Source organism: Polaribacter butkevichii, from assembly GCF_038024105.1.
GTDB classification, from domain to species: domain Bacteria; phylum Bacteroidota; class Bacteroidia; order Flavobacteriales; family Flavobacteriaceae; genus Polaribacter; species Polaribacter butkevichii.
In genome coordinates this window covers 3586545-3701887 of sequence record NZ_CP150661.1, presented here as the reverse complement: position 1 = coordinate 3701887, position 115343 = coordinate 3586545, and the positions used below count along the sequence as shown (strand labels likewise).

Below are 115343 nucleotides of genomic sequence, written 5' to 3'. Positions count from 1 at the left end.
AAGCATTTGGCGTTTTTTATTTCATATATAAAATTCTATCCACATTTAGAAGAACCACAATCTTTACACGTTAAGCAACCTTCTTGATAAATTAAATTGGTCGAATCACAATTATCACACGTATGTCCTTTTACCGCTGTACCATCTTCTACATAACGTTTTAAAGCACGTTGCACGCCGTTTTTCCAAGAACTAATAGACTCAGAATCGAACTGTAAACTCTGTATCAATTCTACAATTTTATCAATTGGCATTCCATGACGGATGGTTCCTGAAATTAACTTTGCATAGTTCCAAAATTCTGGATTAAACTTATGAGACAAGCCTTCGATAGTTGTTTTGTAACCTCTTTTATTTTGATATTGAAAATCGTAACGAGAAGATCCGTCTTCGTTTCTATTTTTAATAATCAATCCTTTATCTACCCAACGCGGAATTAAAATTCCGTCTTCATCATCTGTTAATCCTGTAAAAATTTCATAAGGTCTGTTATCTACCAAACCAACAAAAGCAATCCATTTTTCTTTTTGATTTTGAAAACGAACCACATCTGCTTCTAAAGTTTGAGGTCGTTTTTTAGAAAAACTAGCTGCTGCTATTTTGCTATCTTTTTTATCATCCGCAGAAATTAACACTCCAGAACGAGATCCGTCTCTATAAACCGTTACCCCTTTACAACCTACTTCCCAAGCTTTTAAATACAATTCTCCAACTAATTCTTCGGTAGCATCATTTGGTAAATTAACAGTAACACTAATAGAATGATCTACCCATTTTTGAATTGCACCTTGCATTTCTACCTTGCTATTCCAATCAATATCATTAGAAGTAGCTTTATAATATGGCGATTGTTTTACCAACTCGTCTATTTCTTCTTGCGTAAAATTCTTAGAAGAGTCAATATTGTTTACATCCATCCATTGTTTAAAACGATGATGAAAAACCACATATTCTTCCCAAGAATCGCCAACCTCATCTACAAAATCTATACGTGCCTCTTTATCATTTGGGTTCACCTTTTTTCTACGCTTATACACAGGCATAAACACCGGCTCTATACCAGATGATGTTTGGGTCATTAAACTTGTAGTACCTGTTGGCGCAATGGTTAACAAGGCAATATTTCTACGCCCATGCTCTAACATTTCATAATACAGTTTACTATCTGCTTCTTTTATTCTTAAAATAAACGGATTGTTTTTTTCTCTATCGGCATCAAAAATAGAAAACGCCCCTCTTTCTTTTGCTAAATTTACAGAAGCTCTGTAGGTTTCTACACCTAAAACTTTATGTACTTCGGTAGAAAAAGTGTTTCCTTCATCACTTCCGTAACGAATACCTAAAGCCGCCAACATATCTCCTTCTGCAGTAATACCAATACCGGTTCTTCTACCTTCAAAAGCTTTTTGTTTAATGTTTAACCACAAGTTTCTTTCTGTTGCTTTTACAACATCTTCTTCTGGGTCGGCATCTATTTTTGCTAAAATTCCGTCTATTTTTTCTAACTCTAAATCAATAATGTCATCCATCATTCTTTGAGCTATTACAATATGTTTTTTAAACAATTCAAAATTGAATTCAGCCTTTTTTGTAAACGGATTTTCTACATAAGAAAACAAGTTTATCGCCAATAAACGACAAGAATCATACGGACATAAAGGAATCTCGCCACAAGGGTTTGTAGAAACCGTTTTATACCCTAAATCTGCATAGCAATCGGGTACAGACTCGTTAATAATGGTATCCCAAAATAAAATTCCTGGTTCTGCAGATTTCCATGCATTGTGTACAATTTTCTTCCAAATTTTAGTAGCTTCTATTTCTTTGGTATACACAGGGTTTTCACTAAACGTAGGGTATTTTTGCAAGTACGTTCCATCGCCTTTTACAGCGTTCATAAACGCATCATCAATTCTTACAGAAACATTGGCACCGGTAACTTTACCTTGCTCTAATTTTGCATCTATAAAATCTTCTGCATCTGGGTGATTGATAGAAACAGACAACATTAACGCGCCTCTTCTACCATCTTGCGCTACTTCTCTTGTTGAGTTAGAGTAACGCTCCATAAACGGAACAATACCTGTTGATGTTAAAGCTGAATTTTTTACAGGAGATCCTTTAGGACGAATGTGAGACAAATCGTGCCCAACACCACCTCTACGTTTCATTAATTGTACTTGTTCTTGGTCTATTTTCATGATGCCACCATAAGAATCTGACTCACCATTATTACCAATTACAAAACAATTAGACAAAGATGCTATTTGAAAAGGATTCCCAATTCCTGCCATTGGGCTTCCTTGAGGAACAATATATTTAAAATCTTTTATAGCCTCAAAAACTTCTGATTCGGTTAATGGGTTTGCATACTTCTTTTCTACTCTTGCAATTTCTGATGCAATTCTATGATGCATTTCATCTGGAGTGCTTTCGTAAATATTATCGGCAGAATCTTTTAAAGCATATTTATTTAGCCACACACTTGCCGCTAATTCATCGCCTTTAAAATAGTTGAGAGCAGCTTTTAAAGCCTCATCTCTTGAATATGTTTTTTGGGGAGTAAGTATTGTAGCGGATTTCATTGTTGTATAAAGCGATTAGATTATTATTTTTATCGAATAAATATCCCGCAAATATACAACCTAAAAGATGACAAAAGTCATAAAGTTTCATAAAAAAAACGTTAACTTACTGTAAAATAGACGTATAAAAACTTATGAACACCCAAAAGTTAACAAATAATTTAATTTTTACGAAATTATTGTTGCGTAAAATAACATAACTAAATATCAGCATTTTAAAGTTGATTTTAGATTATTTATGTAAAAGGTTAACGCTGCTGAAATAAAGGAAACACCTTTAAATTAGACCGTTTTTTGACTCTTATTCAAAACAAATTTCTCTAACTACGGAAACCCGTAAACCTAATCTTTTGTTTTGTTTTACTTTTATATCGAATTAGGATTAGGGTAGGAAAAGTTTTTATTCTGGTGCAAAGCGTTAGCTGTAATTTCGGGTTAACAGAATTTAAATGAACATTAGTGCTTTAAAAGAACAACAGAATTAATGACAATACTTTACATCATTGGAGGTTTAATAGTCACTAGACTTTTATTCAATTCTATAAAGAGGAAAAAGGAAAGCAATACCCCATACTTAAAAATCAAGAAAAAACTTGATGAAGACTTATTACAAGCTAACTTTTCGGGCGATTGGAAAAGAAAACAAGAAATAAATCTTCATTTACTTTGGCTAAAAACATTAGATGAAGTCGAAAATAGAGATATGTTTGGTAGGCAAAAGGATAAAAATAAAGCAACTTTACTTGCCAAGTTAACTTTCGATGATATTAAATTCCCTTTAAAATGGAAATTGGATGACTTATATTGTTTTCCCTTTTCTCAAGAAATAATTTCTGCTTACGGAAAAGTTTTAGCGGAGAATGATTATAAAGGGATGTTCAAGCCAGATAGTATTCTTCCTGTTTCAAAAAATTACATTAAAAAGGCAATATTGTTCAACTTCGATTATTTCAATTTGAAGGAAACAATTTATGAAGTTCCAGACAAAGAAAAAAGAATTGAAAATTTGAGCAGTATTAACATTTATCTTACCATGTCTTTCATTGATACAGACAATGACGACTTACCTAAGTCGGGACATGAAAATTACAAAGTGGGCAATGCAATTAAGAAAAAACTACCAACGCATAATGATTTGGAAGACTTTAATCTTATTGATTGGCGAACAGAAAAAGATTGGATAGCTCTTGGAATTCACTATGCTGACAAAGAACAGTATGATTCTGCTCTTGCCTGTTATGAACAAGTAAAAAAAATCAACCCTGACAGCAAGGATTTAAAATCAGTTCTTTCTTTGACATATCTACAAAAAGGTGAACAACATTATGAGAATGATGAAAGTGAACTGGCATTTGAGAATATAAAAAGGGCTGCTCAATTAAAAAACGAAGAAGCAATAAATTGGTTAGAAGTACATTCAAAAAATTAGTCGAATTAATTATGACAAATAAATAAAATTACAGGTAATATCGTGTATAAAAAATTGCTACTTTTAGCTTAATCAAAGTTATTTGCATTTTTGTAAACTCCCATTTCCCTTAACACAAAACCGTTCGGCAGCATTAAAAATTACTATGGAATTAACAGAATTATATAAATTAAGAAGAGGTTTTACTATAATTGGTATAACTGGAAGGACAGGATCAGGGTGTAGCAAAGTTTCAGATATACTTGCAAATGATTTTAAAGAACTAGAAAAAGGAATTAGAAATGTTGAGGAAATTGACAACGATATTTTTCAAAAAAAAATAACTATTTGTAAAAACTATCTCAATCATAATGATAATTGGCAAAATTTCGAATTAATTAAATATAAAGATTTATTACTTTTTTATCTTCTTAGTTATTATGGAACAGAACCTAAAAAAATAGCTTCTCTACTTTCAAATCATTTTAGAGAAAGCAAAGGTGAAAATAACAGGTCGACAATATTAGAACTCTCAAAAGAGTTATTTCAATTTACAGAAAATGAAGAATCAGTAAAAAAGATTGCTAAACATAAAAAAGCATTTAATAAAATCAAAACCAAAGAACAACTTGCAGAACTTCATGAATTATTTTTCGGAAATGATTTTCGGAAAATATCTGACAAGATATTTAGCATTTTAGAAAAACATGGATACTACAGAAGAACTGTATTATTGCATCATATAAGTTGTAATATCCGAAGAAGTGGAGATCCCTTAAACTCAAATAAAAACACAAGTATTGAATACATATATTCTTTAGCTGAATTAACCAATCGATTAATAAAAGCTAAAAAACAGTATAATGATTTATCTCAAAAACCAACCAAAATTGTAATCGATTCACTTAGAAACTCACTTGAAATCATGTTCTTTAAGGAAAGGTATGCTGGGTTCCATATGATTGCAACTAAAGATTCAAACAACAGAGCATTAAGTAGAGTTAAACATAGATTATCAAAAAAAATCAAAGACGTCACTGAGGTAGAAAGGATTTCAAAAAAAATTCTTGAACTTGACCATACAGAATATAAAACAAGTGATTATAGCAAGGGAGTTTTTTCAAGTCCAGATGTTTATAATTGTATTCAAAAAAGTGATATACATATAATTAACAATAGAAAAGATGATTTAGAAGATGGCAAATATCAAAATCAATTTTTCACGATAGAGGAACAAATTTTAAAGTTTATATCATTAATCCAACAACCTGGAATAATTACTCCTTCTTCAAGTGAAAGGTGCATGCAATTTGCATTTATGGCCAAATTAAACTCTGGTTGTATATCTAGACAAGTTGGTGCGGTCGTTACAGACGAAAATTATTCAGTAAAAGCTATCGGATGGAATGATGTCCCTAGTGGACAAACTCCCTGTAATTTAAGATCAGCTGACGATTATAATTCTGAAAAATTCAAATCAAACAATTATAGTGATTTCGAACAAGGAAAAGAAACATCTAATATCGAAGTAGATTATAAATATAAAGATAAAGAACCTTACGATTTCCCAAATGCAATTAAAGCTTATTATAATGGAAAAGACACTTCTATAAATAACAAAGACTTAAATGGTAAGAATTGCTCTTTCTGTTTCAAAACCATACATAACCATTTTGAAGGTGAAAAAAATCAAGTTCATACAAAATCATTGCACGCAGAGGAAAATGCAATGCTTCAAATTAGTAAATATGGTGGACAAGGATTAAAAGGTGGAATATTATTCACAACTGCTAGTCCTTGTGAACTATGCTCAAAGAAAGCATCTCAATTAGGCATTAAAAAAGTTTATTATATTGATCCATATCCTGGTATTTCAAGACCTCAAATATTAACAAATAACAGATATCAAATGGAGTTAATCTCTTTCAATGGAGTAATCGGTAAATCATATACAAAATTATATGAACCATTTATGGCATATAAAGATGAACTTCAAATTATGCTTGAAAATGAACCAAAGGATTTTTCTAAAACAGATTGGTCAAAAGTAATAAAGAATGTTAAAAGTGAAGAACTCAAAAAAGAATTAAATAAATATATCAATGACAAAAATTTAGACGAAGATAAATTGATTAGTTTTCTAAAACAATAAACGCAGCCCAACACCGCGTAAAATTAATTGCTGGTTTTCAGCTTATTTACGAAAGTCCTCGCAGACTTTCTATCTGTGATTTATTTGCTAAATTTAGTACTTAAAACACGCAACTAATCTTATAAAAACACTTTAGCAAATATTAAAAGAAATTTAAATAAAATGGGAAAATTACTTAATAAACTGACATTAAACAAAAGTTGTTTGATTAAAATATTAATTATGGGATTAATCACTTTAACAAGTCAATTACAAGCTCAAGATATAATTAAGTTTAAAACGACAGAAATTGCTTATAAATATACAGATTCAAATGACAGGTGGGAAGAATGGTCTGAATGGAAAGACGCTAAAGTTTTGATTATTTTAGATACAAATAAGGAACGAATAAAAATATACTCAAAAGAAACCCAAATTTATGACATTGCAGAAGATGAAGGCAAGAAAACAAATGAAAATGGAGAGGATATTTATTCTCTATTTTGTGTAAATGAGGATGGAAGTCAATGTCGTCTTAAACTTTGGAAAAGATATTACAAAAGCGGAAACATCTATTATCAATTATATATAAATTTTAGTGATGCTAAATATGTTTATAATATGGATATACTAAAATAACGATTTGAAAACAAAGAACTGACCTAAAAAACAACTCTTTTCTTCAATAAATTTACGCACTATTATTACAGACTCATAATACTATCAATTCCTATTTGGAGCTTTTATTTTTTATTTTAATAAAACAGAAACGTTAGTTTTATCAGTTTATTTGAAACCGCTGTTAAAGTTAGTTTCTTGCTCTTATTGTTGAAATCATTCCTACATATAATCATTAAGCTGTTTCAAACTTGCTAAATTGCCCCTTTTGGTGTAAATTATCTCCAAACAAAACATTATGGCTATACAAAGTATTTCATTTACTCAACCTAATGATGAGTGGTTAAAAAGTCAAGTTGACACAAAAGAGTATTCTTCCAAAAGCGAACTTGTAAACGATTTAATTAGACAAGCAAGAAAACAGCAAAGACAAATTGACTGGATAAGTGCTAAATTAGAAAAAGCTGAAAATAACGGATTTACGAATTTAAGTAAAGAACAAATATTAGCAGAATCTAAGTCGTTAATTTAATGGCTGGTTATAAACTAAGCAATTTAGCCAAACAAGATTTGAAAAATATTTTCTGATTTAAAAAATAACTATGGCTAACAAAAATATTTTTTTGTGCTTTTAACAGTATCACTTTCAAGCTAAAAAGACATACTTAAATGCTTAGAAAACAAAAAAACTCCAAACACTTTTAAAAGTATTTGGAGTTTTTTATATCCTTATGGTTTGATCATTTTTAATATTCAAAGACACCAAACTCACTTGTAATCGTCAGTTTTTTAGTTGCTGAAGCTTCTACCCTACCTACAATTTTAGCATCTACGTTAAACGATTTTGAGATGGCAATAATATCTGCTGCAATTTCTGGAGAAACATAAATTTCCATTCTATGGCCACAGTTAAATACTTGGTACATTTCTTTCCAATCTGTTTTAGACTGTTCTTGTATCAACTTAAATAAAGGCGGAATCGGAAACATATTGTCTTTTACAATGTGTAACTCATCTACAAAGTGTAATATTTTTGTTTGTGCACCACCAGAACAATGAATCATTCCGTGTACAGTATCAGAATTAAATTCTGATAAGATTTTTTTAATTATTGGCGCGTACGTTCTTGTTGGCGATAATACCAATTTACCTGCATCTATAGGAGAATTTTCTACCTTGTCTGTTAATTTTGTATTACCAGAGTACACTAAATCTTCCGGTACAGCAGCATCAAAACTTTCTGGGTATTTTTCTGCTAAATATTTATGAAAAACATCGTGTCTTGCAGATGTTAATCCGTTAGACCCCATACCTCCATTATATTCAGTTTCGTAACTTGCTTGTCCAAAAGACTCTAAGCCAACAATTACATCACCTGCTTTTATGTTTGCATTATCTACAACATCTGTACGTTTCATTCTTGCTGTTACGGTAGAATCTACAATAATAGTTCGTACTAGATCGCCAACATCTGCAGTTTCTCCTCCGGTTGAATGAATCGTTACTCCAAAACCTTTTAAGTCTTCGATTAACTCTTCTGTTCCGTTTATAATTGCTGATAAAACTTCTCCTGGAATTTTACTTTTATTTCTACCAATAGTAGAAGACAACATAATGTTATCTGTTGCTCCAACACATAAAAGATCATCAATATTCATAATTAAAGCATCTTGCGCAATGCCCTTCCAAACAGAAATATCGCCAGTTTCTTTCCAATACATATACGCTAAAGAAGATTTTGTACCCGCTCCATCTGCATGCATTATTAGACAATAATCATCATCATTGGTTAAATAATCTGGTACAATTTTGCAAAATGCTTTCGGAAACAAACCTTTGTCTATATTCTTAATAGCATTGTGTACATCTTCTTTTGATGCAGATACCCCTCTTTGCGCGTATCTTTTAGAAACTTCTTGACTCATTTTGTTGTGTTGTAGTTGCTGCAAATTTAGTTTTTCTAAACTTTATATCCATAAAAAAAGCGAACGTTTTTTACCGTTCGCTTTTAAATTTAAAACTAAGTATTATTCCCAATCTGGCATTGTTGCGTTTGCAAACAAAACCACTCTTTCAATATTTCCTGACAAGTTAGTTTTAGAAATATTTTTTTGAGAAATACCGTCATTAGATGTATTTACAAAAATAACATCTGCTTCGCTTGGTGAAAAACGAGCATCTAAATCATTAGTTCCATTATTTTTTTCACCTTCAGAAACATCTTTAAAAGACATATCTGTAAAGTTATATAAAAATATTCTAGTATCTAATTGCCTATAACTTGTTGCTTGATGGTTAGAAATATCTCTTGTAAATAATAACAAATTACCAGATGCAGAAAAATTTAAACCACCTAATGCGCCTTTAACATTAGAAATTACAGTATTTAAAACGACTCCATTTACATCTAAAATTAAAATAGCACCATTATAACCGTTTGCATTATTGGTTTTTATGGCAATTTTAGTTCCATCGCTACTCCAATCACATTCGGTTATTAAGCTGCCATCTGTGGTTTCATATATTTTTTGCAAACCAGTACCATCTTTATTTATAGCATACAAACTACCAAAAGAGGGATATAATAATTTATTACCATCTGCTGACCAAGCAAAATCCATTTCATTTAAATTAAAACCTGCAACAGGAATTGTAGATGTTACTTTTTTAACCGCATCTCCATTGGTTTTCATTGTATAAATATGCGCTTTATTATTATCTATTCTTAAAAACGCTATTAAATTAGATACATTATTTTTTCTAGGTCTCCAAGAGTTTAAACCAGCATTGGTTAATTGCACCGTATTAAAAACCTCTAAATTAGCGGGGTTAAAAGAAGAAGAATAGATTACATTATTCCCCCCTTCATTTTTAACATAAAAATACCGGTTTGCAGGATCTTCTTGTATTGTAAAAGATCTAATACTACTTATAACTTCTGTATGTATAGCATCAGTTACAGCTACAGTCCAAAAATATTTTGCACCATATTTTAAACCAGAAACGGTGTACGATTTTTCTTTTATATCTGTAATACTGATTACATCATTATTAAAATCGTTTCTAATTTCAATAGTATATGTTAGCTCGTCTTCATCTACATCAATAGCTCCCCAAGAAAACTCAACTTCATTTAACAAACCCTCTACCCCATCTTCTGGCGCAATAAGATTTGGTTTTGATGGAGGTTTGTTTAAAGCTGTTGAAATTTCCATTTCTAACACAACATTTACCTCAACATCTTTACTTACCGTTACGCCCTCATACTGGTCTAAATAACCTTCTTTGGCCGCTTGTACAGAATATTCTTTAGCTTCTACTCCCAGAAAGATAAAGTTACCTTCTACATCTGTAAACACCGTATTATTTGTAGGCGATAATATTACTTTTACATTTTCTAAAGGCACAAAGCCATCTTTTGCCACAACTTTACCTTTTAAATCACCATACGCTACCAACCCAATAGTTCCGTCTTCTCCACAACTTATAAAAAAGAGTGTAATTAGTAGTATTTTTATTACTTTTTTCATTTGAATTCTGCTTAAAAATATACATTAATACCTGCTCCGAAACGCCAAACTAAATCGTTTTTATTACCTACTATCTGCCTATCTAAATTATCGGTTATCGGCATATTGTATTCTCCGTTTACAAAAAGCCCAATTTTATTTGAAAGTAAATACTCTAGCCCCAAACCTCCTTGAAATTTAAAGAAGCTATCTTCTAAATTCTTTCTAGAAATAGAACCAATACCAGCATACATATATGGCGTCAATTTCTCGTAGGGCAAAAAAGTGTATTCAAAATTAATTGCAGATGTTATAAAAGATTCATGAAAAGTACTTTTATTATCTAACTCATACTTACCTAAAGTTACCCAAAAATTAAACTTAGGATCGTCTAACCTATATTTAAACTTAAAATCATAACCAAACTGAAAGGTTGGATTTATATAATCGCCAACAATTTTAGACATTCCCATACTTGTACCTACCCCAAACTTACCTCTTCTTTCTTCTTGTTTTCTATTATAAAGCTTAATTTTACTAGACTCTAATTGCTCTTTGTAATATGCTTTTTTAACATAGTATTTTGCTGTATCACCTCCTTTAGGTTCCCAAATACCATCTACAATACCTTCTACAATTAAAACATCAACTGCTTTATCTATTGCTTCTTTTACTGCTAATTGAGCTGGTTCATTTTTAGTTACTCCAGTTTCTACTTCTAACAATCTTCTTAAAGATACATAACGAAATAAATTGGCAGAAATACCCTGAGATAAAATAGTTTTAGAAACATATACATTCTTTAAAATTTCTCCTGTAGAGGTAGATACTACCCGCAAGTAAACCGTAATTCTATCTTCTCTGTATTGATTAGAAACACCTGCACCAAAATACCGTAAGCCAGACCCCCCTGTTATAATGTTAGAATCGTAAGAAACAACCCCTCCCTCTATAATTGTACCTGCAAAAAGCAAAGGTGGCATTGTTATCTTTTTACCATTTGCATATTCTTGACGTGTGTTTCTAATAATTTGCCTTTCATTTAAAAGATTACCAATATTTTCTCTTTCTACTGGTCTAAACCAACCAGACTCTTCGAGTGATTTTAATAATATTGTGGTACCGCCTTGGGTAACAGCAGTGCTAAATGTAGATCCATTTAACACAGGTTTGTATTGCCCTGTTTGATCTCTAAACTTATAAACACCAACAATAATTTTCTCTGCAGGAAGAAATTTTTTCGCTAAAAATTCTGGCGATGTATTTTCTCCTATTCTTGCTTTTTTTTGAGTAAATGGTTGATTAAAATAAGCCCCACAACTGATAAATACACTAATTATTACCAAATAAATTATACCAACAGCTTTTTTTCTCATAATAATTTTAGTTGCCGTTAGGAATTGTTATTTGGGTTTGCTCGCCTGTTGTTACATTAAGTATGCTAACATTTAAACCATTGGTACCTGGTGTTATTTCTACTACCAGATCTCCAAAATTGTAAGTTCCCACGGTTAAATTGGTATCACCTAACTGTTGCTGAAATAAACTTTGAGACAACGAACTCAATAATCTATTATTTAAACTATTGGTAAAGTTTTCTAAATCTGTTGTAACACTCCTTACCTCTTCTTCTTCAGTAAAATCATTTTGAGCGGCTGCAGAGGCCATAATTTGCTGATAATTAAATGTGGTACCACCAAAAAACGGACTTATAGGCGTATATACCAAATCTTGTGAGTAAACAAAACCCGATATTAAAATAAAAATAAATAATAATCTTTGTTTCATAACCAATAGCTTTTAGGTTTTTATATTTTATTAGAAAAAGTAGTTTTTCTTTGTTGGCTATAAACTCTTAGTTTTCTCATAGCCATTAAAACATTATTTTTTAAATATTCTTCTTCTGGTCTTGCAAAAAATTCATGAATTTTTTTTCTATCAACTTCTACAGATAATATACTACTTCTGCCCATTGCTGGTTTTTCTACCACCTTTATTATAAAAGGATAATTTTTACCTGTTACTAGATATTCTTTATAAAAAAAATCATGAAAATCTCTACCAATTTTAGTCATAGCTTCATCTATCACAATTCCTTTAATTAAATACTGCTCTTCATTTACTTCTTTTGCAATTGTTTTTTTTTCATTAGAAAACAGAAATAATGTATCTCTGTCTATTAATTTATCTTTGTATTTTACAAATAGATAAACTTTTAATTCTTCCTCTTTTTTTAAGTTGATTTGAAATACAGATAATTGTTTCTCCTCATTTGGTTTTAATGAAAAATCGTTAGATTGATTATTTTTAGACAAATTGCCTAAACCTCCTTTTTTTAGCAAAACAAAATTATAGTTAAGATCATCTATAAAAAAAGATTCTTCGTTTAACACTTGAGCTCTTAACGTTAAAAATTCATCTCCTCTAGTTAAATTAATACTTCCCTTAACTTTATAATCACCAAATTCTTGAGCAGAAAGAAAAGACATAAAAAAAACATTTAAAATACAGAAATTTAAAAGTTTACTTTTCATATCAATAGCTTTAACTAATAGTTAATTACACTCATTTTAGCTCCTCCAAATTGTACTATTTTTAGATTTTGAAACACAGAATTTATTCCTTGTACTTCTAATGAATTATCATTTCCAGATTGCAAAACACCTAAATTAATTGGCTGATTGCTATTGTAATTTAAAAATTGATAATTATTTCCATTTCCTATTTGATATACCCTGTGATCTCCATTAGAAAATCGATCATCAATATTTGTAACATTTGCATTACCAATTTGTTTTAATGAAATGGTGCTAACCATTTCTTGAGAATTAATTTGAAAATTATTGATAGTACTAATTGGTAATTGTGAATTATCAAATTGCAATTGATCTGAAAAATAACTAGGTAATTTTTCATCTTGTGCACTTGCTAAAAAGGATAATAAGAAAAGACAAACAATTGATATTTTTTTTATTGATTCCATCTTTTTATTTTTTAAAATTAAAAAAAGGTGTGAGGGGTTTCCTCACACCTTTTAAAGATGTTAATTTGGCCCAAATTGAGTTACTTGAGCTGTATTCATATTACCTAATTGTAATACGTTAGCATTATTGTTACCTCCTACTGCTGCAGTTTGGTTTACTAAAGCAGAGTTTTGGTCACCAATTTGGTTTACTAAACTACAGTTAATAGCCATGTCTGCATCTTGTGTAACACATGATGTATTGCTATCTCCTACCTGATTTACAGTAGATAAATTAAAGTTTGCAGCATCATCTCCAACCATTGTTTGAGTTTCTACAGAAACATTATTATCTCCTGTTTGATAAGCAGATGCAAAGTTATTAGACCCAACTTGATTTTGTTGTGCACCATTACCGTCTCCTATTTGATTTGCAAAAGCTACACTTCCGCTAGAATGATTTGGCCCACTAGATTGGTCTTGAACTACAGAGTTTCCATTACCCCAAGATAATACTGTTGCTTCATTACTATCAAAACGTTGTTTTTGAGAAGATTTATTGCCATTACCTTGTTGGTTAGCATAAGCCATATTATCTTCTGATTGCATAGCTGTAGTGCTTCCTACATCTTGTTTAGCATAATTGTCATCTCCTATTTGGTAAACACGACCTTTGTTATTGTCTCCAAATTGTTTAATGTCCGATCCATTTGCATCACCAGATTGAAAAGAAGAAGCTAAATTACCTGCTTGTCCTGGTATAAAATTAGAATTGTTTTGTCTTATTAAAGACATATTACTGTTTCCATTTTGCGTACCATTAGCTTGATTGCTGTTACCTACTTGTTGAATATCAACTTGATTGACTCCTGTAGTTATAAAACCAGCTGGAACATTTATTTGATCTACCACACAATTAGCTGTTGCAGGTGCTCCGTTATTCACATTATTGATTGCCTCAAGAGGTGTTCCGGAGGTTTTTGCAATTACTCCTGTTTGACCACCTGGAATTGCAAATTCATTTGGATTTTGAGCAAATGTTACTCCTGTAGCTATACACATAGCCATAATTAATAATTTTTTCATGATAAATAATTTAAATACGTTAGTTAAAAATTTAGCACAACAAATTCTATTCGATATAAATTGAATAAGAAGTACTATTAAAAATTTTTAGGGGTAATTAAAATTATTAGGGATAAAATGTTTTGTTATTAGTATAACTTTACATTTTCAACCAACTCAAAAGAAAGAGTTGTAGTAAACTATATAGTTTGATCAATTTGTGTTTAAACATGTCAAATATAGTTTTTTTTCTACAAAAATCCTATATTATTATATTTTTAAAATAAATAAAAACCACACAAAACACCTAAACCACTTACAAACAACAACTTAAGTGCGTTTAAAAAGTAAAAACAGGTGTTTTACCTATAAAAAACAAGGAAAAACACCTGAGTAATTCTTAATTTAACTACCATTATTTTAGTAATTAAATAATTTATAGGCTATTTATTTAGTAAATAACAATTCTCTATACTTTGTAAGTGGCCATAAATTGTCATCTACCATGGTTTCTAATTCATCGCAATGAAACCTTATTTCTTTTAGAAATGGTTTTACTTTAAGACAATAATATTCTGCACATTTTAAGCCCGTATATTTATTAGCTTTCAATTTTTCTTCTTCCATTTTAATAACCAAAGCATTTATTTGAGTAATATGTTTAGAGATCACCATAATTAACTCTATTTGTTCTTTGGCGATGTTTTTATATTCCTCACCAAAAATTTCTTTTAGATTTTTAGTATTTTCTAATAACGTATTTTGATAAATTATAGCTGTTGGCACTACTTGATTTCTAGCAATATCTGCCAACACACGCCCCTCTATTTGTACTTTTTTAGTATAAGATTCTAAATCAATTTCATAACGAGCTTCTAGTTCTATACTACTCATTACCTCCATTTCTTCAAACAACGCAATTGCTTTTTCAGAAACCTTTACTTTTAAGGCTTCTGGTGTTGTTTTATAATTACTTAAGCCACGTTTTTTAGCTTCTTTTTCCCACGCTTTACCGTAACTATCTCCATCGAAACGGATGGCTTTTGAATCTTTTATATATTCTCTTAAAATATTAAAAACAGCTTCATCTTTTTTTAGATCTTTTTCCTCTACCAAAGCATCCACTTCTATCTTAAATTCTTTTAATTGTTTTGCTACAATGGTATTTAAAACAGTCATTGGTATGGCACAATTTGCCAAAGAACCCACCGCTCTAAACTCGAATTTATTGCCTGTAAATGCAAAAGGAGATGTTCTGTTTCTATCTGTATTGTCTAATAAAATTTCTGGAATTTTACCGATAATATTTAGCTTTAAATCTGTTTTTTCTTGCGGAGATAACTTCCCTTTTGTTACGTTTTCTAACTCATCTAAAACGGCTGATAATTGGCTACCAATAAATACAGATATAATTGCAGGTGGAGCTTCATCAGCACCTAAACGGTACTCATTACTTGCAGATGCAATAGAAGCTCTTAACAACTCTTCGTAATTATAAACCGCCTTAATAGTGTTTATAAAAAAGGTAAGAAACTGCAAGTTTTTCATTGGTGTCTTACCAGGACTTAACAAATTAGTTCCGTTACCTGTAGCTAAAGACCAATTGTTATGTTTACCAGAACCATTAATACCCGCAAATGGTTTTTCATGAAATAACACCTTAAATTTATGTCTTCTAGAAACTTTTTGCATTACATCCATCAACAAAGAATTATGGTCTACCGCTAAATTTGCCTCTTCAAAAATAGGTGCAATTTCAAACTGATTAGGTGCTACTTCATTATGCCTTGTTTTTACAGGAATTCCCAATAACATACACTCTTGCTCTAAATCTTGCATAAAACTCATAGCCCTTGCAGGAATGGTTCCAAAATAATGATCGCCTAATTGCTGCCCTTTTGCAGGAGAATGCCCTAATAAAGTTCTACCTGTTAATTGTAAATCTGGTCTTGCAAGCATTAAAGCATCATCAATTAAAAAAAATTCTTGCTCCCAACCTAAGGTTGCATTTACACTACTTGCATTTTTATCAAAATATTTACAAACAGCCGTGGCATGTGTATCTATAGCTTGTAAAGCCCTAAGTAAAGGTGTTTTATTATCTAATGCTTCTCCTGTATAAGCCACAAAAATAGTAGGAATACAAAGTGTGGTTTCGTAAATAAAAGCTGGTGAAGTAGGATCCCAAGCTGTATATCCTCTTGCTTCAAACATATTTCTAATACCTCCATTAGGAAAACTTGATGCATCTGGCTCTTGCTGAACGAGTTGCTCTCCATCAAACTTTTCCATGGCTAAACTACCGTTTATAGACTCAAAAAAAGCATCGTGCTTTTCTGCAGTTGCCCCTGTAAGTGGCTGAAACCAATGCGTATAATGGGTAGCACCTTTAGACATTGCCCAATCTTTCATACTCACCGCAACTTGGTCTGCAATCTTTCTATCTATTTTGGTTCCATGCTCAATTGCATTCATTACACTTTCATAAGCAGCACGTGTAAGATACTGTTGCATAGCATATTTGTTAAATACATTTTGTCCAAAAAGTGTTGACCTTTTTTCGTTTTGAATCACTTTTACAGGACTTCTCTGTAGTGTTTCTTGCAAAGCATTGAATCTAATCCTTGACATATTATTAAAATTTTCTACTTATTTTTAACTTTAAACAAATATACCCTTTAGAAATTAGGGATAAAATTATTTTTTATGCTTTTTAAATATTTACCCCCTCTTTTTTTTGATATGTAACTAAATTATTTGATTTTTGTAGAACGAACATCACATAAACAATTATATATTATGGCAAAAATTAAATTAGAATACATTTGGTTAGACGGGTATTTTCCAACTCAGAATATGAGAAGTAAAACCAAAGTTGAAGAGCATGAAAACTTTCAAGGAACTATAGAAGAGCTAGATAATTGGTCTTTTGATGGTTCGTCTACAAGACAAGCTTCAGGTGGAGCTTCAGACTGTTTACTTAAACCTGTTGCAATCTATCCAGACCCTGCAAGAATTAATGGTTACTTAGTAATGACAGAAGTTTTAAATGCAGATGGTACTCCTCACGTTTCTAATGGTAGAGCTACTATAGAAGATGAAGATGATGATTTTTGGTTTGGTTTTGAGCAAGAATATTTCATAATGGATACAAAAACACAATTACCTTTAGGTTTCCCTATTGGTGGTTATCCAGCTCCACAAGGAATGTATTACTGTTCTGTAGGTGGTAAAAATACACATGGTAGACTTCTAGTTGAAGAACATGCAGATTTATGTATTGATGCAGGTTTAAATTTTGAAGGAATTAACCAAGAAGTAGCATCTGGACAATGGGAATTTCAATTATTTGCCAAAGGAGCAAAAAAAGCAGGTGATGAAATTTGGATTGCTCGTTATTTATTAGATAGATTAACAGAACAACATGGTTACTATATTGAATATCATCCAAAACCATTAGGTAAAGATATGGATTGGAATGGTTCTGGTATGCATGCAAACTTCTCTAACACTGTTTTAAGAACTTGTGGTTCTAAAGAAACATATGAAAAAATATGTGAAGCATTTAGACCTGTTGTAAAAGAACATATTGCTGTTTATGGTGAGTTTAACGACCAACGTTTAACAGGTGAACATGAAACTGCTTCTATACATGATTTCTCTTACGGAGTTTCAGATAGAGGTGCATCTATTAGAATACCTATTATTACTGTAGAAAAAGGTTGGAAAGGTTGGTTAGAAGACAGAAGACCTGCTTCTAATGGTGACCCATACAAAATTGCTGGTAGAATTATTAAAACTGTAAAATCTGCTAATATTAACTAATTTTTAATATTTTAATTTCTTAAAGAATCCGTTTTCTTAACTGAAAACGGATTCTTTTTATTTACAGAATCACCAAACTAATAACAGATTAATTAAATATTTTTATTTATAATATATTTGCCTAAAGACTTACATTAATTATTCTGCTGTTAGCATGAAAGTAAAAAAATGGATTTTATTAATAATGAACACACTGGTAATTTTTGTAGTTACTGCTGTGTCTTTAAGCTTTTATTTTGAATTCTCTAAAGTTTTAGACCAACGTATATTATTGCACTTAAACTCTATTAAAACACTAAAAAAAATACAATTAGAACGTTTAATAGACAAAGAATGGAATGCCTTTAATTACACAAGTCTCCCTAAAAATACGATTATAAAATTACCTGAAAACAAGTTTTTAACTCCTGGTATTTATGATTTAACAGACTTACACCCAACAAAACAGACTTCCGTTGGGTTGATAAAAATTAAAGATAGTATTCGATATTTAAAAATTATTTCTTATCAAAAAATAAAACAAATCTTATTAGAACGAACAGGAATGGGATCTAGCGGAGAATCTTACCTTGTAGGATCTGATTACAGATTACGTTCTCAGTCTCGATTTTCCCCTACAATTACCCCTTATAAAATAGCTGCAAAAACAAAAGGAACCACCAATGCTTTTAAAAAAGGAAATGGAAATGGTGTTTTTTTAGATTATAGAAATATAAAAGTATATAGTGTATACAATCCTTTACAAATAGGCAATTTAAATTGGGTAATTCTCTCTGAAATTGATGTAGATGAAGTTACCATTCCGCTGCAAAAAATGCGTTTAAAACTGGTTATTCTAACTTTAATTATTATTACCATATCCATAATACTATCGCTGTTTTTAACAAAAATAATTACAGAACCTATCAAAAAAATACAGAATAGCATCCTTTTAATGGTTAAAGGAGATTATAAAAACAATTTATCTATAAAAAATAGTCCTACAGAAATCATAGAAATAGCCAATGCTTTAAACAATCTAAAAGCGATGTTATCTGGAGCCGTTGCTTTTTCTATGGATATCGGAGAAATGAACCTAACATCAGAATATCAACCTAAAAGTAATTCTGATTTATTAGGACACAGTTTATTAAAAATGCGAGAAAAACTGGCTTCTTATAGAAATATAGAAAAAGAAATAAACCTATCTACTAAACGCTATCTGGTAGAAGGCCTCGAAAACGAAAGAGCGAGATTAGCAAGAGAATTACATGATGGTATTGGCCCATTATTAATAACACTCAGACTTTATATTCAGAATAATATTTATGATAAAACTCATAAAGAAACCATGAAGAATATGATTGATACCACAATTACCGAAGTAAGACAGATGACAAATATTTTAATGCCCACAAGCTTAGACAATTTTGGCATTGGTGTTACACTTATTAACTACATTAATACGATTAAAAAATCTATTAAAGCTTCTATATTCTTTGAAGATCTTACAAAAAAAGGAAAATCTAAGATCAACAAAAAACAAGAAATAAATCTTTTTAGAATAACACAAGAGTTAATTAATAACTCAATTAAACACTCTAAAGCTACAGAAATAAGAATTACATTAACTGAGTTTAATGATTTTTTATCTTTATATTATTTTGATAATGGTATTGGTTTTGATATTAAAAATGTAACCATGGGCTCAGGTATTTCTAACATAAAAGAACGAGTAGAAATTTTTGACGGTACTTTTCTAATAGAATCGACTACCAATAGCACTGTTTTTGAAATTGAAATGCCTATAAAAAACAATAAAAATGATTAAAATTGTAATTACGGATGACCATAATTTATTTAGAATGGGGTTGGCAGAACTTCTTAAAAAGCAAAAAGATATTGATGTTATTGCCGAATTATCTGATGGTACAGAGTTTTTAAATTTTTTATCAGAAAAAAATGATATTGATATTGTTTTACTAGATATAAACATGCCAAATCTAGATGGTTTTGAAGTTTTAAGAAAATTAAAAAAGTTAAATAGCATTGTAAAACCAATTATCTTATCGATGCACGATGATGGAAACTACATTGCCAAATGTGCTAAAAACGGAGCTTTTGGATACCTACTAAAAAACACCGATGAAGATGAGCTTCTTAAAGCTATAAGAATTGTTGCAAGCGGAAAAAAATATTTTAGCCATCAGATTTCTGAAAAGATGATTAATTTTATGTCTGCACAACACACTAGTCAAAAAAAATTATCAAACAAAGAATCGGAAGTTTTAACCCTAATTAGTAAAGGCTTAACTACAAAAGAAATTGCTTCAAAATTATTTGTTAGTTCTAGAACCATAGAAACGCATCGTGCTAATATCTTAAAAAAACTAGAAGTTAAAAACACTGCATCTTTAATTAAAAAAGCAACAGAAAACAACCTTATCTAAATTTCTTATCCGTATAAATACGGATGCAAAATACCAATATTCTTATAATAGCAGAACACCACTTTCTAAAGTATTTTTACAAAAGCTAAATGATAGTATTTAGTATAATTTAAAAACTTTTATTATGAAAAATACAAGTTTAATTGTAGTGTTATTATTCGTTTCAGTATCGGTATTTGCTCAAAAAAGAAATGAATTTACGGGACCAGAGCATAAAAATTACAAACCTTGGATGCACAAAGCAGAAAAGACATTAGTATTTAAAAATACAAGTAAAAAAGCATTAAAAGGATCTGAAATAAAAAACCAAAAAGTGTGGGAAACCAGTAATAAAGATTTAAAATTAATCTCTTTTACCAAATCTAATAAAACCAAACTAACAGGACCTGCGTATAAAAATTATAAGCCTTGGAAAAAAGACTAAACTCACTTTAATTTCATCTTTAAAAAAACTCTTGTATTTTTTCTATACAAGAGTTTTTTTTTGCAACGTAACTTAAAAACAGTTACACTGTTACATATAAAAAGGCCAAATATGCTATTAATAAAAGCACACCATCTTTCCAATTTAAACGATATCCTTTCGGTATAAAAACCAAAGGCAATACGATAAAAGAAATTCCTAACATCCAAAAAATATCATTTGTTAACAACCCCTGTCCTTGATCTGTAACTCCTACAGGTGTTATTATCGACGTAATCCCTAAAACAGCTAAAATATTAAATACGTTAGAACCAATAAGGTTTCCTAAAGAAATTGCTTTTTCTTTCTTTAAAACGGCTATAATAGACGCTGCAAGCTCAGGAATACTGGTTCCTATAGATACTACTGTAACAGCAATTACTCTTTCACTTACCCCAAACTCTAACGCTAAAGAAGTAGCCCCTTTTATCAATAATTCTGAACCACCCCAAAGACCTAGACCACCAAGAACTAAAAAAAGTGCAATTTTATACAATGGCAAAGGCTCATCATCTTCTGGCACCTCATCTAAAACAGCAGTTTTTTGAAAACGCAATAAATATATTAGAAAGATTACTAAAAAAGAAAACATAATAATCCCTTCATTTCTAGTTATTACATTATCTCCACTTAAAAAAAAGTACAATAAAACAGAAGCAATCATCATAACCGGCCAATCTGTTTTGTAAAAACTTTTTTGAACATTCATGGTTCCAAATAATAAAGTAATTCCTAAAACCAAGCCTAAATTAGCAATATTAGAACCAATTACATTCCCCAAAGCTAAATCAGATGCTCCACTTAAAGCAGCATTAATACTTACAATAAGCTCTGGTGCCGAAGTTGCAAAAGAAACAACCGTCATACCAATTACTATTTTAGGAATATCTAATTTTAAAGATAAAGCAACCGCCGATTTTAACAACCAATTACCTCCTAAAATTAACAATACCAAACCACCTATTATTAATAAAAAATTCATGTGTTATAGTTTTGGGCGAAGATACATTTTTATCACTTTAAGAAGAAAAGAAAAAATGAAAAGCCCCAAATAAGCATTTTAAAATACCCTTTTTCCTTTGCAATAGAAAAAAAGCAAGTGCACACGCCTTTAAATACTACAACTTTTACACATAAAACCCAATTACCACTTACAATAAAACACAATATATAAGTAAACAAACTTACACATTAAAACTAAAAACACTTTAACAGTTATAAATAGAAAATCAATTTAATTAATAAGTAATTGTTCTTTTGGTAGTAAGCCTTCAATGGTTATATATTGATAAGACAATTTCGAAATTGACCAAAATTATTAACTTAAAAACCCAAATTACTATGTTTATTATCTTAATTAAATTTACTGAAACCATCTCTGATCTTATATTTGAAGTTTTATTTTAACAAAAAAAATAACGCAACAAAAGAGGAAAAGAAAAAAAAGTAACTTATCTTTAAACAACTCAAATTTTAAACCTTGAGTTGTTTATTTTAGTAAATTTAGTCGTTTATTAACGACTAACAAAAAGCAAGTTTTGAAACACTTGTAAAAATAAAAAAATGAACCTTACCTTCCTTCTTAAAACAAGGATTGGATATTCTAAAGCGACTAAAATTCAACCAATAATTGTTGGATAGATGGCTTTTATTACTAAAAACTCATTAAACTAAAAAAACAATATTATGTTAGAAAAATATACAAAAGTGTTTACTGATAATTCTATATTAGTAAATCGATTACACTCCTTATTAAAAGAAGAAGGCATTGACTCAAGAATAACCGACCGCGTAGAATCTGGAAGGTTAGCAGGTTTTGGTGTTCCTACTAATTCTGTAGAGTTATTTATACATAATACCGATGTAGAAAAAGCGCAACCAATTATAGATTCTTTTAAAAATAAAATAAATTCGTAAAAAAAAAGACAATTCTCTTTCCATTATCAAAAAATGATATTATATTTGCACCCGCTTAACGGCCATGTGGCGCAACTGAATAGCGCACTTGATTACGGCTCAAGAGGTTCTAGGTTTGAATCCTAGCATGGTCACCACTAAAACCAGTACTTTCCAACGATTTGGAAATTACTGGTTTTTTCATTTGCATACTATTTTTATACTACTCCACAACTTTTTGACTTGATCAAAAAAAACCTTAATAAAAAGACAAGTATATCGTCTTTCTAAAAAGGTTTATTAAAATATATTTTACTTTTTAAGACCTACTTAAATAGTCAAAGTATTAAACCAATTTTGCACCAAATCACCTTCCATAGGTTTAATGGTATTATGTATGTAATCGTTTTTAATTATATCATAATGATAATATTTAGACCATTCTTTAATATGAGTAGATAGTTCTAATAAAGATTCGCAAATAAAATTCACTTCTTGGTTTGTCATTGTTGGGTGTATAGACAAACGAACCCAACCCGGTTTTTCTGTATTACAACCTTCGTGAATTTGAAGTCCTATATTTCTTGAGGTTTGCTGATCTACATTTAGCAAAAAATGCCCATAAGTACCCGCACAAGAACATCCGCCGCGCGTTTGAATACCAAAATGATCATTTAGCAATTTAACCACCAAATTGAAATGGTAATTTTCAAAATAAAATGAGAAAATTCCTAATCTGTCTTTTTGATCTGGAGCTAAGATATTAACTCCGGGTAAAGCTTCTAATGTTTCAAAAATACGAGCATTGATTTCATCTTCTCTAAGCTTTATCATCTTTACACTCATCTCTTCTTTTAACTGAATGGCAAGTGCTATTTTGATGGTTTGTAAAAATGCAGGAGTACCGCCGTCTTCTCTAGTTTCTACATCGTCAAAATAATCGTGCTGCCCCCAAGGATTTGTGTAACTGACCGTTCCTCCTCCAGGATTATCTGGCACGGTGTTTTTATATAATTTTTTATTAAAAATTAAAACTCCAGAACTACCAGGACCTCCAAGAAATTTATGAGGTGAAAAGAAAATAGCATCCAGATATTCTTCTTCATTTTCTGGGTGCATATCAATATCTACATAAGGTGCAGAACAAGCAAAATCTACAAAACAAAGCCCATTGTATTTATGTGTAATTGCTGCAATTTTATGATAGGGTAATTTAATACCCGTTACGTTAGAACATGCGGTTACAGAAACCATCTTTATAGGATGCGCTTCATAAGATATTAAAAGCTTTTCTAGACTCTCTAAACAAATAAGTCCCTCATTATTACTAGGAATTACTTGAACATTTGCAATGGTTTCTAACCAAGAGGTTTGATTTGAGTGATGCTCCATATGCGATACAAAAACAACAGGTCTTAACGCTTCTGGAATTGCAGTATAATCTTTTAAGTTTTCTAAAACTTTTAATCCTAGAATTCTTTGAAACTTATTTACAACGCCAGTCATACCAGAACCTTCTGTAATTAATACATCATTTTTAGATGCATTTACATGTTGTTTTATTCTGGTTCTTGCTTCATGATAAGCTAATGTCATTGCTGCACCACAAGTTGATGTTTCTGTATGTGTATTGGCTACAAAAGGGCCAAAACTATATAACAGTCTCTCTTCAATAGGACGGTAAAGCCTACCACTAGCCGTCCAATCTGTGTAAATAAGTTTTTTTTCTCCGGATGGAAACATAAAAGTTTGATCTACACCAACTATATTTTTTCTAAATTTATTAAAATACAGCTCTAATTCTGTTTCTTTTTTATGAAGTAATATTTTCATTTTTTTTAGTTTTTAAAAGAATTCATTTAAAATAAAAAATTACTTTTTAAAGTTTGAAACACCATTTTTTAACCAGTTTTTATAGGTTTCTACATCTGGTGTATAAGCAACAGGATCTATTAAATTATTTTCATTATGATCCATCAATACATACATTGGCTGTGTATTTGTTTTGTATTTAATTGTTTGCAATTCGCTCCATTTTTGTCCGATGTATTTTAACTTCTTACCTGGTTTTAGTTTTGAGTCTACAACCTCATTATCTGGTAAAGGTCTTTTATCATCTACATACAATGAAATTAAAACTACATCATTCTTAAGCATCCTTAAAACATTTGGTTTTACCCAAACATTCTGCTCCATCTTTCTACAATTTACACACGCCTTTCCTGTAAAATCTATCAATACGGGTTTTCCTACTTTTTTTGCATAGGCTAAACCTTTGTCATAATCATTAAAAGCTAAAATATCATGTGGCGCCATTAAATGAGCTCCATCTGGAATATCAGACTGTACAGCATCTCCACTTCCCAACTTAGAAAACCCAACTCCGTAAGGCGATTCACTGTAATGTTGTGGAGGTGGAAATGCACTAATTAAATTTAAAGGTGCTCCCCACAATCCCGGAATCATATAAATAGTAAACGACATAACTATTAACCCTAAACTTAATCGACCTACAGAAATGTGTGCAAGCGGACTATCATGTGGCAATTGTATTTTTCCGAATAAGTAAAATGCAAGAGCTCCAAAAATGGCTATCCAAATGGCTAAGAACATTTCTCTTTCTAACAAATGTAAATCTAAAACCAAATCTGCATTAGACAAGAATTTAAAAGCCAAGGCTAATTCTAAAAATCCTAAAACGACCTTTACGGTATTTAACCATCCTCCAGATTTTGGCAAAGAATTTAACCATCCAGGAAAAGCTGCAAATAATGCAAATGGCAATGCAATTGCTAAAGAAAAACCTAACATCCCTACAATTGGCCCCAGCTGGCTACCACCAGATGCGGCTTCTACTAATAAAGTACCTACAATTGGACCTGTACATGAAAAAGAGACAATTGCTAATGCTAAGGCCATAAAAAAGATACCGATTAGTCCTCCTTTATCTGCTTGGGCATCTACTTTATTTGCCCAAGAATTAGGTAACATTATTTCAAAAGCACCTAAAAACGAAGCTGCAAAAACCAATAATAATAAAAAGAAAATTAAGTTAAACCAAACGTTGGTAGACAATGCATTTAAGGCATCAGCTCCAAAAACTAAACTTACAAATACCCCTAGTAATACATAGATTACAATAATAGAAATTCCGTAAATAAGTGCATTCTTAATTCCGGCTGCTTTTGTTTTACTTTGCTTTGTAAAAAAACTTACCGTCATAGGAATCATCGGAAACACACATGGGGTTAATAAAGCTGTAAAACCGGATAAAAAAGCAATAAAGAAAATAGCTATTAAATCTTTGTTTTCAGACTTTTTTTCTTCTTTTTTTATTTCCGAAACTATTTTGTAATCACTTTTTGTATTCTCTACCGTTTCGGTTGTTTTTATTTGAGCTTCTTTTACATTAAATTCTAAATCGATATATGAAGGTGGTAAACATTTTGTATCATCACAGATCATAAACTCAACCTCTCCTTTTATCAACAATAATTCTTTGTTTAATACTTTTATGCGCTGTCTAAATTCTGCTTCATTTTTAAAAAACTTAATTTTTAATCCAAAAACAGGATCATCAACCGTATAACCAATATCTTCAGATACTGTATCTACTAATTCGAAATCTGAATTGGTTTCAAACGTAAAACTAGTAGCTATCGGACCATCTTCTGGCACATTTTGAGAATAAAGGTGCCAACCTTCATCAATCGTTGCATTAACAATTAGGATAAACTCTGTTTCTGATTTTTTTTCAACTGAAGTTGTCCAACTAACAGGTTCAAAAATTTGCGCATGGGCACTTAGTACAAAAAAAAATATGAACACAAAGTTCTTCAATTTATTTTTCATTTCTGTATTTTTTAGAATTATTGATGATTATCAATCTCTTACACCACCTTATCGTCTATTTTTTTTTAAAAGATTTTTAATAAACTAAAACCTAAGATGATGTATTTTGATTTAAATATTTAAAGAATCGAAAAGTGTTTTTAACTCTTCTTCTGAAGGTCTTGGTGCATTTGTATTTACAATTTTACCTTCGGGATCTAAAAGAATGAATTTAGGAATGCCTTTAATAACATAATCTTTGATAAATTCTGAATCAAAATTTATATCTGCCAATAACTGAACACCACCAAGCTCTTTATCCTTAATCATAAGCTTCCATTTTTCATAATCTTTTGGCTTATCTACAGAAATACTTAGAAATTGAATGTTTTTACCATGGTAGGCTTTTTCCATTTCCTTTAGGGCAGGAATTTGAGCTAAACACGGGCCACACCAGGTTGCCCAAACATCAATATAAATATATTTGCCTTTAAGATCATCTAAAGAGGTTGTTCCGCCTGCAAAATTCTCGTATCCCTCAAACTTTGGAGAAGGCTCTCCAACTTGAATCAATTTCAGTTTACTATAATAATCTTCTACCTTTTTTAGTTGGTCTTGGTCTGTAGCACCTGTTTTAAAAGCATTATAGTAATCATTTAAATCTTTTGTAATAGTGATTCCAAAAATAGCACTGTTTAATAAATCTGTTTTCATGGTATTACTAGCTACAGCAGCGTAGGTTTGTACACGTGCCACGTCTTCTGGAATATTTTCGGCATCGCTTAATTGTTTTGCTTTTTCTCTGTAATACTTTGCAACCAATACTTTATACGCTTTAAAAGATGAATAATCTTCTTCGTGGTTATAATTAACATTTTTAAGAGGATCTAAAAATTCTTTAGAGACATTGAAATCTGGTTCTTTTGCATAATAGCGATGATAATTTTCATAATTGGCCAACGCTGATAAATAATTATATTCAATATCGCGTTGTTGCGCAGATTTAAAATTAGCAGAAATGGTTTTGTTATTTACAAGAAGTTTATTCTGTATTTCTTTTTCTTCATTAAGCTTTTGCGTAAAGTTTATTTCATCGAGCATATAGAAGTTTTCACTACCATTAAATGCTTTTACTTTATTTTTTCTTTCTTTTAGAAAATGATTTTCGGCAGATCCATTACCAGTAATTGTTAATGTACTGTCTAAAAACTTGGCATTGGCAGTTATATTTAGGTTGTACCCTGTTTCTAAATACATTGGTACTTTACCTCTACCATACTTTAAGTTATAATACCCCTTTTTTAATTTAATTGTATCATTAAAAGTACCATCAACATTTACAGATATGGTGTCTAAAACTTTTCTAGACAAACTGTTAGATACAATAATTTGTTTGGACCTTCCTTCTTCAATTTTTCCAGAAATAATTGCGTAATCTATAACGTGTACTTCATTTTTACAAGAGAGCACCACTATCGTTATAAGTAAAATATAAATTGCTTTTTTCATTTTATTTATTTTTAATGTTTTTATTTAGAAAGTTTTCTACCTCATGTTCTGAGATATTTTTCATTATTATTTCACCAGATTTATCTAATAAAAAGTTACTTGGAAAGGCTTGAATACCAAATTCATCGCAAACGGCATTGTCTACATCTAATAGTTGCGTCCATGTTGTATTAAATTTATCTAAAATACGTAACCATTTATTTCTATGACGTTCACCATCATGAGAAACACCTACAATTTCAAAAACTTCTTTATTGGCCTGATGCAATTCTTTAAGTTTAGGAAACTGAGCAATACATGGCGGGCAGCCACTATACCAAAAATCGACTAATACATATTTACCTTTAAAATCTTCTAAAGAAACCTTGTTTCCGTTTCTGTCTGGCAATGTAAAGTTTGGTAGATTTCTACCTACAGTTACTTTTTTAGTTAATTCTTTATAATTATATAGTTCTTTTCCTAACCACTTAGATTTCATACTGCTACCCAATAAACCATATACATATTCTAAATCTTCTACTTTAGGGTCGTAGGTGTAAAGTGATCTTGCAAATGCTAACGATAAATAAGAGTCTGGATGTTTCATGATATAATCTAGTTTCTTAATTTCATCTATTTCACCAATCTGAGCATATAAATTTTGTCTTTTTGTTTCTTGTTCTTGGGCCTTATCTTTAAGCAGAGTTAATGGTTTTGCTATTGCATATAATGAATCTGATGCCTGTTTTAAATCTGTCCTTGATTTTCTGAAACGTATATACTCGTCATGAACTGTAGAGCCTTTTACCGCTTTTAAGAATGGATAATTTGAATTTAATTTTACACTAATTTCTCCTGGTTCTAAAAAGAATGATCCATTTGCTTTAGATTTTTTACCATAGAAACGCGCCCAACTAGGATGTAGAACCTCTCCTTTAAAAACAACCTGTCCTTTATTAGCTTGTTGTTCTATCTTTTTCTTTTTGCCATCCATATCTAAATATGTTATTGATAACAACTCGTCATCAGCGCCTTCTATATGAACTAATACTTTAAAATCATGTGATTTGTTTTGTGCTTTTTCTTTGCAATTAAGCAAAATCAATGAAAATATTATAAAAATTAAGTTTATTACCTTAGGGTGTATTTGGACTTGTATTATTTTTTTTTTCATGTTTTCTATTTCTTAATTATAACTTAAGCACAAGCTTCACTATCTTGAACTTAAACTGATAAATTGACTTTCTAAATCTTTAAAGAGCGGCTTTGCTTCTTATTAAATTTGATAACTTAAGCCTACCTCTTTTTTTTGAAGTCACATGATTTTTCAGTATTTATTTAGACATACTTCTCCTTATCATTGTAAAAAAAACATCAGAATTCTTTACAAAATAGCTTATACTTATCTAGTTTTTTGTATTGTTTATACAGATTGTATCTTTTGTAGCTAATTACTACAAACTGCTGTATTTATTTTAAACATCCACCTTAAAACCTTCTCTAAATTAATCTTTAACGTTGCTATAATTTTCTTTAGTCATTGGGTCTTTAGGAAATGGCAAGCCTGATTCTTCTAAAAGTTTATCAATTTTTTCTGCCTCAAGATATGGCGCATGATAAGGACGTAACATGTTATAACGTACAACTCCCTTAGGGTCTATGATTGCAACATGTGGAATTCCGGTAACACCAAAATCAGGATTAAACTCTTCTTGCTCAGTAAATGCTACTTTCCAAGTCATGCCTAAAAACGTCATAAAAGAAGGCATTCCTTCGTATTCTATTTCAGGTTGATCTTTAGCAGGAATTCTTTTTTTATTTTCTTTATCTAAATGATACCCTTGTAAACTTGTTACCCCAATAATTTCTACAGGATAATTTTTGTAGCGTTCTTCTAATTTTCTGATATTTGGAAAACTTGCAATACAAGGACTGCACCAAGTAGCCCAAAAATCTAGAATAACAACTTTTCCTTTAAAATCTGATAATTCGGTTTCATTTCCTTTGCTAATCCAGTTTATGTTAAGTTCTGGAGCAGGATTATTTAACAATGTATGTTTTGCATAAGCTCCACTTAAGAATTTTTTTCTAGAAACAATATTCGTATTCTTTTTAATATCTTCTTCTGTAATAGCATTTGTAGTTACTTTAAGACATTTTTTTCTAATATACTGTATGTCATTTTCGGAAAGCTTTACCTCGGTTTCATTTGCTGTTTTAAATAGTATAAATGCGGTATGTGCTGCTCTTTTAGACATAGGCATATCGAGTAATTTTACAATTTCTTGTAAAAGGTTAGAATCGCCAATGGCTTTAGGGTTTAAAAATTGTAAACGCCCAAATGGAGAGGTTGACATGTTATCTTCTAGCAATAATAATTGCCCAATAGCAGGGTGGTTAACAAAGTTTTTATAGGTTTCTGCCCATTTTATATTTTGATCATAATCTTTTTGATCTCCATTTTCTGCAATAGGAAAATTAACTGTTGCTATAGATGCTGCTTTAGCTCCTTCTATATCGGGAGATTTAGCTAGTTCTGCCAATCGTGTTTGCAGTTCTTTTCTAAGCGCATTACTTTTATATAATATTCCATCATCATTAAAAGTTTTAATCTGAGACAAACTAAGTTTGTTAAATGAAAAAACTTGAGAAAAGCTATCGATTACTTTTTTTGAAGCAGCTGTTTTAGTGCTATCGGCAGTCTTGCTTTTTATAATATCTAATAAGTTATTATGTAACGCTGTTAACTGCTCTACTGTTGCTGTAGATTTATCTTTAGAAGTACAAAAACTAAACATTAATAATGTAAAGAAACATACTACTACAATATTTAAATAATTACTTGTTATTTTCATAATTAAAATTATAAATTATCTTTATTTAAGTTACGTAAGTTCAAAAAAAGCACTCGCGTAACTTAATAAAGATTTTGAAACTTTTTTTTAAAATTAAAACCTTAAGTTTTGTGTTATTTTCTATGGAATTGTTATCTCACCAAACGAATACCATCCAAACAAAAATAAGGAGGGGTTAATAACTCACCCGTTACAGAATCTACATCAGATCCTTCTAAATTAAAAACGAGTTTATCAACTTCACCTAATTCGGTTAAATCCCATCTCATCCACTCTCTAACTACAAATGTTCTAGTAGGAAAAAGTGGGTCTACTCTAGAAGAGGCCAAGTAAAATTCTAGTTCACCAGTAAAAGTATCTCCATTGTAACCTTTTACAATAGCTTTTAAATAATCACCTTCCTCATTAAGTCTTTTTGCTCCACCAGTATTTAATTCCCAAACACCTATTGCACTAGCTTTAATGTTTGGGTTTTGTTTTGGCTCCTCTTCTGTTCCGTAAGGATCTCCATACTGCATAGATAAGTAGTTATAACTTGTATTCGCAATTAAAACATGTTCAACTACAGAAGGGTTTTCAAACGATATAAAGGCATCATCATCTTTAACATGAGCTACAGCAAAGGTTTTTGTTTTATTTAAATAAGTATGTGTATAAACACTATAGATAACAGAGTCTAAAGCCGTTTGTGTTGTAGTCCAAGTATATGAAGCGTAGTTTCTATTAGAATATGCAAACCCACTATATGAACCGTCTGAATTATTAACGGTGTTAAAAGTAGCCACATCGGATGTAAAGCTACCGGTTGGAATAACATGATTAAAAATACCTACACTTTCATCTAATTCATTTAATGTAATATCATTTGGAATAGGAAGTGGATCATTGAACTTTGTTTCACATCCTAAAAGCGTAATTATTGATAAAACAAGTATATATATAAAATTATTTTTCATTTGTTATTTTTTAATTTAATAATATTCAGTTTTAAAATTTATTCCCAACCAAAATTTTGCTTACATTCTAGGTTGGCTGTAATTTCTACTTCTGGAATAGGCCAACAGCGCATAAACTCACTAATATTAGGGTTTAATTCTTCAATCCAATCACGTCCATCTTCCATTTGAAAACGCAATGTTGCAAAATATTCGCTACCGTTTTCAAACCCAAGTTCTAGAAAATATTCTTTAAATAAAATATCCATGGCTTGTTGAGATGTTAAACCATTAGTATCCACATCTGGTAAAAATCGAGTTTCAACTCCATCAACCATTATTGTACCTCTATTTTGGCGCATTAGGTTAAGCGGAGCCATACCATTAACAACATCGTTTGGATTTAATCTCATACGTAATTCTGCTTGCATTAAGTACAATTCTGGAACACGTAAGTAGTAGGTTGCCCATTTCTGATTAGGAAATTCATACCTGTCTTTTCTACATAATTTTTCTACACACCAATAAGCACCTCTTGTTCCATAATCACTCCAACCCATAAATACTTCTTTACGGTATTTATTAAAATCTTCATTCATCATATTTAAGGCTAATGTTTTAAGCCCTCCAGTTAGTGTTGTAGAAGTATACCTTGTACCATCCCCTAGCAAATAATAGGTAAAACCAGAAACAGGGCTATATCTTTTTCCATCATCTTCTAAATAACTAACAAATATATTTTCTGATGAATCCCAAGAGTTTTCATACAATGCACCCATCAGACTTTTATTGTCTTCAAAACTAGTAATGTTATATGTATCTCCTGTAGAAGACTCTAATACTTCAGGAAAAACCCCAGCACTGGTCTCCATATGTACATTTGCGGGTAAGTTTAATAAAACATCATCAACCAAAGTTAGAGCAGATTGATAATCTCCATCTCTACCACGATATAGAAAAAGTTTTGCTTTTAAAGATTTTGCTAAAATTTGAGACACATGAAATTGATCTGTAAAAGCAGGAAGATGTTCAATAGCAAAATCAATATCTTCAAAAAGTTTTGCATAGCTTTCTCCAACAGTTAACCTTGCTTGTTGTTCATTATCAATAGAAGACACTTCTCCTTTATACAATAAACCATAGATACTATCATCATCATCCCAATACCTGTTATATGACCAAAATATTTGAGTATGCATCCAAGCTCTTAACAAACGTGCTTCTGCAATTAAAGCATTTTTAGCCTCTATAGAAGGGTATTTTTCATCTTCTAATTGGTTTAACGCAAAAATGGCAATATTGGTACTATTTAAAACCTTATAAAGATTAATCCAAATATTTTTTTGACTATATCCGTCTGGAGCAAAAGTACCAGCTGCATTAGCAGCATAATATTGATGAAAACCACCATTAGAGGTTAATGAGGGATACAACTCACTAGCCACCCATCTATGTTGCATCGTTTTATAAATACCACTAACAATGGCTTGTGCATTTGTATAATTGGTAACGGCTGCATCATAAGTATAATCATATTTAGGTTCTACATCTAAATATTTTTCACAAGATTGAAAAGAGACTATACATAAAAAAGTAAGTAAATAATATAATATTTTTTTCATCTTTTTTTATTTAAAAGTTAATTTCATATTAAAATTGTATGCTCTTGCAGGCGGGTAAATACCTCTGTCTATTCCCATGCCAAAAAATGAGCCATTCCATTCAGAATCCCAATTTCCTTGAGGATCCATACCTGGGTATTTTGTTATCGTAAACACATTTGTAGCTTGTAAAGAAAATACCAATTTAGAAATCATACCTTTTTTAAGAAAATCTTTAGGTACATTATAATTTACAGATAAATTATTTAGTTTTATATAAGAAGCATCAAATATGAAATTTTCATTAAATTGATAGTTAGAGTTTACTGGATTACTTGGAAATTGAGAATACGGATCTCCTGTATAAGAATACCCATTTTCTATAATAGCAAATTTGTTATCCCAATGATTAGAGTTAATTAAACTTTGCATAGCATACCAATATTTCTTATTTCCATAAGAATAGGTAAATTGGCTATTTAAACTAAATGCCTTATATCTAAATTGCATACTAAACCCACCAAAAGCAACAGGATTAAAAGTGCTATTAAGTTTTACACGGTCTTCTATATCAATTTTACCATCTCCATTTTGATCTATCGGATACAAACCTCCAGGTACATCTCCGGTATGAAGATATTTATTATTAGAGTATCCTGTGGTTGCTCTTTCCCTTAAAGCAATTATTTCTTCTGCTGTAGCAAACCAACGACCAGCTGTTTGAAAACCATACCAATTACCTAAAGACTCTCCTGGTGTAGCTGTAATTGCCTGACTTGTGGCACCCCAACCAGTAGGAAAATTTAAAGATTCTAGTACACCATCTAGTTTATTAAGTTTACCCCAATTTCTTGCAATGTTTGCACTAACTTTTAAAGAGATATCATCTTTACGAATAATATTGTATGTTAAATCAAATTCTAACCCATTATTAGTAATGGAAGCAACATTATATGGCGTAGTAGCGTAGCCAGAAGAAGGCGCTAACCTTTTGGTAAAAATCATATTATCAATGGTTCTTTCATAATAACCTAGTGTACCGCTTAGCTTATTATTTAATAATGCAAAATCTAACCCAATATCTAATTGTTTGGTTTCTTCCCATTGCAGGTTAGAGTTACCAATATTACTACCAGGAACTAAGGCTCCTTCTTCAAAAGAGTTCGTTGCTTGTAGTAATTTTCTCCATCCGTAGGCACTTACGTTTTGCGAACCAGATTTACCTAATGAGGTTCTTAATTTTAAGTATGGAATGGTTTTTTGAAGAGATTTCATAAAAGGCTCTTCACTTATTAACCAAGCAATTCCTCCAGAAGGAAAATACCCCCAACTATTTCCGTCTCCAAATCTAGAAGAACCATCGGCACGTAAAGTAAAAGTTGCTAAATAACGTTTTTTAAAATCATACCTTATACGACCTAAAGCAGATACTATGTGTGTTTCTGAAAAAGATTCTGTAGGACGGTTAAAATTAGTACCATAATTTAAACTAATTAATTTTTCTTCATCAAAATAATCATAAGCAGAGCCAGTTAATCTATCGCTTTTTGATTGTTCCATTGAATATACACCTGTAAAATCAATTTTATGATCATTAATTTCTTCAAAATAAGTAACCATGTTTTCCCACACCATAGTATTACCATTACCTTTAGAAAGGGATCTATAAGCACCTCTATTAGATGCATATGAAGTACCTGAATGATTAAACGTATTATAAGTACTATTACTAAGACTAATATTAGCACTTGTTTTAAGTGTTAAATTTGATAGTGGTTTATAGATAAAAGAATTATTTATTCTCATATTATTTGACACGCCTTTGTTAGTATTATTTATACTAACTAATGGATTTTCTTTAAAATAACTATCTGGATTATAAAAAGTACCATCTTCATTATATGCTGGTAAATCTGGTCTAAATGATGTAATCTTTTCTAGCACCCCATTTTTTCCTTGACTTTCTCGAGATGTTGCACTCATATTTAAACGGTAAGTAAACTTATCAGAAACATCGGTATCTAAATTAAGGGTTAGTCCATAATTTTTAGAATAAGAATTAACTACAACACCATCATTTTTTCCATAAGTTAATGATGCTCGGTACCTAGTAGCCTCTGAACCTCCACTTACTGCCAAATTATATCTTTGACTTGTTGATTGTTGAACTATTTCATCCCACCAGTTTGTATCTCCATCACCAAAAGCATCTGGTAATACAGTTAACATATCTCTATTATACTGGGTTGAAGTATTTAAGGCTAAAAATGCATCATAATCAAAAATCATTTTAGCATTAGTACTCCAGCTACTAGAGTTTAAAATTTCATCAGCTGTTTTACTTATTATATGATCTTTGTACTCCTCGCTATTAAACAAGCGATATTTTCCACTATTAGGTGCTATAATAGAAGTTGTTATAGAAAGATCTATTTGAGGCTTAGAACCTTTTTTACCTCTTTTAGTTGTAACAAGCACAACCCCATTTGCTGCACGCGAACCATAAATTGCTGCAGATGCAGCATCTTTTAAAATGTTTATACTTTCTACATCATCTAAGTTTAGATTATATAGTGTATTACTAATATCACCACTTGTTCCTGCTCCATATTCTGGAACTCCATCAATTACCCATAATGGTTGGCTATCACCAGATAATGATGAAGACCCTCTAATAATTACACTTATAGGAGAATCTGGAGCAGAGGATTGTACCATTACATTTACACCAGCAGCACGACCTTGAATAACACTCTGAACAGTATTTTGTACAGGAGCAGAACTAAGTTCTTTAGCGCTTATATAGTTAATGGCTCCTGTAGCTTCCTTTATTTTTGTTGTTCCATATCCAATTACCACAACCTCATCTAAAGATGATACGTCCTCAATTAAACGAACTTTTAACTTCGTTTTATCTATGACAACTTCTTTTGTTTCATAACCAACATAAGAGAATTTTAAGACATCTCCAATATTAGCTTTTATTTCAAAATTACCATCAAAATCTGTAGCAACTCCTATGTTTGTTTTTTTAAGAAGAACCGTTACACCTGGTAGAGGTGTTTTATATGAATCGGAAACATTTCCTGTGATAATTTGTTGTGTTTTAACTGAAATCGGTTTTTCTTCAATAACAATAGTCGATTTATTAATCAGCTTAAAATTTAAACCAGCAAATAATAAGCTTTTATCTAATAAATCATTGGCTTTAATATTCCCTTTATTTAAGGTTACATCTGGAAAATCTTTAAACAGATCTACTTTATAAATAAAAGTATAATCAGTTTGCTCCATGATGATATCAAAAACTTCATCAACAGTAACAGTTTGATTCTTTTCTATTTTAATTTTGGCGTTTTGAGACAAAACGTTATTTGGCGTGAAACTGAAAACCGTAGCACAAAATAATAGAATGAAGGTTTTCATAATATTTAGCAATAGTTTTCTTCTTAATAAAAAAAGAATATTAGTTAATTTAATTTCCATAAATTTGTACGTTTTTAGTTAGTTAATCATTTTGGTTTAATTAATTAATAATTACAAAAGGGAATGAAGTTTTTTCTTTGAACGGTCTAATACTTTGTTCCCTTTACTTTTTTAAAATCGGTGTATTTTTTTTTATTTCATAGGCATTTATATATTTTGGTTTTTTTAATTAATAAAAGTATATTCTTAAGGTTTTGGCTTTTACTTATCACTCCTTAAAATTTATTTTTTTTAAGTTATCATCTTCAAAAAACAACATCACAGCATCTAGAAAAGATGTTTATTATTTCTTTTAGAGTTCTGTTTTTAAAACCAAACAAACTACGTTTCTAAACTACTTTAAATAATTATCTATTTATAAAGCAGTCAATTGGTTAAAAGAAAAAAATAGAAACCTTACTTAAAACAACTATTGTTTCTTTTTACTTATCCCATTAGTTATGTATAAAACATTAACTAAAATTACACACACCATTTGTACATGCCTTTGTTTTAGGATACAATTTTTAAGTTTTAAGTTAAACAGGTATTGTTGCTTACCTGTTTAACTTTAAAACTATTTTGAATAAAACTTTAATATCCTGGGTTCTGCTCTACAACGTTATTACTAGTAGTAACCGAATTAAAAGGAATAGGCAGTATATATTGGTTTTTACTAGTTACTAGAGGTTTTATGGTAGAAATATCAAAACCATCAAGATCTGCATACCTTACAAGATCAAACCAAGGTTCTTGCTCTTCTGCTACTAATTCTAAAAATTTCTCAACACGTATCGCTTCAATCAATTCCTCTCTTGTGCTAGCTGTAGTATTAAGCAAACCTGCTCTATTTCTTACAGTATTAACAGCAGCAGCCACATCTATTAGACTTCCGTTAGATCTTGCCAAAGCTTCTGCATAGATAAGATATACTTCTGGCAGTCTTAAATAATAATTAGTGGCACCATCAAAGAAAAAAGGCGCTTTACCATTTAAATACCCTCTAGTTGGGTGCTCGAAATTAACAATATCTAATCTGGTATCTCCTTGAGAAGTAGCAAAATTTACATAATATTCTGATAAACTTAGGTACAACCACCAACCTACGCTGGTACCATTATATTCCGTATCGCTATGAATGTTTGAAAATAAAACTTCACTAGAATTAAATTCGTTCTCAAAAACCTCTGCAAAGGTATTTTCTAAAGTAAAACCACTATTCAGTATAACATCGTTAGCTAAAGTAGCAGCCTCAGAAAATTTTCCCATATATAATAACACTCTAGATTTTAGTCCTTTTGCCGCAAATTTATTAGCATGATAACTAACGTTAGAAGCTGGTAAATTTTCTATAGCGTAATCTAAATCACTTAAAATAAAATCATAAGATGCCTGCACGCTACTTCTTGGTAAAACCTCTAATGTAGACGCTTGTTTTTCTCTTAAAACAATACCATAAGGAGACTCTAAGTCCCAAAATTGCCCAAACCTTCTTAAAAGATAAAGACTCATTACACTTCTTAAAAATTTAGCCTCTGCAACAATATGATTTTTTTTACCTGGTTCAAATAAGTTATCCTCTAGTTCTGGCACTATATTAATAACGTAATTTGCTCTGTTAATTAGATTATAGTAAGATGAATATACCAGTGCAATTGTTCCATTCTCTGAATCAACATTATTGGTTGAATACCCATTAGAAGATCCTTTAGGATCTGTATCTATATAAAAGGGATATATATTAATACCTGTTACGGCTAAATTACCATCATTTAAGGTACTGTAAGTACCTGCTAACGCTAACTCAGCTCCTATTTGGTCTGTAATTGCTGTTTCTTCTGTTAATACATCTTGCGCCTCAATATCCGTAACATTAACTAGCTCACAAGAATAAATAGAAAAAGTTAATATAAATACTATGATGATATTCTGATAATTTTTCATGTGATTTTTTTTTAAAGTTGTACGTTAATTCCAAAAACAAAATTTCTAGACAAAGGATATTCATCAGCATCAGTATAATTAAAGAAACTTTGTCTACCATCATCTCTACTTGTTTCTGGATCTAACCCTGGGTATTTAGTAAATGTTAATAAATTACTTAATGACATGTATATGTTAATGTTATTAGCGTTTATCTTTTTAATTATGCCCTTTGGCAAGGTGTAACCTAATCTAACATTTTTTAAACGGACAAAGGATGCATCATGTACAAATGCGTCTGACCTTCTATCGTTATTATTTGGATCATTTAATACTAATCTTGGTCTTGTACCATCTATATTTGTTGGTGACCAAGCATCTTGAACATTATCTTTAATAACATTTCTAATATCTTTTAAAATACCTGCAGCCTCCCAAACTTTTGAGTTTCCGTAAGAGTATTGCCATAGTGTGGATAGACTAAAACTTTTATATTGAAAAGTTGTTGTAAGCCCTCCAAAAAAATCTGGTTGAATAGATCCTAATACTTCTGTATCTGCACTAGTTATAACGCCATCTTCATTTAAATCTCTAAACTTATAGTCTCCTAAAGATGTTCCTGTAGATTGATATTTACCAGTAGGTGAAGCATTATTAAGAGCATCAATTTCATCTTGAGTTTGAAAAATACCTTCTACTCTATAACCTCTAATTGTTCCTAAGGGTTGACCTTCTTCAACTAAAGAAGTTCCTCCTGTAGAAAAAGGAAAACCACCTTCTAAATCGATAATTTTGTTCTGTATAGATGTAAAATTAAAACTGGTGTTAAAAGTAAAATCTTGTGTTCTAATAATATCTGCATCTATTTGAAACTCGATACCCTTATTATCCATAATACCTACATTGGCACTTTGGCTATTATAACCTAATTCTAATTGAACGGGTCTATTCATTAATAAATCCTCTACTCTTTTAGTAAAATACCCAACTGTTCCATTTAAGCGAGCATCAAAAAAACTAAAATCAATTGCTACATCTAATTGTTTTGTTTTTTGCCATCTAATATCAGGATTAGGCAAACCAAGAGGAGCAATACCATTTAAGCCATCATAACTATATCCTGCTCCAAAAAAAGTATCATACAAAAAATCAGAAACATTTGCTAAACCTGTTAGCCCATAACTGGTTCTTAATTTTAAATTATCAACCCAAGTTATGCTTTTCATAAAAGATTCATTACTAATATTCCACGCTAAAGCTCCTGAAGGGAATTTCCCCCATCTATTATTAGGTCCAAATTTAGAAGACTCGTCTGCCCTAAATGTAAAAGTTGCATAATAGCGACTATCAAAATTATAATTGAGTCGTGTAAAATACGACACCAAACCACTAGAGGCATTTCCTCCACCAGCACTAGTAATATCATTTGCAGAACCTATGTTATTAATTTGTTCATAATTAGCAAATCCCTCAACACCAATTCTAGAGTAGTGATCCTCTGTTTTGTAAAAAGAAGCACCTACAAGTGCATTAATAGCATGTTTATCATTAAAAAGTTTCTTATAAGTCAGTGTATTATCAAACGTAGTGTTAAATGTACGTCCATTTCGCTCAGTTCGAGTAGCATCATCATTTCCAGATGCTGTTGGTGGGTTAAAGAAATTACTTTCTGTTAAATATAAACTCGCATTAAGCTGTGTTCTAAAAGTTAGTTCTGGTATAAAGTCTACTTCGGCAAATATATTACCCAACAAGCTATTAGAATGTCTTTTGCTATCTTTACCAGAAGTAGCTACTGGATTAGGATCTCCATTATAATTATTAAAACTGCCATTGTCTTGGTAGATACTATAATCTGGTCTATACCTAATAGCATCTTGTATAGCAAACAATCCAGAACTGCCATAATTAAGTGAATTAGTAAAATTTAAATTGGTACCTACTTTAAAATTTTTAGTAAAGTTAGTTTCAATATTGGTTCGAATATTATAGCGTTTAAATCCGGTTTTATCAATAATTCCTTCCTGATCAGATAAATTAAGATTAAAAGAATAGATACTTTTTTCACTTCCTCCAGAAATACCTAAACCAAAATTTTTAGTCATCGCAGAACGAGTTATTTGCTTTTGCCAATTAGTGTTTCCGTTTTGAAAAAAATTAGGATCATTTAAAATACTTGTTTTTAAAGAGTTATTCCCAGAAAAATTTTGAGCTGCAATTGTTAAATTAGCTTTGTATTCATCTGCACTTAATACATCATACAACTCCAAAGGTTTATCTATTGTTAGTGAAGAATTTATAGAAATAGTTGGTTTTTGATTTTTACGACCTCTTTTAGTAGTTACAATAACTACTCCATTTGCAGCTCTAGAACCATAAATTGCTGCAGAAGATGCATCTTTTAAAATATCGATACTTTGGATGTCATCTGGATCAATAGATGCTAATGGATTTCCTCTACTTCCAATCCCAGCATCAAACGAGTAACCACTTACATAGTTAGGATGCGTATCAATAGGGATACCATCGATTACGTATAATGGTTGATTATACCCTAAAACAGAAGAAACACCACGTATGTTTATAACAATGCCCTCTCCTGGACGACCTGTTGTTTGCTTAACAAATACACCTGGTGCTTTGGCTGCAATAGCTTGCTCAAAAGTAGTTGGTGTTATATTTGCAATTTCTGCAGTAGAGATTGAAGATACCGAACCTGTAACATCCTTTTTACGAACCGATCCATAACCAACAACCACAACTTCTTCTAATGATTCATCATCTGGTTTTAATACAATGTTAATAGGTGCTTCTTTGGATGTTACTTCTACTTCTTTATTTTTTTTTCCTAAATATTGAAATACTAAAACATCGCCAATATTTGCTGCAATTTTATAATTTCCATCAATATCAGTAGTCGTTCCTCTTTTGTTTCTCTTTATTAAAATAGTAACTCCTGGTAAAGGACCTCCGCTTTCTTCAGTAACCTGACCTTTAATAGGTTCTTGAACTATAGATTTACTAGGTTTGTTTGTAATAACTATAGTGTTTTTATTTGTTAATTCGAAATTGAACTTATCTCTTGTTAAGGACTTTAATAACAAATCATTAGCCCTAATTTTTCCTTTATTTAAGGTTACGCTTGGAAAACCCTTAAACATATCTACTTGATATATAAAAGTATAATCAGTTTGTTTCATGATGATATCAAAAACCTCATCAACAGTAATGGTTTGATTCTTATCAATTTTAATTTTGGCGTTTTGCGACAAAACGTTATTTGGTGTAAAACCAAAAACCGTAGCACAAAATAATAAAATGAAGGTTTTCATGATGATTAGTAATAGTTTTCTTCCTTCTGAAAAAAGAATATTAGTTAATTTAATTTCCATAAATTTGTACGTTTTTAGTTATTTAATCATTTTGGTTTAATTAATTAATAATTACAAAAGGAGATAAAGTTTCTTCTTTGAACGGTCTAATACTTTGCTCCCTTTACTTTTTTAAAATTAGTGTGTTTTCTTTTATTTCATAAGTCTTTATATATTTAGTTTTTTTAATTAATAATAGTATATCTGCAAGGTTTTGGTTTTTACTTATAACCCCTTTAAATTTAACATCTTCTAAGCTTTTATCTTCAAAAACAACATCAACATCATACCATCTAGAAAGAACTTTCATTATTTCTTTTAGAGTTTTGTCTTTAAAACTAAACAAACCACGTTTCCAAACTACTTCAGAGTAAGCATCAACTTGTGTAGAAATAATTAAACTATTTTTTTTAGTATCAAGTACTGCCTGCTCGTTAGGTTTTAGAATATTTTTTTTATTAAAATTATACAACGCAATACTTCCTTTAAGAAGGGTGGTATAAATTAAATCTTCATCAGAATATGCTTTAATATTAAACTCTGTACCTAAAACTTCTATTTCTTGTAAATTAGATAATACCTTAAATTTAGATCCATTGTGGTTTATGCTTGATGATACTTCAAAATAAGCTTCTCCATATACCAATTCTACAATTCGAGTTTCCCCTTCAATAAAATTAACTGGATATTTTAATTTTGATGCTGAATTTAGCCAAACTTTTGTACCGTCGGACAAACTAACAAAAAACTGACCTCCTCTTGGTACGGTTAAATAATTATATAAGATCTCTTGTGTTTTTTGTTCTTTATACTTGTAAATAATTTTTTCTCCGTTGCTTTTTACGTTATCCTTTGTATATTTTGTTCCTTTTTCTAAGGCTACACTTGTACCGTCTTCTAAAGTTAAAACAGCTTTATCAGTTCCCTTTTTTATTTTATTGATGACCGCCTCATTTTTATTTAAGGTGTTATAAAAAACAGTGTCCTTAAAAAAATAAGTTCCTATAAAAAGTCCTATAACTAACACAGCAGCTACAATTAGTCTAACACGATAATAAGATTTTATTCTAAAAACCTTTTTATCTTTATTAATTTTTTCTAATAATTGTTTTTTTGTATTTTGTGTATTAAATTGTTTTAAACTGTAATCAATTGCAAAATTTACTTTAACATAACTTTTAAACACCTCTTCATTATTACCTTCTTTAATCCAAAGCTCTAATTTTTCCAATTCAGCTATAGATATTTGATTGGTAAAGTATTTTATAATTAAGTTTTCGCCTTCAGAAGTATTCATTTTATTTTTAATCATTTTATATATAACGCACAAAATTAACAGTACCCTAACTTTTTTTTAACTTTTTTTTATATTTTGCACAAATATTAACAATTCTCAATCTATTTAACAATAAATGCACGTTTACACAACCAATAATATATTAATAGAAGCTCTTAAAAAAGGCTCCCCCAGAGCTTATACTTTTTTGGTAGAAACTTACCATCAGAAATTGTGTATTTATGCATATGGACTAATCCACGACCATGATACGGCAGAAGACATTGTACAAAATGTCTTTTTAAAAACATGGACAAATCGTGAAAAACTAAAAACAGATCTACCCATTAATAGCTATCTCTACAAATCTGTCTACAATGAATTTATAGATCAATATCGCAAACAAAAAAAGATATTCCCTTTGGATAAAAAATATATTGACACCATTTTAACATTCATTGAAGATGACGATACTTCATTTGATAATTTAATAGACGATGTTAAACAAGAGATTCAAAACCTCCCAAAGAAATGTAAAGAAACATTTCTCTTAAGCAAAGAAGAAGGTTTAACAAATATTGAAATTGCAGAATATAAAAATGTCTCCCTCAAAACAGTAGAAGCCCACATGACAAAAGCCTTTTCTATTTTAAGATTAAAAGTAGGACTTAAAATGAATAGTATTTTATTTTTATTATACGGTGGTAATAATAGAGCCTTACTTACATCTTAGTAATTATTTACATTACTATATTTATATTACTAAATAATTAGGGTAATTACTACAAAAAACTTCTTTCTAAATTAATAATTACCAATACGGTAAACTTTTATTGTCCCTGTAACCTTTTTATTGATATTCCTTTACACAAAGTGATAACAGAAACACCAATTCTTTATCTTACTTCTTTATTTAGTTTGATATAAATTTTATAAGTTCATAAAAAACATCACAATAAAGGTAAACAGTCCATTATTTATTAAACGTAAAATTGGGGTATTTTTGTAAGAACCTTTTCCCGTTTTTATTTGCAATCAGCTATATTATGTAGTTCAAATACACTTAAAAAATGAGCGATAATTTTACCTTTTATAGCTCAAAAAAATTAAAATACCAGAACAACATTAAAGAACGCTTCTAACAACCAAAATTCAACTTAACAACTAACTTTATAAGATTCTACTTCTAATCATCCTATTAATAACATCAGAAAACGTCCTAGTATCACCAAATTTTAATCTCCACGATAATTTGCTTCTATTTAAAACTATTAAGTTTCTTTGCACCCTAACATCTTCAGCTCTAAAACTAGTGCTTTTGAGTGATTTGGAAATTACTTTTTTTTTATTTACCTACTTTTATCAATTTAAGACTATTAGGTAATCAAGCCAATAATCGTAGCACTTCTAACTTTACGCATAAAAAAGACCTTGAATAAAATTCAAGGCCTTTTCGTCTAACCAAACTTAGTATAAAAACTAACTACTACTATCTTTAAAGATCTTTACAGACCCATATATTAATCCTATTAAAAACAACACACCTGTTATACCATCTATAGGTAAACCTGGAGGCGATGGAGGTCCTATAGAAGGAGGTCCGCCTGCTTGTGCAAATCCTATTGTTGGGAGAACAAAAAATAATACTACAAATAATACTACATTTTTTTTAACCATCTTTATAACATCTCTTATCTATATGACTCACATTTGTTTCAAAAGTCACTGCAAATAAAAAATAAATTAGGCTTTTTGGTATTTAATTTCGACGAGAGGTAGATTAATGAAGATATTGCTTAATCATTAGGCGATGAGCAGGAATGCTCTTATCGTAGTTTTCTACTAATAATTCTAAGATTTCTGGTGATTTTGTACCAACATCTTTTTTCTGCTGATATCTTGAAACGTATAAATTATAAGAAACTCCATTTTTTTCAAAAATTAAAAAATGAGTTTCATTTAATTCTGTAAAACTAATTTGGTTACCAGAAAAAGTATCTGATGTATCTAAAAAGAATGGTGAAAACTCGTAATATTTAAAAACATTTTCCATAGTTATACCAATTCTGCAGATAAACCTAGTTGCAATAATTTAGAACATCTTGGTTCTAAATCTTTATATTCACCCGATTTAACGGTGCATTTCCCTTTATAATGCACCAAAGTGGCACACTGTTCTGCTTGTACTAACGTATGATCGCAGACATCTATTAAAGAATCAATTACATGATCAAACGTGTTTACATCATCATTATGCAACACTATTTCATGTTGATGCGTTCTTTGCTCTAAAACATCAACGTCTTCTTGTATTTTTTCTTTTGTACTCATCATCACAAAATTACAATTTATTGTATTTTAATGCAACCCAATTATTTCGTTCGATAAAAGTTTCTAATTTTAAATCATATTTAGAAACTTCTGCGTCTATAACAGGAATGTCTTCTTGATAAAATCCACTTAATAAAAGAACACCTTTGTCATTTAAACAGTTTGCATACGCTTTCATATCCATCAATAAAATGTTTCTATTGATGTTCGCAATAATCACATCATATTTTTTATTAATTAAAAGCGATGCATCCCCTTCAAAAACCGAAATATGGTTACAATTATTTCTTTCTACGTTTTCTATTGAATTCTCGTAACACCAATTATCAATATCTATGGCATCAATAGGATTTGCGCCTTTCATTTCAGCAAAAATTGCTAAAATTCCGGTTCCACATCCCATATCTAATACTTTTTTATTTTCTAAATCTAATTGTAATAAATGCTGTACCATCATGTGTGTAGTTTCATGATGACCTGTACCAAAACTCATTTTTGGTTCTATTACAATATCATATTTTAAATTAGGATTCTCATGAAATGGCGCACGAATACTTACCACATCTTCTACCTGAATAGGAGAAAAATTCTTTTCCCATTCTGCATTCCAGTTGGTTTGCGCTATTTCACTCTGGTTGTATTCAATAGAAAACTCATCAGAATTTAAAACAAAAATATCTTCTAAAACGGCGGTATTCCAATCATCTTTCTGAATGTAAGCTGTTACTCCGTTTTCGCTTTCAACAAAACTCTCAAAACCAACCTCTCCTAATTCTGCAATTAAAATTTCTGTTCCAGGTTCTTTTGGTGTTACTGTAAAATTGTATTCTATATAAATATTGTCCATAAACTTTCTTGTAAAAAAAATGCATCAAGATTTTTAAAATCTCGATGCAAATTTATTGTAAATATCTTTAAATACGATGCTTAAATAGCTTTAATAATTCCTGTAAAGTCATCTACGTTTAAAGCAGCTCCACCAATTAATCCTCCATCTACATCTGGTTTAGAAAAAATTTCTTCAGCATTCGCAGGTTTTACACTTCCTCCGTATAAGATAGACACTTCATCAGCAACTTCTTTATTATATTTTTTGCCTACAATACTTCTAATAAAAGCATGCATTTCTTGTGCTTGTTCTGCACTTGCAGTTTCTCCTGTACCAATTGCCCAAACTGGTTCGTATGCTAAAATAATACTTTTCCAAGCATCTGCTTCTAAGTGAAATAAAGCATTAGAAATTTGACTTTCTACAACTGCAAAATGGTTTTCAGATTTTCTGTCTTCTAACAATTCTCCAAAACAGAAAATAGTTTCTAAATCATTTGCTAAAATAGCATCTACTTTTGCTGCTAAAGATGCATCTGTTTCATTAAAATAAGTTCTTCTTTCAGAATGTCCTAAAATAACCGTTTTAATTCCGATTGCTTTTAACATATCTGCAGAAATTTCTCCTGTATACGCTCCGTTTTTAGCTTGGTGCATATTTTGTGCAACCACTTCAATTTTAGAATCTTTAGCTGCTTTTAAAGAAGCAGATAAATTTACAAAAGTAGGAGCAACAATTACACGAGTATTTTTTAACTTCTCTTTTTTAATTGCTTTTTTTAAATCTTTGATAAGTTTTTTACTTTCCGACTTATCATTGTTCATTTTCCAGTTACCTGCTACTATTTTTGTTCTCATAATTGTTATTTTATCACCTAAAAGGCGCTTGTTAATGTTTTTTTTAATTTGGATGTAAATTTAAGAAATGGAAAGACAAAAAACACTTAGAAAAGTAAATAGTTACGATAACGTTTTATATAGATTTTTTTAATGCCTCAATAACGTCTTTATCCGCAGCATCTGTGGCATTAAATAAAGAAATTCCTCCGTTTTCATCTACAACAACATATCTCGGAATCCAACTTACATTTAAAAAATCGACTAAATCTCCTTTTTTCATCCCTTTTGGTAAATTGTAATGCTCACCAATAACATTGTAACGCTCCACTCCTCTTTTCCAAGATCCTTTTTTTTCATCAACAGATAAAAAGAGATAAACTACCTCCGGAAACTCTTTTTGCAATGCTTTTACTTTTGGCATTCCTGCAATACAATCTCTACACCAAGAAGCCCAAACATCAATAAGTATCTTTTTTCCTTTGTATTGCTCCAATACTTCTTTAAAGTTTGCAACCTCATCATTTAAATTATATACTTTTTCCTTTAAAGCTTTTTCTGAAAACACCGTTGGTTTTTCTAAATTACAACTCATAAAAACAGCTAGTAAAACTAAAATAGACACTTTTTTAAACATAAATTTATTTTTAATTTTGGTCTTCTAAAATTTCTAATACTTACAATTAGACACTTTATTTAAAAACAAAAATACCTACTTTTGCGTAACTATTAAAAAACCAATGACAACACAAGAACTTATTGCCCAAATTAAAAAGAAAAATTCATTTTTATGCATCGGATTAGATGTGGATTTAAACAAAATTCCATCGCATCTTTTAAAAGAAGAAGATCCTATTTTTGCATTTAACAAAGCAATTATTGATGCTACCCATCATTTATGTGTTGCTTATAAACCAAACACAGCTTTTTATGAAGCATACGGTCTTAAAGGTTGGCAATCTCTAGAAAAAACCATTCAGTATTTAAATAGTAATTACCCAGAAATCTACACCATTGCAGATGCAAAACGCGGCGATATTGGCAACACCTCAACCATGTATGCAAAAGCTTTCTTTGAAGATTTAGCATTCGATTCGGTTACTGTTGCGCCTTATATGGGTAAAGATTCGGTAGAGCCTTTTTTAGCTTTTAAAAACAAACATACTATTATGTTGGCTTTGACATCTAATGAAGGGGCTTTCGATTTTCAAACAAAAGAAGTAAATGGTAGAGAATTATACAAAGAGGTTTTAGAGACTTCTAAAGGATGGAAAAACTCAGAAAACTTAATGTATGTTGTAGGTGCTACAAAAGCAGAATACTTTAAAGAAATTAGAAAAATTGTTCCGAATTCTTTTTTATTAGTTCCGGGTGTTGGTGCACAAGGTGGTAATTTACAAGATGTTTGTACATATGGTTTATCAGAAAATGTAGGTTTACTAATTAACTCTTCTAGAGGAATTATTTACGCTTCTAAAAACGAAGACTTTGCAACTAAAGCTGCGATAAAAGCAGCAGAATTACAACAAGAAATGGCAGAAATTTTAAATCAATAATTAGATGCAGGTTCAAGATCAAATAGGCAGAATATTGGCGTTTAAAAAAACACCAAAACGGATTATTTCTCTTGTACCGAGTTTAACTGAATTACTGGTAGATTTAGGTTTAGAAGATTCTATTGTTGGTATTACTAAGTTTTGTATACATCCTGTAAACTTAAAACAAACCAAAACAATTGTTGGGGGTACAAAAAGTATTCACCCAGAAAAAATTAAGGCTTTACAGCCTGATATTATCCTTTGTAATAAGGAAGAAAACAGCAAAGAAATTGTAGCAATCTGTGAACAAATTGCACCAACTCATGTTTCAGATATTTTTACGATTGATGATAATCTAGCACTTATAAAACAATACGGAAATCTATTTTCTGTAGAAAGTAACGCTTTAGAAATGATTACCAAAATTAGTCTTAAACTGACAGATTTTAAGCAATTCATCAAAAACAAAGCAACAAAAAAAGTAGTTTATTTTATTTGGAAAGATCCTTGGATGGCTGCTGGAAATACTACTTTTATCAATCATTTACTAGAATTAAACAAGTTTGATAATATCTATCAGCATAAAAAACGCTACCCTGAAGTGGATTTAGAAGAAATGAAATTAAACACACAACTTGATTTAGTTTTATTATCTTCAGAACCATTTCCTTTTAAGCAAGAACATCTCTTAGAAGCAGAAAAAAACACCTCTAAAGCAAAAGCGATACTTGTAGATGGAGAAATGTTTTCTTGGACCGGAAGTAGATTACTAAAAGCGTTTGATTACTTTAAATCTTTGCATTAAAGAAGCATTTGTCTAGAAAACCTTACTAAATAAAAAAATCTATTTGTTAAAAAAACACAGAGATTTTTTAACAAATATTTTTTTTGCAAAACTTAGTCTTGCAACACAAATACTTGTTTTAATAAAGCAGAAGTTCTTAAACCTGCTTTTACTTTTCACAGAATATCTTTCATAAAAAAACCACCTTAAAAAAGGTGGTTTTACTATTTAATAAAGTTAAAAATAACTTCTTAATTTTGATCTGCTTCCGTTAAATTCGGGTTTGCATCAATTTCATCTTGTGGAATTTTCCAAATCCAAGCATCATTTAAAGAAGGTTTTGCTTGCATAAAACCATCTCTATATAAGTTATCATCAGCTCCAGAGTTTGTTAAATCAATCCCTTCATCCCAACGGATATGGTCATGAAAACTAAATCCTTCTCCATAAAGTTCTACTCTTCTTTGCCACTTAATGTGCTCCATTAAAGCATCTTTAGTAGTATAAATAGACGAATCATAAGCTGTATCTCTTGAAGATCCAAAAACTTGAAGTACTGCTTGAGCACCCGTAACATCAGATTGCATTGCTTTAGCTTCTGCTTCTATTAAATACATTTCTGAAGCACGCATATAAATAACGTCATCTGGATCTATCGTTCCTGGATTTTTCTGTAAAAACTTAACAGCCATGTAAGGGTGTGTATTATGACCTGTAGTCATTCCGTATTTAGTTATAATAGCTTCCCAAGCATCCCAAAATTCATCTGAAGAATCATAGTTTGGATCTGTCTCATAACTACCTCCTTCTCCGTTAGAAGCAGAAGAGTTTGTATTTGGAGCCAATGGTAATGCCATATTAATTCTAAAGTCTGTAGATGGAATTGCATCATACACTTCTTTATTTATTAACTTAGGGTTAGATCTATTTTGACTACCATTAAAAGTAGGGCTAATAAAATAGAAAAAAGATTGATAATAGTTTGTCTCTGAATCAATAACAGTTCCTCCCCAAATTACTTCAGAAAGATCTACAGTATTAAAACCAGATAACCAATCAGACTCATCTAACAAAGGAAAACCTGCACGTGCTGCTATTGCTGCGTCTGCTGCGTCTTTCCAGTTACCTTGAGTTAAATCTATTCTTGCTTTTAAACCATGAGCTGCATTTATAGATAAATGAGATTTATTATCAGGGTCAGAAGCACCATTAAAATAAGTAATAGACTTTGCAATATCATCATTTATTTGGTCATATACTACCTGTACAGTTGCTCTACCTTCACTAGTAAAAGGAGCACCTGTAACCAACAATAAAGGAACACCAGGGTCTGTAGCAGGAGTACCAATTAAATAGCCTTTTGCAAAAGTTGATACTAATTGGTGATACGCCCAAGCTCTATAAGCATACGCTTGACCAAGAATATTTCTTACATCTGCATCTGCTTCTGGATAACCGTTTGCCGCAATTAAATTAATTAAGTTATTAGATGTTGCTATAATATGGTAACGCATGTACCAAAAGTTATTTACTGTTGTAAAGTTGGCGTTTGTATGTGTTAACCATCTTAACTCACTTGTCATCCAACCATTACCTGGTGCCGAGTGAATCATTTCCCCCCCCATAGCATCTAAAGCTGGCATATAAAAACTCTGTCCACTTCTACTTGAAGTTCCTCCTGATATCGGATTTTGAGCATACATAACTCTATGCAATCCATTTAATACCAAAAACATATTGTCTACACTAGCAAAGGCGTCTGCTTCTGCAATAGAATCTGTTGGCGTTGTTTCTAGAAAATCTTCAGAACAACCAGTAACAAATACTGCTAGTAATCCTAAAATTAATAGGTTAATTTTTCGTAACATAATTTAATATTTTATTTATAGTTTATATAATTTAATAATTTCTAGAAAGATAAATTTAAGCCTAAAGTAACTGTTCTAGAAGGACTATAGTCAGATGCAGTTTGTGTTCCTGACAAACTATATTGAGGATTTAATCCTTTTCTTTTTGTACTGATAAAAACATTTTCTGCAGAAAGAGAAACGCGTAAATTACTTAAACCTAATTTTTCTGATACATTTTTATCAAAATTATATCCGAAGTTTACGTTTTTTAAAGAAAGGTAAGAAGCATCTGTTAAAAAACGAGTAGAACCAGCAACTGTTTGGTTAGGGTCTCCGTTTTCTAAACGAGGTACATCTGTAATATCTCCTGGAGCTCTCCAAGCATTTTCTGCATCTACATGTAAAGATCTACCAAAAGTACCAGCGTGCATTAATGAAGAGTATCCACTATCTAAAATTTCTCCTCCAATACCAAAAGTAAATAAGAAATCTAACGAAAATTGTTTATATCTAAAAGAGTTAGATACAGACCCAATTAAATCAGGAATACTACTACTATCTGTAAATGCTTCTCCAGCTTCTTGATAATCGTTAGTAGTTGCTTGTGTACCATCTGCATTTAAAACAGCAGTTCTTCCTCCGTCATCAGTATCTTCAAACATATAGTATAAAGCATCACCATTATCTACATCTACACCTGCATAATGATAAATGTAATAATCATATCTAGATCTACCTACTTCCCAACGTTTTGATCCGTTATCTGCTGGACTATCAATTTTAGTGATTTCATTTTTAAAAGTAGATGCTTGTACAGATAAGTCCCAATTAAAATCTTTAGTATTTAAGATATGACCTGTTAAACTAAGTTCTAAACCTTGGTTATAAATATCTCCTAAATTTGTAGGAAACACATCTAATCCTTCAGAAAGAGGAATACCTAATTCATATAATAAATCTTGTGAAGTTTTTTTATAAAATTCTACAGAACCTTCTAATACATTATTAAACAAACCAAACTCTAATGCAACATCCCAACTAATTTGGTTCTCCCATTCTAAATCTACATTTCCTGTATTAGACCAAATAATACCAGGTGCACCTGCGTTTGGTATTATTTCATACAATGCTTGAGAAGCATAAAAAGTACCAAGTCTTTCGTTTCCAATTTCACCATAAGAGGCTCTTAATTTTAATCTATCGATGAAAGAAACGTTTTCCATAAAACTCTCTTGGTCTATTCTCCAAGAACCACCTACTGAATAAAACGTTCCCCAACGTGCATCTTTAGAAAATCTAGAAGTACCATCTCTTCTTGCAGAAGCACTTAAGTAATATTTGCTATCAAAATTATAATTTAATCTTGCAAAATACCCTTCTATTCTATGGTCTGTACTATTTCCATTTACATTATCTCCTGCTGCAAAATTATCAAACTCATAAATACCAGTAGCAGTTTGAGTATTGGCAATACCTCCTAATGTAGAAAACTCTCTATTCATACTCTCGTGTCCTAAAGTTACGTCTACATTATGAACATCTTTAATAGAAGTATTGTATGTTAAAACTTGATTAAAGTTTTCAATAACTCTTCTGTATCTATCTTCACTATATCTACCTGTTGGAGCACCATCACCTACAGTTTCGTTTTCATATCCTTTAGTAATATTGTCTTGAATATCTCTACCGTAAGATACTCTAGCTTTTAAACCATCTAAAATAGTAAGTTCAGCATAATTTCTAAATCCATAAAGATTAAGTTTATCTTGATCTTCGTTTAAAATTAACTCAGCAATACCATGTCTCCCTGGATTGTATGGTCTTGTTTGAATGTTGTTAGCTGGATATCCTTCTCCTAAATCATATAAAGGGTTTCCTGAAGCATCATTTACAATCTTACCATTATTATCTACTTGATAAACTGGATAAATAGGACCTAAACTGTTAGCCCAAGCAAAAGGGTTTGCTGTAGAACTATCACCTCCACTAGTTGGCCCATGAGAATTTGTAGTTGTAATATACGCACTACCACCAACAGTAAGATTTTTAGTTGGTGAAAAATCTGCATTTAATCTATTAGTAACTCTCTCATAATCACTTTCAATAACATACCCTTCTTCTTTTAAATAAGAAGCAGAATAAAATATAGAATGATTTTCGCCACCAGAAGAAACGTTTACAGAATGATTTTTTCTACTACCCGTTCTCTCTAAATAATCGAACCAATCTAAAGATTGATATTTAAGGTTAGCACTAGGATTTAATTTACCATCTGTACCAACAATTTGATCATTTGCAACATCAAATGGGTTATAACCTAATTGGTTATAGATTTTTGCAGAAGCTTCAACTTCTGGGTTTGCACCACCAATTGTATTCTTGTAACCTTCCCACATTAACTCATAATAAGAACCTGCTCCTACCATATCATAATTAGGTATAGATCTTGTAATTACACTATACTGAGTAGATGCACTTACAGTAGTTCTATTCTTTTTTCCTTTTTTAGTTGTAATAATAACAACACCATTTGCTGCTCTAGAACCATATAAAGATGTAGAAGCTGCATCTTTTAAAACAGTCATAGAAGCAATATCATCTTGGTTGATAGAACCTAAAGATCCATCAAACTGCATTCCATCTACAATAAATAATGGATCTGTAGAACCATTAAGAGTACCAACACCACGAATTACAATATCTGGTGAAGACCCTGGTTGCCCAGAAGCTGAAAGAAACTGAACTCCAGTTGCTTTACCTTCTATAGCTCCAATTGGAGATGTTACAGATCTAAGTGCTAAATCTGTTGCTCCAACAACATTAGCAGAACCTGTAAAGGCTTCTTTAGTTGTTGTTCCGTAAGCCACAACAATAACTTCATCTAATACACTATTATCTTCTTCTAAAGTAACATTAATAAAAGCAGAATTACCTACTTTTTTTTCTACTGATTTAAAACCTAAGTAGCTAAATATTAAAACGTCTCCTTTTTTACTAGTAATTTTATAATTTCCATCAAAATCTGTTTCAACTCCTTTAGTAGTTCCTTTTACTAAAACACTAACACCAGGTAAACTTCCTGATTGATCTGAGACAGTCCCAGAAATAGTTTTCTTTTGAGCAAAAGTAACTTGCACAATTAACCCCAAAAACAGCATTAGGGATACCTTTAAAAATTTTCTCATTGTTATATGTATTTGAATTAATTATGTGCCAAAAATCTTAATTTTTTCTTAATATAAAAAATTAAGATTAACATTTATTTAATTTATAAGACAGAAACCACTAATCCCATTGAACAATACTCATCATTTTTAACAAATCACTGAAGATAATTCAATACATTAGCTGTTTTTTATTTAACATTAAGTTAACGAATTTCACAATATTTATTCAAAAAAAGTAAATAAATAGCAATTTGAAAGTTAATTATTTAGAAAATCTATGAATTCTTAAAATATTTTATTAAAATGATTATCTTCATTTTTCTTAATTAAAGTATTTTTTATAAAAAATCCATTTTATTTTATTTCATCAATTTTATTTGCTTTTTCAAAAAAAAGATATTAAGCACCAACAAAACAAACTAAAACACTAACAAACAAACACATAGAACTAAAAACCTTTTTTTTTTAGCTATTTTTTAAAAAAAAAGATAAAGTAGGACCTCTTAATTTTTTCCTCGTGATTTTTTTAAAAAAAACACTAAAGATTCTTTTTATAACTAAAAATAGGGTGATGCCAACTGGAAATGAATTCGTGATATTATGGAACGATAATTATCTTAAAAAGCGCTATTAAAATAACAAAAAAAGACTCCCTATTAAATAGGAAGTCTTTTAAACCTTATATCTAAAAAAAGTAAATTATTTAGTCTTGCAACGCAAATACTTGTTTTAATAAAGCAGAAGTTCTTAAACCTGCTTTTTCTCTAATTCCTTTTTCCTCAACTTCAATCATTGTAAAAACACCTTTTAAAGCTTGGTTTGTTACATATTGAGTTAAATCTAGATTCACTTTATTTACAAAAGGAATAGAATTGTATTTACTAATTAAGTTACTCCAAACCTTATCTGCACCTACTTTAGAGAAAGAATTTTTAATAACTGGACTAAAACTAGCCGTTAAACTCTCTGTAGTTTTACCTTGCAAATACGTTGTTGCAGCGTTTTGATCTCCTAAAAGAATATTTTTAGCATCTGTAAAAGACATATCTTTTACTGCGTTTACAAAAATAGGAGTCGCTGTTTTTACCGCATCTTCTGCTGCTCTGTTTAAAACTTTAATTCCTTCATCTGCTAAATTACCCAAACCAATTTTACGCAAACCATTATCTACCGCTTGTAATTCTTCTGGTAACATAATTTTTACCAATTCGTTTTTATAAAACCCGTTGGTTGCTGTTAACTTAGAAACCTGGTTTTTTATTCCATTATCTAAAGCTTCACGTAAACCATTCCCAATTTGCTCTTGACTTAAACCTGTTCCTTGTGTTACCTGATTTGCAACTTTTTGCAATTCCGCACATCCCACAAGCTGAACTGCCATCACTAAAATTAAAATTCTTTTTATCATTTTATTTATATCATTTATCTACTCTTTGGAAACTATTTTCCTTTAAAAGTCACTTTGTTATTTAAAAGAATCTGTTTTTTTATCGTACCCATAAGGACAATGTTTACATCCGCTTTTACAGCAATATCCTCTTTTTAGGTGAAACTTTTCTGTAAACACTTTATAACCTTGTTCATTTACATAAAAATCACCTTCCTCTAATTCTACTCTTTTATTATACACCTTGCAAAAATATCATTTTAATCCATAAAAAAAGCGTTCCTAAGAACGCTTTTTAAACTTTTATTTTTCTTGTCCTGGAGGAAATCTAGAAACAATCTCTTTTACAAATTCATTAATTCTAGCCTCTTTTTTTTCTCTATTCTGAAGTTTTAAAGCTCCAGTACCAATTCCTTGCCAAACTAATTCTTTTTTCTTTTTATCAATAAAATCGATAAATAAGGTACCTTCTGTGTATTGAGAAACGTTAATATTATTATTCATGCCTCCCATCATCCAAGGATTCCAACCCCAACCATAACCGTATCCAAAATTATTATTTTGCTGCACGTTCACTTTTTCTCTAGACTTGGTAAAAATACTCACCAACATATCTGGATTTTCAGATTTAGAAAAACCTTGCGCTAATAATTGAGATTCTATAGCACGTAAAATTCTTTTTTTATCCAAATCAGAAATTTCTGCTTTGTCGATACCCGGTCTATAAAAAGCAAAGGTTTTATACTTATTAAAATCTACTTTATTATCATAATCTGTTGTAACTTTTATAGCATTACAAGAGGTTAGCAACGCTGCACTAAACAGGAATAAGAATATTTTTTTCATGATATCTATTTTAAATTATTGAATCAGTTAACAAATCTACAATAAAACGTAAGCTAAAACAGTATTCTATCTTTCTAAAAATGAGTAATTAATAAGGTTTTAACACTTAAAACAAAGAGCAATAATTATGCCATTTAAAAACTAAATTTGTGATACTAAACAAATCTAGTTATTTTAGGCTAAAGTTTTAGCCCACTCTTATTTATGATTTTAATTTTTAAACATATTGTTCCGAATGGTTTTGTTGGCATCACTTTATTCCCTTTTATTTTCTTGAAAAACAAAAAATTAAAAGAAGACAAAACACTTATCAATCATGAGAAAATTCATTTAAAACAGCAAGCGGAATTACTAATAATCTTCTTCTATCTTTTTTACGGACTAGAATGGATTTTTAAATTTTTTAAGCACAAAAATGGATATCTTGCCTACAAAAATTTAAGTTTCGAACGGGAGGCTTATCAACATGAAAAAGATTTTAACTACATAAAAAACAGAAAGTTTTGGGCATTTATAAACTATTTATAAAACTAAGTATCCTTCTTATTTTCTTCGGATGTATTAATGGCTGTAAAAAAGAGCGGAAAAAAGTTGCTGAAAAAACAATTGCCGTTGCCAAGAAAAAGGACTCTCTTGTGCTGCTTCCTAAATACCTCACAAAAAATTATGTGTTAGGAAAGTTTGATTACACCAAAAACCCCGATTTTGTAATTGTTCCTAAAGAAAATTCATCAAAAAAAATATATCTAAGAAAAGAAGTGTTGACTGCTTTTCTTAAAATGAAAAATGCTGCTCAAAAAGAAGGGATTACTTTAAAAGTGATTTCTGGAACTAGAAACTTTGAGCATCAAAAGAATATATGGAATTACAAATGGAATGTGAAATTCAAAAATTTAGCCCCTTTAAAAAGAGCTCAAAAAATTCTTGAATACAGTTCAATGCCTTCTACATCTAGACATCATTGGGGAACCGATTTAGACCTTAATAGTTTATCTAATACTCACTTTTTACATGGTCAAGGAAAAAAAACATACGATTGGTTATTAAAAAATGCTGCTAGATTTGGGTTTCATCAAGTGTACACATCCAAAGAAAATGGAAGAACGGGGTATCATGAAGAAAAATGGCATTGGTCTTACACGCCACTTTCTACCCTTTATTTAAAATTTTACAATGACAACGTTATCCTAAAAGATATAAACGGGTTTAAAGGACACACTTTTGCCAAAGATTTAAACGTTATTCAGGCTTATGTAAATGGTATAAACCCAATAATCTCAAACCTCAACATTTAAGATTACGTTAAAATTAACTTATATTTTTATTAAATCCGTAAATTGCACGCGTAAATACAAACATCTATTACGAATGAAACAAATAAAAACATACAAACCGACACATAAAGTACGAATTGTAACTGCTGCTGCACTTTTTGATGGTCATGATGCTTCCATTAATATTATGCGTAGAATTATTCAATCTACCGGAGTGGAAGTTATTCACTTAGGTCACGATAGATCTGTGGAAGAAGTAGTTAATTGTGCCATTCAAGAAGATGTAAATGCCATTGCAATTACCTCTTATCAAGGTGGGCACAATGAGTATTTTAAATATATGTACGATTTATTACAAGAAAAAGGTGCAGGACACATTAAGATTTTTGGTGGCGGAGGCGGTGTAATTCTTCCAAAAGAAATTAAAGAATTAATGGAGTATGGAATTACCCGAATTTATTCTCCTGATGATGGTAGAGAATTTGGTTTGCAAGGAATGATTAATGACTTGGTACAAACTGCTGATTTTGCAATTGGGGACAAATTAAATGTAAATTTAAAAGAATTAGCAAATAAAGAAATTGGTAAAATTGCAAGAGTAATCTCTTCTGCAGAAAATTTTCCTGAAATTGCAAAAGATACTTTAGATAAAATCCACACTAAAAATAAAACTTCTAAAACTCCAGTTTTAGGAATTACAGGAACCGGTGGTGCTGGTAAATCTTCTTTGGTTGATGAATTGGTTCGTCGTTTTTTAATTGATTTCCCCGAAAAAACCATTGGTTTAATTTCTGTTGATCCATCAAAAAGAAAAACAGGTGGCGCACTTTTAGGAGATCGAATTAGAATGAACGCCATTAATAATGATCGTGTTTATATGCGCTCATTAGCTACGCGTCAATCTAACTTAGCATTGTCTAAATATGTTAACGAAGCTGTTCAGGTTTTAAAAGCAGCCGAGTTTGATTTAATCATTTTAGAAACTTCTGGAATCGGACAATCAGACACCGAAATTATAGAACACTCTGATACTTCTTTATACGTGATGACACCAGAATTTGGTGCAGCAACCCAGTTAGAAAAGATTGATATGTTAGATTATGCAGATTTGGTTGCCATTAATAAGTTTGATAAACGTGGTGCTTTAGATGCCGTTAGAGATGTAAAAAAACAATATATGCGTAACAATAATTTGTGGCATATTCATCAAGATGATTTACCTGTTTATGGTACGATTGCATCTCAATTTAACGATCCAGGAATGAATACTTTGTATAAAAGTATTATGGACAAGTTGGTAGAGAAAACCGGAGTAGATTTAAAATCGAAAATGGAAATCACCAAAGAAATGTCTGAAAAAATCTTTGTAATTCCGCCTGCAAGAGTTCGTTATTTATCTGAAATTGCAGAAAGCAACAGAGCGTATGATAAAAAAGTAGACGACCAAGTTGTGGTTGCTCAAAAATTATATGGAATTTATCAAACGGTTCTTTCTATTATAGAAAACGACACGTCATTGCGAGCTACGAAGCAACCTCTAATTATAAAATCTGGATTAAATTCTGATGAAATTCTGTCTCTCGACTGCGCTCAAGATGACAAAGAGTTTTTAAAATTATTACTTGCCCAATTCGAAAAAGTAAAATTAAATCTAAACCCTTATAATTGGGAAGTGATTTTAAATTGGCAAGAAAAGGTTCAGAAATATAAAGACCCAATCTACACGTTTAAAGTGCGTGATAAAGAAATAAAGATAGCAACACACAGTGAATCTCTATCTCAATCTCAAATACCTAAAGTTGCTTTGCCAAAATATAAAGCTTGGGGAGATTTATTACGTTGGGTTTTACAAGAAAACGTTCCAGGAGAATTCCCTTATACAGCAGGATTGTATCCTTTTAAAAGAACCGGAGAAGACCCAACAAGAATGTTTGCTGGTGAAGGTGGACCAGAAAGAACCAATAGAAGGTTTCATTATGTGAGTTTAGGAATGGACGCAAAACGCCTTTCTACAGCGTTTGATTCTGTTACTTTATATGGAAATGACCCTGGAAGAAGACCTGATATTTACGGAAAAATAGGAAACGCAGGAGTTTCAATTTGTTGTTTAGATGATGCCAAGAAATTATATTCTGGTTTCGATTTAAGTCACGCAATGACTTCTGTTTCAATGACCATAAATGGCCCCGCACCAATGTTGTTAGGCTTTTTTATGAATGCAGCTATTGATCAGAATTGTGAGAAATACATCATCCAAAATAAATTAGAAAAACAAGTTGAAGCAAAGTTTAAAGAAATATATGACAACAAAGGGTTAGAAAGACCTGTTTATCAAGGAGATTTACCCGAAGGAAATAATGGTTTAGGTTTACTATTATTGGGATTAACGGGAGATTTAGTTTTACCTTCCGATGTTTATCAACAAATAAAAAAAGACACTTTAGCACAAGTTAGAGGAACCGTACAAGCGGATATTTTAAAAGAAGATCAGGCACAAAATACCTGCATATTTTCTACGGAATTTGCGTTGCGTTTAATGGGTGATGTACAAGAGTATTTCATCGAAAAACAAGTTAGAAACTTTTATTCGGTTTCTATTTCTGGCTATCATATTGCAGAAGCTGGCGCAAACCCAATTACACAATTGGCATTAACGTTGTCTAACGGATTTACGTATGTAGAATATTATTTAAGTCGTGGAATGGATATTAATAAATTTGGACCAAACTTATCTTTCTTTTTCTCTAACGGAATTGATCCAGAATATTCTGTAATTGGTAGAGTTGCTCGTAAAATTTGGGCAAAAGCCATGAAAAATAAATACGGTGCAAACCCAAGAGCACAAATGTTAAAGTATCATATTCAGACTTCTGGACGCTCTTTACACGCACAAGAAATCGATTTTAATGATATAAGAACTACACTGCAAGCTTTGTACGCAATTAACGATAACTGTAATTCTTTACACACCAATGCCTATGACGAGGCCATTACAACGCCAACGGAAGAATCTGTAAGAAGAGCGATGGCGATTCAGTTAATCATCAATAAAGAATTAGGTTTAACTAAAAATGAAAACCCAATTCAAGGTGCCTTTATTATTGAAGAATTAACCGATTTGGTAGAAGCTGCCGTTTTAGAAGAATTTGATAGAATTACAGAACGTGGAGGTGTTTTAGGTGCCATGGAAACCATGTATCAACGTTCTAAAATACAAGAAGAAAGTTTGTATTATGAAACGTTAAAACACAATGGAGAATTCCCAATTATTGGGGTAAATACTTTTTTAAGTTCTAAAGGTTCTCCAACTGTACAACCTGCAGAAATTATCCGTGCAACGGAAGAAGAAAAACAATATCAAATTCAGACTAAAGAATTGCTAAACAAAGCGAATCCGAAGAAAGTAAAAGAACAAATTGCTATTTTACAGGAAGCGGCAATTCAGAATGAAAATTTATTTGAGAAGTTAATGGAAGCAACCAAAGTTTGTTCTTTAGGACAAATTACAGAAGCGTTATTTAAAGTTGGCGGACAGTATAGAAGGAATATGTAAGCAGTGAACCACTTTTCATTTTTATAAAAAGTGTGTGAATCGCTTATTCCGCTTTTGGGCGGGATCTTATAGTTGTATAATAATTTTAAAATTAGCTTATCCCTTAAAAACAGGAATCTATATTCCTTCTAATAATATTTCATAAAAATAAAAATCCGCACTAATTGTGCGGATTTTTGATTTTATGTTTTTAAAATTTAATACTTTTTATATTCTGTTTTTCCTGTCTTTAAGTAATTAATGATATGTTGTACCGCTCTTTCTTTTGCTTTATTAAATGTTTTTGTAAAATCGAACATAAAAACAGACTCTCCTCCAATAACAACAAAGTCTAAAATTTCTTTTCCATTTTTAGCATCGTAAATTTCAACTTTTACATTGATAACACAATACTCTACAGACGTTGAAGTGTTCATCCCCATCCCATTCATACCCATTGCTCCAGTACTATTCCACTCTACTCTATTGGAAATTTCAAAATTTGAGAAATAAATTACGTAATCAGAATTTTCAGTGTTTAAATCGTCATATTTAAAACTTTTACGATCAATTGAAATATTAGAAAAAAGATTATTCTCAAATCCTTTTTCAGAGAATTCATTCATAAAATTGAATGTAAAATCGACTTTTTGGGGAAAATTTTTCTCGAATGTTTTTTTAAAGTTATTTACCCTTACATCATCTGTAGCAAAAACAATTACTTTCTTTGTTTCAGGAGTTTTTATATCTTCTTTTTTAGAAATATACTGTACATATTGTTTGTTTACTTTACAAGAAGACAAACTAAATAGTATTGTAAAAAAGACTATTATTAAAACTGATTTTCTTTTCATTTTTTTTTATTTAAGCGGCAAAACTACACAAAATAAAAGTTTATTAACTCTAATGAGGTGTTCATAATTATCAACTTTCAATAATAATTGAAAATTAAATAACTTTATACTTTAGAGATTAATTATTATCTTTCATTTAAAATAGAATTACATGAAATTATTAGGAGTTGGCTCTAGAATAGAGCCATTCAGAATTTGGTTTAGGTGTTGTTACCAATGTAACAAGTAAACATTATTGGGTAACTTTTATAAAAGATGGTTTAGAAACCATAGATATAGACAGCGATTTTGAAGTAATTGAAGCTGTTGAAGATGAAGTTGATACCGTAAGTTTTTATGAAGTAGAAAAATCTTTAAAAGCTATTTTGCAAAAATGGTCTGATGTTACAGAGATTTCACCTATTGCAGATAAATGGAAAAAAGGGACTTTAATTTTTCAACCAGAAGACACAAATTTATCAACCAAAGAAATACCTATTGATACGTTTTTTCATAAAATAGTAATGGTCAGAGACCGAATTAGAGTGATGGAGCAAAAAATAAACTCTAGTAAAACTTTAGATGACCAAGATAAAATAGATTTACAACAATACATTACTAGAATTTATGGCAGTTTAACTACATTTAATGTACTTTTTAAAGTAAAATCTGATCATTTTGTAGGAGAAAGATCTAAATAATGCATCTTTTTAAGTTAAAAATTGTCCATTATAAAAACAAAAATGGACAATCAACTTTTAAAAACAGCATTTTACCATCAATTAAAATCAGGAAGAAAAGCTTTAAAAAAGAACTCTTTCAAAATTGCTTTTTATCATTTTGAAAACGCACACATTCTTGGGCAAAATCATATAATTAGACACACTGTTTGTCATTATTGGATGTTTCTTTTTGGAATAAAAAATAGAAATCTAAAAGAAATAATTGGACAAGCTCTAAGAATAATTGCTTCTCTTCTGTTTACTTATATTTGGATTCCTAAGGGAAATACAGGAGGATCAAACATTTCTGCAATCAGAAAAATGCCTATTAGAAAAGAATTAAAGAAATACTTTTATTTTAATGCATCTTTTTAAACATTATAAAGTCTATTAAGTGAATATTAAAAAGAATATCATGAAAAATAATAATTGTAGTTGTAATTGTGAAGGCTGTAAAACCGGAGATTGTAAAAATTGTACTTGCCAAAATTGTTCTTGTAATAATTGTAATTGTTAACATATAATGTCATTTCGAATGAGGTACAATTGAAAAATATTTTTTTATGATTCTTCCAAATTCTTCGTTCGAAATGATATTTGGAAACCGAAAATTATAATGATGACCACAAATAAAGTTTGGAAAACATATTCTGAAGATTTAAAAAGATTTATCATTAGCAAGGTGAAAAACACAACAATTGCCGATGATATTTTACAAGATACTTTTATCAAAATTCACACTAAACTGCACACCTTAAAAGACATTACTAAATTAAAACCATGGTGCTTTACAATCGCTAGAAATTCTATTTTAGATTATTGGAAATCTAAAAATCAGACTTTTGAAATTGCTAGTTTTGAAACAGAAACAGAATTAATAGAACACCAGCACACAGAAAAAGATTGCCTTAAAGGTATCTTAAAAACTTTGCCTAAAAAATATAGAGACCCATTATTTTTATCAGATATTAAAGGATTAAAACAGCAAGAAGTTGCTACTCATTTACATCAATCATTATCAACAACAAAATCTCAAATACAGCGTGCAAGAAAATTAATTGCACAAGGTTTTATGGATTGTTGTGGATTTGTAATTAATAAAAAAGGGAACTTGGTTGGCGAAATTAAAGCAAAAGAAGACTGTAAAGTTTGTAATTAAAATTGACAAATACCTGCTTTTTTTATTAACTTAGCTAAAACAACAAATTCAAAAAAAAGCAACAAAATGTCTACACTTAAAAAAGAAGATATTAGTCAAGAAGTATTTGATTTATACGATGATTATGCACATAACAAAATAGATAGAAAAGAGTTTTTAAAAAAACTTTCTCTATTTGCTGTGGGTGCCATTACATTGCCTGCTTTATTGAGTTTTATTTCTCCTAATTATGTAGATTCTATTGTTGTAGACCCAGTAGACCCTAGATTAATATCTGAAACCATACACTATGCTTCACCTAAAGGTGGAATAAAAATGACAGGATTACTCTCTAAACCTAAAGATGCTGCGAGTAAGTTACCTGGCGTTATTGTAGTTCACGAAAACAGAGGGTTGAATCCTTATATAAAAGATGTTACTAGAAGAACTGCTTTAGAAGGTTTTATTGCTTTGGCACCTGACGCACTTTCTCCTATGGGAGGATATCCTGGTGATGATGATAAAGGTAGAGAAATGCAGAACAAGAGAGACCAAAAGGAAATGTTAGAAGACTTTATTGCTGGCTATAATTACCTTAAAAACCATAAAGATTGTAACGGTAAAGTAGCTGTTGTTGGTTTTTGTTTTGGCGGATGGATTTCTAATATGATGGCGGTAAGATTACCAGATTTAGCAGCTGCAGTGCCTTATTATGGTAGACAACCAGAAAAAAAGGATGCCATACAAATTAAAGCTCCTTTATTATTACAATATGCAGGTTTAGATAAAAGAGTTAATGAAGGTTGGCCAGAGTTTGACAAAGTTTTGACAGAAAATAATATTGAACACAAGGCATATTTTTATTCGGATGTAAACCACGGGTTTCACAACAATACAACACCAAGGTACGATGAAGCTGCTGCAGATTTGTCTTGGGAAAGAACCATTGCTTTTTTTAATAAACATTTAAAAGAATAGTTTACAATCCATCATTCTTATAAAACAAGGAAACTATTTCACTATATTTTAATTACTTTTATCCTTTAAATATTAAAGGTGAAAAAGAAAACTCTTATTAGTAAAGAATTAGACGACTTTTACAACAAAGCTTCAGAAGAAACCAGACTAGAAAAAGGTATGGGTATTTTTGAATTTGAACGTATTAAAGAACTGATACAACAACACATATATAAACCAAACAACACCATTATAGATGTTGGTGGTGGAACAGGAAAATATGCTGAATGGTTGGCAAAAAATAATCATACGGTACATTTAGTAGAGCCTGTTTTAAAGCACATTAAACTTGCAGAAAAGAGAGCAAAAAAACTAAAAAAACCTTTTACGGTTACTATTGGCGAAGCCCAAAAACTACCATTTAAAGATAATTCTGCAGATTTGGTAATTTTACACGGCCCTTTGTACCATTTGCAACAAAGAGAAGATAGAGTTGCTGCAATTATAGAAGCTAAAAGAGTGTTGAAAAAAGGCGGCATTATTTTAGGTTTTGCTATAAATGCTACTGCTTCTACGGTTGTTGGCTTAATGAATGGAATGATACATGCCAACTCGTTTTTTGATATGTGTAAAGCAGAATTAACCACAGGTGTACATGATGCACCCAAAGATTTTCCTTTTTTATTAGCAGATGCTTTTTACCATAAACCAGCAGGTTTAAAAGCTGAGTTTTTAGAACAAAACCTTCACTTTATAAATCTTTTTGCAGTAGAAGGAATGATTTGGCTAGACAATGAATATTTTGCAAATATGTTAGATAAGAAAAAATCGAAAACCTTAAAAGCTTTACAAACCCTTACTCAAAACGATGAGTATTTGTTACCTTTTAGTCCGCATATGATGATTGCTGTTAAAAAATAATTTGTTTTCCTTTGATAAAAAAAAAGTCCTTTTATGAATAAATTACAAATAATCGGAATCGTAATTATAATCATTGGAATTATTTCGGGATATATTTTTGTAGAAAACAACATTATTAGTACAGTATCAGGAGTTTTATCAGCTATAGGTTTAACTTTAATATTAAAATGGTTTCCTTTAAAAAAAAGATTAAACTAAATTAAGTGTCAGAGAAAGAGGTGCATTGGGGAGTTTGTATAAACTGTAAAGGAAGAGGAAAGAAAAGAAAAAGTCTTCCTAAAAAAATACGCTTCAATTATAAAATAGCCTTAGAACAATTTAACAATTCTAAAGGAAAAGAGCCTGCTCCTATTCGCCCGAAGGGACAATTACAAACCTGTTCTAATTGTAAAGGAACTGGATTATCACTTTCTAATACTCAACCTTTTGTAAACAAAAAAGACTATCCGCACGTTGCTATAATTGGTGCCGGAATCGGTGGCGTTGCACTTGCTGTTGCTTGTTTGCATCGTGGAATTCCTTTTACGCTTTACGAACGAGATAGTAGTTTTAATACACGCTCTCAAGGCTATGGACTTACTTTACAACAAGCTAGTAAAGCAATGGCATCTTTAGGTATACTATCTTTAGAGAAAGGTATAACATCAACCAAGCACATCGTACATACTGCCAAAGGTAAAATCGTAGGCGAATGGGGAATTAGAAAATGGGGACGATCAGACACAAAAGCATCGCCAAAACGAACAAACATTCACATTGCAAGACAGTCTTTGCGTTTAGCGTTACTTGAGCAACTAAATGGAAGTGAGCATGTAAAATGGGGACATCAATTATTAAATTTTAATGAAACCGAAGAAGGTATAACGCTAAACTTTCAGGTAAACAACCAAATAAAAAGCGCCAAGGCAGATCTTGTTGTTGGTGCTGACGGAATACGTAGTACCGTTAGAAAACTACTAATTGACGATGATATAACTCCCTTGCGTTACTTAGGTTGTATTGTAATTTTGGGTATTTGTCCATTAAAAAATTTGGAAGGTGTTGAAAGCTCTCTATTAGATGCTGCAACCGTTTTTCAAACCGCAAATGGTAACGAAAGAATTTACATGATGCCTTATGATTCCGAAACCATTATGTGGCAACTTAGTTTTCCCATATCAGAAAAAGAAGCTAAAAACCTAAATATAAAAGGAGCTAAAGCTCTAAAAGAAGAAGCCTGTAAAAGAACGCTGTGGCACACTCCTATTCCTCAAATTGTAGCAGCAACCAAAGAGAATTTAATTTCTGGTTATCCGGTATATGATCGAGAATTACTAAAACCTGAATTCTTAAAAAATGCAAACGCAGTTACTATAATAGGAGATGCAGCGCATCCAATGAGCCCTTTTAAAGGCCAAGGCGCTAACCAAGCTTTACTTGACGCATTGTCACTTGCTAGAGAAATTGTAAGAAATTGTAATCCATTGTCTAAATGGAAAGAAACAGGAATACGAAAAAGTGTATTAACTGCCTTTGAATCTGAAATGTTAGAACGAAGTGCTACTAAAGTAAAGAGTTCTGCCGAAGCTGCAGAATTGTTGCACTCTGAAATTGTACTTTATAAAGGTGATGGACCTAGAGGGAAACATCGAGAATAAAACAAACAAATAATCATCACCATTTTAAAATCAAAATTAAGACACCTCTCCCTTTGTTTAAAGTCTAAAAAAAGACAAATATCTATTTCAACCACTTTTCTATTCCTCTCAATCAACTAATTTTCAGCAGAGTTCTAAACATTATAAAAAAATAATACATTTATCTGTATTTTTCATGTCACTTTTTATCAAACTATGTGTCTAATAAGTTAGAACAATAAACATATAATGATGAAAAAAACACAGTTCCTATTCACTTTAATATTCATTTTTTTAGTAACTATTTCTTATGCTCAAGATGTGGAGTATAAAAACAAAACCTACACTGTTAAAAGAGAATCCATTTATTTAGCTAAGGTAGACGTAACCAAAACCTTAGCCCCAGAAATGGTCAATGAAATTTTTGCCATTCATACTACCAATGAAGAAAAAATAAAAGCAGCTAAAAAAGCTGAGAAAGAAAAAAAAGCTTCTGAAAAGAAAGTAAAAAAAGCCGAAAAAGCTTTAAAAAATAAAGTAAAAGCTCAGAAAAAATTAAGCAAAGCAAACGATAAGTTAAAAAGTGGTATTAAGAAATACAATAAACTTAAAAAGAATGGTGATTTATCTCCTAACGACAACAAAAAATGGTTAGGTAAAATAGAAAAGCTAAAAAAGAATGTAACAAAAGCAGAAAAAAGTTTTAAAAAAGCATAAACTTTTATGGTTACACAAAAATGATAAAAAAAGGTCTGGTTTAAATAAAACCAGACCTTTTTTTACATCTATCAATTTGTAAAAGTTAAAGAATTACCTTCTCCTTTTAGGTGCTCTACTTGCTTTTTTCTTTCTCTTATTAAAAGGAACAGGCACTGCATCATCAAAAGTATTCTTTACTTCTTTGGCATTTTTGTTCTTTTTCCAAGAATTATTTTCAGGTAATAATTTCTGTAATAAATCTTGTCTTCCAACTTTGTTCAACGTGTTTTTAATCCAATCTTTATTCTCTTTCTTATACCAAAAGAAAAATTTATGTTGGTCTTCACGCTCCTTTTTAGTCTTAGGTGTTTTGGTTGGTTTTAGAGTATAAGGATGATATCCAGAGTAATAAATAACCGTTGCAACCGTCATAGGTGTTGGTGTAAAACCTTGTACTTGTTCTAACTGAAAGCCCATATCTTTGGTTTCTGCAGCTAAATTTGCCATGTCTTCTACCTCACTTGCTGGGTGACTAGAAATAAAATACGGAATCAATTGTAAGTTCAATTTCTTCTTAATATTTATTTTATCGAAACGCTCTTTAAACATGTGAAAATATTTAAAAGAAGGTTTACGCATCAACTTTAAAACAGGGTCAGATGTATGCTCTGGCGCTACTTTTAATCGACCAGAAACATGCTTTGTCATTACCTCTTCTGTATACGCATCTAATTCCTTTGGGTCTGCGTTTTTATTGAATTCTGGCACCAACATATCATGTCTAATTCCACTTCCAATAAAAGATTTTTTAATCTTCGGATGCTTATCAACTGCTTGATATAATTCCGTTAAAGGTTTATGAGACGTATCTAAATTAGAACAAATCACAGGCGATATACAACTAGGTGCCACACACTTGTCGCAAATAGATTGCACTTTTCCTTTCATCTGATACATGTTGGCAGAAGGCCCACCAATATCAGATAAATACCCTTTAAAATCGGGCATATTTGCCACTTTATCTATTTCTCTTAAAACAGATTCCTGACTTCTACTTGCTATAAACTTTCCTTGATGCGCAGAAATTGTACAGAAACTACAACCACCAAAACATCCTCTGTGAATGTTAATAGAAAATTTAATCATTTCAAACGCGGGTATCGGTCCACGTTTGTTATATTTTGGATGCGGTAAACGTGTAAAAGGCAAATCGAAAGAACCATCAATTTCCTTTTCTGTCATGGTAGGAAACGGCGGATTAATTACCAATGTATTCTCTCCTACTCGTTGTAAAACTCTACGTGCTTTTAACTTATTAGACTCTTGTTCTATCACTTTAAAGTTAGAAGCAAACGTTTTTTTATCCTTTAAACAAGCCTCATGAGAGTTAATGGTAACATCTTCCCAATCATTTACAACAGGTAATTTCTCTTTCTTTTCATTAACGTAAACAGCTGTTTGTTTAATGTTTTTTAAACTAGAAAACGGAACCCCTTTTTGCAATAACTCTACTATTTCTCGCAAAGGTTGTTCCCCCATTCCATACACCAACATATCTGCTTTAGACGTCTCTAAAATACCTGGTAATAATTTATCAGACCAATAATCATAATGTGTTACACGTCTTAAAGAAGCCTCAATACCACCAATTAAGACAGGAATATCCGGAAATTTTTCCTTTAAAATCTTAGAATACACAGACGTTGCATAATCAGGTCTAAACCCCTTATCACCATTTGGTGTATAGGCATCTTTATCTCTACGCTTTTTACTTGCCGTATAATTAGAAACCATCGGATCCATACAACCACCAGTAACCCCAAAAAACAAACGAGGTTTTCCTAGTTTTTCAAAATCTTGTAAATTATCGTTTACACTTGGTTGCGGCACAATAGCCACACGCAAGCCATAACTTTCTAAAATACGACCGATTACTGCAGGTCCAAATGATGGATGATCTACATAAGCGTCTCCGCTAAATAAAATAACGTCTAATTCTTCCCAACCACGAATTTTCACTTCCTTGTTTGTAGTTGGTAACCAGTCTGTTAATTGATGTCTTTTAGGTTCTTGCATAGTTTGCAAAAATACAAGAATTTTAATAGAAAAAACACTTATTTTTAGAATGTCTTTTTTTTGCAGTATTAGAAGCTATTTCCTGCTTTCACTACTCGCTTTGCGCCCAAAAGCGCAAGAGCTCAAACACACCGTTCAATCAGGGCTAAGGTATTTGTTTACTATTTGCCTCATCAAAAGTTTAGTTTCACTAAAAATGTCATTCCAAAAATAAGGAACGATTAAAGAAACTAATGTATCTAACACCTCTTTTCTGAGTTTTATCAATCTGCTAAAAAATCATTTAAAAATCAGTATAAATTTGTAATTAATTGAATCACATAGATATATTTTATAAAAAATTTATTATTTTTGGTTTACCAGATTGGTATACCAATTTGAAAAATAAAAATAGTATGCTAAAAAATTAAATTTTAAAAAAAACTAAAATGATTAATTTTCCCTCATTACCCAAAGTAGTACTTCTTTTTTCAATTATTTTTTCATGTAATTATAATGTGTTTTCTCAAACTACATATAACATTGATGATCCAGAATCTTTAAGAGATGTTATATATCAACCCGGAGATGTCATCATTTTAAAAAATGGTGTTTATGAAACCGATGAACGCATGCGGTTTCTTGGATCTGGTACCGCAGAAAACCCCGTTACTTTTAGAGCAGAAACACCTGGTGGAGTTGTTTTTACTGGTGGACCAAGATTAACCATTGGTGGTGAAACAGATAATTCTGGAGCAGTAATTGCAACCGGAGCATATTTAATCGTAGATGGTTTTCATTGGAAAGGGGGGTATGGTGCCAGTAATTTTATTGAATTTAGAAATGGTAATAATTATGCAAACCATAGTACACTACAAAATTGTGTAATAGACGGTTTAGGCATAGATCCAGATGACTTAAAAGAAGATTTGGCAGACGGACAAATTACCAAACACAGATGGGTTGTATTATATGGTACTTATAATACCGTTATAAATTGCTCGTTTATGAATAAAGTGAGTGCCGGAGCAATTGTTTTGGGAGAATATGCATACAACGCATTTCCTGACGGGGATGATGGTGCAAATAATAGTTGTGCAGAGGTTGGGCATATTGTTATGAATAATTATTTTTACAATTTTGGTAAAATAGAAGATTTATACGGCAGAAAACCAGATGGTTCTCCCCTATCTAACGCAGGAGATAGCGAAACCATACGTATGGGTACAAGCTCCTACCAAATGGTAAATAGCAATGCTACTGTTAGTAATAATTATTTTGTGCAATCTGATGGAGAAAATGAAATTATCACAAATAAAAGTAAAGGAAATACATACACTAACAACACTTTCAGAAGATGTAGAGGATCTTTAGTACTTCGTCATGGTTCTTACGCAACTGTACAAGGAAATTATTTTTTAGGCGAAAATGTAGACGGTACAGGTGGTATTAGAATTACCGATAGTAACCATACAATTACAAACAATTACATTCAAGATTGTATTACCGTTATGGAACAAGCAAAATGGAATAACGGTATCACTTTTATAGGTGGATCTGCAAATGCTGATATTGCTTGTTCTTCTGATGATGTTTCTAACGGATACCAAAAAACAGAAAACATAACGGTATCTAATAATACTATTGTAAACACAAATGCCCCTTTGTTTTACAATGAAGATAAAGGATCAACGGATCCAACAGGAACCGTTTCTAATAACTTAATTTATTTTGCTGATAATTATCCGAATATAACAGACGTTATCTCTGGTGATAGTGAAACTGCTTATACAAATATGGGTACAGCATTAACTTACCAAGGCAATGTTTATACTGGTACTAATTTGGGCGCAACAAATGCAAATTTCTCTGAAGAAACAAATATTACTGCTACTGCAAATGGTGAAATTTTTACTTTTTCAGGAACTGGAACTACAGGCAAAGGTGCAGATATGGGGGAAAACACACCAATAACCGACGCTATGGTAGGACATGGAATTGGAGCTTGTTTTACAGATAACTTAGGAGCTAGCATAACCAACGGAGATTGTACTATTCAAGTAAGTGAATCTTTAACGGTTAGTAGTTTACCTACTCTTACTTCAGATGCAGCTAGTTATACTATTTCCGTTTCTGCAAATGTAAGTTGGACGGCTGCCTCTAATGATGCTTGGATAACTTTAGATACAAATTCTGGAACTGGAGACACAACAGTTTCAATTACAGTAACTCAAAATACAGACGCAAGTAACAGAACAGGATCGGTAACTTTTACACAAGATGCTGGTGGAGATGATATTGTAAGAACTTTAACGATTACCCAAAGTGGAGCAGATTTAACAGACCTATACGACCTTATTAATACAGGAACTGGTTTACCTACAGATAAAGTTACTGTACATTCATTTTCTAAAGAAAATTCATCTAAATCTGAATTTGCTACAAATTCTTTGGATAAAGATTCTGATACAGAATGGACAGCAGATGATGGAAGTATATTATCCGGAGATTATAAAGGAGATGGAGAATATGTTATTTACAATTTAGGTAGCACTTACAAACTTGCCTTAATTCAGTTTAGCACTACAAATAAATCAGATGCCTTTGGTTTTCAAATATTGGTTTCTACAACAGGTACAGAAGATGCCGACTTCTCTAGGATATTGCCTACTTCTGGAGATTTATTATTAACAGCTACCAATACTACAGACTTTAATCAATACCAAATTAATACAAATGCAACTTATGTAAAAGTTGTAGGTTACGGACGTTTTAATAGTGATGGAGATAAAAGAAAAAGTGCTTGGAGCGCCATTAAAGAAATTGAATTTTACAAAACTTCAACACTATCTTTAAAAGATCCTGTTTTAAACACTAAAATTACAGTATACCCAAACCCAACAAGTCGTATTTTAAATGTAAAAGCAGACAATCAAAATATAAACCTAGTAACTCTTTACAATATTAACGGAAAAAAAGTATTAGAATCTAAAAACAACCAACAAAAAACAGCTGTAAACGTTGATGTTTCTAAATTATCCAAAGGAACATATTTTGTTGTTATTTCTGATATCAATAATGCTAAAACATCCAAAACAGTTATTATTAAATAATATACTAAGGCTACAAAAAGGTTGAAAAAAAATCAGTATTATCATCATTTTAGTTATAATTCTGTAATTTAACATCAAAATAATTAAAATTAATGTTCAGTTTTGTAATTTTACTAGCTAAAATACGCAAAACCAACCATGAAAAAACATTTTTTTAAAATCCTTTTTGTAGCTTTTTCTTTTACTTTTTTTATCAGTTGTAATACAAAAACTACAGAAGAGAAAAAAGACATTAAAAGTACTTTTGTTGCAGACAACTACACAAAATCTGAAGTAGATATTGCAATGAGAGATGGCGTAAAGCTACACACAACCATCTACACCCCAAAAGACAACTCTAAAAAATACCCAATCTTAATGCAAAGAACTCCGTATAGTTCTGCGCCTTATGGAGAAGGAAAGATGAAAACCAAAATTGGACCAAATATTCATTTAATGAAAGAATTGAATATTGTGGTCTATCAAGATGTGCGTGGTCGTTGGATGAGTGAAGGTGTTTATGATAATATGCGTGCCTACATCCCTAATAAAACAGCAAAACAATCTGACGAAGTTTCTGATACTTATGACACCATAGATTGGTTGGTGAATAATGTAGAAAACAATAACGGAAATGTAGGTACTTGGGGAATTTCGTACCCAGGGCATTATGCAACCATTTCTACAATAGATGCACATCCTGCTTTAAAAGCAGCTTCTCCACAAGCCTGTATTGGCGATTTTTTCTTTGATGACTTTCATCATAACGGAGCTTTTTTGTTAAGTTATTTTAGAGCAATCTCTTTATTTGGTACTTACAAAGACACACCAACAGACTCTGCTTGGTATTCGTTTCCTAAAATGGATTCTCAAGATCAATATCAATTTTTCTTAGATAAAGGACCTTTAAAAAACTTAAACCAATATTTTCAGTACGATAAATTAGATGTTAAAACGGTTGAAAATAAAGATAGAATCGATGACTTTTTCTGGAAAGAACTCGTAGAACATCCTAATTACGATTCTGTTTGGCAAAGTAAAGGCATCATTCAGCATTTAGACAAAGTTCCGTCTACAGTTGCAACCATGATTGTTGGGGGGGAGTTTGATGCAGAAGATTTATACGGTCCTTTAGAAACCTATAAAGCCATTGAAAAATATGGAAAAGACAATTATAACACTTTAGTTTTTGGACCTTGGGATCATGGAAAATGGTCTAGAAATACAGTAGAAAACTATGTAGGTAATTATTATTTTGGAGATTCTATTTCTTTAAAATTTCAGTCTGATGTAGAAACAAAATTCTTTAATCATTTCTTAAAAGGAAATGGTGATAAAAATTCTGGTTTACCAGAAGCCTATGTTTTTGATTCTGGTAAAAAAGAATGGAAATCTTATGATGTATGGCCTCCTAAAAATGTAGTAAAAGAAGATTGGTTTTTATCTAAAAACCAAGAATTAACTTCGGATAAAAAATCAACAGAAAAAATTAATTTTATTAGTGATATAAAACATCCTGTTCCGTATTCAGAAGATATTAAAACGGTTTTTACGCCTAGAAAATACATGACAGACGACCAGCGTTTTGCGGCAAGAAGACCAGATGTTTTGGTTTTTGAAACAAATATTTTATCGGAAGATTTTACTTTGGCTGGAGATATTTTAGCAAAACTAAAAGTAGCAACCACAGGTTCTGCTGCAGATTGGGTTGTAAAAGTAATTGATGTGCACCCTGCAAATGCTGAGGAAAATAACGATAAACTTCAAGATCATTTAAAAATGAGCAACTACCACTTAATGGTTAGAAGCGAAGTTTTACGTGGTCGTTTTAGAAATAGTTTTGAACATCCAGAGCCTTTTATCCCTAATAAAAAAACAGCCGTAAATATAAAATTACAAGACGTTTTTCATACGTTTAAAAAAGGTCATAAAGTACAAATTCAGGTGCAAAGTACGTGGTTTCCTTTAATCGATTTAAATCCACAAACCTATGTAGATAATATTTATAAGGCAGACCAAAAAGATTTTAAAACACAAACACACAGCGTTTTTACAGATTCTAGTATTGAGTTTTCTGTGTTAAAATAATTCTCAAAAATGAAAAATAAAATTCAAATTTTAATAGTATTTCTTTTTGCCCTAGCAATGAAGGCACAAGAAAAAGCAACACCTATTTTTAAAAATGGGGAAGCACAAATAGTAGAAGCTTTTAACGATTCTAGTAAATGGATTCGTACAGATTTATGGGTAGAAACTACGTTTGATAGCGACGGAGACGGAAAACTAGATAGAATGCATGTTGATGTTACAAGACCTGAGCAAACAGAAACTGAAGGTTTAAAACTACCTGTTGTTTATGAATCTAGCCCATATTATTCTGGTACTGCCAAAGGAGGTACAGAATTATTTTGGAATGTAAAACATGAATTAGGTGAAAAAGTAGCAAAACCAGTTTATGTAGAAGTTGAAAGAACCGGAAAAAGACCAATTATTTCAAATTCACAAATTAAAACGTGGGTTCCAAGAGGCTATATCGTTATTCATTCTTCATCACCAGGAACTGGTTTGTCTGATGGAGCACCTACAGTTGGTGGAGACAATGAATCTTTAGCACCAAAAGCAGTTATAGATTGGTTAAACGGACGTGCAAAAGGCTTTACAGAAAGAGAAGGAAATGAAGAGGTTACTGCTTTTTGGGCTACCGGAAAAGTAGGTATGACAGGAACTTCTTATAACGGAACAATTCCGTTAGCAGCAGCTACAACCGGCGTAAATGGATTAGAGGCAATTATACCAGTTGCCCCAAATACTTCTTATTATCATTATTATAGATCTAATGGACTGGTACGGTCTCCTGGCGGATATCTTGGTGAAGACATTGATGTTTTATATGATTATATTCATAGCGGAAAAGAAGAAAATAGAGCTCGTAATAATAAAGTTATTAGAGATACAGAAATGGCGAATGGCATGGACAGAGAAAGTGGTGATTATAACGATTTTTGGGCAGGAAGAGATTATTTAAATGATATGAAACCTATGACAGCTGCTTTATTAATGTCTCATGGATTTAATGATTGGAATGTGATGCCAGAGCATAGTTATAGAATTTACAATAAAGCTAAAGAAATGGGAATTCCTTCTCAAATATTTTATCATCAAAATGGCCACGGTGGACCACCTCCAATAAAAATGATGAATCGTTGGTTTACTCGTTATTTACACGGAATTAAAAACAACGTAGAAAATGATGCAAAAGCTTGGATTGTTAGAGAAAACGACAAAAAAGATGAACCAACTCCTTATAAAAACTACCCAAACCCAGCTGCACAACCTGTAACTTTATACTTAGCCCCAGGTGCTCCCAAAGCTGGTAAATTATTAACTACCAAAACCTCTAAAGTAAAAGAAACTTTAGTCGATAATTATTCTTTTTCTGGTGAAGCTTTAGCCCAAGCAGATTATACAAATCATCGATTAATTTATGTTTCTCCTACCTTAAAAGAAGATCTTCATATATCTGGCTTAAGTTCTATAAAAATAAACGCAGCAAGCAGTAAACCTGCGGTAAACTTATCTGTTTGGTTGGTTTCATTACCTTGGAATAAAGGAAAAAGAACAAAAATTACCGACAACATTATTACACGTGGTTGGGCAGATTTACAAAATCATGCATCATTAACAAAAAGCACTCCTTTAAAAAAGGGGCAATTCTATGAAATGACTTTTAACCTACAGCCAGATGATCAAATTATAAAAAAAGGACAACAAATTGGTTTAATGATTTTTTCTAGTGATTCTAATTTTACATTATTACCAAAACCTGGTACAAAATTAACAGTCGACTTAAACAAAACCTCTATTACACTTCCTGTTGTTGGCGGTAAAGAAGCATTTGCAAAAGCTACAGAATAAATAAGTTATCATACTTAAAAAAAGCAGCGATTAAATCGTTGCTTTTTCTTTTTTTAACATTCTTAAAAGGAGCAACAATACAAAAACCCCAAATAATGCAAAAATTGTAATTGCAGTCCACGTAGTTTCAAAACCATATTTTGCCACCATTTGCATACCAATATTATGACTAAAAATATGCGCTAAAGAAAATGCAATACTATACAAAGCCATATATTCTCCCTGATTTCCTTTTTTAGCTCTTTCTACGGCAAACGCATTCGAAAACGGAAACGCAATCATCTCTCCTACTGTCATTAAAAACATGGCTATAATTAAAATCCCAATCCAACCAGTTAGGTTTAAAATGATAAAACTTAACGCAGTTAAAAACAAGCCAAGGGCAATTAACTTTACTTTAGATTTTTTAGAATCTTCTAACCATTTTATCAAAGGCATTTCAAAAAGGAATATAAAAAAGCCATTAAACCCCATTAACAACCCTATTTCAAATTCTGATAAAAAACGGTTTTTACTATAATACAATGGCATAGTAGAAAAATACTGCATAAATACAAAACCAAAAATAAACATGGCGATAAAGAATATCCAAAAAGCTTTATCTTTATAAGCAGAAATAGGGTTAGCTACTTTTACCTCATCTTGTACTTTGGCTTTCTTAGGATGCAATACTTGCAGCAATAAAAAAGCAGCTAAAACACACGTTACTCCGTCTGCCCAAAACAATCCTTTATAACCAATTCCTGTAATTATTAAACCTCCAACTGCAGGTCCTGCAGAAAAACCTAAATTAATAGCCAAACGAATTAAAGTTACAGAACGTGTTTTATTTTCTGGTTTACTATAAGCACTTAACGCCACAAACATAGCGGGTCTAAAAGCATCTGCCACTATCATTACTAAAAAAATACCCGCACAAAATTGATGAAATGTAGTTGCATATTGTAGTAAAACAAATAAAACACCTGTACCAAATAAACTTACAAGCATTACTTTGTAATATCCAATTTTATCGGTTAATTTTCCGCCAATCCACGTTCCTAATACAGAACCTAAACCAAAGAAAGACATAATCCACCCAACATCTGTTAAAGAAAAATGCAGACTTTTAGTAAGGTACAAAGACAAAAAAGGAATTACCATTGTACCAGATCTATTGATAAATGTAATTAAAGAAAGCCACCAAACCTCTGTAGAGAGTCCTCTAAAAGTATTGATATAATTGTTGTATAACTTTTTCATGGTTAAGTTGGTTGTTGCACTAAAAACAAAAAAGTCCGACTTATGAAGTCGGACTTTTATAATTACTTGATTTTATATTGATAACATCAAAACATATAAACATACCGACCTTGGCGCTTTTTACGCGATAATTTGGTTAAATATGTATTGACTTTATTCATTTTTATTTTATTAACAGATCAAAACTACATAAAATAATTGAATATTGTATTTTTGTCAAAAATTATTTTTAAAATAAAAAATACGTAGCGCAGCTTTTTTTTAAATTAGCAAATAGCGTTATTTTAAATTATAAAACGAAACCTACAACACTTATTTTTAATACTAAATTAAATGAAAAAACTATTATTTATATGTTCTGTTTTTCTAATGATGATGTCTTGTAAGTCGCAAGGTAAACGTCCTTTAATGGGTAAAACTGTTTATCAACAAGAATTAAATGCTAGTTATAAAGACGCCTCAAAATCACCTTTAAAAAAGAAAGATTTAAGGAACTTTAATGGCTTAGAATTTTTTACTGTAGATTCTACTTTTATTGTAAATGCTAAATTCACTAAAACAGAAAACGCTCCTACATTTAAAATGGCAACCACTACAGATAGAAAACCATTATATAAAGAATATGGCTTGCTAGATTTTACTTTAAATGGCAAAAACTGTAAATTAACCATTTATCAAAGTCAAGATGATTTGCGTGATGAAAAATACAAAGACTATTTATTTTTGCCTTTTACAGATGATACTTCTGGTAATGAATCTTATGGAGGTGGTCGCTATATGGATGTAATGACTACAGACATTAAACCTGATAATACTGTAGTCTTAAATTTTAACAATACCTACAACCCATATTGTGCTTATAACGACAAGTATTCTTGTCCTTTAACACCGCGAAAAAACCATTTAGATTTAGAAATAAAAGCAGGAATAAAGGCTTTTAAAAAACACTAAAACAATAGCACTACATTTTTTTATTAGTCATATAAAAACCATAAACAGCACTAAAAACAACCTTAAAACCAAAAAAGTTTTTCCATTTGCCATTTAAAAAATTGGTTTCTGCTACTTTTGTAAAATCTCCTGAAAAAATATCGCTAAAACTAGCCAGTAACAAAGAAACGATTGTAACAATAACAAAGAAAGGAATTGCAACTTTAGCAAAATTAGTCCAAAAAAGAGGTTGCTTTATTTTTTCTAATACACTCATTATTTTAATTTTTGATTGTTGTGATGACGATCGTGATCACGTTTTGTTTTAATATCTAATTTCTTTTCGAAAGCATCTTGTAAATTGATTCCTGTTTGGTTTGCCAAACATAAAACAACAAATAGTACATCTGCTAATTCTTCTCCTAAATCCTTATTTTTATCAGATTCTTTTTCACTTTGCTCTCCATAGCGTCTTGCAATTATACGGGCTACTTCACCTACTTCCTCTGTTAATTGCGCCATGTTTGTGAGTTCATTAAAATAACGAACTCCATGAGTTTTAATCCAATCGTCTACTTGTTTTTGTGCGTTTTCTATATTCATTTTTCTTTATTAAATGATTGAAAATTTTAAGATTTCAAAGATATTGTTTTTAAAATAATTTAGTTTGTTTCTAGACTTAATTTCTGATAACTTCGTAGGGAGCAATAACCTCAGTAAATCTAATAAATCTATTGTAAATTTAATTTTAATCAATTTTATTTATAACAAAATAAAATATGAAAATTATATAAAGGTATTTACAAGTTGCAATTAGATTAATTTTGACAACAAGAAAAAACACAAAACCTATATATCATGGAAAACGACCAACACACAAACTCACCTAATGATGAAAGTAAATGCCCATATCATCAAGAACAAAATAAACCTGAAGAAAATAAAGTAGAAGCAACTGCTGGAAAATGCCCAGTAATGCATGGTGCAAACACTTCTAATCAATCTAATGTTATGAATTGGTGGCCAAATGCATTGAATCTTGATATTTTACATCAGCATGATACAAAAACAAATCCTTTAGGAGAAGATTTTAATTACCATGAAGAATTAAAAAAATTAGATACTGAAGCTTTAAAAAAAGATATGCATGCCCTAATGACGGATAGTCAAGATTGGTGGCCTGCAGATTGGGGACATTACGGTGGGTTAATGATTCGTTTATCTTGGCATTCTGCCGGATCTTACCGTACGTCTGACGGTCGTGGTGGCGCAGGTTCTGGTAGTCAGCGATTTGCCCCATTAAACTCGTGGCCAGACAATGCTAGTTTAGACAAGGCAAGACGTTTATTATGGCCTATCAAGAAAAAGTATGGTAACAAAGTAAGTTGGGCCGATTTAATTGTGCTGGCAGGTACTATTGCTTATGAAAATATGGGTTTAAAAACATTTGGTTTTGCTTTTGGTCGTCCAGATATTTGGCATCCAGAAAAAGACACCTATTGGGGAGCCGAAAAAGAATGGTTGGCTCCAAGTGATGAACGTTATGCTAATGTAGACAAGCCAGACACTATGGAAAACCCATTGGCTGCAGTACAAATGGGACTTATTTATGTGAACCCAGAAGGTGTTAATGGAAAACCAGATCCTTTAAAAACAGCTGCTCAAATACGTGAAACATTTGCTCGTATGGCAATGAATGATGAAGAAACCGTTGCTTTAACCGCAGGTGGACACACCGTTGGTAAAACACATGGTAATGGTGATGCTAGTATTTTAGGCCCTGAACCAGAAGCTGCAAACATAGAAGAACAAGGTTTAGGTTGGCACAACCCTAACAAATCTGGAAAAGGACGTTACACCGTAACCAGCGGATTGGAAGGCGCATGGACAACAAACCCAACAAAATGGGATGGTGGTTTTTTCGAAATGCTATTTAACCATGAATGGGAGTTAGTTAAAAGTCCGGCAGGTGCTTTGCAATGGGAACCTATAACGATTAAAGATGAAGACAAACCGGTAGATGTAGAAGATGCTAGTATCCGTCACAACCCAATGATGACAGATGCTGATATGGCCATGAAAATAGATCCAATATATAAGGAAATCTCTTTAAAATTCATGAACGATCAAGACTATTTTTCAGATACTTTTGCACGTGCATGGTTTAAATTAACGCATAGAGATTTAGGACCAAAAGCAAATTACTTTGGTGCAGATGTACCTAAAGAAGATTTAATTTGGCAAGATCCTATTCCTGCAGGAACTACAGATTATGATGTAACGGCAGTAAAAGAAAAAATTGCAACATCAGGATTATCAAATTCAGAAATGATTGCCACTGCTTGGGATAGTGCTCGTACGTATCGTGGTTCTGACATGCGTGGTGGTGCCAATGGTGCCAGAATTCGTTTAGCTCCTCAAAAAGATTGGGAAGGAAACGAGCCAAAACGTTTAGCACATGTTTTATCAATCTTAGAACCAATTGCCGCTCAATTTAAAATTAGTATTGCAGATGTAATTGTTTTAGCAGGTAATGTTGGTTTAGAACAAGCAATAAAAGCAGCTGGTTTAGAAACAATAGTTCCTTTTACACCAGGTCGTGGAGATGCCACGGATGAAATGACAGATGCTGAATCTTTTGATCCTTTAGAGCCTTTGGCTGATGGATATAGAAATTTCAGCAAAAAAGACTATGTGGTAAGTACAGAAGAATTACTATTAGACAGAACGCAATTAATGGGATTAACGGCACCAGAAATGACCGTACTTATTGGTGGTATGAGAATGTTAGATACGAACTACAACCATACAAAACATGGTGTTTTTACAGACAGACCTGGAGTATTAACCAACGATTTCTTTGTGAATTTAACCGACATGAATAACACTTGGAAACCTACAGAAAACGGACTTTACAACATTTGCGACCGTAAAACAGGTGCTGTAAAATGGACTGCAACACGTGTAGACCTTGTGTTTGGTTCTAATTCTATTTTACGTTCGTATGCAGAAGTTTATGCACAAGATGATAACAAAGAAAAGTTTGTAAAAGATTTTGTAAAAGCGTGGACTAAAGTAATGAATGCTGATAGATTTGATGTAAAATAAGCAAACACAACTTACATTTATATAAAATAAAAACGGTTTTGATAGTAGCTATCAAAACCGTTTTTTATGATGGTAAGTCAATTAAAATAAGATTAATTAACCTCTAAAAGTTCATTACAATACCAAAACTTTGTGGTGTAAATTGTATATCCCAAGCTATCTTTTTCTTTTTACCCTTATCGTTATATTTCTGATCGTATTTTGTATCTAAATATCTATCTATTGCTTCCACAATAAAAATACTTAAAGCTGTAGAAAAAACAACATCAGAAACCCAGTGAAAACGATCTACAATTCTAGCAAAACCAGGTATAGAACCTACAGTATATAATCCTGCCTTTATCCAAGGGCTATCAAAATGTTTTGCAAGAATATATGCATTTGTAAAACCTAACATTACGTGCCCAGAAGGAAAAGAATCATAATTAAAAACCCTGTCAAAATGTAAAGGATCAAAAGTTCCTTTACCAACATCTGCTTTCGGTCTTGCACGACCAACAATTCTTTTAGAAATCTGTTGTAACAATCCAGATGCAGATGCAGATGAAATTAAAAGCACCCCTGTTCTTCTTAATTTTGGATTATCAGAAATTAAACCTGTTAAATAAACAGCTCCAGTAATCATAAAATTATTATTCGGACTTCCGTATTCATTACCGTAATCGGCTAACCAACGCGGTACATCTCCTCTCCAATTATTTGCCCAATTATCAATATGATCATCCACCAAATACAAAGCAGAAGTTCCTGCTGCAACATAGGCTAAATTATTTAATTGTTTTCCTTTCCAATGTAAAGGTCTACTGTAAGCGTAACCCATTCCGCCAGCCATATTTCCTAAATCGTAGGTAAATTTTTGCCATAAATCTCTATCTTTTTTAAGATTTAGATTGATAGATTGGTTCTGAGAATACGTAAAACTATACATAAATAGTAATAGCGAAAATACTAGTAGTTTCTTCATTTTTATTAAAATTGAAGCGCCAAAGATACTATTATCTTACATAAAATAATTTATTTCTGAACCCAAAAAACAAAAACAGCAATTTACAAACCTTAAAAATAAACAGACATTCTTGTAGGTAATACGTTCGTGTTTCAAAAAATCATCAAAAGAAACAATACAACTACTATCTTTTTTTAAATAAGAATTTCATAAATAACGAGCTTATCTGAACACAAAAAAGAGATTGATAACTTAGTCCGTTTCAATCTCTTTTCACTTTATTAATAAGTCTACTATTTTACTTTAAAAACGTAGAAACTTCATCGTAAAATTGTTTTGGATTTTCGGCATGCAACCAATGACCAGCATTTTTAATTTCTACAATTTTAGAATTCGGAAAATGCGCCTCTATAATTGGCTCTTCATCTTTTGTTATGTAATTAGATTTTTCTCCTTTTAAAAACAAGGTATCTTTTTCAAAAACAGTAAAAGAAGGCAATGCTTCTCCTATTTCTATGTTATTATCGGTTAAAGATTCTAAATTGAATCTAAATGCCAATTGCCCTTTTTCTTTCCAGTAGACATTTTTTAATAAAAACTGACGCACACCTAATTCTGGAATTAACGATGCTAGTTTTTTATCAACCTTACTTCTAGAATTTTCTACGGAAAAATCAATAGAATTTAAGCCCGCTAAAATTGCATTATGATGTGGCTGATATTGTCTTGGAGAAATATCAACAATAATTAATTTATCAACCAAATTAGGATATGTAACAGCAAACAACATTGCTGTTTTTCCGCCCATAGAATGCCCTATAATATGTACTTGTTCTAATTGGTAATGTTGTATGTAAGCATGTAAATCTTCAACTAAAACTTCATAATTAAATTCGTCTTCATGAAAACTACGTCCGTGATTTCTTTGATCAATTAAATGAACTTGATAATCCTCAGAAAACTGATTTCCTAAAGTTTTCCAGTTATCAGACATTCCAAAATAACCATGTAAAATTAACAACGGTTTTCCTTCTCCTTTTATGGTTGAATGTAATATTAGGTTATTTGACATTTTAGATTGTTGGGTTTTGTCAGGTCGAGCGCAGTCGAGACCTAAATGAACCTCTCGACTGCGCTCGAGGAGACATTTCTACTAAATACTGCCTACTATTTTAGTCGATGTAAATACATATTTACAACATTTTCTAAACCTAAGTATAAACTCTCTGCAATTAGCGCGTGTCCAATAGAAACTTCGTCTAAATTAGGAATATTCTCTTTAAAAAACTTAATATTATCTAAGCTTAAATCGTGCCCAGCATTAACACCTAATCCTAATTTATGAGCTAAAACAGCCGCTTCAGTATAAGGCTTTATAGCATCAAAATTTCCTAAATCGAATTGCGTTGCAAAATCTTCTGTATACAACTCTACTCTATCAGCACCAGTTTTTGCAGCAGCTTCAATTAGCTTAGCATCCGTATCAATAAAAATAGATGTTCTAATTCCGTTTTGTTGAAATTCTTTAATTACTTCTTGTAAAAAAGATTGATGCGTAATGGTATCCCAACCAGCATTAGACGTAATTGCATCTAGGGCATCTGGCACCAAAGTAACTTGAGTTGGTTTTACTTCTAAAACCAAATCCATAAAAGATTTTATAGGATTTCCTTCAATATTATACTCTGTAGTAACAATATTTTTTAAATCTCTAGCATCTTGGTAACGAATATGTCTTTCATCTGGTCTTGGGTGAATTGTAATTCCCTGAGCACCAAACCCTTCAATATCCGTGGCAACTGTTAATAAATTAGGTACGTTTCCGCCACGAGAATTTCTTAAAGTTGCAATTTTATTAATATTTACACTTAACTTTGTCATTGTCTAAAATTAGGCTACAAATATAATTTATTAAATCATTTTATCCTATATTCGTAAAGCATGAATATGAACGACTATATATTAAAAGAAATAACACCACTTCACTTAAAAGACGCTGTAAAAAAGGCTCAAAAAGTGTTTAAAAATTACCCTATCACCCATTTTCCTGTAGTTGAAAACAACAAACTACTAGGTTCTTTTGCAGAAGATGATGTACAAACGATTGAAAATAATGAAGAAGAATTAGTAAAATCTTCACATTTATTAAATTCTTTTTTTGCGGATGACAAAGCAACTGTTTTAGAACTATTAAAAATTTTTGCTGATAACGACACCAATATTATACCTGTTTTAGATGAACAAAAAGAATATGTTGGCTATTTTGATCTGCGTGATGTTCTAGACGTTTTTTCTACAAGTCCTTTTATGATTGAAGAAAGCGAGACTTTAATTATAGAAAAACTTAGAAATGATTATTCTATGAGTCAAGTAGTTCAAATTATAGAATCTAATGGCGGTAAATTATTAGGTTTGTATATTTCAGAAAAAAAAGCAGATACTATTCAAATTACCATTAAAGTAATTTCGGATGAAATAAATGAAATAATGCAAACCCTTAGAAGATATGATTATAAAATTATATCTATGCACGAAAATGATATTTATTTAGAGGATTTAAAGAGTAGATCTGAATATTTACAAAAATATCTAGAAATGTAATCCTTTAGAAGGAGCATTTATAAAAAAAAATAAAGAAGTGAAGAAAGCAGCAATTTACGGTCAATCTTACGCCATTTCATCAGATAAAGAAATTAAAACTTTATTACACGTTTTAGAAAAAAATAAGGTTGATTTCTATATTGAAAAAGAATTTTATACTCTTTTGGTTGAGAGCAATGTTTTAGAAAATAATTATAAAACCTTTGTTAGTTTTAATGATTTAAACAGCTCTTTCGATATTATGTTTACGCTTGGTGGCGACGGAACCTTTTTGCGTTCTGTTACCCACATTAGAGATTTAAACATCCCTATTTTAGGAATAAACACAGGTAGATTAGGTTTTTTAGCCAATGTACCAAAAGACCTTATAGAAGAAAGCATAAAATTAATAATTAAGGGAGATTATACAATACAAGAAAGAACGCTTGTATCTGTAAAAACAGAACCAAAAACAAAAGACTTTACCGAGCTAAATTTTGCCTTAAACGAAGTTACTATAGCAAAGAAAAACACCACATCTATGATTGGTGTAAAAACGTATTTAAACGGAGAATATCTTACCAATTATTGGGCAGATGGCTTAATAATAGCTACTCCTACAGGTTCTACTGGCTATTCTTTAAGTTGTAATGGCCCCGTTATTTTACCAGATTCTAAAAACTTAGTAATTACTCCAATTGCTCCTCATAATTTAAATGCAAGGCCCATGGTTATTTCTGATGAAACTAAAGTAGAATTAAAAGTAGACTCTAGAGAAAAGAGCTTTTTAATATCATTAGATTCTAGAGTTTCTAGTGTACCTAACAATACTAAAATTTTTATAGAAAAAACAGACTTTACAATAAAAAGTATTTTACCAAAAAATCAATCTTTTCTAAAGACATTAAGAAGCAAACTCTTATGGGGAGAAGACATTAGAAACAAAACAAATCTTTAACGTATTACTTACAATATTTCCTTAAAAAAAAGGTTATTCAAAAAAGACAACGTATTAACTTTATAAAGCAATTTGAAATTTCTATATTTGCGGACTATTTTTAGAATGAAAAAAAAAATATTATTTTTTGTATTTGTAAGTTTCACCTCTATATTCTTGGGGCAACTTCATGAAGTAGGCCTCTCTTTAGGAGGCACAAACTATGTTGGAGACATTGGTAAAAACTATTATTTTTCACCAAACAAACCTGCCGGAGCCTTATTTTACAAATATAATTGGAATCCTAGAGTTGCATTAAGAGCAACTTATAGTTATCTACCTATCTCTGGAGATGATGCAAATGCAGACATTAGATATAGAAAAGACAGAGACTTACATTTTTCGAATACAATAAATGAATTAGCTGTTGGTATCGAATTTAATTTTTATGAGTATGATTTATCTTCTGATGATAAAACATGGACTCCATACCTACTCTTAGAATTAGCTACTTTTAACTATAACTCGGTAGCCGGTAACCGAACTTCTACAAACGAATACAAAAACACTAACAAAACATCCTACGCAATTCCTTTTGGTATCGGATATAAATCTAAATTATTTGGTACTTTAGCATTTGCCCTAGAAGCAAAATTTAGATACACTTTTACAGATAACTTAGACGATAGGCTCTACGATTCTTCAAATGAAATCCCTACAGGTTTAAGCGAAACCACAAAAAGGAATTTAAAAGGAGATGGAAATGATTGGTACATGTTTACTGGAGTTTCTATCATTTATACCTTTGGAAGACCAGCTTGTTATACTAACGGATTATAAAAACTATGGATAAAAAATTACTTATCGACTTACAAAAAACGCCAAAACATGTTGCCATTATAATGGATGGTAATGGTCGTTGGGCCAAGGGTAAAGGGATGAATAGAATTTTTGGCCATAGAAATGCCTTAACAGCAGTTAGAGAATCTGTTAGCGCAGCTTCCAAAATAAATGTTGAAGCAATTACTTTATATGCTTTTTCTACAGAAAATTGGAATCGACCAAAATTAGAAGTAGACGCATTAATGAGTTTACTTATTAATTCATTAAAAAAAGAATTACCTGGCTTTTTAAAAAACGGAGTAAAAGTAAATGCAATAGGTTTAATTAGTAGCTTACCCAAAAAAGCTCAAAATGTTTTAGCAGACGTTATTTCTCAAACAAAAAACAATACAGATATTGTTTTAACTTTTGCATTGAGCTACGGTTCTAGAGAAGAAATTGTTAACACTATTAAAAACATATCCAAAAAAGTTGTTAATAATGAGCTAAATATTGAAGAAATTGATGAAAATACTATAAATAACCATTTATATACGTTTAATTTGCCCGACGTTGACTTAATGATAAGAACTAGTGGCGAACAACGCATTAGTAATTTCTTGTTATGGCAAATGGCATATGCCGAATTATATTTTACAGATATACTTTGGCCAGATTTTAGAGAAGAGCATTTTTACGATGCAATCATAGATTATCAGAATAGAGAACGAAGATTTGGAAAAACAAGCGAACAAATTACAGAATAAATTTTTTATGAAATTATTTTCTGCTACAATAATGCTAATGGCATTATTTTTTACTTTTAGTGCCAAAGCACAAAACGAGAAGGATAGTCTATCAATTGTAAAAAAAGATACAACTTCTACTAAAAACACTTCCTTTGAAAAAGGAAAAGAATATATTCTAGGAAGCATTAGTGTTACTGGTTTAAAAAAGTTTAGTGAAGAAACTGTTAGAGTTTTTACTGGTTTAAGAAATGGACAAGCCATAAAATTACCAGGAGATAAACTTACAAGCGCCATAAAAAAACTATACGAAAGTAAACAATTTAGCAATGTAGACGTTTACCTTGCTAGATTAGATGGCAATACCGTATACCTACAATTTGATGTTTTAGAATTACCTCAATTAAATAACATAACCATTACCGGAATTAAAAAAGGGAAGGCGAAAGAATTAAAAAAAGACGCAGAACTTAAAAGAGGAGCTATGGTTACAGATAACCTTATTGTAACTACTAAAAATTACTTTACCAAAAAATACACAGATAAAGGTTTCCTTAAAACAAAAGTAAATTTAGACGTTAAAAAAGACACCTCAGACGTTAATATTGTTAACATGGCTATCTTTATTGATAAAGGAAAAAAAATAAAAATTAAAGACATTCTTTTTACGGGTAACAAAGCGCTTTCTAACAAGAAATTAAAAAAAGCGATGAAAAACACCAAAGAAAAATTTCTTGGACGTTTTTGGAAAGCCTCTAAATATATAGAAGAAGATTACCAAGAAGATTTAGAAAGCATTTTAGACAAATACAGTAGATTAGGTTATAGAGATGCACGTATTCTTAGTGACAAAATTAGTTGGAATGATGACAATACCATTAACATTCATTTAGACATAGAAGAAGGTAGGCAATACCGTTTTGCAGAAATTTTATTTATAGGAAACAAAGAATATACAGACGAACAACTTCAAAGATATTTAAAAATTGAAAAAGGAGATGTGTACAATGGTGCCGTTTTAGAAGAACGTATTAAAGGAGATGGTAGCCCTACTTCGCAAGATATATCTACCTTATACCAAGATAATGGTTTTTTATTCTCTTCTGTTAATGCAGTAGAAACTAGAGTAAAAAACGATTCTATTACCGTAGAAATAAGAATTAGAGAAGATGAAAAAGCACGTATTAGAAAAGTAAGTGTTTCTGGTAATGATAAAACAAATGACCACGTATTATTTAGAGAATTACGTGTAAAACCAGGAGATTTATTTAGCAGAAGTGCCATTATTAGATCTATTAGAGAAATTGGTCAATTAGGTTTCTTTGACTCTAATGTTACACCAGATGTTATACCTGATTATCAAAATAAAACTGCAGATATAGATTTTACAGTTGTAGAAAAAGGAGGAAGTCAAATAGAACTACAAGGTGGTTATGGTGGTGGTTCTTTTATAGGAACTTTAGGTTTATCTTTTAATAATTTTTCTTTTAAAAACATCTTTAACAAAGACGCTTACAAACCCTTACCTATGGGAGATGGTCAAACATTAGCTTTAAGACTACAAACTAGTAGAACTTATAGCACTTATAGTTTTTCATTTACAGAACCATGGTTAGGCGGTAAAAAACCAAAATCTTTATCTTTTTCTATCTATTCATCAAACCAATATCAATTAGATTTTTCAACTTATGATGTAGATAAAAGTAAAAGTTTATCTATTATTGGAGCCTCTTTAGGGTTAGGACAACGTTTAAAATGGCCAGATGATTATTTTCAATTATCACAAACCATAAGTTACCAAGCATTAAAATCTAACGATTATAACTTTGGATTAGCAGGAATAAACCTTAATAACGGAACCTTAAACAACTTATCTTACAATATTACTTTGTCAAGAAACTCAGCGGGTCCAAGTTTAATTTTCCCTACTTATGGTTCTGAATTTTCTGTAGGAGCAAAAGCAACTTTACCGTATTCTTTACTAAACAAAAAAGATTATTCTGATCCTAATTTATCTGATTTAGAAAAGTACAAATGGTTAGAATATTATAAATTTAATGTAAAAGGAAAATGGTATACTTCTTTTACAGAAAAATTAGTATTAATGACCAATGCAGAAGTAGGATATTTAGGCTCTTATAATCATGAACTTGGCGCAACACCAGTAGAACGTTACTTTGTTGGTGGAGATGGTATTGCGGCTTACCAATTAGATGGTAGAGAAACAATCGGTTTAAGGGGATATGAAAACAGTGGTCTTTCATCTAATTTTGGAGGTACCATTTATAATAAATTTCAGTTAGAATTACGTTATTCGATAACAGATGCTCCGTCTGCCTCTATATATACTTTAGGTTTTTTAGAAGCAGGAAACTCTTATGACAATTTTCAAGAATTTAATCCGTTTGAATTAAAACGTTCAGCAGGAGTGGGTGTAAGAATATTTATGCCTGCATTTGGTCTATTAGGAATTGACTTTGCACATGGTTTTGATCCATTACCTGGGCAAACAGTAAAATCTGGCTGGCAAACACATTTTATTATTGGAAAACAATTCTAAGAAAACAGTAACTTTGTAAAGAAAAAGTTTTTTTGGCACGGTTTTTTCTAAATACATTATACAAATGAAAAAAATATTTTTATTAGTCGTTCTTATACTTAGTGCTAGTATTTCTTGGTCTCAAAGAAATCAATTAATTGCTTATATAGATATGGAGTATATTCTAGAAAATGTTCCAGAATATTTAGAAGCACAAAACACTCTTGATGCAAAAATTGCTAAATGGAGAAAAAAATTAGATGACCAAGCAAGACATATAGAAGTTTTAAAAACAGACTTAGCCAACGAAAAAGCAATTCTAACAAAAGACCTAATTGAAGAAAAAGAAGAAGAAATTAGTTTAAAACAAGTAGAATTAAGAAGATTAGAATCTTTATACTTTGGTCCTAAGGGAGATATGTTCTCTGTGAGAAAGCAATTGGTAAAACCAATTCAAGATCAGGTTTACAATGCGATTCAAAGTATTTCTAAAAGAAAAAAATATGATTTTGTTTTTGATAAATCTACCGATTTGGTTATGCTATATTCAAATAAAAAATACGATATTAGCGACCTTGTTTTAGCAACTATAGATCGAAGTAGATTAATAGACGAAAAAGATAAGAAAAGACAAGAGCAACTTCTTGCTCCTGAAAAAGGATTGACAGATAGACAAAAGGAAGCTATTAGTAAAAAAGAGGCAGCACAAGCAAAAAAAATTGCAGATGTTGAAGCAAAAAAGAAACTAATTGCAGAAAAAAGAGAAAAACTATTAAAACAAAGAGAAGAGAAAAGACAATTGCTTAGAGAGAAAAAAGAAGCGTTAAGAAAGAAAAAAGAACAAGAAAAAAAAGAACAAGAATAATAATTAAATTAAAACAAGAATGAAAAATTTAAAATCGTTACTATTAATTGCTGTATTTACTTTAGGATTAGCTGGTGTTGCAAATGCACAAAAGATAGGTCATATAGACTTTGAAAAATTAGTAGCAGAAATGCCACAAACAAAAACTCTTAAATTAGACATGGAAAAGCTTGGTAAAACTTACCAAGACGAAATTACTGGTATGGAGAAAAAAATTGAAGCAACTAGACAAAAATATGTTGCTGAATCTAAAGGCCAAACCAATGAGACTAATGATAAAAGAGCTCAAGAATTACAACAAGAAGCTGCTAAAATTGAACAAGCAAGAAGATTTGCGTACCAAGACATGCAGAAAAAACAAAATGAAGGTTTACAACCTATTATAGAAAAAGCGCAAAAAGCAATTGACGCTGTTGCTGCTTCTAAAAGTATTTTATACGTATTAGATGCTTCTGTAGGTAAAGGCTTACTAGTTAAAAAAGGAGAAGATCTTTTTAATGATGTAAAAGCTAAATTAGGTTTCTAATTAAAAGCACATAATATTACAAATTAAAAACCTACTGAATATCAGTAGGTTTTTTTATTTTTACAAACCATGGTAAAAAACAACAAATTTCCTATTGGCATATTCGACTCAGGTGTTGGCGGAACCTCTATTTGGAAAGAAATTAACGCACTCTTACCACAAGAGAATACTATTTATCTTTCCGATAGTAAAAATGCGCCATACGGCGAAAAAACCAAACAAGAAATCATCAATCTTTCTATTAAGAATACCGAATTTTTATTGGCTCAGAATTGTAAAATAATAATTGTTGCCTGCAATACAGCAACTACAAATGCCATTAAAGTTTTAAGAGAAAAATACAACATTCCGTTTATAGGAATAGAACCCGCAATTAAAACTGCTGCTTTACATACCAAAACAAATAAAATAGGGATATTAGCTACAAAAGGCACTTTAAATAGTGAATTGTTTGAAAAAACTTCTCACACTATCAATCATAATATAATACGTAAAGAAATTATAGGAAAAGGTTTGGTAGAACTCATTGAAAGCGGAAAGCTGCATTCTAAGCAAATGACAGCCTTATTATCTACTTACATTACCCCTTTAATAGAAGACAATGTAGACTGCTTAGTTTTGGGTTGTACCCACTACCCTTACCTTATTCCACAAATAAGAAAATTGGTAGGTAATAAAATTCAGATTATAGATTCTGGTGAAGCGGTTGCAAAACAAACAAAAAACATTCTAGAAAAGCATCAATTAATAAACACAAGTAACAACAAGGGTTCTTATCAATTTTTCATCAATAAAAACAAAGATGTTTTAGAAATGTTAATATCCAACAAAAGCAAAGAAATAAAAATTACCGAAAAGGAATTCTAGAAACCTATAAATGAATTATTAATATTTGGCATACTACGCCATGTTTTTTCTTTTGTCCATAAATTCAAACCTAAAGTAATTTGATGAAAACCTGAATTGGTTAAAACAACACTTTCTAATTGGTTGGTATAGGTATAAGAAAATAGTAAGTTTTTATAATTTAAGCCGATTATAGGAGAAATAAATTGAGCATTATTAATAGAATTAGAATCAAAGCTTCTACGATAAGACAAAGCTACCCACATTTGAGTTTTTTTAAATGTCTTGTAAGCTTTTATATTAAAATCTGCAATACGTTGTCCGGTACTTTCTTTTAACTGCAACATAAAAGAAGGTTCTAATTGAAAATGATAAAATTTATCATAATAAAACCCAGCAGAAAAAACATAGTTTCTTAAATCTAAAGATTCTTGAATATTTAAATTATTTTTTGCCGTTAAGAATAAGTTTTTTACCGTAAAATATGATGATAAACCACCACGATGATACGCTACTCCAAAATCTGAATTGTAATAACTTGTACTTTGCACAATAGCAGGCACATCATCACTTTCAAAAGACCTTTGGTCTGATTGATTTTGAACAAAAGTAAGAGATAAGCCAAAAGACAGTTGCTCAAAAAAATGACCATCACTTAATTGTAAATGATACGCATATGTTCCTTGAATTCCTTTTTGAGAATGATATCCATTTTTATCATTAAATAACACAACACCAAATGCTGCATTAGTTTCTTCTCCAAATCTAGAATGATAACTCAAAGTTTGTAAAGACGGAGCATCTGGTATACCTGCCCATTGTTGTCTCGCCGTAAAACGTAATTTACTGGAATTACCAATACCTGCAGCAGAAGGATGTACTAAATATACATTGTCTGATAAATAATCTTGATATATAGGTAAAGTCTCTTGTGCGTGACTTTTAACAGAAAAAAATAAAACACATAGAAGGCAAAATCGTACGTAATTTAATTTCATTGAAGGGAGATTAGTCTTAAGTTACCAAATATATACTTTTTTCTTATAATAAATACTTTGCTAGTCAAAGATTTAACAGTATTGTTCTTCTATTTTTAAAGATATAAAATACAATAAGCACCATATTTTATAACAAAAAAACTAATGACAAGAACTATTAGAAGTAACTAAATCTACAACGGGTGCTGGAGAAATGTATGGAATGCCCAATCCTAAACCTCTTAAAACAAATAAAACTCCAATAAAAACAACTACAATTGGAATTACTTTTTTTATTCTTTTTCTAAAAGTTCCTTTGGTAAAATTACCTAAATAGACCACTGAAGTCATAAGCGGAATTGTACCTAGACCAAATAAAAACATATACAAACTACCCGAAAAAGGGTTTGTTGTTGCTAAAGCTCCAAAAACAGCCATGTACACCAAACCACAAGGTAAAAATCCATTTAAAAAACCTATGGTAAAAAAAGTATCATTTCTTTTTTTCTTAAGTTCTTTTCCTAAAGCATTCTTTACTTTAAAAACTACTTTATTTATATTTTTAGAAAAATTTACTTTCGAAAAAAGTTTTGGAAATAGAATTACAAAAATCATGCTAAGTCCTACTATAATCGATAATTGTTGTTGAAAGCCAAAAAAATAAAAGCCCTTTCCAAGAAAGCCAAATAACAAGCCTATTAAACTATAGCTTAATAATCTTCCGAAATGATAAATTAAAATTTGCAGAAAACCTTTTGTTTTGTTTTGTCTATCAATTGGTAACATAAAGGCTATTGGCCCACACATACCCACGCAATGGAAGCTCCCTAATAAACCAAAGATAATTGCTGATAGAAACATAAATAGGATTGATTCAAATAAATTTATTAATATTTTTTTATGCTAATTTTCCTTTAAAATCCCCAATAATTGATCTATACTTATTTAAAAAAAACACAAATTATAGTTTTACAAGTAGCAAAAACTTAATCTTAAAAAAAATCATTGTAAATTTACCTCTTGTTATTTTAAATTAATATTTATTGAAACGTTAATATTCTATTTCTTTTTTTATTAAGTATTCTTTATTATTATATTTGAAAGCTATAGTAATGTTCCAACGACCATCTAATAAACGTTTCTCAGGCACGAGCAAATATGTATTAGAGATTGAAATAGGTATTTCAAAATCTAATTGTTTATTAGACGGTCTATATAGGAACACTTTTCCTTTAATTTCTTCTGGAGAAAACTCTTTAGGAAATGCTATTTTTAAACCTTCATTTGTTCTTTTGATTAGTACTCTTTCTTTTAGTTCGAACGCATTTTTTTCGGCATTAATTTCATCTTGAAACCCCAACTCTTGTTCGTAATACTTTTCTGTAACCAAATCGTAACTATACGTGTTATCTGTACTCATGGTAATCACCAAGAATAATATAAAACTCATAAAAGCTACAATTGCAATAACAATTCCTGTTCCCCAATTAAATTTCATAATCTTAGTTATTTATAACTTCTTGGTCCTAAAAAGTTTGTTGTTGTTGTTTCAATTAATTTATCATCGCTATAAACACCAATCTCTAATTTAATTTTATCTTTTTCTAAAGCAGCCGAATTAATTTCTATAAATAAGGTTCCTTCTGCAAGACCTTGTTTAGGCACTACAAAATCATGATTAGACACTAATTTTATGGTTCCTTTATGAGAAAGTATTTTATAACTAACATTATTTATATCTTTTGTAGTTTTATTAATCACTTTAAAAGTATAAACATTACTAATAATATTATTTTCTTTATGTTGATACAACTGACCTGGCAACCTTAAAATTGTAGCCTCTACATCATTTCTTAAAAATAACATCCCTATTAAAATACCCACTAAAATAAATAACACTGCAGAATATCCTTTTATTCTTGCATTTAATTTAAAAGGCTTCTTATTTTCTATATTTTCTTCACTTTCATATCTAATTAATCCTTTTGGCAAACCAACACTCTCCATCATATGATCGCATTCGTCAATACAAGCGGTACAGTTTACACATTCTAATTGCGTACCATTTCTAATATCTATTCCTGTAGGGCAAACAACCACACATTGTTTACAATCGATACAATCTCCTTTACCTAAAGCTTCTCTATCTTCATTTTTCTTAAATTTAGATCGTCCTTCTTCTCTTTCTCCTCGTTTATAATCGTAAGCAACATTGATCGTTTTATTATCTAATAAAACACCTTGTAACCTACCATAAGGACAAGCTATAATACATACTTGCTCTCTAAACCAAGCAAATATAAAATAGAAAACACAGGTAAAAATTGTTAATGAAATAAATGTACTAATATTATCAAACGGGTTTCCAGTAATGTAACTTATAAGGGTATCACCACCTATTAAATAAGCTAAAAATACGTTTGCAATAATAAAAGAGATCACAAAGAAAATAAACCATTTTAAAAGTCTTTTTCTAATTTTTTCGGCATTCCAAGGTTGTTTGTCTAAACGAATTTGTTTTCCTCTATCTCCATCTATCCAGTATTCTATTTTTCTGAAAACCATTTCTAAAAAAATAGTTTGTGGACAAATCCATCCACAGAAAATACGTCCAAAAATTACTGTAAATAGTATAATAAACACTACTCCAATAATCATTGAAATAACTAACAAGTGAAAATCTTGTGGCCAAAAAGGAAATCCGAAAATATTAAATTTACGTTCTAAAACATTAAATAGTAAAAACTGATTTCCGTTAATTTTTATAAAAGGAGCCGTTAGTAGGAAAATTAATAAGAAATAACTAACATACGACCTGTATTTATAGAATTTACCACTAGGCTTTTTAGGAAAAACCCAAGAACGATTACCCGATTCGTCTATCGTACTGATACTGTCTCTAAATTTCTCGTTTTTAGGAGTTTCCATAATTACCTCAACACATTTATACTATTTATTTTTATTCAGCTACCCATTTTTCTCCTTGAGGAGCTTTTGGGTTTGCAGGTGTAGTTCCTTGTAAAGAAATTACATAACTACCTACTTTTTGAATGTCTGCTGCTTTTAAAGTTTTATTCCAAGCAATCATTCCTTTACCATCTCTACCTCCATTAGATATGGTGGTAAATACATTTTTGATTCCTCCTCCTAAAATCCAAAACTCATCTGTTAAATTTGGCCCAATAGAGCCACCTCCATCAGCAATATGACAAGAGGCACAGTTTAACTTAAATATTGCTTTACCTCTGGCTAAATCTTTATCATCAGTCAATAAGGTAACACTCTCTGCTGTAATTAAATCTGTAGCTGTAGACTTGTATTTTTTTAACGATGCTTTAGCTTCTGCAACGGCTTTTTCATACTCTACAATTTGATCATCTCCATCTAACACATGAAATCTTACCATATAAACTACTGCAAAAACAATAGAAGCATAGAATAAATACACCCACCAAGGTGGTAATGTATTATCTAATTCTTGAATTCCATCATAATTATGGTCTAAGATAATTTCTTCTTCACTATCAATATCTTTAGATCTTGTCCAAGATTTTAATACTTTTTTAATCCAAGCATTACTTTCTTCAGGAACAATTCCTAATTTTTCATTTTGCAATTCTGTAGCTTTATTAATGGCAATTACATTTACCATTTCTTTTAAAACAACAACCAATACAAAAGCAATTAGAGCTAGCCATACTAAAGGATTCTCATAAACATTAAATGGGTTTTCGTACACCATAAACGACTTTGCAAGTGCTAAAAACGTAACAATTACAAAAATTATATATACCGTAGATTGAAAATACTTTTTCATTTTTTTTCGTTTTAATTATCTAATGGCAAATTACTTACCGTATTTATATATTCTTTTTTCGCAGTAAAAACCCACCAAAACAAGACCATGAAAAAAGAGAAGAATATGATTAATGATATTAAAGGATATATTTCTACACCAGTAATTGTTACCATATAATTTTTTACAAATTTTAACATAACTTAATTTTTAGAAATTTTTTGTTCGTCTTTAACTTTTATATCTGTACCTAAACGTTGTATATAAGCAATAACTGCTACAATTTCTCTGTTTTTCATTTCTATAAAAGGCAATCCGTTTTCTTCTGCATACTTTTTATCTGCTTCATAATTTTTTGCAAAATCTGGATCTGAATGTAAGTTTTCTTCAATTTTAGTACCTTGCTTTAACATGTGCTGTTGTGCATTTGCTATTTCATCTTTAGTGTACGGAACACCTAAAGTTACCATTACTTCCATTTTACTTTCTATATCTCCTTTATATAGTTCATCTGTAATTAACCATTTATAAGAAGGCATAATAGAACCTGGCGATGTACTTTGTGGATCATACATGTGATTTAAGTGCCAGCTATCTGAATATTTAGCTCCTACTCTATGTAAATCTGGTCCGGTACGTTTAGATCCCCATAAAAATGGATGATCGTATACAAACTCACCTGCTTTAGAGTATTCTCCATAACGTTCTACCTCACTTCTAAATGGTCTAACCATTTGAGAGTGACACCCAACACAACCTTCTCTAATATAGATATCTCTACCTTGTAACTCTAATGGTGTGTATGGTTTTACACTACTAATTGTAGGTATATTAGATTTTATTAATAATGTTGGTATAATTTGCACTGCACCACCAATTAAAATGGCAATAGTTGCATAAATTGTTAATTTAATTGGTTTTCTTTCTAACCATGTGTGCCAACCTTCACCTTTTGTTCTATATTTAGAAACTTTAGTTAATGCAGGTGCTTCTGCTAACTCATCGGTTACATCACTACCAGATCTAACTGTTCTAACAATATTATATAACATTACAAATGCACCAATAATATACATACTACCTCCAATAGCACGCATCCAGTACATTGGTATAATTTCATTTACAGTTTCTAAAAAGTTACCATAAGTTAAAGATCCATCAGGATTAAATTGTTTCCACATAGAAGCTTGTACAAAACCTGCCACATACATTGGTAACGTATACAATATAATACCTAAAGTACCAATCCAAAAGTGCACATTTGCTAATGCAACAGAATGTAATTTTGTTTTAAACATTTTTGGTATCATCCAATACAACATACCAAACGTTAAGAAACCATTCCAAGCTAATGCACCAACGTGTACGTGTGCTATAATCCAATCACTAAAGTGTGCAATTGCGTTTACATTTTTTAAAGACAACATTGGTCCTTCAAAAGTTGCCATACCATATCCTGTAATTGCAACTACCATAAATTTTAAAACAGGATCTGTTCTAACTTTATCCCAAGCACCACGCAAGGTTAACAAACCGTTTATCATACCTCCCCAAGATGGAGCCAATAACATAATAGAAAATGCAACTCCTAAGTTTTGCGCCCAAGATGGTAATGCTGTATATAATAAATGGTGTGGTCCTGCCCAGATATAGATAAAAATTAATGACCAAAAGTGAACAATAGATAATCTATAAGAATATACAGGTCTGTTTGCTGCTTTAGGCACAAAATAATACATTAACCCTAAAAAAGGTGTTGTTAAGAAAAATGCTACGGCATTATGTCCGTACCACCATTGTACCAATGCATCTTGTACCCCTGCATAAACAGAATAAGATTTTAAAAAGGTAACCGGCAATGCTAAACTGTTAAAAATATGTAATACAGCTACCGTTACAAAGGTTGCTAAATAAAACCAAATTGCTACATATAAATGACGTTGTCTTCTTTGTAAGATTGTCCAAATCATATTAACACCAAATGCAACCCAAACAAGTGCTATTGCAATATCTATTGGCCACTCTAACTCTGCATATTCTTTAGATGAAGAATACCCTAAAGGTAAAGTAATGGCTGCCGCAACAATAATTAATTGCCAACCCCAAAAGTTAAAATTGCTTAAAAAATTACTTGCCATTCTTGCTTTTAACAATCTTTGAAGCGAGTAATAAACCCCTGCAAAAATAGCGTTACCTACAAAGGCAAAAATTACAGCATTTGTGTGTAATGGTCTTAAACGTCCAAAACTTAACCAAGAAATTCCTTCTGTGTAGTAAGGGAATAAAAACATAAAAGCGAGCATTAACCCCACAGAGAACCCCACTATTCCCCAGAATAATGTAGCATAGATAAATTTCTTTACGATCTTATTATCGTAATAAAATTGTTGCATTTCCATAATTTAATATTTAATCTTTAGTTGATTTTTCTTTATCTTTTACTAATTCATCATCAAACAACATACGAACAGATGGCGTATAAGAATCGTCAAATTGCCCAGTTTTTACTGAATAAATAAATGCGATAAAAAATAAGATGGCTACTAGTATACTAATAGTTAGTAGTAGGTATATTACGCTCATATCTTGCCTGATAATTGATTTTTCAAAAATACTATTGGTCACTTTCTTAAAACATGACAAATGTCATGTTTTGTAAATATCTTAATTTTCTGTTAAATAGTCATCGAAAACAACTGTGTTTTTGGTTTATTTTTTAACAAATGCAAATCAAAAGCCATACAAATGTTTCTTACATAAGGTCTTGCCGCTTCTGGCACTGCTAATGATTTTGATTTTAAATCAATTTTGACCAAACCATCTTGTTCCATTTCTTGTAATAATCCTAAATGCATCTCAATATTATTGATCCTCATAGATTCCTCATCCCACGAAGTGGAAAAATGACACATAATATTTAAAATATGTTTTCTAATAATTCTATCTTCTTCGGATAAAAGGTGTCCTCTAAAAATTGGAATTTCTCCTTCATTAACAATCTTCTGATATTCTTTTACTGTTTTTACATTTTGGGCAAAGGCATACCAAGAATCTGAAATTGCAGACATTCCTAAACCAACCATTAACTGGGTTTTATTGGCAGTATACCCCATAAAATTTCTATGCAAGGTTTTGTTGATGGTTGCCTTAAACAAACTATCTGTTTTTAAAGCAAAATGATCCATCCCAATTTCTACATACCCCAATTCTGCAAAAAGTTCTTTCCCTATTTCGTAAAGTTCTCTTTTTTCATCATTCTTAGGCAAATCGTCTTCATTAAAACCTCTTTGTCCTACTCCTTTTACCCAAGGTACATGAGCGTAACTGTAAAATGAAATTCTATCTGGTTGTAATTCTTTGGTTTTATTAATACTGTAAATGACGTTTTCTTTGGTTTGATGTGGCAATCCGAAAATTAAATCGTGACTTACAGACGTATATCCTATTTCTCTAGACCATTTGGTTACTTGTTCTACTGCTTCGAAAGGTTGAACTCTATGAATTGCTTTTTGAACTTTTTCATTATAATCTTGTACACCAAAACTTACTCTTGTAAAACCTGCATCAAACAACGTTTGCAACTGTTCTTTAGTGGTATTATTTGGATGCCCCTCGAAACTAAATTCTGATGCTGGATGTTTTTTGGCGATTTTAAAAATACCATCCATTAAATATTTTAAGTTTTCTTTTGAGAAAAAAGTAGGCGTTCCTCCACCTAAATGTAATTCTTTAATAACCGGAATTTCATCTACCAAGGCAACATACAATTTCCATTCTTTTAAAACGGTATCTATATACTCATCTTCTACTTCATGACGCTTTGTAATGTGTTTATGACACGCACAAAACGTACACAAACTCTCACAAAAAGGCAAATGGATATAAACACTTATTCCTTCTGACGAATTACTTTCTTTAAATGAAGTTTGAAAAGATTGTATCCAATCTTGTTTATCTATTCCTGCTTTGTTCCAATAAGGAACGGTTGGATAACTGGTGTATCTTGGCCCAGGAATATTATATTTTTGTACTAATGATTTTTTCATTTTGTTTAACTTTTTGTCAGGTCGAGCGCAGTCGAGACCTAATTAACCTCTCGACTGCTCTCGAGGAGACATTTACTATCTTACCCCAATTCTAAAGCAATTTCTATCATTTCTTTAAAGGTTTGCTCTCTTTCTTCTGCCGTAGTTCTTTCTTTAGTTACCAAACTATCTGAAATTGTTAAAATAGACAAGGCGTTTACATTGTGTTTTGCTGCTACTGTATACAAGCCAGAGGTTTCCATTTCTACACACAAAACACCATAATCTGCCCATTTTTTATAGCTATCAAACTCATCTGCATAAAACTCATCAGAACTTAAAATTCCACCAGCTTTTACCACAATATTTTTTTCTTTTGCAATTTCAACAGCTTTTTGAAATAACTTAAAACTCGCTGTTGGCGCATAATCTGCTCCGTTAAAACGGATGGTATTTAAACCAGAATTTGTAGAAGCTGCCATTGCCAAAACAATATCTCTAATTTTTACTTCCTTTTGATAAGAACCTGCAGAACCAACTCTAATTAAGTTTTTAACACCGTATTCTGTTATTAATTCTGTAGCATAAATTAATGTAGAAGGTATTCCCATACCAGTACCTTGCACAGATATTCTTTTACCTTTATAAGTACCGGTAAACCCTAACATTCCACGTACGTCATTATATTGAATACTATCTTTTAAAAAAGTATCTGCAATCCATTTTGCTCTCATAGGATCTCCAGGTAACAGCACTGTTTCTGCAATTTCTCCTTTTTTGGCTGCGATATGTACACTCATAATTATTTAATTTTTTTTCCCAATAAATTGGTGGAAATTGTTGTAAAAACTACAATACTAATAGAACTTAAAGGCATTAAAATAGCTGCCATTACAGGTATTAATTGCCCTGTTACCGCAAAATACAACCCGATTACATTGTAACATAAAGATAGTATAAAACTGTATTTTATAATTTTAATCGCTTTTTTAGAAGCCTTTATATATTTCCCTAATTTATTAAACTTTGATGCATCTAAAATTCCGTCACATGCAGGAGAAAACACATTGATGTTTTCTGACAAAGCAATACCAACATCACTTTGTGCCAAAGCACCAGCATCATTTAAACCATCACCAATCATTACCACTTTTTTATTTTCTTTTTGCAGATTTGCAACAACGTTTAATTTATCTTCTGGTTTTTGATTGAACAATAAATTTGTGCCTTCTGGTAAGAATTCTTTTAGAAAACCCCTTTCGCCTTCATTATCACCAGAAACAACTGCTAAATTAAAACTGCTTTTTAAAGTATTAAACAAATCTTTTACCCCTTTTCTGTAAGAATTTTTAAAGGTAAACTTTCCTTTATAGTCATCATTAATACCAACATAAACGGCTGTGTCTAAAGTTGATTTATCATCATTATTTTTAACAAAAGAAGATGATCCTAACTTTAATTGAAAGTTTTTATAAGAAACCTCTATTCCTTTACCAATAATTTCTTTATAATCTGTTATTGCTAAAGTTTTTACTTCTTCTAAAGAGTTGTACAAAGTTCTACTTAACGGATGATTAGAGGCTCTTAAAGCGCTTTTTAAAATGCTTTTTTCTACTTCATTTAATGGAATCCCGTCATAAGAAATAGTGTTTTCTTTATGCGTTGTTAGCGTACCTGTTTTATCAAAAATAATAGTATCTATTGCCGCTAACCGCTCTACAACAGTTGCGTTTTTTAAATAAAATTTCTCTTTCCCAAAAAGTCGTAACATATTACCTAAAGTAAACGGAGCAGCCAAGGCAATGGCACAAGGACAAGCAATTATTAAAACTGCAGTAAATACATTTAAAGCCTTACTAGCATCAAAATACAGCCAAAACGCAGTTGCTAAAAAAGCTATAGACAATACAATAATGGTAAAGTTTTTACTAATTTTATCTGTAACTGTTTTAAAGTGCGACTTATTGTCTTTATTAAAAACATCATTACTCCATAATTGGGTTAAATAACTTTGAGAAACCGATGCCAAAACTTCCATTTCTAAGACCCCAGAAAGTTGTTTACCACCGGCAAATAATTTATCTCCAGATTTTTTAGACACTGGCACTGCTTCTCCGGTAACAAAACTATAATCTATATCTGCATTACCGTTAATTAGAATTCCGTCTGTAGGTATTAACTCTTGGTTTCTAATTAACAACCGATCTCCTTTTTCTATATCATAAATAGCAACGTTTTCTTCTTTTCCTTTAGATGAAATACGTGTTACTGCAATAGGGAAATACGATTTATAATCACGCTCAAACGACAAAAAATTATATGTTTTTTGTTGAAAAAACTTTCCTAATAAAAGAAAGAAAACCAAACCGGTTAAACTATCAAAAAAACCTGCCCCTAAATTAAAAATAATTTCAACACAACTTCGGATAAACAATACCGAAATACCTAGTGCTATAGGAACATCAATATTTAATATTTTAGAACGAATACCTTTAAAAGCAGATATAAAATAATCTTGCCCTGCATAAAATACAACTGGTAAAGAAAATGAAAACATTAACCATCTAAAGATATGTTTGTATTTTTCTATCCAAAAACCATCTACTTCAAAATATTCTGGAAACGATAAAAACATAACGTTACCAAAAGCAAAACCAGCAATACCTAACTTATAAATTAAGCTTCTATCTACCGCTTTTTTTCCGCTTTCATAATCCTCTAAACTAATATAAGGTTCGTAACCAATAGCACTTAAAAGCAGTACTATTTCTTTTAGCGTAGTTTCTTCTGAATTAAAAGTAACTCTTACTTTTTTCTTTGGAAAATCTACTTGAGATGAAGAAACCTTTTTATTTAACTTATGTAAGTTTTCTAGCACCCAAATACAAGAACTACAATGAATATGTGGTATGTATAAAGTTGCTATTTGTGTATTACCATCATTAAAATCCAATAGTTTTTCTGCTATTTCGGCATTGTCCAAGAAATCATATTTTCCTTGAATTTCAGTCGGAATTGCCCCAGGATTGTCTTGAAAATTGTAGTAACAAGTTAAATCATTCTCAGAAAAAATTTCATAAACCGTTTTACAACCGTTACAACAGAAACTTTTACCGTCAAATTCAATTAAATTATCGTCACAAGAATCACCACAATGATAACAATGTGTAGAATTCATATTTACTCTTTTGCCTTTTACAAATTTACAATAAGAATCACGTTTTAAAACATGATATTTATCACATTTTTAATATATTTGATACCCAAATACCAGTAGTCATTATGAGTAAATGTGAGCAATGTATTATTCGTCAACTAAATTCTATAAAGCACTTAAGCAGAGAGGAGTTGGTTAAGATGACTAATTGTAAAACATCGAGAGTTGTTAAAAAAGGTGAGGCTATTTTTGAAGAAGGAGAACGCCTAAAAGGCATTTTCTGTATAAAAGAAGGGGTTTGTAAAGTCTCTAAAATGAGTGAAAATGGTAGAAATCAAATTATTAGTTTGGTTACTAGAGGCGATTTATTAGGAGAAAGAAGCTTAATTTCTGACGAAGCTTCTAACCTTAAAGCCGTTGCTTTAAATGACATGCAAGTGTGTTTTATTCCGAAAGAAGAAATTCTGAAAGATCTATCAAAAAACCCTAATTTTACTATGAGTGTGCTTAAAGACATGGCTCAGACCCTAAAACAAGCAGACAATGTGATTGTTGATATGGCTCAAAAAACGGTAAAACAACGTTTGGCAGAAACGCTTTTAAAACTACTTGATAAATTTGGTACAAATGCAGAAAACACCATAGACATTCATCTTTCTAGAGAAGATATTGCCAATATTATAGGTACTGCTACAGAATCTGCAATTCGTTTATTATCTGATTTTAAAAAGAAAAAAATTATTGAGTTTAAAGGGAAAGATATTTCGATACTTGATAGAAATGAATTAGATAAAATTGCACAAGGTTTTTAAACACTTTAACCTTAAGTGTACTAATTTTTATTATAATTTGTCATTTATTTTTGACATCAAGATATGCTTTCATCGTAATTTTTAATACGATTAACTTTCTTTTACTTCTATTAAAACAGAAATTAAGAACACTTTTTTACATAGAGCTACTAAAAAAAACACTTCTTTTAACCTTTACTAAGCATATATTAAGGTTATAAAAAACGCCTTTACCTTTTAAATGATAACAAGATCGTTTTATCAACATCAAAAAAACAACTAAAACATACTTACTGAATTTAACAAACATTCTGCTAAAAACTAGTATCAATATAAAAATAAAATGCTCATTTGTAATGAAACAAATGAGCATTTACTTTTAAGTTAAAATAACTTAAGTTAAGGTGAACTAAATTCAAAATTTAATTCTTTTGGGGGAATTTGAATACAATACCAAATTTCTAATTAGTCAACATTTAAAAAAGTTTCTTGACTAAAAGTAAAAACATCAGAAGGGGTTCTTGCTTCTTTAAAAATAACTTCCATTTCTTTTACAACTTCTGGATACAGTTTTGCCACATTATTTTTTTCTCCTAAATCATTATCAAGGTCATAAAGTTCCATTAACTTGTTTGGTGTTTTTAAAACATTATATTTTACTGCTTTCCAATTTCCTTTTCTTACTGCTTGTCTCCCACCTTTTTCATGGAACTCCCAATATAAATATTCATGTTCTTTTTGATCTTTTTTATTTCCTAATAATTCTGGTAAAAAAGAAATTCCATCAATATTTTTAGGAACATCAACACCTGCTATCTTAGAAAACGTTGGAAAAACACCCCAATAGTCTTGCAAACCACCAACACTATTACCCACTGCATGTGCATATCCACACTGAATTAAAGGTCTTTTAGGGTTGTTTTCTGCATACTTAATCATTCTATCAATTATCCAATACATTGGCGCTTGAATATCTGTATTTGTATAATTTAAAACTCCTTCATACTGTGTTGGTCTTGTAGAATCTTGATCTTTTAAATATTTATAAGTTGCAAAAAAGTTATCTCCATTACCTGCTTCATTACCCAATGACCAAGTTACAATAGATGGATAGTTTTTATCTCTTTCAAAAATTCTAATAGTTCTATCCATATGGGCAGCTTTCCATTCTGGTTGATACGCTGGATGTATTTTTTGTGCTTTTTTGTTTTTATCCAAACCTTGGTTTGTAGCAACTAAATCGTGAGATTCTATGTTTGCTTCATCAACAACATAAAAACCATACTTGTCGCACATTCTATAAAACTTTATTAAAATCAATTGTATTTCTACCTGCATTTAATTTGATAACTTTAGATTCTGAATATACTTCTTTATCTCCATCCAGTAATTTAACTTCAATAGCTCTTGTTTGTTCTTTTTGAGTGTTGTTGTCTATTTTAAGAGCTGCTTTAAAAACACCGTCTTTATAATTGTTTTCTAAATCAGCAGTAATTCTAAAATCTCTAACAGTAACTTTATCTACAGCATACACATAAACATCTCGTTCTATACCACTTAATCTCCAAAAATCTTGATCTTCCATATAACTGGTATCAGACCAACGCAATACCTGAACAGATACATTGTTTTTACCAGGTTTTACAAAATTAGTAACATTAAATTCTGCAGCTGTTTTACTACCTTCATTATAGCCAACTTTTTTTCCATTTACCCAAACATACATAGCACCACTAACACCTGCAAAGTGTAAGTACACATCTTTACCATCCCAATCTTTTGAAACTTCAAAATCTCTTTTATAGCTACCTACATTGTTAATATTATGAGGAATAAAAGGTGGATTGGTAGGAAATGCATAAATTCTATTTACATAAATAGGCACTCCAAAACCTTGCATTTCCCAGTTAGAAGGCACATTAATTGTATCCCAACCTTTTAAGCTAAAATCGTTTTTGTAAAAATCTGTTGGACGACCAGAAACACTATCTGAAAAATTTCTGGATTTTCCCATTCTGGATTCTCCCATTTTTCAGCCAAATATGTTGGCTTTTTAATAGAATTATTACACGATAAAACTAAAAAACAGATTGCTAAAAGGTAAAAATGTTTATTCATTTATAATTTATTTATTTTAACTATTTACTTTCTTTACTAAAATAAAGAAGAGCGTTCCCTATTTTCAAAATTAGAATAAAACAAAGAAACGGCTTTATCAAAAAGGGGGTTAAAATGTTGCATCAATTGTAAATTCACATGAAGAAACAAATATAAAACACCCGTAACACCCAACACATAAAACACTCTTAAACAACTATTTAAAACATATTATTTACAATAAACAAGATATTAAAGAATAAGATTGTAACATTAAAATACTTGCAGTAATTAGATAAAGATTATAAATCTTACTTTTTGTCTTGGTAACACTTTTTTATACCTCAAAGATAAAACACCTCAACTAAACCAAAAAAACCTTGATAAAATTCATCAAGGTTTTTTGGTTTTAATAATAAAATATTTTTGCAAGCTTTATTCACTTAAAATATAATCAACTGCCGCTTTTGAGTGAATTTCTGTAGTATCAAATACGGGTATTTTTAAATCTTCATCAAAAATCATTAAAGGAAATTCTGTACAACCTAAAACAACACCTTCTGCACCTCTATCTACCAAATTTTTAATAACGTTAAGTACGTACTTTTTAGAAGCCGGTTTTACCATACCATAGGTTAATTCTTCTTCTATAATTCTTTGTAATTCTACAAGTACTTCTTGTTTTTCTGGCACCAAAACATCAATACCATTATCAGCAATTCTTTTGGTGATAAAATCTCCTTCCATGGTATAAATTGTCCCTAAAAAGCCTACACTTTTAATTCCTTTTTTCAGAATTTCTTTGGCAGTTGCGTCGCCAATATGAATTACAGGAAAATTTAATTGAGCTTGCACTTTATCAAATACTTTATGAGGTGTATTGGCGCAAAACATAACCGCTGTTGCTCCTCCTTGTTGTAAACTCTCTGCTCCCTCCGTTAGCATGAGCGCAATAGAATCCCACTTATCTTCTTTCTGAAATTGATGTACAGCTGCCTGATTAATAGTATACACTGTTAAAGGCGGATTTGTATTATTACCATAATAATCATTAATAGACTGATTTATTGCCGCATAATATTCTACTGTAGAATGCCAAGAAGTACCACCTATTAACCCTAATTTTTTCATGTTTTGGTGAGGTAATTTTTTATGTTCCATTTCCGTTTTTGTACTTAATATTGTTTTAGGTTTTACTTTTACTATCGTTTCTACTTTTTCTGCTTCTTTTTTACAAGACATCAAACAAATAAAACTACAAATACTCAATTTTAAACTTTATTTGCTATATAAATTGATTACAAGATACTTTTGGGCAATGCACCTTTCCAACCTTTAGCTAGTTTTTTTGATAAACCTTTAACAATTTCAACCATATCAGTATTATTTGCAACATTAACCGTTTCGTTAGCATCTACATAATGATCGTATAATTCTGTGGCTGCAAAATCTCCTTTTTGTTTTTTATCATTATCCCATAAATACCACTCTATATAATGATATTGTTTGGTTTGCATAGAATACCCCATGTATTCATTGCCATCTTTAGAAATACGTTTACGTCTTCTAAATTGTGTAAAAACAGCATCTTTCCATTCTAAATCTGGATTCTCAAAAACGGGTACTAAACTTGTACCTTCTAAATAATTAGCTTTATCAACTCCTGTTAAATCACATAATGTAGGAAATATATCTACCAATTCAGAAAGTGCTTCAATACGTTTTCCTTCTTTTTGATATGCTCCTTTGATTATCAATGGCACGTGAGTATCGATATAAAAATTAGTCATTTTTCCCCAACCATTATGATCGCCTAATTTCCATCCATGATCTCCCCATAAAACAATTACGGTATTTTCATATAAGCTTCTTTCTTTTAAACCTTTTACCAATTTACCTACACAAGCATCAATAAAACTTACACTTGCATAATAACCTCTTTTTAAAGAATCTGCATACGCTTCTGGCAAAGGCTCGTCTTCTGGTCTGCCAATTTTATGTGGATTAGTATACGCTCTTAACTCATAATTTGCATTTGCAGACATTACAGGCGCATTCTTTGGCAACTTAGGGTTTGCTGCTGGAGACACAGAACCTACAGGATATAAATCCCAATATTTTTTTGGGGCAACAAAAGGAAGATGGGGTCTATACAAACCTAGTCCCAGAAAAAAAGGTGTTTTTTTATCCTTAATTCTATCTAAAGTTTTTAATGCCAATTGCGTTTGCATTGCATCATAATATAAAGAATCTGGAGCATCTGCACTTTCTAAGGCAGGCCCTCTGTTCCAGCCATCACCATATACTTTTTTCCCTTTTCTTTTCTCTAATAAAATAGCTCTTTTTATTTTCTGGTCTTTTAAGGCCTCTTCCGTATAATAATAAGTCTCAGCATCTCTTTTCTTATATTCTTTTGTATTGTATGGAAAAGGTTTTAAATCTGGTTCATCCCAAGAAATAGAATCTGGCATATAATTATGAAAAATTTTACCAATATTTACTGTGTAATATCCTGCTTTATGAAAAAATTGCGGCATGGTAACAGCGCTAGGATTTATCTCTCTAAATTTATCTCCCAAATGCCAAACTCTTGTAGAATCTGGCCTATAGCCTAATAACACACTTGCTCTTGAAGGTGCACAAACAGCAGCTTGTGCATGTGTATTTAACATTACCATTGATTTGGCTGCCAAAGCATCTATGTTAGGCGTTTTTATTTCTTCATTTCCGTAAACACCAAGATCTGCTCTTAAATCATCTATTGATAAAAAAATGATATTAGGTTTTTGTATAGCAATCTCTTTCTTTTTTTTATCACAAGACGTATTTAAAAAAGATAGAGAAATTAACAATAGTAAAATTCTCATATATTTTATTGGTTTTTGTAAATTATTTTACGCTATTCTTAATTTCCTTTACCTAATAATTCAATCCACTGAGTTCTATACCCTGTATTTCTAACACCATTAGAATGTCCTTTTTTTCCTTTGGGAACTGGTAAATTAAACTCATAAATTTGATTTTCTGGAATACCCAAAGCATAGTATGTTTCTTTAATTATTTTTGCATTCGGCTCTTTTGCATGATATGTTCCGTACCAAAGATTTGCAGGTGTTATACTTTTATTAGAATACCATTTTGCAATCTTTTTTCCTTCTGAATAATCCCAACCGCCAGAAAAATCTATAACTCTAGCAACCAAGTGTTCTTGCGCTATAAAAGCTGCCATTCCACCTCCTTGAGATTGACCTGAAACGGCTATTTCACTCCATTTTGGAGCACCATTTTCTAAATAAAAGTCCCAGTTTCCATCCTTATCATTCTCAGAAAGATAAAGTAACAACTTTGTTAATCTACGTACAATAGCATCTTGTGGCTCATCTTTAATTAATGAAAACTTAGTATCACCATAAATACGTTTTGTTCTAAATTCTGCAGTACAATTAGTGTTTTCTAATAAATTATCTCCCCTACATATTTGAGCAACTGCAGGCCTATTTATATAAGATATATTAATAACACGATATCCTTGAGAAACAGCTGTAGCAAATAATGCACGAGGTCCTTTTAAAGCAACTCCTCCTGTTCCTGGCATAAAAAATAATAGTTTACCTTGTTTTGCTTCTGGGTTATAAACAATTAAGTGAGGCGAATTTGCTTCTTTAATTTTAGAATCTGTAGTAGACGGTTTTACATTTAGAACCTTATATTCTTTTGGAAACCCTTTAGAAGATTGAGCAAAAGTAAAATTGTAGCTAAAGAAAATAAAAGCAAGGGGAATTAAAAAAAACTTCATTATTTATTAATTTTTAATTGAATTTTAAAAATGGTTTAGCAATTTCCTTTTTCTTAAAGTATGTGACAAACTAACAATAGTTGTCATCGATATATAAATATGCATTTTTATCAACAAAAACTCATTTTAAGCGAACTTAATTTAACAAAACATTTAATTTGTTAATTTTTCTTTAGTAATTTTTCGTAAATATAGATAAAAATTACATTATCGTTAATCAATTAGCAGTTAAGTTTAAAACGATACTCTAACATTTTAAAAAGTTATTCTTTTTAATAACGCAAAGCGCATTTTAAAGACTGATTTAAAGTAATTTACCATTAAAAAGAAAAACTCCCTTTTATCAGATTGATAAAAGGGAGTTTTGTATTCATTTATAAATAATAATCTTTATTATTTTGCCAACATTTCTTTAGTTGCCACCGTTCTAAAACCAATATGATCAGAACCTGAATTAGGCTCCATACCCATTCTTGCAGAAATTCTAAAACTTGCACAATAAGAAGCATGACATAAAAAAGAACCACCTTTCATTACATATTCTATTTGATATGGATTACTAGGTGTATACGATTTATCTGCTCCAACAGGGTTTTGTAAAACAACATTTGGGTCTATCGTTTGATAATAATTTACATTAAATAAATCAGATGTCATTTCCCAAACATTACCCGCCATATCATACAAACCGATATTATTTGCTGGATAGGATTTTATTGGTGAAATATATTCAAATCCGTCTTCAGAAATATTTTCTGTCGGAAATTTTCCTTGCCAAGTATTTGCATTGGCATCTAAATCTTCCAATTTATTTCCCCAAGAATAAATATTATCTTCAAATTTACCTTGTGCAGCAGACTCCCACTCTGCCTCTGTTGGCAACCTTCTATTTGCCCACTTACAATACGCCAAAGCATCTTCTTGTGCAATATGAACAACCGGATAATTATCTTGCCCTTCTATAGAACTTCCTGGTCCTTCTGGATGTTTCCAATCTGCTCCAAGTTTCCATACCCACCACTGACCGTAGTTTTCCATAGAAACAATACCTTTGGCATGCTTATTAAAAATTAAACTTCCGGGTTGTAAAATTGAGTCTGCTGGTTTTGGTGTACCTGCTGGTAAATCTTTTTTAATTTCGTCCCAATCAATTGGTCTTTCTGCTACCGTAATATATTTTGTGGCAGCAACAAACTCCTTAAATTGTTTATTGGTAACCTCATGTGCATCAATAAAAAAACCATCTACAGCTACTTTATGCGCTGGCTTTTCACGTGGCATAGCATATTTATCCTCATTTTTTGCCCCCATTAAAAAAGTTTTAGAAGCCACCCAAACCATACCTTTTGGTGTTTCTACTTTATCGGTATTTATGGCAGTTTTTACAACTGTTTTTTCTTTTTCGGTTTTCTTATCACAACTTACAACAAAAACTGAAAGTGATAAAACGATGAATAAAAAGGGTTTTAAATTAAAATTCATTTGTAAAATTTAGTGTTTTAAAACAAATATAGATATTCTTATTACTTATAAATTTAATTCTTTTAAAATGATGTCAATTTTTAACAAAAAATTATTGTTTAACAAAATGGTTGTTTTGTTAAACATTTTGTATCTTTACATAAATTCAAAGAATTATGGCTCGTAAAAAAAACATCAACAAAGACAATTTAATTTCCTGGTACATGGAATTTGTTTTAGAAAACAACCATCAACCAAAATCGATATTTAGTTTTGCTAAAGAAAATAATTTTGAAGAAACTGATTTCTATAAATTTTATGGTTCTTTTGATGTTTTAGAAGAAGCCATTTTTTCTGAATTTTTTCATCACACCATCACCGTTTTAAGTAAAAGTGAAGACTACGAAACTTTTGATGCAAGAAATAAATTATTAAGTTTTTATTTTACTTTTTTCGAAATTTTAACAGCCAACAGAAGCTATCTTGTCTATGCTTTAGAAAATAGTAATAGCGATTTTAAAAAATTAAAAACATTAAAGGGATTACGAAAAGAATACATTGGTTATGTCCAAAATATTGGTATCGAAAAAATAGACTTAAAGCACGAAAAACTAGAAAAAATTCAAGATAAATCGATACAAGAATCCTCTTGGTTTCATTTATTAGTAACTCTTAAGTTTTGGTTAGATGATGTTTCTCCTTCATTTGAAAAAACAGATCTATTTATAGAAAAATCAATCAATGCTCGTTTTGATTTAATGGATATAAAACCCTTACAAAGTATTATCGACTTCGGTAAATTTATTATCAAAGAAAAAGTAAATTTTAACTAAATAGCTTATGAAAACCATTGATTCTATACCAACATCTAAAATTCAAAGAGCTTCTAAATTAGTTACAACGGGAGCTAAAATTGGGGTAAATTATCTTAAATATTACGGAGATAAAATCACCAAAACAGAAGAAGAAGCCAAAGCAAAACTAAACGAAAACAATGCCGAAGATATTTATGATGGGTTAAAAACGCTAAAAGGAAGTGCTTTAAAAGTGGCGCAAATGTTAAGCATGGAAAAAAGTATTCTACCGCAAGCCTATGTAGAAAAATTTTCACTATCTCAATTTTCTGTACCCCCACTTTCTCCTGCTTTGGTGACCAAAACTTTTAAAAAATATTTTGGTAAAAACCCAAATGAAATTT

Annotated in this window: 95 protein-coding genes, 1 tRNA gene and 1 pseudogene (1 of these 97 only partly in view); 40 read left to right on the top strand and 57 right to left on the bottom strand. The window is 30.8% G+C overall.

Features of this window, described 5'->3' with window-relative positions; translation table 11 throughout:
* Nucleotides 1-35: 35 nt before the first annotated feature.
* Entirely contained in the window at nucleotides 36-2585 is a 2550-nt protein-coding gene (locus WG951_RS15595) for an adenosylcobalamin-dependent ribonucleoside-diphosphate reductase (RefSeq protein WP_105047867.1), read from the bottom strand.
* 484 nt (nucleotides 2586-3069) lie between these two features.
* Between WG951_RS15595 and WG951_RS15590 the strand changes: the two genes are divergently transcribed.
* The 4 genes from WG951_RS15590 (at nucleotide 3070) to WG951_RS15575 (ending at nucleotide 7274) form a co-directional block, all read left to right on the top strand.
* Complete coding sequence (locus WG951_RS15590) at nucleotides 3070-4014, top strand: tetratricopeptide repeat protein (RefSeq protein ID WP_105047866.1); 945 nt, start codon at nucleotides 3070-3072, stop codon at nucleotides 4012-4014.
* Between the two features lie 145 nt (nucleotides 4015-4159).
* Entirely contained in the window at nucleotides 4160-6145 is a 1986-nt protein-coding gene (locus tag WG951_RS15585; protein ID WP_105047865.1) for a hypothetical protein, read from the top strand.
* Nucleotides 6146-6367: 222 nt separating this feature from the next.
* On the top strand, nucleotides 6368-6763 hold the full coding sequence (locus tag WG951_RS15580) for a hypothetical protein (protein ID WP_146105240.1): 396 nt from the start codon (nucleotides 6368-6370) through the stop codon (nucleotides 6761-6763).
* Between the two features lie 277 nt (nucleotides 6764-7040).
* Nucleotides 7041-7274, top strand: a complete 234-nt coding sequence (locus WG951_RS15575; RefSeq protein WP_105047863.1) for a ribbon-helix-helix domain-containing protein — start codon at nucleotides 7041-7043, stop codon at nucleotides 7272-7274.
* Between the two features lie 214 nt (nucleotides 7275-7488).
* Here WG951_RS15575 and WG951_RS15570 read toward each other — a convergent pair whose 3' ends face one another.
* From WG951_RS15570 to WG951_RS15535, 8 genes are all read right to left on the bottom strand, one after another.
* Nucleotides 7489-8667 carry an AIR synthase related protein gene (locus WG951_RS15570; RefSeq protein ID WP_105047862.1) on the bottom strand — a complete coding sequence of 393 codons (1179 nt, stop codon included), beginning with the start codon at nucleotides 8665-8667 and terminating at the stop codon, nucleotides 7489-7491.
* 102 nt (nucleotides 8668-8769) lie between these two features.
* Nucleotides 8770-10272 carry a carboxypeptidase regulatory-like domain-containing protein gene (locus WG951_RS15565; RefSeq protein ID WP_105047861.1) on the bottom strand — a complete coding sequence of 501 codons (1503 nt, stop codon included), beginning with the start codon at nucleotides 10270-10272 and terminating at the stop codon, nucleotides 8770-8772.
* 11 nt (nucleotides 10273-10283) lie between these two features.
* The gene (locus WG951_RS15560; protein ID WP_105047860.1) at nucleotides 10284-11627 is read right to left on the bottom strand and encodes a CsgG/HfaB family protein; all 1344 of its coding nucleotides are present in this window, start codon (nucleotides 11625-11627) and stop codon (nucleotides 10284-10286) included.
* Nucleotides 11628-11634: 7 nt separating this feature from the next.
* On the bottom strand, nucleotides 11635-12039 hold the full coding sequence (locus tag WG951_RS15555; protein WP_105047859.1) for a curli assembly protein CsgF: 405 nt from the start codon (nucleotides 12037-12039) through the stop codon (nucleotides 11635-11637).
* Nucleotides 12040-12059: 20 nt separating this feature from the next.
* Nucleotides 12060-12785, bottom strand: a complete 726-nt coding sequence (locus WG951_RS15550; RefSeq protein WP_105047858.1) for a CsgE family curli-type amyloid fiber assembly protein — start codon at nucleotides 12783-12785, stop codon at nucleotides 12060-12062.
* Nucleotides 12786-12799: 14 nt separating this feature from the next.
* Nucleotides 12800-13234, bottom strand: coding sequence for a hypothetical protein (locus WG951_RS15545; protein ID WP_105047857.1), 435 nt, complete (start codon nucleotides 13232-13234; stop codon nucleotides 12800-12802).
* Between the two features lie 60 nt (nucleotides 13235-13294).
* Nucleotides 13295-14299: a hypothetical protein gene (locus tag WG951_RS15540; RefSeq protein ID WP_105047856.1), complete on the bottom strand. Its 1005-nt coding sequence runs from the start codon at nucleotides 14297-14299 to the stop codon at nucleotides 13295-13297.
* A gap of 426 nt (nucleotides 14300-14725) precedes the next feature.
* Nucleotides 14726-16909 (bottom strand): glutamine synthetase III, encoded by a 2184-nt coding sequence (locus WG951_RS15535; protein ID WP_105047855.1) that lies wholly within the window; start codon nucleotides 16907-16909, stop codon nucleotides 14726-14728.
* A 168-nt stretch (nucleotides 16910-17077) separates the two neighbouring features.
* Between WG951_RS15535 and WG951_RS15530 the strand changes: the two genes are divergently transcribed.
* From WG951_RS15530 to WG951_RS15515, 4 genes are all read left to right on the top strand, one after another.
* The gene (locus tag WG951_RS15530; protein ID WP_105047854.1) at nucleotides 17078-18103 is read left to right on the top strand and encodes a glutamine synthetase beta-grasp domain-containing protein; all 1026 of its coding nucleotides are present in this window, start codon (nucleotides 17078-17080) and stop codon (nucleotides 18101-18103) included.
* 184 nt (nucleotides 18104-18287) lie between these two features.
* Nucleotides 18288-19913 (top strand): sensor histidine kinase, encoded by a 1626-nt coding sequence (locus WG951_RS15525; protein WP_170062857.1) that lies wholly within the window; start codon nucleotides 18288-18290, stop codon nucleotides 19911-19913.
* Nucleotides 19906-20532: a response regulator transcription factor gene (locus WG951_RS15520; protein WP_245893464.1), complete on the top strand. Its 627-nt coding sequence runs from the start codon at nucleotides 19906-19908 to the stop codon at nucleotides 20530-20532. The genes WG951_RS15525 and WG951_RS15520 overlap by 8 nt, the downstream gene beginning before the upstream one ends.
* 124 nt (nucleotides 20533-20656) lie before the next feature.
* The gene (locus tag WG951_RS15515; protein WP_105047851.1) at nucleotides 20657-20956 is read left to right on the top strand and encodes a hypothetical protein; all 300 of its coding nucleotides are present in this window, start codon (nucleotides 20657-20659) and stop codon (nucleotides 20954-20956) included.
* 82 nt (nucleotides 20957-21038) lie between these two features.
* On the opposite strand, the gene WG951_RS15510 is transcribed toward WG951_RS15515, so the two are convergent.
* The gene (locus WG951_RS15510; protein WP_105047850.1) at nucleotides 21039-21977 is read right to left on the bottom strand and encodes a calcium/sodium antiporter; all 939 of its coding nucleotides are present in this window, start codon (nucleotides 21975-21977) and stop codon (nucleotides 21039-21041) included.
* Nucleotides 21978-22681: 704 nt separating this feature from the next.
* On the opposite strand from WG951_RS15510, the gene WG951_RS15505 reads away from it, so the two are divergent.
* On the top strand, nucleotides 22682-22912 hold the full coding sequence (locus WG951_RS15505; protein WP_105047849.1) for a DUF2007 domain-containing protein: 231 nt from the start codon (nucleotides 22682-22684) through the stop codon (nucleotides 22910-22912).
* A gap of 60 nt (nucleotides 22913-22972) precedes the next feature.
* Nucleotides 22973-23049, top strand: a tRNA-Arg gene (locus WG951_RS15500).
* A gap of 172 nt (nucleotides 23050-23221) precedes the next feature.
* Here the strand turns inward: WG951_RS15500 and WG951_RS15495 are convergent.
* From WG951_RS15495 to WG951_RS15445, 11 genes are all read right to left on the bottom strand, one after another.
* Complete coding sequence (locus WG951_RS15495) at nucleotides 23222-24724, bottom strand: aminotransferase class V-fold PLP-dependent enzyme (RefSeq protein ID WP_105047848.1); 1503 nt, start codon at nucleotides 24722-24724, stop codon at nucleotides 23222-23224.
* Nucleotides 24725-24763: 39 nt separating this feature from the next.
* Nucleotides 24764-26743, bottom strand: a complete 1980-nt coding sequence (locus WG951_RS15490; RefSeq protein ID WP_105047847.1) for a protein-disulfide reductase DsbD family protein — start codon at nucleotides 26741-26743, stop codon at nucleotides 24764-24766.
* A gap of 111 nt (nucleotides 26744-26854) precedes the next feature.
* Nucleotides 26855-28231 carry a TlpA family protein disulfide reductase gene (locus tag WG951_RS15485; RefSeq protein ID WP_105047846.1) on the bottom strand — a complete coding sequence of 459 codons (1377 nt, stop codon included), beginning with the start codon at nucleotides 28229-28231 and terminating at the stop codon, nucleotides 26855-26857.
* 1 nt (nucleotide 28232) lies between these two features.
* Nucleotides 28233-29309, bottom strand: a complete 1077-nt coding sequence (locus WG951_RS15480) for a redoxin domain-containing protein (RefSeq protein ID WP_170062856.1) — start codon at nucleotides 29307-29309, stop codon at nucleotides 28233-28235.
* Between the two features lie 406 nt (nucleotides 29310-29715).
* Nucleotides 29716-31065 carry a TlpA family protein disulfide reductase gene (locus WG951_RS15475; RefSeq protein WP_105047844.1) on the bottom strand — a complete coding sequence of 450 codons (1350 nt, stop codon included), beginning with the start codon at nucleotides 31063-31065 and terminating at the stop codon, nucleotides 29716-29718.
* A 131-nt stretch (nucleotides 31066-31196) separates the two neighbouring features.
* Nucleotides 31197-32021, bottom strand: a complete 825-nt coding sequence (locus WG951_RS15470) for a DUF4465 domain-containing protein (protein ID WP_105047843.1) — start codon at nucleotides 32019-32021, stop codon at nucleotides 31197-31199.
* A gap of 38 nt (nucleotides 32022-32059) precedes the next feature.
* Entirely contained in the window at nucleotides 32060-33622 is a 1563-nt protein-coding gene (locus tag WG951_RS15465) for a RagB/SusD family nutrient uptake outer membrane protein (RefSeq protein ID WP_105047842.1), read from the bottom strand.
* A 6-nt stretch (nucleotides 33623-33628) separates the two neighbouring features.
* On the bottom strand, nucleotides 33629-37087 hold the full coding sequence (locus WG951_RS15460; RefSeq protein ID WP_105047841.1) for a SusC/RagA family TonB-linked outer membrane protein: 3459 nt from the start codon (nucleotides 37085-37087) through the stop codon (nucleotides 33629-33631).
* A 573-nt stretch (nucleotides 37088-37660) separates the two neighbouring features.
* Entirely contained in the window at nucleotides 37661-39010 is a 1350-nt protein-coding gene (locus WG951_RS15455) for a RagB/SusD family nutrient uptake outer membrane protein (RefSeq protein ID WP_105047840.1), read from the bottom strand.
* Between the two features lie 11 nt (nucleotides 39011-39021).
* Nucleotides 39022-42381: a SusC/RagA family TonB-linked outer membrane protein gene (locus WG951_RS15450; RefSeq protein ID WP_105047839.1), complete on the bottom strand. Its 3360-nt coding sequence runs from the start codon at nucleotides 42379-42381 to the stop codon at nucleotides 39022-39024.
* Nucleotides 42382-42484: 103 nt separating this feature from the next.
* Complete coding sequence (locus WG951_RS15445) at nucleotides 42485-43672, bottom strand: FecR family protein (RefSeq protein ID WP_105047838.1); 1188 nt, start codon at nucleotides 43670-43672, stop codon at nucleotides 42485-42487.
* 100 nt (nucleotides 43673-43772) lie between these two features.
* On the opposite strand from WG951_RS15445, the gene WG951_RS15440 reads away from it, so the two are divergent.
* The gene (locus WG951_RS15440; protein ID WP_105047837.1) at nucleotides 43773-44369 is read left to right on the top strand and encodes an RNA polymerase sigma factor; all 597 of its coding nucleotides are present in this window, start codon (nucleotides 43773-43775) and stop codon (nucleotides 44367-44369) included.
* Between the two features lie 746 nt (nucleotides 44370-45115).
* Here the strand turns inward: WG951_RS15440 and WG951_RS15435 are convergent.
* The 6 genes from WG951_RS15435 to WG951_RS15410 form a co-directional block, all read right to left on the bottom strand.
* Nucleotides 45116-45313: a hypothetical protein gene (locus tag WG951_RS15435; RefSeq protein WP_105047836.1), complete on the bottom strand. Its 198-nt coding sequence runs from the start codon at nucleotides 45311-45313 to the stop codon at nucleotides 45116-45118.
* Between the two features lie 103 nt (nucleotides 45314-45416).
* Entirely contained in the window at nucleotides 45417-45689 is a 273-nt protein-coding gene (locus WG951_RS15430; protein WP_105047835.1) for a hypothetical protein, read from the bottom strand.
* Between the two features lie 2 nt (nucleotides 45690-45691).
* On the bottom strand, nucleotides 45692-45967 hold the full coding sequence (locus WG951_RS15425; protein WP_105047834.1) for an ATP-dependent Clp protease adaptor ClpS: 276 nt from the start codon (nucleotides 45965-45967) through the stop codon (nucleotides 45692-45694).
* Between the two features lie 10 nt (nucleotides 45968-45977).
* Nucleotides 45978-46814, bottom strand: a complete 837-nt coding sequence (prmA, locus tag WG951_RS15420; protein WP_105047833.1) for a 50S ribosomal protein L11 methyltransferase — start codon at nucleotides 46812-46814, stop codon at nucleotides 45978-45980.
* A gap of 80 nt (nucleotides 46815-46894) precedes the next feature.
* Complete coding sequence (tpiA, locus tag WG951_RS15415; protein WP_105047832.1) at nucleotides 46895-47653, bottom strand: triose-phosphate isomerase; 759 nt, start codon at nucleotides 47651-47653, stop codon at nucleotides 46895-46897.
* A gap of 115 nt (nucleotides 47654-47768) precedes the next feature.
* Complete coding sequence (locus WG951_RS15410) at nucleotides 47769-48269, bottom strand: TlpA family protein disulfide reductase (RefSeq protein WP_105047831.1); 501 nt, start codon at nucleotides 48267-48269, stop codon at nucleotides 47769-47771.
* 103 nt (nucleotides 48270-48372) lie between these two features.
* Here WG951_RS15410 and pyrF point away from each other — a divergent pair, with 103 nt between their 5' ends.
* Complete coding sequence (gene pyrF, locus WG951_RS15405) at nucleotides 48373-49188, top strand: orotidine-5'-phosphate decarboxylase (protein WP_105047830.1); 816 nt, start codon at nucleotides 48373-48375, stop codon at nucleotides 49186-49188.
* Between the two features lie 4 nt (nucleotides 49189-49192).
* A complete protein-coding gene (locus tag WG951_RS15400; RefSeq protein ID WP_105047829.1) occupies nucleotides 49193-49975 on the top strand; it encodes an ABC transporter substrate-binding protein in 783 nt (260 codons plus the stop codon).
* Nucleotides 49976-50205: 230 nt separating this feature from the next.
* On the opposite strand, the gene WG951_RS15395 is transcribed toward WG951_RS15400, so the two are convergent.
* The 5 genes from WG951_RS15395 to WG951_RS15375 form a co-directional block, all read right to left on the bottom strand.
* Entirely contained in the window at nucleotides 50206-51822 is a 1617-nt protein-coding gene (locus WG951_RS15395; protein ID WP_105047828.1) for a RagB/SusD family nutrient uptake outer membrane protein, read from the bottom strand.
* A gap of 41 nt (nucleotides 51823-51863) precedes the next feature.
* Nucleotides 51864-54989, bottom strand: coding sequence for a SusC/RagA family TonB-linked outer membrane protein (locus WG951_RS15390; protein WP_105047827.1), 3126 nt, complete (start codon nucleotides 54987-54989; stop codon nucleotides 51864-51866).
* A gap of 685 nt (nucleotides 54990-55674) precedes the next feature.
* Complete coding sequence (locus WG951_RS15385) at nucleotides 55675-56379, bottom strand: DUF4197 domain-containing protein (RefSeq protein ID WP_105047826.1); 705 nt, start codon at nucleotides 56377-56379, stop codon at nucleotides 55675-55677.
* Between the two features lie 57 nt (nucleotides 56380-56436).
* A complete protein-coding gene (locus WG951_RS15380; protein WP_158838168.1) occupies nucleotides 56437-56601 on the bottom strand; it encodes a DUF5522 domain-containing protein in 165 nt (54 codons plus the stop codon).
* Nucleotides 56602-56661: 60 nt separating this feature from the next.
* On the bottom strand, nucleotides 56662-57204 hold the full coding sequence (locus WG951_RS15375; RefSeq protein ID WP_105047825.1) for a DUF4136 domain-containing protein: 543 nt from the start codon (nucleotides 57202-57204) through the stop codon (nucleotides 56662-56664).
* A 204-nt stretch (nucleotides 57205-57408) separates the two neighbouring features.
* On the opposite strand from WG951_RS15375, the gene WG951_RS15370 reads away from it, so the two are divergent.
* The 3 genes from WG951_RS15370 to WG951_RS15360 all read left to right on the top strand — a co-directional run bounded on the left by WG951_RS15370 (nucleotide 57409) and on the right by WG951_RS15360 (nucleotide 62031).
* Nucleotides 57409-57732: a hypothetical protein gene (locus WG951_RS15370; protein WP_105047824.1), complete on the top strand. Its 324-nt coding sequence runs from the start codon at nucleotides 57409-57411 to the stop codon at nucleotides 57730-57732.
* Complete coding sequence (locus WG951_RS15365) at nucleotides 57708-58499, top strand: M15 family metallopeptidase (RefSeq protein ID WP_245893463.1); 792 nt, start codon at nucleotides 57708-57710, stop codon at nucleotides 58497-58499. Before WG951_RS15370 ends, WG951_RS15365 begins: the two co-directional genes overlap by 25 nt.
* Nucleotides 58500-58572: 73 nt before the next feature.
* On the top strand, nucleotides 58573-62031 hold the full coding sequence (locus tag WG951_RS15360) for a methylmalonyl-CoA mutase family protein (RefSeq protein ID WP_105047823.1): 3459 nt from the start codon (nucleotides 58573-58575) through the stop codon (nucleotides 62029-62031).
* Between the two features lie 197 nt (nucleotides 62032-62228).
* Here WG951_RS15360 and WG951_RS15355 read toward each other — a convergent pair whose 3' ends face one another.
* Nucleotides 62229-62864 (bottom strand): hypothetical protein, encoded by a 636-nt coding sequence (locus WG951_RS15355; protein ID WP_105047822.1) that lies wholly within the window; start codon nucleotides 62862-62864, stop codon nucleotides 62229-62231.
* Between the two features lie 151 nt (nucleotides 62865-63015).
* Here WG951_RS15355 and WG951_RS15350 point away from each other — a divergent pair.
* From WG951_RS15350 to WG951_RS15315, 8 genes and pseudogenes are all read left to right on the top strand, one after another.
* Nucleotides 63016-63544, top strand: a pseudogene (locus WG951_RS15350) (hypothetical protein).
* 42 nt (nucleotides 63545-63586) lie between these two features.
* Nucleotides 63587-63940 (top strand): DUF3703 domain-containing protein, encoded by a 354-nt coding sequence (locus WG951_RS15345; RefSeq protein ID WP_105047821.1) that lies wholly within the window; start codon nucleotides 63587-63589, stop codon nucleotides 63938-63940.
* A 244-nt stretch (nucleotides 63941-64184) separates the two neighbouring features.
* A complete protein-coding gene (locus WG951_RS15340; RefSeq protein WP_105047820.1) occupies nucleotides 64185-64724 on the top strand; it encodes a sigma-70 family RNA polymerase sigma factor in 540 nt (179 codons plus the stop codon).
* A gap of 66 nt (nucleotides 64725-64790) precedes the next feature.
* Nucleotides 64791-65681, top strand: coding sequence for a dienelactone hydrolase family protein (locus WG951_RS15335; protein ID WP_105047819.1), 891 nt, complete (start codon nucleotides 64791-64793; stop codon nucleotides 65679-65681).
* A 78-nt stretch (nucleotides 65682-65759) separates the two neighbouring features.
* A complete protein-coding gene (locus WG951_RS15330; RefSeq protein WP_105047818.1) occupies nucleotides 65760-66581 on the top strand; it encodes a class I SAM-dependent methyltransferase in 822 nt (273 codons plus the stop codon).
* Between the two features lie 33 nt (nucleotides 66582-66614).
* Nucleotides 66615-66779, top strand: coding sequence for a hypothetical protein (locus WG951_RS15325; RefSeq protein ID WP_170062855.1), 165 nt, complete (start codon nucleotides 66615-66617; stop codon nucleotides 66777-66779).
* Between the two features lie 5 nt (nucleotides 66780-66784).
* Nucleotides 66785-68218, top strand: coding sequence for an FAD-dependent oxidoreductase (locus WG951_RS15320; protein ID WP_105047817.1), 1434 nt, complete (start codon nucleotides 66785-66787; stop codon nucleotides 68216-68218).
* A gap of 231 nt (nucleotides 68219-68449) precedes the next feature.
* A complete protein-coding gene (locus tag WG951_RS15315; RefSeq protein WP_105047816.1) occupies nucleotides 68450-68914 on the top strand; it encodes a hypothetical protein in 465 nt (154 codons plus the stop codon).
* 93 nt (nucleotides 68915-69007) lie between these two features.
* Here WG951_RS15315 and WG951_RS15310 read toward each other — a convergent pair whose 3' ends face one another.
* Nucleotides 69008-70972 carry a YgiQ family radical SAM protein gene (locus WG951_RS15310; protein ID WP_105047815.1) on the bottom strand — a complete coding sequence of 655 codons (1965 nt, stop codon included), beginning with the start codon at nucleotides 70970-70972 and terminating at the stop codon, nucleotides 69008-69010.
* A 428-nt stretch (nucleotides 70973-71400) separates the two neighbouring features.
* Between WG951_RS15310 and WG951_RS15305 the strand changes: the two genes are divergently transcribed.
* The 3 genes from WG951_RS15305 (at nucleotide 71401) to WG951_RS15295 (ending at nucleotide 77958) form a co-directional block, all read left to right on the top strand.
* Nucleotides 71401-74064, top strand: a complete 2664-nt coding sequence (locus tag WG951_RS15305; protein WP_105047814.1) for a chondroitinase-B domain-containing protein — start codon at nucleotides 71401-71403, stop codon at nucleotides 74062-74064.
* A gap of 138 nt (nucleotides 74065-74202) precedes the next feature.
* Entirely contained in the window at nucleotides 74203-76131 is a 1929-nt protein-coding gene (locus WG951_RS15300) for a CocE/NonD family hydrolase (RefSeq protein WP_105047813.1), read from the top strand.
* Nucleotides 76132-76140: 9 nt separating this feature from the next.
* On the top strand, nucleotides 76141-77958 hold the full coding sequence (locus WG951_RS15295) for a Xaa-Pro dipeptidyl-peptidase (RefSeq protein ID WP_105047812.1): 1818 nt from the start codon (nucleotides 76141-76143) through the stop codon (nucleotides 77956-77958).
* Between the two features lie 30 nt (nucleotides 77959-77988).
* On the opposite strand, the gene WG951_RS15290 is transcribed toward WG951_RS15295, so the two are convergent.
* Nucleotides 77989-79200: an MDR family MFS transporter gene (locus tag WG951_RS15290; protein ID WP_105047811.1), complete on the bottom strand. Its 1212-nt coding sequence runs from the start codon at nucleotides 79198-79200 to the stop codon at nucleotides 77989-77991.
* A gap of 333 nt (nucleotides 79201-79533) precedes the next feature.
* On the opposite strand from WG951_RS15290, the gene WG951_RS15285 reads away from it, so the two are divergent.
* Complete coding sequence (locus tag WG951_RS15285) at nucleotides 79534-80151, top strand: DUF1684 domain-containing protein (protein ID WP_105047810.1); 618 nt, start codon at nucleotides 79534-79536, stop codon at nucleotides 80149-80151.
* Between the two features lie 10 nt (nucleotides 80152-80161).
* Here WG951_RS15285 and WG951_RS15280 read toward each other — a convergent pair whose 3' ends face one another.
* Nucleotides 80162-80407 (bottom strand): hypothetical protein, encoded by a 246-nt coding sequence (locus tag WG951_RS15280; RefSeq protein WP_105047809.1) that lies wholly within the window; start codon nucleotides 80405-80407, stop codon nucleotides 80162-80164.
* Complete coding sequence (locus WG951_RS15275; RefSeq protein ID WP_105047808.1) at nucleotides 80407-80733, bottom strand: nucleotide pyrophosphohydrolase; 327 nt, start codon at nucleotides 80731-80733, stop codon at nucleotides 80407-80409. The genes WG951_RS15280 and WG951_RS15275 overlap by 1 nt, the downstream gene beginning before the upstream one ends.
* 255 nt (nucleotides 80734-80988) lie before the next feature.
* Between WG951_RS15275 and katG the strand changes: the two genes are divergently transcribed.
* Nucleotides 80989-83238, top strand: coding sequence for a catalase/peroxidase HPI (katG, locus tag WG951_RS15270; RefSeq protein ID WP_105047807.1), 2250 nt, complete (start codon nucleotides 80989-80991; stop codon nucleotides 83236-83238).
* 103 nt (nucleotides 83239-83341) lie between these two features.
* On the opposite strand, the gene WG951_RS15265 is transcribed toward katG, so the two are convergent.
* The 3 genes from WG951_RS15265 to WG951_RS15255 form a co-directional block, all read right to left on the bottom strand.
* On the bottom strand, nucleotides 83342-84202 hold the full coding sequence (locus tag WG951_RS15265; RefSeq protein WP_105047806.1) for a phosphatase PAP2 family protein: 861 nt from the start codon (nucleotides 84200-84202) through the stop codon (nucleotides 83342-83344).
* A 280-nt stretch (nucleotides 84203-84482) separates the two neighbouring features.
* Nucleotides 84483-85256 (bottom strand): alpha/beta fold hydrolase, encoded by a 774-nt coding sequence (locus tag WG951_RS15260; protein WP_105047805.1) that lies wholly within the window; start codon nucleotides 85254-85256, stop codon nucleotides 84483-84485.
* Nucleotides 85257-85351: 95 nt separating this feature from the next.
* Nucleotides 85352-86065 carry a pyridoxine 5'-phosphate synthase gene (locus WG951_RS15255; protein WP_105047804.1) on the bottom strand — a complete coding sequence of 238 codons (714 nt, stop codon included), beginning with the start codon at nucleotides 86063-86065 and terminating at the stop codon, nucleotides 85352-85354.
* 66 nt (nucleotides 86066-86131) lie between these two features.
* On the opposite strand from WG951_RS15255, the gene WG951_RS15250 reads away from it, so the two are divergent.
* From WG951_RS15250 to murI, 8 genes are all read left to right on the top strand, one after another.
* Complete coding sequence (locus WG951_RS15250; protein ID WP_245893462.1) at nucleotides 86132-86785, top strand: CBS domain-containing protein; 654 nt, start codon at nucleotides 86132-86134, stop codon at nucleotides 86783-86785.
* A gap of 37 nt (nucleotides 86786-86822) precedes the next feature.
* Nucleotides 86823-87722, top strand: coding sequence for an NAD kinase (locus WG951_RS15245; RefSeq protein ID WP_105047802.1), 900 nt, complete (start codon nucleotides 86823-86825; stop codon nucleotides 87720-87722).
* A 105-nt stretch (nucleotides 87723-87827) separates the two neighbouring features.
* Entirely contained in the window at nucleotides 87828-88541 is a 714-nt protein-coding gene (locus tag WG951_RS15240) for a DUF6089 family protein (protein ID WP_211296690.1), read from the top strand.
* Nucleotides 88542-88546: 5 nt separating this feature from the next.
* Nucleotides 88547-89290: an isoprenyl transferase gene (locus WG951_RS15235; protein WP_105047801.1), complete on the top strand. Its 744-nt coding sequence runs from the start codon at nucleotides 88547-88549 to the stop codon at nucleotides 89288-89290.
* Nucleotides 89291-89297: 7 nt separating this feature from the next.
* Nucleotides 89298-91829: an outer membrane protein assembly factor BamA gene (gene bamA / locus WG951_RS15230; RefSeq protein ID WP_105049325.1), complete on the top strand. Its 2532-nt coding sequence runs from the start codon at nucleotides 89298-89300 to the stop codon at nucleotides 91827-91829.
* Between the two features lie 64 nt (nucleotides 91830-91893).
* Complete coding sequence (locus WG951_RS15225; RefSeq protein WP_105047800.1) at nucleotides 91894-92673, top strand: OmpH family outer membrane protein; 780 nt, start codon at nucleotides 91894-91896, stop codon at nucleotides 92671-92673.
* A gap of 19 nt (nucleotides 92674-92692) precedes the next feature.
* Entirely contained in the window at nucleotides 92693-93199 is a 507-nt protein-coding gene (locus WG951_RS15220) for an OmpH family outer membrane protein (RefSeq protein ID WP_105047799.1), read from the top strand.
* A gap of 69 nt (nucleotides 93200-93268) precedes the next feature.
* Nucleotides 93269-94066 carry a glutamate racemase gene (gene murI, locus WG951_RS15215; RefSeq protein WP_105047798.1) on the top strand — a complete coding sequence of 266 codons (798 nt, stop codon included), beginning with the start codon at nucleotides 93269-93271 and terminating at the stop codon, nucleotides 94064-94066.
* Here the strand turns inward: murI and WG951_RS15210 are convergent.
* The 11 genes from WG951_RS15210 to WG951_RS15160 all read right to left on the bottom strand — a co-directional run bounded on the left by WG951_RS15210 (nucleotide 94063) and on the right by WG951_RS15160 (nucleotide 106021).
* Nucleotides 94063-95043 carry a PorP/SprF family type IX secretion system membrane protein gene (locus tag WG951_RS15210; protein ID WP_105047797.1) on the bottom strand — a complete coding sequence of 327 codons (981 nt, stop codon included), beginning with the start codon at nucleotides 95041-95043 and terminating at the stop codon, nucleotides 94063-94065. The genes murI and WG951_RS15210 overlap by 4 nt on opposite strands.
* A 141-nt stretch (nucleotides 95044-95184) precedes the next feature.
* On the bottom strand, nucleotides 95185-95883 hold the full coding sequence (locus tag WG951_RS15205; RefSeq protein ID WP_105047796.1) for a sulfite exporter TauE/SafE family protein: 699 nt from the start codon (nucleotides 95881-95883) through the stop codon (nucleotides 95185-95187).
* 190 nt (nucleotides 95884-96073) lie between these two features.
* Entirely contained in the window at nucleotides 96074-96520 is a 447-nt protein-coding gene (locus WG951_RS15200) for a FixH family protein (protein WP_105047795.1), read from the bottom strand.
* A gap of 8 nt (nucleotides 96521-96528) precedes the next feature.
* Nucleotides 96529-97950 carry a cytochrome c oxidase accessory protein CcoG gene (gene ccoG, locus WG951_RS15195; RefSeq protein ID WP_105047794.1) on the bottom strand — a complete coding sequence of 474 codons (1422 nt, stop codon included), beginning with the start codon at nucleotides 97948-97950 and terminating at the stop codon, nucleotides 96529-96531.
* A 31-nt stretch (nucleotides 97951-97981) separates the two neighbouring features.
* Nucleotides 97982-98839 (bottom strand): cbb3-type cytochrome c oxidase N-terminal domain-containing protein, encoded by an 858-nt coding sequence (locus WG951_RS15190; protein ID WP_105047793.1) that lies wholly within the window; start codon nucleotides 98837-98839, stop codon nucleotides 97982-97984.
* 11 nt (nucleotides 98840-98850) lie between these two features.
* Nucleotides 98851-99018: a CcoQ/FixQ family Cbb3-type cytochrome c oxidase assembly chaperone gene (locus WG951_RS15185; RefSeq protein WP_105047792.1), complete on the bottom strand. Its 168-nt coding sequence runs from the start codon at nucleotides 99016-99018 to the stop codon at nucleotides 98851-98853.
* Between the two features lie 3 nt (nucleotides 99019-99021).
* On the bottom strand, nucleotides 99022-101217 hold the full coding sequence (gene ccoN / locus WG951_RS15180) for a cytochrome-c oxidase, cbb3-type subunit I (RefSeq protein ID WP_105047791.1): 2196 nt from the start codon (nucleotides 101215-101217) through the stop codon (nucleotides 99022-99024).
* Nucleotides 101218-101227: 10 nt separating this feature from the next.
* Nucleotides 101228-101401, bottom strand: a complete 174-nt coding sequence (gene ccoS, locus WG951_RS15175; protein ID WP_105047790.1) for a cbb3-type cytochrome oxidase assembly protein CcoS — start codon at nucleotides 101399-101401, stop codon at nucleotides 101228-101230.
* 92 nt (nucleotides 101402-101493) lie between these two features.
* Nucleotides 101494-102864, bottom strand: a complete 1371-nt coding sequence (hemN, locus tag WG951_RS15170) for an oxygen-independent coproporphyrinogen III oxidase (RefSeq protein ID WP_105047789.1) — start codon at nucleotides 102862-102864, stop codon at nucleotides 101494-101496.
* 80 nt (nucleotides 102865-102944) lie between these two features.
* Nucleotides 102945-103643, bottom strand: a complete 699-nt coding sequence (gene deoD / locus WG951_RS15165) for a purine-nucleoside phosphorylase (RefSeq protein WP_105047788.1) — start codon at nucleotides 103641-103643, stop codon at nucleotides 102945-102947.
* A gap of 2 nt (nucleotides 103644-103645) precedes the next feature.
* The gene (locus tag WG951_RS15160) at nucleotides 103646-106021 is read right to left on the bottom strand and encodes a heavy metal translocating P-type ATPase (protein ID WP_105047787.1); all 2376 of its coding nucleotides are present in this window, start codon (nucleotides 106019-106021) and stop codon (nucleotides 103646-103648) included.
* 104 nt (nucleotides 106022-106125) lie between these two features.
* On the opposite strand from WG951_RS15160, the gene WG951_RS15155 reads away from it, so the two are divergent.
* Complete coding sequence (locus WG951_RS15155) at nucleotides 106126-106812, top strand: Crp/Fnr family transcriptional regulator (protein ID WP_105047786.1); 687 nt, start codon at nucleotides 106126-106128, stop codon at nucleotides 106810-106812.
* Nucleotides 106813-107256: 444 nt separating this feature from the next.
* Here WG951_RS15155 and WG951_RS15150 read toward each other — a convergent pair whose 3' ends face one another.
* The 6 genes from WG951_RS15150 to WG951_RS15125 all read right to left on the bottom strand — a co-directional run bounded on the left by WG951_RS15150 (nucleotide 107257) and on the right by WG951_RS15125 (nucleotide 114166).
* Complete coding sequence (locus tag WG951_RS15150; protein ID WP_105047785.1) at nucleotides 107257-108129, bottom strand: glycoside hydrolase family 2 TIM barrel-domain containing protein; 873 nt, start codon at nucleotides 108127-108129, stop codon at nucleotides 107257-107259.
* A complete protein-coding gene (locus tag WG951_RS15145) occupies nucleotides 108089-108820 on the bottom strand; it encodes a glycoside hydrolase family 2 protein (protein ID WP_105047784.1) in 732 nt (243 codons plus the stop codon). Before WG951_RS15145 ends, WG951_RS15150 begins: the two co-directional genes overlap by 41 nt.
* A 503-nt stretch (nucleotides 108821-109323) precedes the next feature.
* Nucleotides 109324-110130, bottom strand: a complete 807-nt coding sequence (locus WG951_RS15140) for an aspartate/glutamate racemase family protein (protein WP_105047783.1) — start codon at nucleotides 110128-110130, stop codon at nucleotides 109324-109326.
* 56 nt (nucleotides 110131-110186) lie between these two features.
* A complete protein-coding gene (locus WG951_RS15135; RefSeq protein WP_105047782.1) occupies nucleotides 110187-111755 on the bottom strand; it encodes a sulfatase in 1569 nt (522 codons plus the stop codon).
* 38 nt (nucleotides 111756-111793) lie between these two features.
* The gene (locus WG951_RS15130) at nucleotides 111794-112684 is read right to left on the bottom strand and encodes a BPSS1187 family protein (RefSeq protein ID WP_105047781.1); all 891 of its coding nucleotides are present in this window, start codon (nucleotides 112682-112684) and stop codon (nucleotides 111794-111796) included.
* Nucleotides 112685-113077: 393 nt separating this feature from the next.
* On the bottom strand, nucleotides 113078-114166 hold the full coding sequence (locus WG951_RS15125) for a formylglycine-generating enzyme family protein (RefSeq protein WP_105047780.1): 1089 nt from the start codon (nucleotides 114164-114166) through the stop codon (nucleotides 113078-113080).
* Between the two features lie 155 nt (nucleotides 114167-114321).
* On the opposite strand from WG951_RS15125, the gene WG951_RS15120 reads away from it, so the two are divergent.
* Both WG951_RS15120 and WG951_RS15115 read left to right on the top strand, forming a co-directional pair.
* Nucleotides 114322-114978: a TetR family transcriptional regulator C-terminal domain-containing protein gene (locus WG951_RS15120; protein WP_105047779.1), complete on the top strand. Its 657-nt coding sequence runs from the start codon at nucleotides 114322-114324 to the stop codon at nucleotides 114976-114978.
* 7 nt (nucleotides 114979-114985) lie between these two features.
* Nucleotides 114986-115343: the 5' end (the start) of an ABC1 kinase family protein gene (locus WG951_RS15115; RefSeq protein WP_105047778.1), read on the top strand. 947 nt of this gene lie beyond the right edge of the window; 358 of the gene's 1305 nt are visible here — the first part of the coding sequence; its start codon is at nucleotides 114986-114988; its stop codon lies off the right edge, out of view.

What these genes read in the sequence shown, in the direction of transcription:
- WG951_RS15185 (WP_105047792.1), bottom strand. Translation starts at nt 99,018, where the DNA reads ATGTTAAAATTTGTAAAAAATTATATGGTAACAATTACTGGTGTAGAA.
- WG951_RS15235 (WP_105047801.1), top strand. Translation starts at nt 88,547, where the DNA reads ATGGATAAAAAATTACTTATCGACTTACAAAAAACGCCAAAACATGTT.
- WG951_RS15290 (WP_105047811.1), bottom strand. Translation starts at nt 79,200, where the DNA reads ATGAAAAAGTTATACAACAATTATATCAATACTTTTAGAGGACTCTCT.
- WG951_RS15325 (WP_170062855.1), top strand. Translation starts at nt 66,615, where the DNA reads ATGAATAAATTACAAATAATCGGAATCGTAATTATAATCATTGGAATT.
- WG951_RS15375 (WP_105047825.1), bottom strand. Translation starts at nt 57,204, where the DNA reads ATGAAAAAAATATTCTTATTCCTGTTTAGTGCAGCGTTGCTAACCTCT.
- WG951_RS15260 (WP_105047805.1), bottom strand. Translation starts at nt 85,256, where the DNA reads ATGTCAAATAACCTAATATTACATTCAACCATAAAAGGAGAAGGAAAA.
- WG951_RS15590 (WP_105047866.1), top strand. Translation starts at nt 3,070, where the DNA reads ATGACAATACTTTACATCATTGGAGGTTTAATAGTCACTAGACTTTTA.
- WG951_RS15315 (WP_105047816.1), top strand. Translation starts at nt 68,450, where the DNA reads ATGAAAAAAACACAGTTCCTATTCACTTTAATATTCATTTTTTTAGTA.
- WG951_RS15360 (WP_105047823.1), top strand. Translation starts at nt 58,573, where the DNA reads ATGAAACAAATAAAAACATACAAACCGACACATAAAGTACGAATTGTA.
- hemN (WP_105047789.1), bottom strand. Translation starts at nt 102,864, where the DNA reads ATGAAAAAATCATTAGTACAAAAATATAATATTCCTGGGCCAAGATAC.
- WG951_RS15485 (WP_105047846.1), bottom strand. Translation starts at nt 28,231, where the DNA reads ATGAAAAAAGCAATTTATATTTTACTTATAACGATAGTGGTGCTCTCT.
- WG951_RS15220 (WP_105047799.1), top strand. Translation starts at nt 92,693, where the DNA reads ATGAAAAATTTAAAATCGTTACTATTAATTGCTGTATTTACTTTAGGA.
- WG951_RS15430 (WP_105047835.1), bottom strand. Translation starts at nt 45,689, where the DNA reads ATGGAAAATGTTTTTAAATATTACGAGTTTTCACCATTCTTTTTAGAT.
- WG951_RS15135 (WP_105047782.1), bottom strand. Translation starts at nt 111,755, where the DNA reads ATGAGAATTTTACTATTGTTAATTTCTCTATCTTTTTTAAATACGTCT.
- WG951_RS15585 (WP_105047865.1), top strand. Translation starts at nt 4,160, where the DNA reads ATGGAATTAACAGAATTATATAAATTAAGAAGAGGTTTTACTATAATT.
- WG951_RS15400 (WP_105047829.1), top strand. Translation starts at nt 49,193, where the DNA reads ATGCAGGTTCAAGATCAAATAGGCAGAATATTGGCGTTTAAAAAAACA.
- WG951_RS15155 (WP_105047786.1), top strand. Translation starts at nt 106,126, where the DNA reads ATGAGTAAATGTGAGCAATGTATTATTCGTCAACTAAATTCTATAAAG.
- ccoN (WP_105047791.1), bottom strand. Translation starts at nt 101,217, where the DNA reads ATGGAAATGCAACAATTTTATTACGATAATAAGATCGTAAAGAAATTT.
- WG951_RS15410 (WP_105047831.1), bottom strand. Translation starts at nt 48,269, where the DNA reads ATGTTTAAAAAAGTGTCTATTTTAGTTTTACTAGCTGTTTTTATGAGT.
- WG951_RS15525 (WP_170062857.1), top strand. Translation starts at nt 18,288, where the DNA reads ATGAACACACTGGTAATTTTTGTAGTTACTGCTGTGTCTTTAAGCTTT.
- WG951_RS15295 (WP_105047812.1), top strand. Translation starts at nt 76,141, where the DNA reads ATGAAAAATAAAATTCAAATTTTAATAGTATTTCTTTTTGCCCTAGCA.
- WG951_RS15275 (WP_105047808.1), bottom strand. Translation starts at nt 80,733, where the DNA reads ATGAATATAGAAAACGCACAAAAACAAGTAGACGATTGGATTAAAACT.
- WG951_RS15240 (WP_211296690.1), top strand. Translation starts at nt 87,828, where the DNA reads ATGAAAAAAAAAATATTATTTTTTGTATTTGTAAGTTTCACCTCTATA.
- WG951_RS15335 (WP_105047819.1), top strand. Translation starts at nt 64,791, where the DNA reads ATGTCTACACTTAAAAAAGAAGATATTAGTCAAGAAGTATTTGATTTA.
- WG951_RS15255 (WP_105047804.1), bottom strand. Translation starts at nt 86,065, where the DNA reads ATGACAAAGTTAAGTGTAAATATTAATAAAATTGCAACTTTAAGAAAT.
- WG951_RS15570 (WP_105047862.1), bottom strand. Translation starts at nt 8,667, where the DNA reads ATGAGTCAAGAAGTTTCTAAAAGATACGCGCAAAGAGGGGTATCTGCA.
- WG951_RS15305 (WP_105047814.1), top strand. Translation starts at nt 71,401, where the DNA reads ATGATTAATTTTCCCTCATTACCCAAAGTAGTACTTCTTTTTTCAATT.
- WG951_RS15120 (WP_105047779.1), top strand. Translation starts at nt 114,322, where the DNA reads ATGGCTCGTAAAAAAAACATCAACAAAGACAATTTAATTTCCTGGTAC.
- WG951_RS15160 (WP_105047787.1), bottom strand. Translation starts at nt 106,021, where the DNA reads ATGAATTCTACACATTGTTATCATTGTGGTGATTCTTGTGACGATAAT.
- WG951_RS15565 (WP_105047861.1), bottom strand. Translation starts at nt 10,272, where the DNA reads ATGAAAAAAGTAATAAAAATACTACTAATTACACTCTTTTTTATAAGT.
- WG951_RS15510 (WP_105047850.1), bottom strand. Translation starts at nt 21,977, where the DNA reads ATGAATTTTTTATTAATAATAGGTGGTTTGGTATTGTTAATTTTAGGA.
- WG951_RS15455 (WP_105047840.1), bottom strand. Translation starts at nt 39,010, where the DNA reads ATGAAAAATTATCAGAATATCATCATAGTATTTATATTAACTTTTTCT.
- WG951_RS15530 (WP_105047854.1), top strand. Translation starts at nt 17,078, where the DNA reads ATGGCAAAAATTAAATTAGAATACATTTGGTTAGACGGGTATTTTCCA.
- WG951_RS15475 (WP_105047844.1), bottom strand. Translation starts at nt 31,065, where the DNA reads ATGAAAATAACAAGTAATTATTTAAATATTGTAGTAGTATGTTTCTTT.
- WG951_RS15560 (WP_105047860.1), bottom strand. Translation starts at nt 11,627, where the DNA reads ATGAGAAAAAAAGCTGTTGGTATAATTTATTTGGTAATAATTAGTGTA.
- WG951_RS15490 (WP_105047847.1), bottom strand. Translation starts at nt 26,743, where the DNA reads ATGAAAAATAAATTGAAGAACTTTGTGTTCATATTTTTTTTTGTACTA.
- WG951_RS15515 (WP_105047851.1), top strand. Translation starts at nt 20,657, where the DNA reads ATGAAAAATACAAGTTTAATTGTAGTGTTATTATTCGTTTCAGTATCG.
- WG951_RS15550 (WP_105047858.1), bottom strand. Translation starts at nt 12,785, where the DNA reads ATGAAAAGTAAACTTTTAAATTTCTGTATTTTAAATGTTTTTTTTATG.
- WG951_RS15520 (WP_245893464.1), top strand. Translation starts at nt 19,906, where the DNA reads ATGATTAAAATTGTAATTACGGATGACCATAATTTATTTAGAATGGGG.
- WG951_RS15310 (WP_105047815.1), bottom strand. Translation starts at nt 70,972, where the DNA reads ATGCAAGAACCTAAAAGACATCAATTAACAGACTGGTTACCAACTACA.
- WG951_RS15495 (WP_105047848.1), bottom strand. Translation starts at nt 24,724, where the DNA reads ATGAAAATATTACTTCATAAAAAAGAAACAGAATTAGAGCTGTATTTT.
- WG951_RS15280 (WP_105047809.1), bottom strand. Translation starts at nt 80,407, where the DNA reads ATGAGTGTATTAGAAAAAATAAAGCAACCTCTTTTTTGGACTAATTTT.
- WG951_RS15345 (WP_105047821.1), top strand. Translation starts at nt 63,587, where the DNA reads ATGGACAATCAACTTTTAAAAACAGCATTTTACCATCAATTAAAATCA.
- WG951_RS15265 (WP_105047806.1), bottom strand. Translation starts at nt 84,202, where the DNA reads ATGAAGAAACTACTAGTATTTTCGCTATTACTATTTATGTATAGTTTT.
- WG951_RS15150 (WP_105047785.1), bottom strand. Translation starts at nt 108,129, where the DNA reads ATGCAGGTAGAAATACAATTGATTTTAATAAAGTTTTATAGAATGTGC.
- WG951_RS15450 (WP_105047839.1), bottom strand. Translation starts at nt 42,381, where the DNA reads ATGGAAATTAAATTAACTAATATTCTTTTTTCAGAAGGAAGAAAACTA.
- katG (WP_105047807.1), top strand. Translation starts at nt 80,989, where the DNA reads ATGGAAAACGACCAACACACAAACTCACCTAATGATGAAAGTAAATGC.
- WG951_RS15535 (WP_105047855.1), bottom strand. Translation starts at nt 16,909, where the DNA reads ATGTCAAGGATTAGATTCAATGCTTTGCAAGAAACACTACAGAGAAGT.
- WG951_RS15210 (WP_105047797.1), bottom strand. Translation starts at nt 95,043, where the DNA reads ATGAAATTAAATTACGTACGATTTTGCCTTCTATGTGTTTTATTTTTT.
- WG951_RS15440 (WP_105047837.1), top strand. Translation starts at nt 43,773, where the DNA reads ATGCACGTTTACACAACCAATAATATATTAATAGAAGCTCTTAAAAAA.
- WG951_RS15385 (WP_105047826.1), bottom strand. Translation starts at nt 56,379, where the DNA reads ATGATAAAAAGAATTTTAATTTTAGTGATGGCAGTTCAGCTTGTGGGA.
- WG951_RS15355 (WP_105047822.1), bottom strand. Translation starts at nt 62,864, where the DNA reads ATGAAAAGAAAATCAGTTTTAATAATAGTCTTTTTTACAATACTATTT.
- WG951_RS15445 (WP_105047838.1), bottom strand. Translation starts at nt 43,672, where the DNA reads ATGATTAAAAATAAAATGAATACTTCTGAAGGCGAAAACTTAATTATA.
- WG951_RS15190 (WP_105047793.1), bottom strand. Translation starts at nt 98,839, where the DNA reads ATGAAAAAGTATTTTCAATCTACGGTATATATAATTTTTGTAATTGTT.
- WG951_RS15145 (WP_105047784.1), bottom strand. Translation starts at nt 108,820, where the DNA reads ATGGGAGAATCCAGAATGGGAAAATCCAGAAATTTTTCAGATAGTGTT.
- WG951_RS15555 (WP_105047859.1), bottom strand. Translation starts at nt 12,039, where the DNA reads ATGAAACAAAGATTATTATTTATTTTTATTTTAATATCGGGTTTTGTT.
- deoD (WP_105047788.1), bottom strand. Translation starts at nt 103,643, where the DNA reads ATGAGTGTACATATCGCAGCCAAAAAAGGAGAAATTGCAGAAACAGTG.
- WG951_RS15540 (WP_105047856.1), bottom strand. Translation starts at nt 14,299, where the DNA reads ATGAAAAAATTATTAATTATGGCTATGTGTATAGCTACAGGAGTAACA.
- WG951_RS15370 (WP_105047824.1), top strand. Translation starts at nt 57,409, where the DNA reads ATGATTTTAATTTTTAAACATATTGTTCCGAATGGTTTTGTTGGCATC.
- WG951_RS15140 (WP_105047783.1), bottom strand. Translation starts at nt 110,130, where the DNA reads ATGTCTTGTAAAAAAGAAGCAGAAAAAGTAGAAACGATAGTAAAAGTA.
- prmA (WP_105047833.1), bottom strand. Translation starts at nt 46,814, where the DNA reads ATGGACAATATTTATATAGAATACAATTTTACAGTAACACCAAAAGAA.
- murI (WP_105047798.1), top strand. Translation starts at nt 93,269, where the DNA reads ATGGTAAAAAACAACAAATTTCCTATTGGCATATTCGACTCAGGTGTT.
- WG951_RS15505 (WP_105047849.1), top strand. Translation starts at nt 22,682, where the DNA reads ATGTTAGAAAAATATACAAAAGTGTTTACTGATAATTCTATATTAGTA.
- WG951_RS15435 (WP_105047836.1), bottom strand. Translation starts at nt 45,313, where the DNA reads ATGGTTAAAAAAAATGTAGTATTATTTGTAGTATTATTTTTTGTTCTC.
- WG951_RS15125 (WP_105047780.1), bottom strand. Translation starts at nt 114,166, where the DNA reads ATGAATTTTAATTTAAAACCCTTTTTATTCATCGTTTTATCACTTTCA.
- WG951_RS15595 (WP_105047867.1), bottom strand. Translation starts at nt 2,585, where the DNA reads ATGAAATCCGCTACAATACTTACTCCCCAAAAAACATATTCAAGAGAT.
- ccoS (WP_105047790.1), bottom strand. Translation starts at nt 101,401, where the DNA reads ATGAGCGTAATATACCTACTACTAACTATTAGTATACTAGTAGCCATC.
- pyrF (WP_105047830.1), top strand. Translation starts at nt 48,373, where the DNA reads ATGACAACACAAGAACTTATTGCCCAAATTAAAAAGAAAAATTCATTT.
- WG951_RS15205 (WP_105047796.1), bottom strand. Translation starts at nt 95,883, where the DNA reads ATGTTTCTATCAGCAATTATCTTTGGTTTATTAGGGAGCTTCCATTGC.
- WG951_RS15395 (WP_105047828.1), bottom strand. Translation starts at nt 51,822, where the DNA reads ATGTTACGAAAAATTAACCTATTAATTTTAGGATTACTAGCAGTATTT.
- WG951_RS15130 (WP_105047781.1), bottom strand. Translation starts at nt 112,684, where the DNA reads ATGAAGTTTTTTTTAATTCCCCTTGCTTTTATTTTCTTTAGCTACAAT.
- WG951_RS15300 (WP_105047813.1), top strand. Translation starts at nt 74,203, where the DNA reads ATGAAAAAACATTTTTTTAAAATCCTTTTTGTAGCTTTTTCTTTTACT.
- tpiA (WP_105047832.1), bottom strand. Translation starts at nt 47,653, where the DNA reads ATGAGAACAAAAATAGTAGCAGGTAACTGGAAAATGAACAATGATAAG.
- WG951_RS15225 (WP_105047800.1), top strand. Translation starts at nt 91,894, where the DNA reads ATGAAAAAAATATTTTTATTAGTCGTTCTTATACTTAGTGCTAGTATT.
- WG951_RS15465 (WP_105047842.1), bottom strand. Translation starts at nt 33,622, where the DNA reads ATGAAAAAAATATTATATTATTTACTTACTTTTTTATGTATAGTCTCT.
- WG951_RS15390 (WP_105047827.1), bottom strand. Translation starts at nt 54,989, where the DNA reads ATGAGAAAATTTTTAAAGGTATCCCTAATGCTGTTTTTGGGGTTAATT.
- WG951_RS15575 (WP_105047863.1), top strand. Translation starts at nt 7,041, where the DNA reads ATGGCTATACAAAGTATTTCATTTACTCAACCTAATGATGAGTGGTTA.
- WG951_RS15580 (WP_146105240.1), top strand. Translation starts at nt 6,368, where the DNA reads ATGGGATTAATCACTTTAACAAGTCAATTACAAGCTCAAGATATAATT.
- WG951_RS15200 (WP_105047795.1), bottom strand. Translation starts at nt 96,520, where the DNA reads ATGAAATTTAATTGGGGAACAGGAATTGTTATTGCAATTGTAGCTTTT.
- WG951_RS15545 (WP_105047857.1), bottom strand. Translation starts at nt 13,234, where the DNA reads ATGGAATCAATAAAAAAAATATCAATTGTTTGTCTTTTCTTATTATCC.
- WG951_RS15425 (WP_105047834.1), bottom strand. Translation starts at nt 45,967, where the DNA reads ATGAGTACAAAAGAAAAAATACAAGAAGACGTTGATGTTTTAGAGCAA.
- WG951_RS15460 (WP_105047841.1), bottom strand. Translation starts at nt 37,087, where the DNA reads ATGGAAATTAAATTAACTAATATTCTTTTTTTATTAAGAAGAAAACTA.
- WG951_RS15285 (WP_105047810.1), top strand. Translation starts at nt 79,534, where the DNA reads ATGAAAAAACTATTATTTATATGTTCTGTTTTTCTAATGATGATGTCT.
- bamA (WP_105049325.1), top strand. Translation starts at nt 89,298, where the DNA reads ATGAAATTATTTTCTGCTACAATAATGCTAATGGCATTATTTTTTACT.
- WG951_RS15340 (WP_105047820.1), top strand. Translation starts at nt 64,185, where the DNA reads ATGACCACAAATAAAGTTTGGAAAACATATTCTGAAGATTTAAAAAGA.
- WG951_RS15470 (WP_105047843.1), bottom strand. Translation starts at nt 32,021, where the DNA reads ATGAAAAATAATTTTATATATATACTTGTTTTATCAATAATTACGCTT.
- ccoG (WP_105047794.1), bottom strand. Translation starts at nt 97,950, where the DNA reads ATGGAAACTCCTAAAAACGAGAAATTTAGAGACAGTATCAGTACGATA.
- WG951_RS15250 (WP_245893462.1), top strand. Translation starts at nt 86,132, where the DNA reads ATGAACGACTATATATTAAAAGAAATAACACCACTTCACTTAAAAGAC.